At 54.3% G+C, this 115,343-nt stretch carries 101 protein-coding genes, 2 tRNA genes, 1 other RNA gene and 4 pseudogenes (1 of these 108 running past the window's edge); 65 read left to right on the top strand and 43 right to left on the bottom strand.

From position 1 onward, the window contains the following. The 4 genes from ACK4HN_RS06170 to recF all read left to right on the top strand — a co-directional run. The coding region (locus ACK4HN_RS06170; protein WP_409877356.1) for a M20 family metallopeptidase at positions 1-760 on the top strand (760 nt) is incomplete at its 5' end. A gap of 6 nt (positions 761-766) precedes the next feature. Then, entirely contained in the window at positions 767-1,420 is a 654-nt protein-coding gene (locus ACK4HN_RS06175; RefSeq protein WP_409868967.1) for a response regulator transcription factor, read from the top strand. A 47-nt stretch (positions 1,421-1,467) separates the two neighbouring features. Further along, positions 1,468-1,956 carry a DUF427 domain-containing protein gene (locus ACK4HN_RS06180; RefSeq protein ID WP_409877357.1) on the top strand — a complete coding sequence of 163 codons (489 nt, stop codon included), beginning with the start codon at positions 1,468-1,470 and terminating at the stop codon, positions 1,954-1,956. A gap of 10 nt (positions 1,957-1,966) precedes the next feature. After that, a complete protein-coding gene (gene recF / locus ACK4HN_RS06185; protein ID WP_409877359.1) occupies positions 1,967-3,106 on the top strand; it encodes a DNA replication/repair protein RecF in 1,140 nt (379 codons plus the stop codon). Here the strand turns inward: recF and ACK4HN_RS06190 are convergent. Together ACK4HN_RS06190 and ACK4HN_RS06195 are read right to left on the bottom strand one after the other, a co-directional pair. Continuing rightward, a complete protein-coding gene (locus ACK4HN_RS06190) occupies positions 3,045-3,431 on the bottom strand; it encodes a hypothetical protein (RefSeq protein ID WP_409868964.1) in 387 nt (128 codons plus the stop codon). The two genes, recF and ACK4HN_RS06190, sit on opposite strands and share 62 nt — an antisense overlap. Before the next feature lie 7 nt (positions 3,432-3,438). Then, the gene (locus ACK4HN_RS06195; protein WP_409853621.1) at positions 3,439-3,744 is read right to left on the bottom strand and encodes a cell division protein SepF; all 306 of its coding nucleotides are present in this window, start codon (positions 3,742-3,744) and stop codon (positions 3,439-3,441) included. Between the two features lie 194 nt (positions 3,745-3,938). On the opposite strand from ACK4HN_RS06195, the gene ACK4HN_RS06200 reads away from it, so the two are divergent. From ACK4HN_RS06200 to ACK4HN_RS06220, 5 genes are all read left to right on the top strand, one after another. Next, complete coding sequence (locus tag ACK4HN_RS06200) at positions 3,939-4,700, top strand: energy-coupling factor ABC transporter permease (protein WP_409877360.1); 762 nt, start codon at positions 3,939-3,941, stop codon at positions 4,698-4,700. Between the two features lie 7 nt (positions 4,701-4,707). After that, positions 4,708-5,031, top strand: a complete 324-nt coding sequence (locus ACK4HN_RS06205; RefSeq protein ID WP_409868962.1) for an energy-coupling factor ABC transporter substrate-binding protein — start codon at positions 4,708-4,710, stop codon at positions 5,029-5,031. 17 nt (positions 5,032-5,048) lie between these two features. Next, positions 5,049-5,840, top strand: a complete 792-nt coding sequence (cbiQ, locus tag ACK4HN_RS06210; RefSeq protein WP_409868961.1) for a cobalt ECF transporter T component CbiQ — start codon at positions 5,049-5,051, stop codon at positions 5,838-5,840. A 1-nt stretch (position 5,841) separates the two neighbouring features. Continuing rightward, the gene (locus ACK4HN_RS06215; RefSeq protein ID WP_409868960.1) at positions 5,842-6,696 is read left to right on the top strand and encodes an energy-coupling factor ABC transporter ATP-binding protein; all 855 of its coding nucleotides are present in this window, start codon (positions 5,842-5,844) and stop codon (positions 6,694-6,696) included. A 128-nt stretch (positions 6,697-6,824) separates the two neighbouring features. Further along, positions 6,825-7,187, top strand: coding sequence for a response regulator transcription factor (locus ACK4HN_RS06220; RefSeq protein WP_409868959.1), 363 nt, complete (start codon positions 6,825-6,827; stop codon positions 7,185-7,187). 2 nt (positions 7,188-7,189) lie between these two features. Here ACK4HN_RS06220 and ACK4HN_RS06225 read toward each other — a convergent pair whose 3' ends face one another. Together ACK4HN_RS06225 and ACK4HN_RS06230 are read right to left on the bottom strand one after the other, a co-directional pair. Continuing rightward, positions 7,190-8,452, bottom strand: coding sequence for a phospholipid carrier-dependent glycosyltransferase (locus ACK4HN_RS06225; protein WP_409868958.1), 1,263 nt, complete (start codon positions 8,450-8,452; stop codon positions 7,190-7,192). 1 nt (position 8,453) lies between these two features. Continuing rightward, entirely contained in the window at positions 8,454-9,587 is a 1,134-nt protein-coding gene (locus ACK4HN_RS06230; protein ID WP_409877361.1) for an HhoA/HhoB/HtrA family serine endopeptidase, read from the bottom strand. Between the two features lie 156 nt (positions 9,588-9,743). Between ACK4HN_RS06230 and ACK4HN_RS06235 the strand changes: the two genes are divergently transcribed. Next, entirely contained in the window at positions 9,744-10,604 is an 861-nt protein-coding gene (locus ACK4HN_RS06235) for a prephenate/arogenate dehydrogenase (RefSeq protein WP_409868970.1), read from the top strand. Here ACK4HN_RS06235 and ACK4HN_RS06240 read toward each other — a convergent pair. From ACK4HN_RS06240 to ACK4HN_RS06260, 5 genes and pseudogenes are all read right to left on the bottom strand, one after another. After that, on the bottom strand, positions 10,581-11,072 hold the full coding sequence (locus ACK4HN_RS06240; RefSeq protein ID WP_409868956.1) for a phosphate-starvation-inducible PsiE family protein: 492 nt from the start codon (positions 11,070-11,072) through the stop codon (positions 10,581-10,583). The genes ACK4HN_RS06235 and ACK4HN_RS06240 overlap by 24 nt on opposite strands. Before the next feature lie 2 nt (positions 11,073-11,074). After that, entirely contained in the window at positions 11,075-11,830 is a 756-nt protein-coding gene (locus tag ACK4HN_RS06245; protein ID WP_409868955.1) for an MBL fold metallo-hydrolase, read from the bottom strand. Between the two features lie 10 nt (positions 11,831-11,840). Beyond that, positions 11,841-13,349, bottom strand: coding sequence for a protein kinase domain-containing protein (locus ACK4HN_RS06250; protein ID WP_409868954.1), 1,509 nt, complete (start codon positions 13,347-13,349; stop codon positions 11,841-11,843). 99 nt (positions 13,350-13,448) lie between these two features. Further along, positions 13,449-13,521: transfer RNA gene (locus ACK4HN_RS06255), tRNA-Thr, on the bottom strand. A gap of 115 nt (positions 13,522-13,636) precedes the next feature. Then, a pseudogene (locus ACK4HN_RS06260) lies at positions 13,637-13,793 on the bottom strand (RNA-guided endonuclease TnpB family protein); the annotation flags it as partial. 338 nt (positions 13,794-14,131) lie between these two features. On the opposite strand from ACK4HN_RS06260, the gene ACK4HN_RS06265 reads away from it, so the two are divergent. From ACK4HN_RS06265 to ACK4HN_RS06285, 5 genes are all read left to right on the top strand, one after another. Further along, the gene (locus tag ACK4HN_RS06265; protein ID WP_409868953.1) at positions 14,132-15,376 is read left to right on the top strand and encodes a protein kinase domain-containing protein; all 1,245 of its coding nucleotides are present in this window, start codon (positions 14,132-14,134) and stop codon (positions 15,374-15,376) included. Positions 15,377-15,398: 22 nt separating this feature from the next. Continuing rightward, positions 15,399-16,070, top strand: coding sequence for a DUF1614 domain-containing protein (locus ACK4HN_RS06270; RefSeq protein ID WP_409851896.1), 672 nt, complete (start codon positions 15,399-15,401; stop codon positions 16,068-16,070). A 68-nt stretch (positions 16,071-16,138) separates the two neighbouring features. After that, complete coding sequence (gene ndhN, locus ACK4HN_RS06275) at positions 16,139-16,591, top strand: photosynthetic/respiratory NAD(P)H-quinone oxidoreductase subunit N (protein WP_409868952.1); 453 nt, start codon at positions 16,139-16,141, stop codon at positions 16,589-16,591. 129 nt (positions 16,592-16,720) lie between these two features. After that, entirely contained in the window at positions 16,721-16,981 is a 261-nt protein-coding gene (locus tag ACK4HN_RS06280) for a TM2 domain-containing protein (RefSeq protein WP_409877362.1), read from the top strand. 130 nt (positions 16,982-17,111) lie between these two features. After that, positions 17,112-18,905: a DNA polymerase III subunit gamma/tau gene (locus ACK4HN_RS06285; RefSeq protein ID WP_409868950.1), complete on the top strand. Its 1,794-nt coding sequence runs from the start codon at positions 17,112-17,114 to the stop codon at positions 18,903-18,905. A gap of 21 nt (positions 18,906-18,926) precedes the next feature. On the opposite strand, the gene ACK4HN_RS06290 is transcribed toward ACK4HN_RS06285, so the two are convergent. Beyond that, a complete protein-coding gene (locus tag ACK4HN_RS06290) occupies positions 18,927-19,286 on the bottom strand; it encodes a DUF309 domain-containing protein (RefSeq protein WP_409868949.1) in 360 nt (119 codons plus the stop codon). A 71-nt stretch (positions 19,287-19,357) separates the two neighbouring features. Here ACK4HN_RS06290 and psb29 point away from each other — a divergent pair, with 71 nt between their 5' ends. From psb29 to ruvC, 4 genes are read left to right on the top strand one after another with little or no spacing between them, the layout of a single operon-like run. Next, positions 19,358-20,026 (top strand): photosystem II biogenesis protein Psp29, encoded by a 669-nt coding sequence (gene psb29 / locus ACK4HN_RS06295; RefSeq protein ID WP_409868948.1) that lies wholly within the window; start codon positions 19,358-19,360, stop codon positions 20,024-20,026. Beyond that, positions 20,013-20,759 carry an HAD-IA family hydrolase gene (locus ACK4HN_RS06300; RefSeq protein WP_409868947.1) on the top strand — a complete coding sequence of 249 codons (747 nt, stop codon included), beginning with the start codon at positions 20,013-20,015 and terminating at the stop codon, positions 20,757-20,759. The genes psb29 and ACK4HN_RS06300 overlap by 14 nt, the downstream gene beginning before the upstream one ends. After that, the gene (locus ACK4HN_RS06305) at positions 20,756-21,958 is read left to right on the top strand and encodes an NAD(P)/FAD-dependent oxidoreductase (protein WP_409868946.1); all 1,203 of its coding nucleotides are present in this window, start codon (positions 20,756-20,758) and stop codon (positions 21,956-21,958) included. Before ACK4HN_RS06300 ends, ACK4HN_RS06305 begins: the two co-directional genes overlap by 4 nt. A 5-nt stretch (positions 21,959-21,963) precedes the next feature. Further along, a complete protein-coding gene (ruvC, locus tag ACK4HN_RS06310; protein ID WP_409868945.1) occupies positions 21,964-22,443 on the top strand; it encodes a crossover junction endodeoxyribonuclease RuvC in 480 nt (159 codons plus the stop codon). Here ruvC and ACK4HN_RS06315 read toward each other — a convergent pair. Then, positions 22,363-22,662 (bottom strand): hypothetical protein, encoded by a 300-nt coding sequence (locus tag ACK4HN_RS06315; protein ID WP_409877363.1) that lies wholly within the window; start codon positions 22,660-22,662, stop codon positions 22,363-22,365. The two genes, ruvC and ACK4HN_RS06315, sit on opposite strands and share 81 nt — an antisense overlap. 112 nt (positions 22,663-22,774) lie before the next feature. Here ACK4HN_RS06315 and ACK4HN_RS06320 point away from each other — a divergent pair, with 112 nt between their 5' ends. The 4 genes from ACK4HN_RS06320 to ACK4HN_RS06335 are packed head-to-tail and all read left to right on the top strand — an operon-like array spanning position 22,775 to position 26,407. Then, positions 22,775-24,820, top strand: coding sequence for an NAD(P)/FAD-dependent oxidoreductase (locus tag ACK4HN_RS06320; RefSeq protein WP_409868943.1), 2,046 nt, complete (start codon positions 22,775-22,777; stop codon positions 24,818-24,820). A gap of 34 nt (positions 24,821-24,854) precedes the next feature. After that, entirely contained in the window at positions 24,855-25,274 is a 420-nt protein-coding gene (locus tag ACK4HN_RS06325) for a hypothetical protein (protein ID WP_409868942.1), read from the top strand. Positions 25,275-25,300: 26 nt separating this feature from the next. After that, positions 25,301-25,942 (top strand): MarC family protein, encoded by a 642-nt coding sequence (locus ACK4HN_RS06330; protein WP_409868941.1) that lies wholly within the window; start codon positions 25,301-25,303, stop codon positions 25,940-25,942. 45 nt (positions 25,943-25,987) lie between these two features. Then, complete coding sequence (locus ACK4HN_RS06335) at positions 25,988-26,407, top strand: gamma-glutamylcyclotransferase (RefSeq protein ID WP_409851863.1); 420 nt, start codon at positions 25,988-25,990, stop codon at positions 26,405-26,407. A gap of 16 nt (positions 26,408-26,423) precedes the next feature. Here ACK4HN_RS06335 and aspS read toward each other — a convergent pair whose 3' ends face one another. Beyond that, complete coding sequence (gene aspS / locus ACK4HN_RS06340; protein WP_409868940.1) at positions 26,424-28,223, bottom strand: aspartate--tRNA ligase; 1,800 nt, start codon at positions 28,221-28,223, stop codon at positions 26,424-26,426. A 260-nt stretch (positions 28,224-28,483) separates the two neighbouring features. Between aspS and ACK4HN_RS06345 the strand changes: the two genes are divergently transcribed. Genes ACK4HN_RS06345 through ACK4HN_RS06355 form a run of 3 tightly spaced genes read left to right on the top strand, consistent with a single transcriptional unit; the run spans position 28,484 to position 31,794 of the window. Further along, complete coding sequence (locus tag ACK4HN_RS06345; RefSeq protein ID WP_409868939.1) at positions 28,484-28,696, top strand: hypothetical protein; 213 nt, start codon at positions 28,484-28,486, stop codon at positions 28,694-28,696. A 45-nt stretch (positions 28,697-28,741) separates the two neighbouring features. Then, positions 28,742-30,517, top strand: a complete 1,776-nt coding sequence (locus ACK4HN_RS06350; RefSeq protein WP_409868938.1) for a mechanosensitive ion channel family protein — start codon at positions 28,742-28,744, stop codon at positions 30,515-30,517. A gap of 2 nt (positions 30,518-30,519) precedes the next feature. Then, positions 30,520-31,794, top strand: coding sequence for an NAD(P)/FAD-dependent oxidoreductase (locus ACK4HN_RS06355; RefSeq protein WP_409868937.1), 1,275 nt, complete (start codon positions 30,520-30,522; stop codon positions 31,792-31,794). Here ACK4HN_RS06355 and ACK4HN_RS06360 read toward each other — a convergent pair. The 3 genes from ACK4HN_RS06360 to ACK4HN_RS06370 are packed head-to-tail and all read right to left on the bottom strand — an operon-like array spanning position 31,728 to position 33,636. Continuing rightward, positions 31,728-32,489 carry a carbon dioxide-concentrating mechanism protein gene (locus ACK4HN_RS06360; RefSeq protein WP_409868936.1) on the bottom strand — a complete coding sequence of 254 codons (762 nt, stop codon included), beginning with the start codon at positions 32,487-32,489 and terminating at the stop codon, positions 31,728-31,730. The genes ACK4HN_RS06355 and ACK4HN_RS06360 overlap by 67 nt on opposite strands. Before the next feature lie 12 nt (positions 32,490-32,501). Beyond that, the gene (locus ACK4HN_RS06365; protein ID WP_409868935.1) at positions 32,502-33,254 is read right to left on the bottom strand and encodes a pantothenate kinase; all 753 of its coding nucleotides are present in this window, start codon (positions 33,252-33,254) and stop codon (positions 32,502-32,504) included. Next, positions 33,235-33,636 carry an AbrB family transcriptional regulator gene (locus ACK4HN_RS06370; protein WP_409868934.1) on the bottom strand — a complete coding sequence of 134 codons (402 nt, stop codon included), beginning with the start codon at positions 33,634-33,636 and terminating at the stop codon, positions 33,235-33,237. Before ACK4HN_RS06370 ends, ACK4HN_RS06365 begins: the two co-directional genes overlap by 20 nt. Positions 33,637-34,057: 421 nt before the next feature. On the opposite strand from ACK4HN_RS06370, the gene ACK4HN_RS06375 reads away from it, so the two are divergent. The 3 genes from ACK4HN_RS06375 to ACK4HN_RS06385 all read left to right on the top strand — a co-directional run bounded on the left by ACK4HN_RS06375 (position 34,058) and on the right by ACK4HN_RS06385 (position 37,927). Next, positions 34,058-35,194, top strand: coding sequence for an ABC transporter permease (locus tag ACK4HN_RS06375; protein WP_409868933.1), 1,137 nt, complete (start codon positions 34,058-34,060; stop codon positions 35,192-35,194). Positions 35,195-35,240: 46 nt separating this feature from the next. After that, positions 35,241-36,419, top strand: a complete 1,179-nt coding sequence (locus ACK4HN_RS06380; RefSeq protein WP_409877365.1) for a PP2C family protein-serine/threonine phosphatase — start codon at positions 35,241-35,243, stop codon at positions 36,417-36,419. 74 nt (positions 36,420-36,493) lie between these two features. Continuing rightward, positions 36,494-37,927, top strand: coding sequence for a hypothetical protein (locus ACK4HN_RS06385; RefSeq protein WP_409868931.1), 1,434 nt, complete (start codon positions 36,494-36,496; stop codon positions 37,925-37,927). On the opposite strand, the gene ACK4HN_RS06390 is transcribed toward ACK4HN_RS06385, so the two are convergent. From ACK4HN_RS06390 to ACK4HN_RS06400, 3 genes are all read right to left on the bottom strand, one after another. After that, a complete protein-coding gene (locus ACK4HN_RS06390) occupies positions 37,924-39,546 on the bottom strand; it encodes an MBL fold metallo-hydrolase (RefSeq protein ID WP_409868930.1) in 1,623 nt (540 codons plus the stop codon). The genes ACK4HN_RS06385 and ACK4HN_RS06390 overlap by 4 nt on opposite strands. A gap of 32 nt (positions 39,547-39,578) precedes the next feature. Continuing rightward, on the bottom strand, positions 39,579-39,713 hold the full coding sequence (locus ACK4HN_RS06395) for a hypothetical protein (RefSeq protein ID WP_409853955.1): 135 nt from the start codon (positions 39,711-39,713) through the stop codon (positions 39,579-39,581). 64 nt (positions 39,714-39,777) lie between these two features. Next, complete coding sequence (locus ACK4HN_RS06400) at positions 39,778-40,593, bottom strand: FAD-dependent thymidylate synthase (protein ID WP_409868929.1); 816 nt, start codon at positions 40,591-40,593, stop codon at positions 39,778-39,780. A gap of 72 nt (positions 40,594-40,665) precedes the next feature. On the opposite strand from ACK4HN_RS06400, the gene ACK4HN_RS06405 reads away from it, so the two are divergent. The 12 genes and pseudogenes from ACK4HN_RS06405 to ACK4HN_RS06460 all read left to right on the top strand — a co-directional run bounded on the left by ACK4HN_RS06405 (position 40,666) and on the right by ACK4HN_RS06460 (position 55,427). Continuing rightward, positions 40,666-41,187: an efflux RND transporter permease subunit gene (locus ACK4HN_RS06405; RefSeq protein ID WP_409868928.1), complete on the top strand. Its 522-nt coding sequence runs from the start codon at positions 40,666-40,668 to the stop codon at positions 41,185-41,187. Next, positions 41,163-41,479, top strand: a pseudogene (locus ACK4HN_RS06410) (efflux RND transporter permease subunit); the annotation flags it as partial. The gene ACK4HN_RS06405 and the pseudogene ACK4HN_RS06410, both read left to right, overlap by 25 nt. Positions 41,480-41,525: 46 nt before the next feature. Continuing rightward, the gene (locus ACK4HN_RS06415) at positions 41,526-41,951 is read left to right on the top strand and encodes a hypothetical protein (RefSeq protein ID WP_409868927.1); all 426 of its coding nucleotides are present in this window, start codon (positions 41,526-41,528) and stop codon (positions 41,949-41,951) included. Beyond that, entirely contained in the window at positions 41,948-42,802 is an 855-nt protein-coding gene (locus ACK4HN_RS06420; RefSeq protein WP_409868926.1) for a hypothetical protein, read from the top strand. Before ACK4HN_RS06415 ends, ACK4HN_RS06420 begins: the two co-directional genes overlap by 4 nt. 633 nt (positions 42,803-43,435) lie before the next feature. Beyond that, entirely contained in the window at positions 43,436-45,889 is a 2,454-nt protein-coding gene (locus tag ACK4HN_RS06425; protein WP_409868925.1) for an ATP-binding cassette domain-containing protein, read from the top strand. A 101-nt stretch (positions 45,890-45,990) separates the two neighbouring features. Beyond that, positions 45,991-48,177, top strand: a complete 2,187-nt coding sequence (locus ACK4HN_RS06430; RefSeq protein ID WP_409868924.1) for a glycogen debranching N-terminal domain-containing protein — start codon at positions 45,991-45,993, stop codon at positions 48,175-48,177. Positions 48,178-48,255: 78 nt separating this feature from the next. Next, a complete protein-coding gene (locus tag ACK4HN_RS06435) occupies positions 48,256-50,973 on the top strand; it encodes a GNAT family N-acetyltransferase (protein WP_409868923.1) in 2,718 nt (905 codons plus the stop codon). 72 nt (positions 50,974-51,045) lie between these two features. Beyond that, positions 51,046-52,182 (top strand): 5-(carboxyamino)imidazole ribonucleotide synthase, encoded by a 1,137-nt coding sequence (locus ACK4HN_RS06440; protein ID WP_409868922.1) that lies wholly within the window; start codon positions 51,046-51,048, stop codon positions 52,180-52,182. A 69-nt stretch (positions 52,183-52,251) separates the two neighbouring features. After that, complete coding sequence (locus ACK4HN_RS06445; protein WP_409868921.1) at positions 52,252-53,730, top strand: hypothetical protein; 1,479 nt, start codon at positions 52,252-52,254, stop codon at positions 53,728-53,730. A 2-nt stretch (positions 53,731-53,732) separates the two neighbouring features. After that, the gene (locus tag ACK4HN_RS06450; RefSeq protein ID WP_409868969.1) at positions 53,733-54,026 is read left to right on the top strand and encodes a DUF2103 domain-containing protein; all 294 of its coding nucleotides are present in this window, start codon (positions 53,733-53,735) and stop codon (positions 54,024-54,026) included. A gap of 3 nt (positions 54,027-54,029) precedes the next feature. Continuing rightward, positions 54,030-55,031: an ABC transporter permease gene (locus tag ACK4HN_RS06455; protein ID WP_409877366.1), complete on the top strand. Its 1,002-nt coding sequence runs from the start codon at positions 54,030-54,032 to the stop codon at positions 55,029-55,031. Positions 55,032-55,160: 129 nt separating this feature from the next. Continuing rightward, a complete protein-coding gene (locus tag ACK4HN_RS06460; RefSeq protein WP_409877367.1) occupies positions 55,161-55,427 on the top strand; it encodes a hypothetical protein in 267 nt (88 codons plus the stop codon). Positions 55,428-56,059: 632 nt separating this feature from the next. Here the strand turns inward: ACK4HN_RS06460 and glmS are convergent. After that, entirely contained in the window at positions 56,060-57,940 is a 1,881-nt protein-coding gene (gene glmS, locus ACK4HN_RS06465; protein ID WP_409877368.1) for a glutamine--fructose-6-phosphate transaminase (isomerizing), read from the bottom strand. A 45-nt stretch (positions 57,941-57,985) separates the two neighbouring features. Then, a complete protein-coding gene (locus ACK4HN_RS06470) occupies positions 57,986-58,261 on the bottom strand; it encodes a hypothetical protein (RefSeq protein ID WP_409869703.1) in 276 nt (91 codons plus the stop codon). 378 nt (positions 58,262-58,639) lie between these two features. Here ACK4HN_RS06470 and ACK4HN_RS06475 point away from each other — a divergent pair, with 378 nt between their 5' ends. Together ACK4HN_RS06475 and ACK4HN_RS06480 are read left to right on the top strand one after the other, a co-directional pair. After that, the gene (locus tag ACK4HN_RS06475) at positions 58,640-60,133 is read left to right on the top strand and encodes a UDP-N-acetylmuramoyl-L-alanyl-D-glutamate--2,6-diaminopimelate ligase (RefSeq protein ID WP_409869701.1); all 1,494 of its coding nucleotides are present in this window, start codon (positions 58,640-58,642) and stop codon (positions 60,131-60,133) included. Between the two features lie 41 nt (positions 60,134-60,174). Next, entirely contained in the window at positions 60,175-61,647 is a 1,473-nt protein-coding gene (locus ACK4HN_RS06480; RefSeq protein WP_409869699.1) for a helicase C-terminal domain-containing protein, read from the top strand. On the opposite strand, the gene larE is transcribed toward ACK4HN_RS06480, so the two are convergent. Next, entirely contained in the window at positions 61,619-62,431 is an 813-nt protein-coding gene (larE, locus tag ACK4HN_RS06485) for an ATP-dependent sacrificial sulfur transferase LarE (RefSeq protein ID WP_409869697.1), read from the bottom strand. The genes ACK4HN_RS06480 and larE overlap by 29 nt on opposite strands. Positions 62,432-62,962: 531 nt before the next feature. Between larE and psb30 the strand changes: the two genes are divergently transcribed. Then, the gene (gene psb30 / locus ACK4HN_RS06490) at positions 62,963-63,103 is read left to right on the top strand and encodes a photosystem II reaction center protein Ycf12/Psb30 (RefSeq protein ID WP_181495950.1); all 141 of its coding nucleotides are present in this window, start codon (positions 62,963-62,965) and stop codon (positions 63,101-63,103) included. Between the two features lie 13 nt (positions 63,104-63,116). On the opposite strand, the gene recJ is transcribed toward psb30, so the two are convergent. Then, positions 63,117-65,405: a single-stranded-DNA-specific exonuclease RecJ gene (recJ, locus tag ACK4HN_RS06495; protein WP_409869695.1), complete on the bottom strand. Its 2,289-nt coding sequence runs from the start codon at positions 65,403-65,405 to the stop codon at positions 63,117-63,119. Between the two features lie 159 nt (positions 65,406-65,564). Between recJ and ACK4HN_RS06500 the strand changes: the two genes are divergently transcribed. The 3 genes from ACK4HN_RS06500 (at position 65,565) to ACK4HN_RS06510 (ending at position 68,962) form a co-directional block, all read left to right on the top strand. After that, complete coding sequence (locus ACK4HN_RS06500) at positions 65,565-67,154, top strand: iron uptake porin (protein ID WP_409877369.1); 1,590 nt, start codon at positions 65,565-65,567, stop codon at positions 67,152-67,154. A gap of 103 nt (positions 67,155-67,257) precedes the next feature. Continuing rightward, positions 67,258-67,998 (top strand): DUF561 domain-containing protein, encoded by a 741-nt coding sequence (locus ACK4HN_RS06505; RefSeq protein WP_409853854.1) that lies wholly within the window; start codon positions 67,258-67,260, stop codon positions 67,996-67,998. Further along, positions 67,976-68,962 carry an RsmB/NOP family class I SAM-dependent RNA methyltransferase gene (locus ACK4HN_RS06510; RefSeq protein WP_409869691.1) on the top strand — a complete coding sequence of 329 codons (987 nt, stop codon included), beginning with the start codon at positions 67,976-67,978 and terminating at the stop codon, positions 68,960-68,962. Before ACK4HN_RS06505 ends, ACK4HN_RS06510 begins: the two co-directional genes overlap by 23 nt. Here the strand turns inward: ACK4HN_RS06510 and ACK4HN_RS06515 are convergent. Beyond that, on the bottom strand, positions 68,884-70,056 hold the full coding sequence (locus ACK4HN_RS06515; protein ID WP_409869690.1) for a hypothetical protein: 1,173 nt from the start codon (positions 70,054-70,056) through the stop codon (positions 68,884-68,886). The two genes, ACK4HN_RS06510 and ACK4HN_RS06515, sit on opposite strands and share 79 nt — an antisense overlap. On the opposite strand from ACK4HN_RS06515, the pseudogene glgP reads away from it, so the two are divergent. The 5 genes and pseudogenes from glgP to ACK4HN_RS06540 all read left to right on the top strand — a co-directional run. Continuing rightward, positions 70,031-71,118 (top strand): annotated as a pseudogene (glgP, locus tag ACK4HN_RS06520) (alpha-glucan family phosphorylase); the annotation flags it as partial. The gene ACK4HN_RS06515 and the pseudogene glgP overlap by 26 nt on opposite strands. Positions 71,119-71,298: 180 nt before the next feature. After that, the gene (locus ACK4HN_RS06525; RefSeq protein ID WP_409877370.1) at positions 71,299-74,490 is read left to right on the top strand and encodes an efflux RND transporter permease subunit; all 3,192 of its coding nucleotides are present in this window, start codon (positions 71,299-71,301) and stop codon (positions 74,488-74,490) included. A 33-nt stretch (positions 74,491-74,523) separates the two neighbouring features. Continuing rightward, the gene (locus ACK4HN_RS06530) at positions 74,524-74,649 is read left to right on the top strand and encodes a hypothetical protein (protein WP_409869686.1); all 126 of its coding nucleotides are present in this window, start codon (positions 74,524-74,526) and stop codon (positions 74,647-74,649) included. A gap of 482 nt (positions 74,650-75,131) precedes the next feature. Next, a pseudogene (locus ACK4HN_RS06535) lies at positions 75,132-75,776 on the top strand (FHA domain-containing protein). 42 nt (positions 75,777-75,818) lie between these two features. Next, positions 75,819-77,234: a protein kinase domain-containing protein gene (locus ACK4HN_RS06540; RefSeq protein ID WP_409869684.1), complete on the top strand. Its 1,416-nt coding sequence runs from the start codon at positions 75,819-75,821 to the stop codon at positions 77,232-77,234. On the opposite strand, the gene ACK4HN_RS06545 is transcribed toward ACK4HN_RS06540, so the two are convergent. The 4 genes from ACK4HN_RS06545 to ACK4HN_RS06560 form a co-directional block, all read right to left on the bottom strand. Continuing rightward, on the bottom strand, positions 77,235-78,392 hold the full coding sequence (locus ACK4HN_RS06545; RefSeq protein WP_409869682.1) for a DUF4335 domain-containing protein: 1,158 nt from the start codon (positions 78,390-78,392) through the stop codon (positions 77,235-77,237). Next, positions 78,392-78,994, bottom strand: coding sequence for a DUF3038 domain-containing protein (locus ACK4HN_RS06550; protein ID WP_409869680.1), 603 nt, complete (start codon positions 78,992-78,994; stop codon positions 78,392-78,394). The genes ACK4HN_RS06545 and ACK4HN_RS06550 overlap by 1 nt, the downstream gene beginning before the upstream one ends. 22 nt (positions 78,995-79,016) lie before the next feature. Then, positions 79,017-79,220 (bottom strand): DUF751 family protein, encoded by a 204-nt coding sequence (locus ACK4HN_RS06555; RefSeq protein WP_149821311.1) that lies wholly within the window; start codon positions 79,218-79,220, stop codon positions 79,017-79,019. Positions 79,221-79,314: 94 nt separating this feature from the next. Then, on the bottom strand, positions 79,315-79,953 hold the full coding sequence (locus ACK4HN_RS06560) for an HD domain-containing protein (protein ID WP_409877371.1): 639 nt from the start codon (positions 79,951-79,953) through the stop codon (positions 79,315-79,317). Positions 79,954-80,124: 171 nt separating this feature from the next. Here ACK4HN_RS06560 and ACK4HN_RS06565 point away from each other — a divergent pair, with 171 nt between their 5' ends. Both ACK4HN_RS06565 and ACK4HN_RS06570 read left to right on the top strand, forming a co-directional pair. After that, a complete protein-coding gene (locus ACK4HN_RS06565; protein ID WP_409877373.1) occupies positions 80,125-81,471 on the top strand; it encodes an AAA family ATPase in 1,347 nt (448 codons plus the stop codon). Further along, positions 81,468-82,247 (top strand): hypothetical protein, encoded by a 780-nt coding sequence (locus tag ACK4HN_RS06570; protein ID WP_409877374.1) that lies wholly within the window; start codon positions 81,468-81,470, stop codon positions 82,245-82,247. The genes ACK4HN_RS06565 and ACK4HN_RS06570 overlap by 4 nt, the downstream gene beginning before the upstream one ends. 207 nt (positions 82,248-82,454) lie before the next feature. On the opposite strand, the gene ACK4HN_RS06575 is transcribed toward ACK4HN_RS06570, so the two are convergent. The 3 genes from ACK4HN_RS06575 to ACK4HN_RS06585 are packed head-to-tail and all read right to left on the bottom strand — an operon-like array spanning position 82,455 to position 86,239. Beyond that, positions 82,455-83,396 carry a GDP-L-fucose synthase family protein gene (locus ACK4HN_RS06575; protein ID WP_409877376.1) on the bottom strand — a complete coding sequence of 314 codons (942 nt, stop codon included), beginning with the start codon at positions 83,394-83,396 and terminating at the stop codon, positions 82,455-82,457. Between the two features lie 2 nt (positions 83,397-83,398). Further along, positions 83,399-84,478, bottom strand: a complete 1,080-nt coding sequence (gene gmd, locus ACK4HN_RS06580; RefSeq protein ID WP_409877378.1) for a GDP-mannose 4,6-dehydratase — start codon at positions 84,476-84,478, stop codon at positions 83,399-83,401. A 3-nt stretch (positions 84,479-84,481) separates the two neighbouring features. Further along, positions 84,482-86,239: a TolC family protein gene (locus ACK4HN_RS06585; protein ID WP_409870322.1), complete on the bottom strand. Its 1,758-nt coding sequence runs from the start codon at positions 86,237-86,239 to the stop codon at positions 84,482-84,484. 225 nt (positions 86,240-86,464) lie between these two features. On the opposite strand from ACK4HN_RS06585, the gene ACK4HN_RS06590 reads away from it, so the two are divergent. From ACK4HN_RS06590 to ACK4HN_RS06600, 3 genes are all read left to right on the top strand, one after another. Further along, positions 86,465-86,556: transfer RNA gene (locus ACK4HN_RS06590), tRNA-Ser, on the top strand. Between the two features lie 146 nt (positions 86,557-86,702). Next, positions 86,703-86,903, top strand: coding sequence for an NAD(P)H dehydrogenase subunit NdhS (locus ACK4HN_RS06595; RefSeq protein ID WP_409870326.1), 201 nt, complete (start codon positions 86,703-86,705; stop codon positions 86,901-86,903). A 3-nt stretch (positions 86,904-86,906) separates the two neighbouring features. Further along, positions 86,907-87,509 carry an HAS-barrel domain-containing protein gene (locus ACK4HN_RS06600; protein WP_409870320.1) on the top strand — a complete coding sequence of 201 codons (603 nt, stop codon included), beginning with the start codon at positions 86,907-86,909 and terminating at the stop codon, positions 87,507-87,509. An 8-nt stretch (positions 87,510-87,517) separates the two neighbouring features. Here the strand turns inward: ACK4HN_RS06600 and ACK4HN_RS06605 are convergent, their stop codons facing one another. The 10 genes from ACK4HN_RS06605 to gyrB all read right to left on the bottom strand — a co-directional run bounded on the left by ACK4HN_RS06605 (position 87,518) and on the right by gyrB (position 104,139). After that, positions 87,518-88,345, bottom strand: coding sequence for a M48 family metallopeptidase (locus tag ACK4HN_RS06605; RefSeq protein ID WP_409870317.1), 828 nt, complete (start codon positions 88,343-88,345; stop codon positions 87,518-87,520). Between the two features lie 211 nt (positions 88,346-88,556). Next, complete coding sequence (locus tag ACK4HN_RS06610) at positions 88,557-92,534, bottom strand: DNA-directed RNA polymerase subunit beta'' (protein WP_409877379.1); 3,978 nt, start codon at positions 92,532-92,534, stop codon at positions 88,557-88,559. A gap of 19 nt (positions 92,535-92,553) precedes the next feature. Then, positions 92,554-94,422: a DNA-directed RNA polymerase subunit gamma gene (locus tag ACK4HN_RS06615; RefSeq protein WP_409869467.1), complete on the bottom strand. Its 1,869-nt coding sequence runs from the start codon at positions 94,420-94,422 to the stop codon at positions 92,554-92,556. Positions 94,423-94,498: 76 nt separating this feature from the next. Further along, complete coding sequence (gene rpoB / locus ACK4HN_RS06620) at positions 94,499-97,825, bottom strand: DNA-directed RNA polymerase subunit beta (protein WP_409869468.1); 3,327 nt, start codon at positions 97,823-97,825, stop codon at positions 94,499-94,501. Between the two features lie 430 nt (positions 97,826-98,255). Then, a complete protein-coding gene (locus tag ACK4HN_RS06625) occupies positions 98,256-98,951 on the bottom strand; it encodes a DevA family ABC transporter ATP-binding protein (RefSeq protein ID WP_409869469.1) in 696 nt (231 codons plus the stop codon). Between the two features lie 9 nt (positions 98,952-98,960). Next, entirely contained in the window at positions 98,961-100,115 is a 1,155-nt protein-coding gene (gene devC, locus ACK4HN_RS06630; protein ID WP_409869470.1) for an ABC transporter permease DevC, read from the bottom strand. Between the two features lie 9 nt (positions 100,116-100,124). Next, positions 100,125-101,288, bottom strand: coding sequence for an ABC exporter membrane fusion protein (locus ACK4HN_RS06635; protein WP_409877380.1), 1,164 nt, complete (start codon positions 101,286-101,288; stop codon positions 100,125-100,127). Between the two features lie 95 nt (positions 101,289-101,383). After that, positions 101,384-101,983, bottom strand: coding sequence for a pseudouridine synthase (locus ACK4HN_RS06640; protein ID WP_409869472.1), 600 nt, complete (start codon positions 101,981-101,983; stop codon positions 101,384-101,386). A 10-nt stretch (positions 101,984-101,993) separates the two neighbouring features. Then, positions 101,994-102,179: non-coding RNA, 6S RNA (gene ssrS, locus ACK4HN_RS06645), on the bottom strand. Positions 102,180-102,216: 37 nt separating this feature from the next. Continuing rightward, positions 102,217-104,139 carry a DNA topoisomerase (ATP-hydrolyzing) subunit B gene (gene gyrB / locus ACK4HN_RS06650; protein ID WP_409869473.1) on the bottom strand — a complete coding sequence of 641 codons (1,923 nt, stop codon included), beginning with the start codon at positions 104,137-104,139 and terminating at the stop codon, positions 102,217-102,219. A gap of 126 nt (positions 104,140-104,265) precedes the next feature. Here gyrB and miaA point away from each other — a divergent pair, with 126 nt between their 5' ends. Further along, a complete protein-coding gene (gene miaA / locus ACK4HN_RS06655; RefSeq protein ID WP_409877381.1) occupies positions 104,266-105,168 on the top strand; it encodes a tRNA (adenosine(37)-N6)-dimethylallyltransferase MiaA in 903 nt (300 codons plus the stop codon). On the opposite strand, the gene ACK4HN_RS06660 is transcribed toward miaA, so the two are convergent. Together ACK4HN_RS06660 and ACK4HN_RS06665 are read right to left on the bottom strand one after the other, a co-directional pair. Then, positions 105,147-105,890, bottom strand: coding sequence for a type 1 glutamine amidotransferase (locus tag ACK4HN_RS06660; protein WP_409877382.1), 744 nt, complete (start codon positions 105,888-105,890; stop codon positions 105,147-105,149). The genes miaA and ACK4HN_RS06660 overlap by 22 nt on opposite strands. A gap of 6 nt (positions 105,891-105,896) precedes the next feature. Beyond that, positions 105,897-107,492 (bottom strand): DUF6930 domain-containing protein, encoded by a 1,596-nt coding sequence (locus ACK4HN_RS06665; RefSeq protein ID WP_409869476.1) that lies wholly within the window; start codon positions 107,490-107,492, stop codon positions 105,897-105,899. Between the two features lie 51 nt (positions 107,493-107,543). Here ACK4HN_RS06665 and ACK4HN_RS06670 point away from each other — a divergent pair, with 51 nt between their 5' ends. The 5 genes from ACK4HN_RS06670 to ACK4HN_RS06690 are packed head-to-tail and all read left to right on the top strand — an operon-like array spanning position 107,544 to position 112,636. Beyond that, positions 107,544-107,966, top strand: a complete 423-nt coding sequence (locus tag ACK4HN_RS06670) for a resolvase (protein WP_409853092.1) — start codon at positions 107,544-107,546, stop codon at positions 107,964-107,966. A 38-nt stretch (positions 107,967-108,004) separates the two neighbouring features. Further along, positions 108,005-110,035 (top strand): ribonuclease catalytic domain-containing protein, encoded by a 2,031-nt coding sequence (locus tag ACK4HN_RS06675; protein WP_409877383.1) that lies wholly within the window; start codon positions 108,005-108,007, stop codon positions 110,033-110,035. Between the two features lie 3 nt (positions 110,036-110,038). Beyond that, a complete protein-coding gene (locus ACK4HN_RS06680; RefSeq protein WP_409869478.1) occupies positions 110,039-110,428 on the top strand; it encodes a YkgJ family cysteine cluster protein in 390 nt (129 codons plus the stop codon). A gap of 57 nt (positions 110,429-110,485) precedes the next feature. Then, the gene (locus ACK4HN_RS06685) at positions 110,486-110,839 is read left to right on the top strand and encodes a hypothetical protein (RefSeq protein ID WP_409869479.1); all 354 of its coding nucleotides are present in this window, start codon (positions 110,486-110,488) and stop codon (positions 110,837-110,839) included. A gap of 27 nt (positions 110,840-110,866) precedes the next feature. Next, positions 110,867-112,636, top strand: a complete 1,770-nt coding sequence (locus ACK4HN_RS06690; protein WP_409877384.1) for an ABC transporter ATP-binding protein — start codon at positions 110,867-110,869, stop codon at positions 112,634-112,636. A 108-nt stretch (positions 112,637-112,744) separates the two neighbouring features. Here the strand turns inward: ACK4HN_RS06690 and ACK4HN_RS06695 are convergent, their stop codons facing one another. Then, positions 112,745-112,888: a hypothetical protein gene (locus ACK4HN_RS06695; RefSeq protein WP_409869481.1), complete on the bottom strand. Its 144-nt coding sequence runs from the start codon at positions 112,886-112,888 to the stop codon at positions 112,745-112,747. Positions 112,889-113,036: 148 nt separating this feature from the next. Between ACK4HN_RS06695 and ACK4HN_RS06700 the strand changes: the two genes are divergently transcribed. Both ACK4HN_RS06700 and eno read left to right on the top strand, forming a co-directional pair. Next, positions 113,037-113,786: a pseudouridine synthase gene (locus tag ACK4HN_RS06700; protein ID WP_409877385.1), complete on the top strand. Its 750-nt coding sequence runs from the start codon at positions 113,037-113,039 to the stop codon at positions 113,784-113,786. Between the two features lie 532 nt (positions 113,787-114,318). Continuing rightward, positions 114,319-115,343, top strand: the 5' portion of a protein-coding gene (gene eno, locus ACK4HN_RS06705; protein WP_409869483.1) for a phosphopyruvate hydratase. Its footprint extends 256 nt past the window's final position; only the first 1,025 of its 1,281 coding nucleotides appear in the window; the start codon lies at positions 114,319-114,321; its stop codon lies beyond the right edge, outside the window.

Consider the following 115,343-nt stretch of genomic DNA (forward strand, 5'->3'; position numbering starts at 1 on the left):
TAAGCCCATGATTGAGGCGGGGGTGCTAGATACCCCAAAAGTGGATGCCATTATCGGCCTGCATCTTTGGAATTTTCTGCCCGTTGGGACGGTAGGGGTACGGGCAGGGCCTTTAATGGCCGCAGCCGAGTTTTTTGAGTGCCGGGTTCACGGTAAAGGGGGACATGCCGCCTTGCCGCAGTTTACGGTGGACACCGTCTTGGTGGTTGCCCAGATTATTACCGCCTTGCACACCATCGTTTCCCGCAACGTGGATCCGCTCGAAACCGCCGTTATCTCCGTGGGAGCAGTGCATGCCGGCACCGCAAAAAATGTGATTGCCGATCGCGCCACCTTTGCGGGCACGGTGCGCTACTTTAAGCCCGAGCTGGGCGACTGGTTACCGCGGCGGATTGAGCAAGTCATTGCCGGCATTTGCCAGAGCTATGGCGCCACCTACCAGTTTGACTATCAGCGGATGTACCCACCCACCATCAACGATGCCAAGATGGCAGAATTGGTGCGAACAGTTGCCGAATCGGTAGTGGAGGTACCCGCCGGCGTCACCCCCCATTGCCAAACCATGGCAGCGGAAGATATGTCCTTCTTTCTCAATGCTGTTCCGGGCTGTTACTTCTTTTTGGGGTCAGCTAATGGCACACTGGGGTTAGATTTTCCCCACCACCATCCCCGCTTTGACTTTGACGAAACCGTTTTAAGTATTGGGGTTGAATTGTTTGTCCGCTGTGTGGAGAAATACTGTGGTCTTGTGGAGACCTAATTCCCTATGTCCCTCACAGTACTTATTGCCGACGATGATCCCGCCATTCGTGTGGCGGTGAGTCGTTTTCTGGAGGCGGAAGGCTACTGTTGCCTGACAGCGGCAGACGGCGCCCAAGCCCTTGAGATGATCCATCGCTATCAGCCCCACCTGCTCATCACCGACATTGCCATGCCCAAGATGAATGGCTATGAATTGGTCCGCCAAGTGCGCCAGCATCCCTCCTTACGCCTCCTGCCCGTGATTTACCTCACAGCCCGCACAGAACTGGAGGAGCGGATTCGTGCCTATCGCACTGGCGGCGATGTTTATCTCGCCAAGCCCTTTGATTTGAATGAATTGGCAGCGGTGGTGCGCAACCTGCTGGATCGGGCGCAACTGGTACAAATGGAGTGGCAGCAGCGACAGCAGCCCTTCTCGCCGCCAAAAACCCAGCGGATTGCGATTGACCTGACACAGCGGGAAAAGGACGTTTTAGCCTTGCTGGTGGCGGGACTCTCCAATGCCCAGATTGGCGATCGCCTGCACCTGAGTGCCCGCACCATTGAAAAACACGTCAGCAGCCTCTTTCAGAAAACGGGCGTTCACAACCGTGCTGAACTGGTGCGACTGGCCATTGAAGAGGGCTTAGTGGAGCGGCAAACCAGTTCCCAAGCTTGAGCGATCGCTGGTAGTGTCAAAGCAGGAAGTTCAGGCCCTCAGACCCCATGCAACGAATTCCCCCTGCCTCCGGCCAAGAATCGGTTTGGGATTACCCCCGTCCGCCCCGCCTAGAACCCACGGCAAAACACCTGCGCGTGGTCTTTAATGGTGTGGTCATTGCTGAGACCCAGCGGGGACAGCGTGTGCTAGAAACCAGTCACCCGCCGGTGTATTACTTTCCCCCAGAAGATGTGCAATCCCAGTATCTTGTGCCCTCGCCGCGGCGAACTTTCTGCGAATGGAAAGGACAGGGCGCCTACTACCATGTCAGGGTGGGCGATCGCCAAGCCAATCATGCAGCTTGGTACTATCCTCAACCGACCCCTGCCTTTGCCGCCCTTCGCAACTACATTGCCTTCTATGCTGGTTTAATGGATGAATGCACGGTGGATGGCGTAGTGGCGCTGCCGCAACCGGGGGGGTTCTATGGCGGCTGGATTACCCCCGACATTGTGGGGCCGTTTAAGGGGGCGCCGGGCACGTGGGGCTGGTAAGGGCGGGTAGGTGTTTCTCAAATCGCTGTATCTTCGCCACTTTCGCAACTACAGTGAGCAAGCGGTGCGGTTTGTGGCTCCGAAAACGATCCTAGTGGGCGACAATGCCCAAGGCAAGTCCAATTTGCTGGAGGCAGTGGAGTGGCTAGCCACCCTACAGTCCCACCGCACCCCTCGCGATCGCGACCTCATTCAGCAGGGACAAGACAGTGCCCAAATTGCAGCGACCCTTGAGCGCCAAGGGGTTTGCCTTGAGCTGGCAGCAAGTTTACGACCTACCGCCGGCCGGGTTTTGCGGATCAATGGCTGCCCTGTCAGGCGTACTGCTGAATTCCTAGGGCAACTCAATGCCGTAGAGTTTTCCTGCTTAGATTTAGAACTGGTGCGCGGCACCCCGGCCCTGCGCCGCAACTGGTTGGATCGGATGCTGCTGCAGTTAGAACCCCTCTATAGCCAACTCCTGCAAACCTACCAAAAAGCGCTGCGGCAGCGGAATGCCCTCCTGAAACAGGCAACCAGCCAAGGCTGGGATGAAGCCCTCTGGCAGGCTTGGAATCAACAACTGGTGATCAATGGGACGCGCATTATCCGGCGGCGCCAGCGTCTCATAGAACGCTTGACCCCCTTGGCAGCGCATCGGCATCGGGTTTTGAGTGGCGATCGCGAGCACCTAAGCTTGACCTATGAGAGCCATGTCCCCTTGGGGGATGGCACCACAGAAGCCATTGTTGCCGCCTTTAATGAAGCCTTGGCAGCGCGCCGCCCCATTGAACTACTCCAGAAAACCAGTCTTGTCGGTCCCCACCGCGATGATGTTTGTTTCTGCCTCAATGATCAACCTGCCCGCCAATTTGCCTCCCAAGGTCAGCAGCGCACCCTTGTCTTAGCCCTGAAACTTGCCGAACTCGAACTGCTAGAAAGTGTGGCTGGCGATACCCCCTTACTGCTATTGGACGATGTACTGGCTGAACTGGATTTGCAGCGCCAGCGAATTTTATTGGAGGTGATGGGCGATCGCTACCAAACCCTAATTACCACCACCCACCTTGCCCCCTTTGCCACCCCTTGGCGACAGCAGGCTCAAATTCTCAGGGTAATGGCGGGGAGGATTGCAAGCGTTCCTGACACCGCTGCGCAAACCAGCGACTAATCTGGGGAAGCGTCAGCTCAGCAATGGATACCCCCTCATTTTCGGCAATCTGTCGCAGTTGCTTGAGGGCACTGATGAGAATTTGGCTATACCAAGTCATAAATCCCCCTTGATGCGCCTCCTCAGCCTGCAGGCGCGGATCTGCCACCACCAGTTCATAGACTTGGGCTTCGCTTAAAGCTTCAAGGGGAGTGGACTGCACTTTGGCCTGAAGATAGCGCTGAGCATATACCGCCACCCGAATGGCAAAGCGATCCGCCGCGGGCAAGAGCAGTTGGTCAATCTCTTGACACTCACTGACGGTAAGCAGCTCCTCAGGATTCATCAGCGGCCTACATCAATCCAGCCGGTGTGGGGGTTGGCGTCGCTTCTTGGATATTGATAATGCTGGGGGTAAAGAGAAAAACACCATCCCCAAGGCGCGATTGATGACCATTGATAGCATAAGTACTACCAGCGGCAAAATCAGAAATGCGCTGAGCCTCCGTCACATCGAGATGCTCTAGGTTGAGAATGACTGCCTTGTCCGCCCGCAGGGCTTGGACGATGAGAGTAGTATCACTGAGGGACTGCGGCTTGATCACCACCACTTCATAACCACTACTCAAGGAATGACCAAAGGCAGTCAGTTCACCCATGACACCCCCCCTTGGGAACATAGCAACAGTACTTAGCTTAACTCTGTTATACCGAGTTATACCGACTACGCGGAAATTTATGCAAATTGTAGCCTTTTTCCCGCCATTAGGGATGGCAGTTACCCCCTACTGGGCATAGGCAAGTCACCCGTTGCGCACTAGAATAGGCGCACTTAGGTTTAGGTAACGTGTAAATGATCAAAAGTAGCCACGCGAAGCGATATGGCCCTTTGGGGGCGATCGCTCTCTTAACTGCCTATGGCGTAATAGCCAGTCCGCTCCCCGCCTTTGCAATGCACATCAGTGAAGGCTTTTTGCCTTGGGGATGGGCCTTAGGGTGGTGGCTAGCCTTTCTGCCTTTCCTTGGAGGGGGTCTGTGGGCAGTACGAGGGCGCCTAAATGAGCACCCTGAGTCGCGGGTTCTCTTGGCTTTAGTGGGGGCTTTTGCCTTTGTCCTGTCCTCTTTGAAAATCCCTTCCGTGACCGGCAGTTGCTCCCATCCCATGGGAGTTGCCCTAGGCGCTACGCTGTTCGGCCCCTTGGTCATGACAGTGCTGGGAACAGGTGTTTTGCTCTTTCAGGCCCTGCTGATTGCCCATGGCGGCCTGACGACCCTGGGTGCCAATGGTTTTGCCATAGCAGTGGTCGCGCCGTGGGTGGCATGGGGAACGTATCAAGTGCTAAAGAGGCTAACGCAGCGGCAGGGGATAGCTCTCTTTGCAGCGGCAGTGCTCAGCAACCTAGTTGCCTACAGTCTCACGGCATTGCAACTGGCCTTAGCCTTCCCCGATAGCAACGGTGGCGTTGCCCTTTCCTTTAGTAAGTTTGCTGCGCTGTTGGCCATCACCCAAATCCCCTTAGCGATTAGCGAGGGGTTCCTGACAGTGCTGATGGGGAATTGGCTCATGACTTACTGCCCAGAGGAACTTAAAGCACTTCAATGGATTCGAGGATAGAGAAGCGATGACCCAAAGACAAAAAACAAATTGGCTGCTTCTGGGGGGGGCTGCCCTTTTAGTAGCCTGGCCGCTGCTCTTTGTAAAAGGTGACTTTGAAGGGGCTGATGCCCAAGCGGGCGAACTGGTCAAAGAACTTTCCCCAAACTATAAGGCGTGGGTAGAGCCTGTTTTTGAACCGGCCAGCAGTGAAATTGAATCCCTTCTCTTTGCCCTGCAAGCTACCCTTGGGGCAGGGACGATTGGTTTTATTTTCGGGGGGTACCACGAACGGCGCCGCCAACAGCGGCAAACCTCCGTCACTTCTGGCGGCAATGAACTGGAGTCCTAGCTGAAAAAACCATTGGCATGCATCACCATCTAGAGTGGTATGCCTACACCAATCGCCTGCGATCGCTCCCCCCGGCACAAAAGGTGCTCTTCAGTCTTAGCGCGCTGGGGTTTGCACTTTTTGCCCATCCTCTGGTGCAAGGGCTGCTGTGGCTCTGGTTAATCCTTTGGATCCTAGGTTATGCCCGTATCCCTTGGCGGGTCTATGCTCTGCTGTTGGGGACAATCATGGCCTTCTGGTTCCTCAGTCTGCCGGCGTTGGTTGTGCAAATTTTGCCCAACAGGGTTCTCGAACTCTGGGCGTCAGCCCCTTTAGCTCAACTCTCCTTTGGCGGTTGGTCGTTGGCGGTGAACTCAGAAAGTCTGAAGCAGGCTTTTACAACAGGGCTGAGAACGGCCGTTTGCAGCACGGCTTTACTGTTTCTTGTGCTCACCACCCCTTTTCCGTCTCTCCTAGCCCTAGCAGCTCGGTGGAGAGTGCCCAGCTTTGTTTTGGAGATTTTGATGTTGATGTACCGCTATTTGTTTACTCTGCTGGAGACTGCCCTGACGCTGCAATTGGCGCAACGCGCTAGGGGGGGCTATCTGCGGCGATCGCACTGGCTTTTGAGTGTGAGCCTGTTGGCCGCTCAACTCCTGCGGCAGTCGCTGTACCGCTATCAACAAATTCACCTTGCCCTCCTTAGTCGTGGCTTTCAAGGGCAATTTCGCGTCCTACGCCCTCAATCCTACAGCTATTCACAACGCTATGGCCTTGAAATCCTCGTGGGGGGTAGTGCTCTCCTAGTGCTGAACACAATTGTTGCCTGAGATGTCCGTGCCGCTCCTTGAGTTTCATCAGGTGGGGTTTTCCTATCCCCATACCGCCAAGCCTGTGCTGCAGGACTGCTCCTTTACCCTAGCGGCGGGACAGAAAATTGCCCTTTTGGGACTGAATGGGTCAGGCAAATCAACCCTCTTTTATTTGGCAGCAGCCCTCTATCGGCGCGATCGCGGTGAGATTTACTGGCAAGGGCAACGGCTTGTCCATCAACCAGAGCAACTGCGGCAGTGGCGTCAACGCATTGGCTTGGCCTTTCAAGACCCCGAACAGCAACTGGTGGCAGCAACGGTGGCGGAGGACATTTCCTATGGGCTGTGGAATTTAGACTTACCCCCAGCAGAAATCGAAGCGCGCTTGCACCAAACCCTACTGGACTTTGATTTAGTTGATTTGGCCGATCGCCCCCTGCATCATCTCAGCTTGGGGCAAAAACGCCGTGTGGCCCTCGCCGGTGTGATGGCCTTAGCCCCAACGCTGTTACTGCTCGATGAACCAACAACGTATCTGGACTATCAGCAACAGCAGCAATTGCAACAGCTCCTAGCCCAGATTCACCAACGGGGGACCACCATCGTCATCGCCACCCATGATCTGGATTTTGTCTATAGCTGGGCGGACTGGATTATGGTGTTAGTCAATGGTCAGATAGTGGTGAGCGATCGCGCGCAGCGGGTCTTTGCCCAATGGTCCACCTTTGCCTCTCATCTGGGAACCCCCCTCCTTCTGGAGCTTTGGCAACAATTTCCCCCTGCTTGGCGACAAAATCAGCCCTTGCCGCGCACCACCGCCGCAATTGCTCAGATTTGGCAAAAAAACCTTCCAGTGCTACCAAACCCTGATTAAGGGAGGGTTAAGAGAATTGAGGAAACTCCTCAAAGGTGGGTATCCTAGGGATGGGCAGTCTCAAGCAACTGCCCCAGACAAAAATTCGATTATTGAACAACCCAACGCGGCATCAGGAAAAACTTCGTATGGCTACAATCATGATTGTTGATGACAGTCCTACCCTGCGGGCAATGATTGGTGAGCTAATGAAAGAGCAACACTACGACGTGGTGGAGGCGCAGGATGGTATTGAAGCCCAAGAAAAGATCAAGGCTCAATGTCCCGATTTAGTGATTCTGGACATCGTGATGCCGCGCATGAATGGTTATGAATTGTGCCGCTGGATCAAAGGCGAAGCTGCCTCCCAAAATGTGCCTGTGATCATGTGCACCACCAAAAGTGAGGAGTTTGATATTCACTGGGGCAAGAAGCAGGGGGTGGATGCCTATATCACGAAGCCTTTTGATCCTGCTGAACTGGTGGCCACGGTCAAACGCCTCTTGGGATAGCCCTAGATCCAAGAACGTAACCACATGCGCCTGAAAAAGGCCTCAGGAGTCAGCGGCAGACCAAGATAAAGGGGGAGCCAGTAGACAAAGCCAGCAATCACTCCCCCAACTATCGCAAGGCGCAGCCAGCGTGCCCAAGCGACCCAAGTGTGGCTGCTTTCCCAGACCAACGCCAAGGCCATAAAACTGTAGAGGGCTGCTGGCAGATAGTGATAGATGAAAACACAGCGGCTCACCAGTGCCCAGGGCAAGAGATTAGCAGCATAGTTCAAGAGCACAAAGCGGCCTGCGGTGGTATGCCATTGGAGAACTAAAAGCGCCAAAGTGGCCAAGGTACTCAGCCATAGCAATGGTGGGTTAAAAAGGGCATAGACGGCGTAAACCCAGCGGGTAGCTTCCATTGGTAGGGGCGGGCCAATGACCGGCACCGCTTCACTGAGCGTTTGCACTCGCTGAAAAAAGTAGCTCATAGGACGTAGCAGAAGCGGCCAAGACCACCACGGTGAACAGTAGGGATGGGCAGTACTAGCAACACTGCGGTGGAAGTGAAACATTTGCTGATGGAGATCCAGTAGGCGCTGGTGGGGATGAAATTGCAGATGAGGCCACCAGAGGAGCGTATAGACAACAAACGTGACAAGCGGGAGGAGCAGACACATCTGCCACCAGGAGTAGGTCGTCTTCCCCTCAGCCGGCAGCGGCAACCTCTGCTGCAGAACCCAGAAAAGCCCTACCCCTAGTAAGAATCCCAAGCCACTCCACTTCACAGCGACACAAGCCCCAAAGGCCATGCCTGCGGCCATCAGCCAAAGCGATCGCCCCCTTCCTTGGTAGCGCAAGCCCCACAGCCAGAGAATCTGTGCCACCACCCCAAACAGCACAAGGGAGATATTTATCAGGGCATAGCGGGACTCCACCAAAAAGAGGCCATCGAGGGCAACAAAGAGTCCCGACAACAGTGCCACGCGCGATCGCCCCGTCAGGAGATAGGCCAGCACTGCTACCGCCACAGGAATCAGCGATCCCATCAGGGCATTCAACCAACGATAGCCCCAAGGGTGAAAGCCACCCCCCAGCCAAATGCTGAGGGCAATCAAGTATTTTCCCAGAGGCGGATGGGCGTCAAAGAAGGGAACCCCAGCCAGATAGTTGCGACCAAAGCGGGCGAAATAGACCTCATCAAAAACGAGGGTGGGAAAGCGGGTCAGCCCCCAGAAGCGGGTCACCAAGGCAAAGAACCACAGCAGCAGTAGCCCCAAGGGCATCCTAGGCCGCTCCCTGTAGCTCCGCGGTGCGCACAGCAATGCGCTGGCTGCGATCGCCCCGTTGAATGGTTAGATTGAGCACTTGCCCCACGGCGGCGTTATCAACAATGCTCTGCAATTGATCGGCACTGGTAATCGGTTCTCCATCCACGGCTGTAATCACATCTCCCCAGCGCAGACCGGCTTTTGCCGCAGGCGTATTGGGCAACACTTGCAGCACAAGGACGCCATTGACTTCCGGCAAAATCACTGGCGAGTTGGGGTTAGCATTGTTTTCCTTGGCCATGGCCGGCGTGAAGGTGGTCATTTGGATGCCAATGTAGGCGTGTTGAATTTTCTCACCGCGAATCAGGCGGGCTTGCAGGGCTTTGGCCTTGTTGATGGGAATGGCAAACCCAATCCCCATGGCATCGGCACGAATGGCAGTGTTAATGCCAATGACTTCCCCCTCTTCATTGAGCAAAGGTCCCCCAGAGTTGCCGGGGTTGATGGCCGCGTCCGTTTGAATAAAATCAAGGCGCTTATCGGGAATGCCCACTTGCGCACTGGAGCGGTGGAGCGTACTGACAATCCCCAAGGTGACTGTGTTATCAAGGCCAAGGGGATTCCCGACGGCGATCGCCCAATCTCCCACTTTTACTTGACTGGAATCCCCAAGGGGAGCCGTGGGCAGGGGTTCGGTCACCCCTTTGAGTTTGACAATCGCTAGATCAGATACCTCATCCACGCCGCGCACTTCCCCTTCAAACACACGACCATCCTTGAGGCGCACCATCACCGTATCTGCTTCACTCACCACATGGGCATTGGTCATCACGATGCCACTGGGATCGATGATGAAGCCCGACCCCTGACCCCGCAGCCGATCCTCTTGGGGGGGCAACGCCAAGCCGGGGAAAAATTGACGAAAGAAAGGATCACTCAAGAGGGGATCCGGTGTGCGGACAATCGTGCGTTCGGTATCAATGCGAACAACCGCATCGCCAACTCGCTCCACTGCGGCGGCCACAAAACTATGGTGAGGGGTAGAAACTGCGGCCCACACCGGTGTTCCACTACTAAGGCACCAAACAAGGGCAAGGCCAAGGCAGAATTTGAGGGTCTGCTGAAGCAAATGGGCAAGGCGTTTCATCATTGGTGGCCTAAAGCGCAACAGATTTATCTCTGATTGTATCGAAGCGACCCCCTCTGCCTAGGAATCCAAAGCACAAATCTGCATAGGTGGGGAATCTCCCTCAGAACAAGAAGCAGTGTCAGAATCGTAAAGGTATTCAACGCTAGGGGCACTATGCTGCGGATTGGCATCGTCGGGCTGGGACTGATTGGGGGTTCCTTGGGCATTGATTTGCGGGCAAAGGGGCACTATGTGGTTGGGTTAAGTCGGCGCCCAGAAACCTGTGAGCGGGCGATCGCCAAGGGTGCCATTGACTGGGGCAGTACGGAGCCAGAAATTTTGCGTGCCCTTGATTTGGTGTTTCTCTGTCCCCCCATTGGCAGCATCCTCTCTGTGGCCCTAGACATTAGGCCTTATCTCAGTCCAGAAACGGTGCTAACAGATGTCGGATCCGTCAAGGGAGAAATTGTCCCTGCCCTTGAAAAACTCTGGCCTCGCTATGTGGGTGGTCACCCCATGGCCGGTACCGCAGAATTCGGCATTGAAGCGGCGCAAGCCCATCTCTTTGAGAATGCCCCCTATGTTCTCACCCCCACTCTCTACACCGATAGTGATGCCCTTGACTGTGTTGCTGGGGTGGTCAACGATCTCGGCGCCAAGCTACTCTATGCCACCCCGGCGGATCACGATCGCGCCGTTGCTTGGATTTCCCACCTTCCCGTCTTAGTGAGTGCAGCACTGCTCCTTGCGAATGCCCAAGAAGCCAATGAGCCGATTCGGAAGCTTGCACAGCAGTTGGCCAGCTCTGGCTTTCGCGATACCAGCCGTGTTGGGGGCGGTAATCCAGCGTTGGGACGGATGATGGCAGAATATAACCGCGCGGCGGTGCGCCACTGCCTGATCCGCTACCGTGCCACCCTTGATGATCTGATTCGCCAAGTGGAGCAGGAGGACTGGGAGCGGCTGCAAGCCACTTTAGAAGAGGCGCAAGCCTACCGTGAGCAGGTCTATCCCTCAGGGACGCCGCCGGTAGTTTAGACGACGCACAATCCAGTAACTGGCAGACAAGGCCAAGATGGCGATCGCCAGCCCCAAAAGCTTCGCCACGGTTTCCGGTTGACCAATATCCAAAATAATAATTTTGCGGGCAATGGCAATCAAAGATGTGACAATCACCAGCTCAACGATTTGCGACGAGACGTGGGTTTTCAAGTAGGCAGTGATATTTTCGAGGATCTCCAAGGCCACAAGCACATTGAGAAAGAGGCCGAAGATTTTCACCAGTTCAAAACTAAACTGCCCCAAGGGCGGTGAGAATAGCTCTACGGTCAAAATTCGCCCCAAATCAATAATGGCGACGATGACCACCAGTAGCATCCCGATCGCCAGCAACCGGGTCGCGATTCCCTCAATCTGACTGAGTAACTGCAAAAACCGCTGATTGTCCCGAAGTAGAAGAACTGTCTCTTGCCACAAGCGGATCAAAGGCCGCCCCCAAGGTCGCATCCCTAGACCTCAGCCACAAGCAAAAGAGGAGTATAGGCCACAGGTTCTACAAGACGGGTGTCTAAATTGAGCCGCTGAAATTGGGCTTGCAGTTCCCCAAGGGTGCCTTTGACCGAGAGCAGTCGCGGTAGCCATCCTTGAAGGCGCAAACTCCCATTGCCAGCGGTGGTGATCATCACCTTGGGCTGCAGCCATCGCCCCAATTCCAATGCTGTTTTGCCCCCCTTGAGAATCGCCCCCACCACGGGTAAACAGATATCCAACAGCGGCGTAATCACCACATCCACCTTGCCGCACGTGCGCAGCCAAGAATCATGGCAACCGTGGGGTTCATAGTAGAGACTCTGAGCGCCGCAGCGCAGAATGTAACCATTTTCCTGTTGACCAGGGCCAATGCTAGCACCTTTCGTGGCTTGAATTGTCAGATCGCGGTACGTGTGGGTTTGGTGGGGACGAAGGGCAATCACTGTTTCAAAGCCAAGGCTCTGGGCAACTTTGGCAGCACTGGGGGAGGCAATGACCGGTAGGGCGCGATCGCAGGCGCGGAGGGTAGGTTCATGGCAGTGATCCGGTAACCCTTGGGAGAGCAAAATGACATCCACATCAGTCGGCAGAGCACAGGGGCGCGATCGCTCCGCCTGAAAGAGCCAAGGCGTATTGCCAAAGATCAGTGCCCCCACAAACCACGGATCAACCAAAATCCGCGTATGACCCAACTCCCACAACCAAGTATTGCTCTCCAACCACGTTAACTGCATTGCCCCGCTCCTACAGGAACTGCGCCAAGATACTGTAAATCAGCAAAAAGATGTTGCCCATGACCACGCAACCCACCCCCACTAAACCACAAATGAGCAGCGCTGTCACACCCCCTAATCCCGCTTGCAACAGAGGCACAAAAAAGAGCACTGCCCCTGAAATGACCGCAATGATCAACTGTTCCCAGTATTCAATCCAGCGTTTGTATTGCATAAAGACCAAGAGGGCAAACAACGCACCCATCAGGCCAGCACTGACACCAACGGGTAACTGCCAAGCCGTCATCAAGCTAAAAATCATCAACCCCAAGGCCGTCATTTCAAAGCCTGTAAAGCCAGCGCTAATGAGAATTTTCAATGCCGGTAAGGGGGGCGCCGGCTGGCGAGCCGGTTGTGCTTTCGGACGTGGTGTGCTTGTCGGTGGCGTCACCGGACTAGGTGAAGGCGGGGGTGCGAGTTGCGACAGAACTGGTGGCGTTACTGGTTGTGGCGGTGGGGAGGGGGGGACGACTGGTCGCGGTGGTGGAGGGGGTGCTGGGGCAGCCGCCGAAGAAGTATTTAAGGCGGCCAAGACCTCTGCGGCGGATTGGTAGCGATCGCTAGGCGCCGGTTGCAGCATGCGATCCAAGATGGCTTGCAGTTGTGGACTAACTTGGGCATAGGCATGCCAATCCCAACGGTTGTTATAGGCATCAAATAGTTGACTTGGGTCTTTACCTGTCAGCAGCACAATAGAGGTGACAGCCAAGGCATAGAGATCTGAACTGGGATAGACCCGCTCCCCCCGCGCTTGTTCTGGCGGCGCATAGTATTGGGTATAAATGCCCGTAAAGTGTCCTTGCTGTCCACCTGCTTGGGAAATCTGCTTCACCGCACCAAAATCCAGCAGATAGAGCCGCCCTTGGCCGGGAAACTTGGTCTTGCTGGGGTGCTGGCGCATAATATTCGAGAGCTTAATGTCACGGTGGATTGAGCCGTGGTCATGGACGTACTGCAACACGGGTAGGAGTTCCCGCAGTACCTGCCGCACCTGTTCTTCACTAAAGCAGCCCTGTTGAGCCAGTTCATCCTCTAGGGTTTCGCCGTCAATATATTCCTGTACCAAGTAGAAATACTGCTCCACCCCTTGGCCATCTACACTGGGGACTTCTTCAGCAAAAAAGGCCAGTAAGTCTGGAATCTGGGCGTGCTGCCCCAGTTGATCGAGCACTTGTCCCTCCCGCTCAAAGAGTTCCAGTGCTTTTTGCCGACTCTGGGGATCAGACATCATCGGCATAAACTGTTTAATCACGCACTCGCGCCGACCGGGGGTATCCAAATCCCGTGCTAGATAGGCCGCCCCGAAGCCCCCACGCCCTAAAAGCCGCTCTGCAACATATCGTCCCCGTAGAATCAAGGGCATCCCACAGGCCGTACAAAATCGTTCCGCCACACGGCTATAGCGTTTGTTGGGGTTGTCTAAGTCTGGAACATCGTTTTGGGGACGACTACAGTGGGGACGGGTGCAATAGACAAGCATGGCAGGGATGGCGCGATCGTTTCCTTGATTATCATAGTGCTGTCATAGCAGGCAAGGCTGAGCCGACGAGGCAAGACTGTTTAGACGAAACTTGGCAAAAGCTGATGGTCGGACTCGAACCGACGACCTACTGATTACAAGTCAGTTGCTCTACCAACTGAGCTACACCAGCACTATTCTTTAGTTTACTATGCTTTGGCAGCAGTGGAAACCCTGCGCATTGGCAAGTGAAAGTAACATACTCCCGACCCTCACGCTTCGCGTAGAGGGCGGGCTTCTCCAGTCTTTCAACCTTCGCGTTTTATAGTGAGCCGATGCCCCAGGCCCACTGTTTTGATGAGTATCACAGAGTTGATGTCTCGCGACGTTGTTTAGGAACCCTGCTCTCCCCGCATCGGCAAAACTTTTGTTCAGGCCAGACTTTGCCGCCTGACCATTGGGCAAGGATTGTAGCACACACTTATTGAACAGCAAGACTCCCCTCGCTCGGGCACTTCGGGGGCAGCGAACCCCCTCAGCGCCCCTGGTTCTTATCCCGACGCTCCCCTTCGGAAGAGCGCGAGGCTTCCCGCCGATTAGCTAAATCTCGTCCCCTTCATGGCAAACGAGAGCGAGCATCCGCAAAGCGGAAGAAAATAGGCTAAATTCTGATTACAGCCCTGCTCTAAAAGGTGGGATACGTTAAGGGGACGCAGTCCTGATTCTAATACTGTCTTTCGCTATTTTGAACGTGTTCTATCCATGGTAAGAGGGCTTTAGTTTGCTGTGGCAGTCGCACGCCGGTGATTATCCTGCACCTGATAGACCCTTGGAAACGTCAGCCGGTCAAAACATGGCGTTTTCCAGTTAAAACGACTATTCGTATTGGTCGTGCCGCAGACAATGATGTGATACTCAAGGATATTCTCGTGAGTCGCCATCACGCTGAACTGCGTTGCTATCGGGATCCAGAAAATCTCGGGCGTTGGTATCTCAAAAATTTGGGGGCGATCGGCACCTTTGTGGATGGTCGCCTTGTTGATGAGAGCAAACTTGCCAGTGGCAGCCGCATTCAGCTAGGACCCACAGGTCCGATTCTGGAATTCCATGAGCAAACCTTTCGCCGCAGTGCGCCCACCCTTAGCGAGTGTACCCATGCCGGTAATCTGCCGGGGAATCTGTTTTGCATTCACTGTGGTCAACCCTTCAATGTGCAGCGCACTGTACGCAACTATCACATTCTGCGCCTTTTAGGGCATGGTGGGATTGGCACAACCTATTTAGCCTGTGAAGCCCAACCCCCTGAAGGATGGACTGGCAAGGTTCCAGAGGTGCGAGTGCTGAAGGAATTGCGGTCTGAGATGGAGGACAATGAGAAGGCACAGGAACTCTTTGAACGGGAAGCTCGTATCTTACAACTCCTTGACCATGCTGGAATTCCCCGCTTTTATGACTTTTTTGTGGAAGACGGCAAAAGCTATTTGGTTATGGAACTCATTCAGGGCATTGACCTAGAGCGCTGGGTACTGCGCAATGGCACGGTACCGATTCCGCAGGCGGTGCAGTGGATGATTCAAACCTGTGGTGTTTTGGACTATCTGCACAACCAAGACCCGCCAGTGATTCACCGTGACCTCAAGCCGAGTAATCTGCTGGTGCGATCGCGGGATAACCAAATTGTTTTGATTGACTTTGGGGCAGTCAAAGAAGTGGGGCATTCCCCCGCTGTTACCGGCATTGCCGTGGAGGGCTACAGTGCCCCCGAACAGATGAGGGGCAACCCCACCATTCAGTCAGATCTGTTTGCAGTCGGGGCAACATTAGCCTTTTTACTGCTAGGCAGTCATCCAATTCGCTTCTATCGCCACCGTGATGGCTTGCATCGCCTTGAGGTTTCGGATCGCCCAGAGATTCCTGATCCCCTAAAAAGGGTAATACACCGCGCTACTGCTCCCCTTGTTGGCGATCGCTACCCGTCTGCCCTTGCCCTAGCCAAAGCCCTCAAGGAGGCCGCTGCTGAGTTGCCCCAAGAATCCTCGCAAGTTTAATTTAACGTGACTGTCAATTCCTATGATTTATCTGCCCGTTACCGCTCTCCTCTTTGTGCTGCTGCTGCTGTCGCTGCCTTTCCTGTGGCTGGCGATCGCCCTCGATACCGTACAAGTAGCCGTTGCCAAGTTGGGCTTTTCACCCACTGCTGCCTCAGTTTTACTGCTGCTGGTGATTCTCGGCAGTACGATTAATATCCCCCTCTATGAGCGGGTTTCCACAGTAGCCATCGTTCCCGACTTTGAGGAACTCTGGTTGAGCCGGTTTTGGGGCATTCCCCTACGCAAAATTGAGCAGAAGACCATTGTGGCACTGAATGTGGGGGGCGGCCTGATCCCGACGGTGCTAGCCCTCTATCAATTTACCCGCGTCAGTCCCTTGGCAATTCTCTTGGTGACGGCGATTGTGGCCGCTGTCAGTTACTACTCTGCTCAGGTGGTACCGGGAATTGGTATCCAAATGAATGCCTTGGTTGCACCCTTAACAGCAGCCATGACAGCGATTTTAATTTCTGGGGGCGTGGCGGCGGCACCTATTGCCTTTGCCGGCGGTGTGCTGGGAACCTTGATTGGGGCAGATTTACTCCACCTACGGGAAATTGAGCGGATGTCGGCAGGCGTACTGAGTATTGGGGGTGCAGGTGTCTTTGATGGTATTGCCTTATGTGGGTTATTTGCACTGCTATTAACTTAGGCATACCCGCAGCAGGAATGTGCATGGTAAAGTGCTGGATGGAACGCTGAAACCTGTGAGAAAAATCTATGGGTCTGTTGGCTGGCTATCAATTTGTTAAAGATTTAGAGTCCGCTGGGGCATTGGCACTCTTTGTGCCGCCGGAGGGCGGCTTTGAGGGGCGCTATCAACGGCGATTGCGTTCCAAGGGCTATACCACCCTGCATATGAGCGCACCCGGCTTGGGGGATTTAGCCGCCTACCTGACCCAAGAGCACGGGATTCGTCCGGCTCACACAGGCAAGGAGAACATTCGGGTATATTTCCAGCCTCCTCTTGTTACCTATCACTTGGAAAATCTCCCCCCTAACGCCAAAGGCTTAGTGCTGTGGCTGATTGATGGTAAACGCCTTTCAAAGCAGGAATTTGCCTACTTGGCACAGTTGACTCAGACGCTGCCGAAATTCAAAGTGGTGGTGGAAGTGGAGGGCGATCGCTCTGTGCGCTGGGAACCCCTTGCCGATTGGGTTGCTGCTGCTTAAGATTCTGATTGGTTGCGTCAATCAGCAAACTGCCTACTTCCCCCTTGACAACCCTGCTGAAACCCTGAAGGATATGCGCTAAGAGGGCGCGATCGCGCTGTATCAAAAATAACCATTGGGGAAGGGACGATGACCTCAAATTCTGATATTTCAGGGAAGAAATTGGCAGCCGGCATTTGCGGTATCCTCTTGGGTACCCTTGGCATTCACAAATTTGTGCTTGGCTACAACACCGAGGGCTTGATCATGCTGCTGGTCAGCCTTTTGACCTGTGGTCTGGTTGCCCCTGTTATGGGCATTATTGGTCTGATTGAGGACATTATCTACCTCACCAAGAGTGATGAGGAGTTTTACAGAACGTACATTGCTAGCAAAAAAGGCTGGTTCTAGAAGCTAAAGGTTCTCCCCGCAGGGAAAATCAGGGGCAGTCGCTGGCCTGCTAAAATATCGGGCATGTCTCTACTTTTAGCAGTTATAGGTTAAGCACAGGATTTTTTGACATATCTAGTCTAGTTCAGCAGTGCCCTACGAACCCCTGCACCACAAATATCGTCCCCAGCGCTTTGCAGATCTGGTGGGTCAAGGGGCGATCGCGACCACCCTCACGCAAGCTCTGCTCAAGGAGCGCATTGCCCCTGCCTATCTCTTTTGTGGGCCGCGCGGTACGGGCAAGACCTCTAGTGCGCGAATTCTGGCGAAATCCCTCAACTGCCTGCGTAGCCCTAAACCTACTCCGCATCCCTGTGGTCAGTGCGAAGTATGTCGTCAGGTGGCCAATGGCACCAGTTTAGATGTCATTGAAATTGATGCGGCTAGCCACACCGGGGTGGACAACATTCGCGAACTGATTGAGAAGGCGCAATTTGCTCCCGTGCAATGCCGCTATAAGGTTTATGTGATTGACGAATGTCACATGCTCAGCGTGTCGGCCTTTAATGCCCTCCTCAAAACCCTCGAGGAGCCGCCGCCCCATGTGGTCTTTGTCCTTGCCACCACCGATCCGCAGCGCGTCCTGCCAACGATTATTTCCCGCTGTCAGCGCTTTGACTTTCGGCGCATTCCCCTTGAGGAGATGGTTGCCCACCTGCAGCACATTGCCCATAAGGAACAAATTGACATTGACCCCCAAGCCTTAACCCTCGTGGCGCAATTGTCCCAAGGGGGACTGCGGGATGCCGAAAGCCTTTTGGATCAGTTGAGCTTGTATCCAGAACGCATTACCGTCGAACATGTCTGGCAGCTCACAGGAGCCGTCCCTGAGCAGGATTTGCAGCAATTGTTGGGGGCGATCGCCCGTCGCGATGCGGTGGCGGTGCTTGAGCACACCCGCCAATTACTGGAGCGGGGTCGCGATCCGCTGACAATTCTGCAAAATTTTGCCGGTCTCTACCGCGATTTGCTCTTGGCAAAAACCGTCCCTGAACGGCAGGACTTAGTCGCCCTCACAACGGAAACTTGGCAGGCACTCATTGCCCTTGCTGAGACATGGTCCGTTGAAGAGATTCTGCAGGCTCAACAACATCTGCGCACCTGCGAAAGTCAAATCAAACAGAGCAATCAACCCCGTCTCTGGCTGGAAATTAGCCTTCTAGGGCTGATAAGGGAGACGGCACCACAATCCACTGTGGCAAATGTTACACCAATCACCAGTCCGAAACTGACAATTGTCTCCCGCGAGTCGCAAGCGGTTACTGCGCCTAACCCCCTCAAGGCATCGGAAGTTAAACAGGTTCAAACGAAAGACACTAAAGACACGGTTGCTCCAGCTTCTGAACCCAAGCCATCTCCTGAACCGCAAGTAAGTAATACCGAAGCTATTTGGGAGCAGGCGCTACAGGTTTTGCAGCAGATGCAAATGAGTACCTATGCGCTGCTCTCGCAACATGGTCACCTGCGACAAATTAGCGATCGCGAGGTGCACATCGGCATTGTCAATCAAACCCTGTTAAATCTGACGAAAAATAATCAAGCCAAAATTGAAGCCGCCTTTTCCAAAGTTCTAGGCCGTCCCATTAAGGTTTTCTTTGAGATTGCGCCCCCGTCCCACAAAGCTCCCCCTGCACCCCAAACAAAAGAGCCGCCATCCTCTGGCCTCGTTTCCTTTCGGCCACAGGAAGAACCACCACCACCCCCTACAGAATCACCCCCTGTGCCGCCGCCACCACCGCCCACTCCTGCGCCGAATGCTGTGCGGGAATCCGCTGAAAAACTAGCACGCTTCTTTAATGGGGTGGTCATTCGCTTTCCCGATGAAGCAGACACTCCAGACACTTCCATTGCCGACCTGTCTGAAGAGGATGAACTTGAGTTTTAGGGAATCTGGGCAGCTAGGTCTCTAGGCCTGATCTGGGGAGTTGACTGCTGAAAGCTGCAATAGAACGTTTGGCGTTAAGGAAGACTGCAGCTGCGACTGTAACTCTGCCACCGCCGTCAAAAAGGTTGCCAAGTCTAGGCCGCTAAAGTTTGGATCGCATTGTTCAAGGCGCCGCCGCCCTTCCCCCAGTAGCAAAATTGCCCCCCGCTGGTTGCCCCGACTCAGGTGATAGCAGGCCACGGCAATTTGGAGCAAGCCTTGGTAAAACGTGCGCTCAGGTCCACTGGCCTCTAACCAGAGGGCTTCGAGGGTGTCGTGACAGGCATAGAATTCGCTGTTGTTGAATTGAGTAATGGCGAGGGCAAGCTCAGGACGCATCATTGATTGGGAAAGCGCAATGGGCGATAATAGTAAAGAATCATGACATTTTTTAACGAATATCGGCAAAGCTTGTGCAAAATCCTCGAACTGTCTCTGATACCAAACGCGCCTTTTATGCGGTTCACAGGCGACCCATTCACTCCATCTACCGCCGCTTTATCGAAGAGCTGCTGGTTGAAATTCATCTGCTGCGCGTCAATGTAGAGTTTCGCTACTCTCCCCTTTTTGCCCTTGGGGTTGTTACCGCCTTTGACCAGTTTATGGAGGGGTATCAGCCGGCGGGCGATCGCGCCAGTATTTTCCATGCCCTCGGTGTCGCTGAGGAAATGAATCCGCAACAACTTAAGGAGGATGCCGCCAGTTGGCAACAGTACCAAGGCCGTCCCTTGAGTCAAATCCTTGAGGAACTCAACAGTGGTCAACCCAGTGCGCCCCTCAACAGCCTCAACCATGAGGGCAAGTATAGCCGCCTTCATGCGGTGGGACTCTATGCCTTCCTGCAGGAGCTGGCGGGGGATTTGACAACGAATCTCAACGAGACACTCGATCAACTCGCTCCCGTCATTAAGCTGCCAATCGAGAAAGTCAAGCGCGATCTCGAACTCTACCGCAGCAACCTCGACAAGATGAATCAGGCGCGTAGTCTGATGAAAGATCTGGTGGAGCAAGAACGCAAGCGCCGTGCTCAGGAGGCCTCTCCCTCACCCGCTGTGGATGCCAGTTCCGATGCTCCCGCTTGATCCGCCTCAACTCATTACCCTCGATGCGGTCGGCACCCTCTTTGGCCTGCGGGAAGCGGTGGGCACAGTTTACGCCCGCTTTGCTGCCGCAGTGGGAGTTCATGTCGATCCCGCCACACTGGATGTGGCCTTCTTTAAGGCCTTTAAGGCTGCACCCCCCTGCGCTTTTCCAGAAGTTGGCGCGTCACAACGCGCAGAGGCCGAATTCAAGTGGTGGCAAGGGGTTGCGGCAGACACCTTTCACCGTGCGGGGGTGCTGGATCAATTTGCGGATTTTGAGCGGTTTTTTGCGCCCATCTTTGCCTACTATGCCACGGCTGAACCGTGGTTCCTTTATGGGGATGTCTTGCCTGCTTTGAAGGATTGGCAAGGGCAGGGCATTGCCTTGATGGTGGTGTCCAATTTTGATAGCCGTTTGTATGGTGTTTTAGACGCCTTGGGATTAGCGCCGTTTTTCAAGCAGGTGTGGATTTCTAGTGAGGTGGGGGCGGCGAAACCGGATCGGCTGATTTTTGAGCGGGCAGTGGCTTCCTATCCAGCGTCTCAGGTCTGGCACATTGGTGATAGTTGGGAAGAGGATGTCCTTGGTGCCCAAGGGGCAGGACTGCAAGCGATTTGGCTGCGGCGCGATCGCCCCTTGCTGCCGGATCCCCCCCTGCCGCACACCCTCGCCGTGCCTCAAATTTCTGACCTTACAGAGGTGCAAGTTATACTGAGGGGAAGAGCGTCATGACGGAAGCAGCGGTGAGAAGCCAAATTTGCATTCTCGGTGGTGGCTTTGGCGGGCTTTATACGGCTCTGCGCTTGGCGCAGTTTCCTTGGGCTTCGCCGCCAGAGATTACCTTAGTGGATCAGAGCGATCGCTTTGTGTTTACCCCCCTACTCTATGAGCTAATTACGGGGGAACTACAGGCCTGGGAAATTGCACCGCCTTTTGTGGAGTTGCTCAAGGAGACCCCAGTGGTCTTTCACCAAGACACAGTAACTGCGGTGGATTGGCAAACAAAAACGGTTCATCTGAGGGAGGGTAGTCCTCTGACCTATGGGCAACTGGTTCTGGCCTTGGGGGGAGAAACCCCAAAGAATAGCATCCCTGGGGTAGCGGAGTACGCCCTGACCTTCCGAACCCTGAGCGATGCCTACCGCCTTGAAGAGGCGCTGCAACGGTGTGAGCACTGCGATCGCGACCGCATTCGGGTTGTGGTGGTGGGTGCAGGGCCAAGTGGGGTGGAATTGGCCTGTAAACTCGCAGAGCGCCTAGGTAGCCGCGGGCGCATTCGTTTGGTGGATCGCAACAGCGAGATTCTCAAGTCTTCCCCCGCATTTAATCGCAAGGCGGCTCTGCGCGCCCTCGAAGACCGTGGGGTGTGGATTGATCTAGAGACAACCCCTGTGGCGGTAACAGCGGATCACATTTCGCTGCAATACAAAGACCGCGTGGATGAGCTGCCTGTGGATATTGTGCTGTGGACGGTGGGGACAGCGGTTTCACCCGTGATTGCTGCCCTTGACTTGCCCAAAACAGCCACAGGGCGCCTTGAGGTGATGCCCACATTGCAAGTTGTGGATCACCCAGAGATTTTTGCCCTTGGGGATGCGGCGGATGCCGTGGATGAGCAGGGACAAGCAATTCCCCATACGGCCCAAGCGGCGTTTCAACAGGCGGATTATGCCGCCTGGAATCTTTGGGCCAGTCTCAGCGATCGCCCCCTCCTTCCCTGTCGTTATTCCCATCTCGGCGAGATGCTCACCCTCGGCACGGATCGCGCCGCCCTAGCAGGGCTGGGGCTGACTTTGGATGGTCCTCTGGCCTATCTCGCACGGCGGTTAATTTACCTCTATCGCATGCCCACCCTCGATCACCAACTGAAGGTGGGGTTAAACTGGATGGCCAAGCCCTTTTTGGAGTTGTTGGCAGGGGTAGCGAACTAGAACGTGTGCGCATTCTTGGCCTAGACCCCGGCTTAGCTGCCCTTGGCTATGGCTGCATAGAGATACACAACCACACCTGCCAAGTGTGTGATTTTGGCGTGATTACCACGCCTGCGGCTGCTCCCGTGGGCGATCGCCTCCAGAGTCTCTACAGCGATCTACACACCCTCATTCCCGCGCTCCAACCGGATTGGGTGGCTTTGGAGTGCCTCTTTTTCTACAAAATGAGTCACACAATTCTGGTGGCTCAAGCGCGGGGTGTGATTCTTTTAGTGCTCAGTCAACTCCACTGTCCCCTCATGGAATTCACTCCTCCCCAAGTGAAGCAAGCCCTCACCGGCTATGGCAACGCCGCAAAACGCGAGGTGCAACAGGCGGTGCAACGGGAACTCCATCTCAGCCACCTACCCCAGCCCGATGACGCTGCCGATGCCCTCGCGATCGCCCTCACCGCCAGCCGTTACTGCCACAACATCAACCGTTGACCAAGCCAGTTCCACGGCTTCACTGAGCCATTGGCGCGTTTGGCAATCCAGTAGGTCATCTTCTGCCAAAACCCATTCCTGCACCTGCGCTAAACTGTGCCCTTGGGCACGGCAAATGGCAATCACGCCGGCGATCGCTGCCGCCACCACCTCTTCACTAACCGGCTGCTGGCTGAGGGCGGCCATTTCTTCAAGACTCCTTGGAATGGGATAATGCATAGGGCAACAGGGAAATTCTGAGAAATCGTAAACTCTCTTAAACTGTTTAGTACAGTGCAGTTTACGCCAAATTGTGCCCTTGTCAAGCTCCCTAGCAGGCCTTTGAAACAAAATGCAAGAACTCCTATACCTTGAGGTACCCACACCCGATACCCCAGCGGTCATTCGCTGGCTACACCACACTTTTCAGCCGCGCTTAGGCACCCTTGTCCCCAAAAGCAGCGGCGGCTGTTGGCAGGTTCCCAATACCACTACGGAACTGGCCATTTTCCTGTGGAGTCTGCAACGTACCACGTACCTCAAGGTGATGCGCTGGGGAGAGCGGCCTTTTCCCCAAGAGCGTGCCTGTGTGCAACAGCTAGAGCGGGCGCTGCGTGTGGCCTTTCCCCTGCAACCTACGAATCTTCCCCCTTGGCCTGCGGGCCAGAGCATTTTTCAGGCCTTGGCCGATCGCTATCCGCTGACGGTGAAATACTTTCAACGCATGCCCAACGGCAAAGCGGATCTAGAGCGGGTCTATTGGTGGGAGCAGCGCTGGCGCCAAGGGGTTCAACAGCCCACTCCTCCTGTCCCTGTGTTGCACCGCGCAACGATCCCCTGTGATCCCCCCAGCTACGACTTGGTTTATGTGGGGGGAGCCTTGGGGGTGATCCATGCGGCAGTGATGGCGCAGTTGGGCTACCGAGTGCTGGTGATTGAACGGCTGCCCTTTGGCCGCATGAATCGCGAGTGGAATATCTCCCGCATGGAATTTCAGAGCCTGATTGATTTGGGGTTATTCACTGCCGCGGAGTTTGAGAGCCTCATTGCCCGTGAGTACCGCGATGGCTTTAACAAGTTCTTTGATGCCACCACTCCTGCCCATTGCCGGGCACCCGTACTGCACACGCCCACCGTACTCAACATTGCCCTTGACTCGGCAAAACTCTTGCAGTTGTGCGGTGAGAAACTGCGCCAAGCAGGCGGTGAGATTTGGGATTGGACAGAATTTGAGAGGGGCACGATTCATCCCAATGGGGTGGTGGTGCAAGCACAGCAGCGCCAGACCCAAGCCCAGCGCCAGGCGATCGCCCGTGTCCTCGTGGATGCGATGGGCACTGCCTCCCCCATTGCCCGCCAACTCAACGGCGGTCGAGCCTTCGAGAGTGTTTGTCCCACCGTGGGGGCAATTGTCAAGGGAATCCCGCCAGCGGTTTGGGATGGCGACTACGGTGATGTGCTCTTTAGCCATGGCGATATTTCGCGGGGACGGCAACTGATTTGGGAACTGTTTCCAGGGGCAGGGGAAGAGCGTACGATTTATCTGTTTCACTACCACCACATTCAGCCAGCGTTTCCCGGCTCTCTGTTGGAACTCTACGAAGACTTCTTTGCGATTTTGCCGGAGTACCGCCGCTGCAATCTAGAGGAGCTGACCTGGGTAAAACCGACCTTTGGTTACATTCCCGGCCACTTTAGTCATCATTGGAGCGATCGCGCCGTGGCCTTTGATCGCGTCTTGGCGATTGGCGATGCTGCCTCACTCCAGTCTCCCTTGGTGTTTACAGGTTTTGGCTCGCTGGTGCGCAACCTGCCCCGCTTAACGGATTTGCTGGATACGGCCCTGCGTCACGACTTGGTGCAAAAGCAATTTCTCAACCAAATTCGCGCCTATCAGAGCAATACGGCGGTGACTTGGCTCTTTTCGCGAGGCATGATGGTGCCCAGCGATCGCCCCCTTCCCCCCCAGCGCGTCAATGCCATGCTCAATACCTTCTTTGGCATTCTTGGACAGGAGTCCCCTGAACTGGCGGATCGCTTTATTAAAGACCGCACTGGCTGGCTTGCCTTCAATCGCATGGCGCTGCGAGCCGCTTGGCAAAACCCCGGCCTCCTGTGGTGGATCTACGACATGGTAGGACCTTGGCATCTGCTGCGTTGGTTGCGAAGCTACCTGAGTTTTAGTCTAGATGGCCTGTACCATGCTCTCTTTGGCAGTTGGTTGCCCCCCCTAGTGCGCCGTTGTCAAGGGTGGCTGGAACCCCTCGCCCCGCAACTCTGGTTTTGGCTTCTGGTGCAAAGCTATGCCCTGAGTTACTCCGTGGGGCAACCCCGCCTTGAGCGTCCTTTGGCACCTCTAACCATCGCCAGAGTTGATCAAGCAGTTTCCCCTCGCTAACCTTAGGAACAAGGGTGTTGCGGAGAGAACCACGGTGAATGCGGCAGAGCAGGCAGTGACGGTGCAGATGGCCAGTAAATTGGGGGCGATCGTTCACCTGTTTAAGCAGTGCAATCCGGATCTGCGGGCAGACCTCCATCCTTGGGCCAATGACCCCCACACCCGCCACTGGGTGGATCCGCATTCGATTGACATTGGCTTTCACCTCCCTGGTTGGAGTCGCCGCTGGCAGGCGCGCAGTTTACTCCTGCAAATCCGCTTCCATTCGGACGCAGACTCTCGCCAACGCCGTGCCATTGGTCTAGAGATTTTCGGTTTCAGCTACATGAGTGAGCAGTGGCGCTTCAGCACTATTGCGCAGGGCGTGTTTAGTGGCCCCAATCTTCCCGCGCCAGAGCTGCGCCATCAACTGCGGACCATTAGCCATGAGATTATTACTCTCCTAAATACGTGAGTTTCCCAACCTCTCCGTCAATGTCAATGGCGCATCCAACCTTCTCGTTTTTGCTGGGAACCGTTGCTGCCCTGTTTCCGATTGCTGACCCCATTGGCGCCATTCCCATCTTTTACACCTTTACGGCAAAATATCCCGCCAAGTACCGTCATCAACAAGCGAAACAAATTGCCCGTAATGTCTTTGCCGTTTTAGTTGCATTTTTTCTGGGAGGCAAGTTTATCCTTGGCTTCTTTGGGATTTCCCTAGCCGTGGTTCGTATTGCGGGGGGGCTGATCGTAGCTCATACCGCTTGGCAGATGGTGACCTCTCATCAACGTTTAACGCTACAGGAGCACGCGGAAGCAATTGACAAAGAGGATATTACCTTTACGCCAATGGCCGTCCCTTTGATTAGTGGGCCGGGGGCGATCGGCGTAACCATGACCCTGTCAACCCGCTGCCAAAGGTGGGAAGAATACCTCGGTTGCCTGTTGGGAATTGGTCTGTTTAGCGGCATAGTCTACCTTTGTCTGTTTTTGGGCGAGCCGCTGGTGCGAAAATGGGGCCAAACGGGGATCGGGGCGCTAACCCGTATTCTGGGATTTTTCATTCTGGCGATCGCTGTACAGTTAATTGCCGACGGCAGTCTGGAATTCTTGAGCACAAATCAGAATCAAACTCGTTAAACTAGGCCATTAAAGACATCCACCTAGCTCTCGATCATTCCAGTCATGCCCTTGCGCCTTTTTGTCTATGGCACCCTCAAACCCGGCTATCAACCCCACGAGGTCCTCTGTCGGCCTTGGCTGAGTGCCCATCAGCCGGCCTTGGTGAGAGGCCGCCTTTATCATCTGCCGATGGGATATCCCGCTCTCACGGCAGAGGAAGGTTGGGTACAAGGGGAATTATTGATCTTTGAGAACCCCCCTGCCAATGTATTGGCGCGACTCGATGCCTTTGAAGGCTATAACCCCAGTTTGCCTGCCGACCAGAATGCCTACACTCGCCAAGAAGTGCCAGTGTATGACCTAAATCATCACCCCTTGGGGAGGGCATGGGCATACCTGATGAGGATTGAGGACGTGCGGGAGGTCAAGGGAGAATGGCTGCCGGCGGGGCTGTGGGATCGGCCAACGCATCTGCGAGCCTAGACTTAGACTTCTGAGCCTAGATTTCTTTTGCAGTTTTAGCGGCTTTGACGGGCGTCACATGGAGTTCCTTGAGTTGCTGCGGTTCCACACTACTGGGGGCACCGGTGAGTAAACAGCGCGCTTGCTGCGTTTTCGGAAAGGCAATCGTGTCGCGGATAGATTCTTCACCGGCAAGGAGCATGACTAAACGATCTAGACCATAGGCAATGCCGCCATGGGGGGGCGCTCCAAACTCAAAGGCTTCGAGAAGAAACCCAAATTTTTCTTGAACTGCTGCCTCATCCAGACCAATGGTTTCAAAGACTTGACGTTGCAATTCCGGTCGATAGATGCGCAAGCTGCCGCCGCCCACCTCGTAGCCGTTGAAGATGAGATCATAGGCTTGGGCACGGGCGGTTTTGAGATCGGCAAGATCAGCGGGATGGGGCGCTGTAAAGGGGTGGTGCAAGGCCTCAAGGCGCTGCTCTTCGGCGTTCCACTCAAACAGCGGAAAATCCACTACCCACAACAGATGAATGGCCGTCGGATCAATGAGGTTAAATTCACGGGCAATTCTCTGCCGCAGGCGATCGAGGGTTTTATTCACCGTTGCCCTGTCCCCTGCCCCAAAGAGGAGAAGATGCCCCGGCTCGGCACCGGTACGCTTGAGGAGCATCGCTTTTTGCTCTGGGGAAAGATTATCTTTGATGGCACCAATGGTGTCCATCTCGCCGTTGTCACGAACGCGGATATAGGCCAATCCTTTGGCGCCGGCAGTGGTGGCCTCCTGGAAGAGATCGCCCCCGGGTTTAATGCGCACGTTGGAGATGCGATCGCTGCCATTGGGAATGGGCAAAATTTTTACCACACCCCCTTGGGCGATCGCCCCACTAAAGACTTTGAAACCCGAATCTTTCAGAATATCGGAGACATCTACCAGTTCAAGGCCATAGCGGGTATCGGGTTTATCGGTGCCATAGCGATCCATGGCCTCTTGGTAACTCAGGCGGGGAAAGGGCCGCGCTAGATCAATCCCCTTCACGGTCTTGAAAACATGGCAAATCAGTGCTTCGTTGAGATCAATAATTTCATCCTGATCCATGAAGCTCATCTCCATGTCCAGTTGCGTAAATTCGGGTTGGCGATCGGCGCGTAAATCCTCATCGCGAAAACAGCGGGCAATCTGGTAGTAGCGATCGCACCCCGCCACCATCAACAACTGCTTGAACAACTGCGGCGATTGAGGCAGAGCAAACCATTCCCCTGGATTCACCCGACTGGGCACTAAATAATCGCGGGCACCCTCCGGAGTCGAGCGAGTGAGAATGGGCGTTTCCACTTCAATAAAGCCGGCTTCGTCCTCTAAGAAGCGGCGCATGGCTTGGACAACGCGATGGCGTAACTGTAAATTCCGTGCCATCCGTTCCCGCCGTAGATCAAGATAGCGGTAGCGCAGCCGCACCTCTTCCCGCACTTGCTCATTCTCGGTGCTGGAGATGGCAAAGGGGAGTTGTTGGCGCACCGTATTGAGGACATCAATGTGATCGGCGTAGATCTCGATCTCGCCAGTGGCCAATTTCGGATTGACAGACTCCGCCGGACGCTTGCTGACCCGGCCCATGACTTTCACCACATACTCACTGCGCAGGCGATCAGCTTGAGCATAGGAGTCGGGAGTGCGCTGGGGGTCACTGACAATTTGGATAATGCCGGAGCGATCGCGCAGGTCAATAAAGATCACGCCGCCATGATCTCGCCGCCGATCCACCCAACCGTAGAGGGTGACCGTTGTTCCGACATCTGTTAGCCGAACATCGCCACAGTAGTGTGTGCGCATAGACCCCAATGATTTGTGAGTATGTTGGTAAAGCCTTACTATTTTAGCCGCTCACCGCCCTGGCGTTAGCAGGGCATCCCCAAGGAATCACCGGTTTGCAAGAGGGCTGCCCTTTAGAAATCGCAACAGATATTTACAAGACTTCATGTGGATTCCCTAACTTTAGTTGCGGCTTTCACAGAATTTACCCCAATTTTCAAGGGGCAACGTATGGTAGTAGATAGGCAAAATCTAAAGAAAACCTTAAAAGGAGGGCAAGTATGACTCCCTCTCTGCTACGTCAGTTCTGGCACTTCGTTGAGCAAGCACAGGTGGGACGCTTGTTAAGTATGGATGATCACACCCTACAGGGGTGGCTAGTGACGCAGTTTACGGATATCTATCCCCTAGAGTACCAGCAGCGCTATCATCTAGAGCGCTACATTTCCTCGCGCCTTTCTCTGATCCGAGAGGTGGCCAGCGATCGCCTCTAGGAACCCAGCAGGCCACGCAGCCCTCAAAACAAGTTGAGAACAGTTTTGACACGTTGCGGCACAGCCTTACCAAACCAGCCCATGATCCATGTCCATCAACGCCGCTGGCGCAAGAGAGCGATCGCCCTAGGGGTCTTTTTTTTCATCCTGCTCTTCCCTTGGCCAAGTGTAGCGCAGGGGATGCTGCCGGGGATGAGCCAGACTGGCGTTGCTCCCCCACCCCCCGGTGTCACCCGCCTTGGCGAGCTAGAAATTACCGAGGTGCGCTTTGATGGCAGTGACCTTTTTACCATTGCTGCACCCACGGTGCGCGATCGCACTCATCCCGGTGAGGCGATTCCTGTGGAAGTTCGGGCCGAACTCATTCAATCCAACCTGCGGCGGGTGCTCCACAGTGCCCTTGCCAAGCGGCGGCGATCGCCAGAATTGGTAAATATTGGCGTTGCCCGTCTCAATAATGTTTTGGTCATTAGTGCCCGCATTGGCCAAGCGGAACGCACCACTCGCCTTTTGACGGTGACAGAGGCCGACAGCGACTACCATCAACTGCCCCCCGACACCCTTGCCCAGCAGTGGCGGGATATTTTGCAGGCGCAGATGAACCGAGCCGTTCAGGAACGAACCCATACCGCCTTAATCGCCCAAGTTCAGGAAGCGCTTCTCATCTCCTTGAGGGTGGCCGGGGGAAGCTTCCTCCTCTTTCTTGGGCAGCAGGTGCTCCTGCGTCAACACCAGCATCTACAGGGACAACTTGAGAGAGTGGTTACCCAGACCTCGGAACCAGAGTGGCTTTTCCCTTTTTTACCCCATCTGCGCCAGCATTTTTTCCTCAAACAGCGGATCAAGCTGATTCGTCTGGTGCGCTATCTGCTGTTGTGGGGACAAGTGGCTTTGTGGCTGCTCGGCGTAGCGGCAGTTTTGCGTCTCTTTCCCATGACCCGCTGGCTGAGTTCCCAAGTCTATGGTCTGCCGATTCTCTGGATGGTGGTGTGGTTTGGCACGGGGCTACTGAACCAATTTGCTGATTTAGCTCTTGATCGCCTGCGCGTTTTCTGGGAGCAAAATAATCTGCTCAAGTTTGCCGATACGCAGCGCCGAACCCTGCGGGTAAGCACCACGGTGGAGGTGATGCGCAGTTGTAAGACCGCTGTGATCTATCTCACTCGACTCGTGGTCATCCTTGGCTCTTTAGGGGTGCCAGTGTCCTCCATCTTGGCGGTGGGAGGCTTTTTAGCCTTGGCCATTTCCTTGGGGTCGCAAAACTTGATCAAGGACATCATCAATGGTCTGCTCATTGTCTGGGAGGATCAGTACGGCATTGGCGATGTGGTGGAAATTGACCCCTACTCAGGGGTGGTAGAAAACTTGAATTTACGCATTACGCAGTTGCGCAACGCTGAGGGTAAGCTGATTACAATTCCCAACAGTATGATTACCAAGGTGGCCAACTTAACCCGTACGTGGTCGCGGGTGAATCTTGAACTGTGGGTGGATGTGGAGACCAATCCCGATCGCTTACTCTCGCTATTAGAGGACCTTAGTCGTCGCTTTTATGAAGAGCCTGAGTGGCAACTTAAGATGTTGGAGCCACCGCAGATCCTCGGGATTGATGAGATTACCGCCAGCGGCTTGCTCGTGCGCATTTGGATGAAGACACAACCAGGACAACAATGGACGGTAGGGCGGGAGTTTCGGCGGCGGCTGCTCAACCTCATGGCCGCAGAGGGGATTGCTGTGGGGCGGCTACATCAACAGCTTCACTGGGGGGGCGATCGCAACGGTCAAGGTGAAAATGTGAATCCTTCTCCCTTGGAATCGTGATCATGGGTCGGTGTATTTTAGTCATTGGCGGTGGTGCTGCTGGCTTTTTTGGGGCGATCGCCTGTGCGACAACGAACCCCCGCGATCGCATCACGATTTTGGAAGCCGGCGCCACGGTGCTCAGCAAGGTGCGTCTCTCTGGCGGGGGGCGCTGCAATGTCACCCACCACTGTTTTGATCCAGCGCTGCTCGTGCAGCACTATCCCCGTGGGGGCAAGGCGCTGCGGGGTGCCTTTAGCCGCTTTCAACCCCAAGACACGATTGCTTGGTTTGAGGCACGGGGGGTGCAGTTAAAAACCGAGGCCGATGGGCGCGTCTTTCCCGCCAGTGATGACTCAGAAACGATTGTCAACTGTCTGGTGCAGGAGGCAACGGCCTTGGGCATCCACATCCGCACGCGGGCAGGGGTGAAGGAAATTGCGAAGGTTAGCTCTGCGTTTCACGTTACTCTCGCTCAGCAGCCCTCACCCCTTGTGGGCGATCGCGTCCTCTTGGCCACAGGCAGCAGTCCCCAAGGCTATCGCTTGGCGGCGCAATTGGGACACCGCATTATTCCCCCCGTGCCTTCCCTGTTTACGTTTCAAGTGGAGGATCCCCTCTTGCACGAGCGCGCCGGCGTCAGTGTTGACCCCGTGCAGGCTACCCTCAAATTGCCACAACAGCCTGCCTTGACCCAAAGCGGCGCCATTCTTGTGACCCATTGGGGCTTGAGTGGGCCAGTGATCTTGAAGCTCTCGGCGTGGGGAGCGCGGGCCTTAGCAGCGCAGAACTATCGCGGCACCTTGGTGGTAAATTGGCTTCCTCACCTCTCTTTGCCCCAGATTCAAGCAGAGTTGGCCGCCTGTCGTAGCCGTAGCCCCAAGCGGGCGATCGCTAACCATTGTCCCTTTCCCTTACCGCGTCGCCTCTGGCGCTATTGGACAACCAGGTTGGGAATTCCCCCTGAGCAAACGTGGGCGCACCTGAGCAAAAAACAACTGCTGGCACTGGCAGCGGCCTTACACCAAGGTTCATTTGCGATCGCGGGCAAGGGCGCCTTCAAGGAGGAGTTTGTCACCTGTGGCGGGGTAGATCTGAAGGACGTGGATTTTAGAACCATGGCCAGCCGCCGCTGTGAGGGGCTGTTCTTCGCGGGGGAAATTCTCGATATTGACGGGGTGACGGGGGGCTTCAACCTGCAAAGCGCGTGGACAACGGGCTGGATTGCCGGTCAGGGATTGGCTGTGGGTTCGACAGGCACCGTTTCGGCAGGGGCTTCCACCGCCACCCTCTCTTGAGCGGCGGCTTGGAGGGCAAGGGGTTCGCTCTCTTTTTGTTTGAGGTTGAGGGGCAGCCGCAGGGGTTGTAGCTCGGGTTGTAGGGCGGGTGCCAAGGGGAGTGACTGATCCAAATCCTCAAGGGGACGAGGCACCAACATCACAGCATGGAGTTCCCCAATGCGATCCGCTTCGGCCATCCCTGCCTCAAGGGCGATCGCCGTATTGGAGGCGGTACCGCGAATAATGGCCGTACACAGACCGGCGCCAATGGTCTCGTAGGCTGTTAGCATCACATCTGCGGCCTTGAGCATGGCATCCGCCGCCCCCACCATGGCCGGAAAGCCACGGGTTTCCAATAGACCCACGGCGTAGCTACTGAGGCGATGGCCGCGATGTTTAGAGGCAATCTGGGCAAGAAGACTACCAATGGGGAGGATTTTCTCTAGGTTGGGATCGGGGCGGGGAATGACTAAGGTACTCAGTTCTTGACCAAATTGCCGTGCCCGTTCGGCACCCTCTTCTACCGCCAGACGCACATCGGCAATCTGACCGCGCACCACGGCAGTACAGTGGCCACCGCCAATTTTTTCGTAGCCCACAAGGAGGACATCGGAGGATTTGAGCATGTGATCGGCAATGCCCACGATTGCCGGAAAGCTCTGGGCGGAGACTAAACCCAAGGCTAAATCCGTAAAGTCATCCCGTCGCTCCATGGGCGAAATTCGTCAATCCAAATGTACTGAGTTTACTTCTATCTTAGCGGTTGGGTTGCGGAGGGCGCGGATGCCCCAAAAAGCCAAATGATCGTCCTCGCACCAGCGATCAGGGTCTAAGAATGTTCGTAATAGCCCACTGAGAAAGGGGCGATCGCCCCCAGTGACAATCGCCTTGCCTTGGGGAGACTCCTGAAAAAAGGCGCCCAAGTAGCTGTGCAGCACGGCGGCAGTGCCGTAGTAAAGACCGCTTTCAATCGCTGTGGTGGTGGTGGTACCCCACCGCGGGGGCGGTTCGGTGGGGATGGCTAGCCAGGGTAAAGCGGCTGTGTAATCCGCCAATGCCCGCGCCATTAACCCAACGCCGGGGAAAATAACCCCGCCTGCGAATTCGCCGCGCTCGTTGGCAAGGGTCAAGGTTAAGGCGGTGCCCCCATCCACCACACATACCGGTGCCCCATAAACTTGGAGCGCGCCCCAGAGGGCAAGGGCACGGTCAATGCCCAAGGTTGGGTACATCCGAGGAATGGGAATATCCTCAAGGGTGAGGGCGATCGCGCTCGGATAGACTTGGTGCAGTGGTACAGAACCAACACTCGCCCCCCAGCAGGGGAGGTTGGGATAGGCTTGGGCAGGGTTGACGGCTAATTCCTCAAGGGGCAAGTGCCAAGTGCGGCTGAGGTGTTCACCCGTAAAGAGCGCCCAGTGCTGCCGACTATTGCCAATGATCAGGGCGAACCAGTGATTACTTTGTGGAGACACCATCCACTTCTTCTGGATCGATGAGATAGAGATGAATATGTTTATATCCCGGCTTGATTTTAAAAGTATCCCCCGGCTTTAGGTTCATCGCTTTGGTATAGGCAGAACCAATGACAATCTGACCGTTTTGGTGCACTTTCACCCGATAGGAGGGCGATCGCCCTCGTCCTGATTGACTGTTGGCTTCTTTTTCCGATGAGTGTACCTCTAGTCCCTTGGCAGCGAGTACCGCTTCGTAAAATTTCCCCAGGTTGACCCGCACCTCACCGAATTTTGTGACGCGATAGTAGCCACAAAGCTTTGCAGCTTCCCTACAGGATACAGAACCCAGTTCACTTAAGCGCTGCAGGAGTGCTTTACCAGTTAGGGGCTTCGGTTTTTCCATTTGGTTGATATTTCCTCTATCAGAACACTATTCAAGTGAATAAAGCAACTAAATTGTTCTTTAATCAACAGGTGCCCACACTAGAGAGAAAAAGTCTGTCTGCGAGAATAATCTGAGTAGAAATCATTAGATTTAATCAAGCTACCACTTTATTTGAAACACAAAGTACTTTTTTTAGCAATATGTTAGTTTGAAGCAATCAATATAATCATATAGTGATGCCGAATCTATTTAACAAGAAAGGGGATTTAGTGTTATTTTGTTAAGTTTTATTTATCGCTTATTGCTTTTTGAGTCAAATTTATCTACTGCACCGTGCCTCTCCAAAAGTGCGGAATACGTGTAGGCATGCAGTCTGTCAGAGCAGCCCTAGGAGACAAAAAAGCTGTATAGTGGCTGTACCCTAACGGATCAATGACGAATGACCCCTTGGGAAACGTTGCGGCGCAATCCTTTGGTGATGTTTAGTTTGGGGGTGTTGCTGAGCTTGTACTTGCTGGCGATCGCCGCCGATTTTGTCGCTCCCTATAGCCCCTATGCCTTTCAAGTGGATGGTGCCCTGCTGCCCCCTACCCGCATTTATTGGCGCACGCCGCAGGGTCGGTGGATTGGGCCGCATGTCTATCCCACCCGCCTAGGTCCTGTGAACCTAGAAACCGGGGAGCGGCCTCTCATTGTGGACTGGGATGAGCCTTCGCCAATTCGCCTTTTTGTCAAGGGCAATCCCTACCGTTTCTTGGAAATTACCTTGCCGCTGCCGACGCGCTGGAGTCTGACGAATCCCCAAATTGAACCGCGCACTATTTTTGCGGGGTTTCCTAGCGATCGCCATCTCTTTGGCACGGTGGGCAAGGGCTATCTGAATCTCTTGGGAACGGATGACCAAGGACGGGATCAGTTAAGCCGGCTGCTCTTTGGTGCTCGCATCAGCCTCAGTATTGGCCTTGTGGGGGTGGCGATTTCCTTCCCAATTGGCATTCTCGTGGGGGCGATTGCCGGCTACTTTGGCGGCTGGATTGATGCAGTCTTGATGCGGAGTGTTGAGGTGCTAATGACGCTGCCGACGATCTATTTACTGGTGGCCTTAGCGGCGGTATTGCCTGCTGGCCTTAGTAGTGGTGAGCGATTTCTGTTGATCACTATCATTACCTCCTTTGTGAGTTGGGCAGGGCTAGCGCGGGTGATTCGCGGTCAAGTGCTCAGCCTCAAGGAAATGGCCTTTGTGCAAGCGGCGCAGGTGATGGGGGGGCGATCGCTCTACATTATTGTGCGGCACATTATTCCTCAAACAGCGACCTACGTGATTATTGCCGCAACCCTCTCGATTCCCAGCTTTATTGTGGCGGAATCCGTCCTGAGCCTCATTGGTCTAGGGATTCAGCAGCCGGATCCCTCTTGGGGGAATATGCTTTCTCTGGCAACGAATGTCTCAATTTTGGTTTTGCAGCCGTGGCTCGTTTGGGCACCGGCCACGCTGATTGTGCTCACGGTGCTCTGTTTCAACATTGTCGGCGACGGTCTGCGGGATGCCCTTGATCCTAAGCGGGTAGAAAAATAGCCGAGACCCTTGGGATACACTAGGGGGAGATTTTCAGAAATAGGCTATGAGTGGCGATCGCCGGCTCTATCGAATTCTGGTCATTGACGATGATCCCACCACCCGCCTCTTGCTGCGGAAAAGGCTCAAGGAGCTAGGCTATCAGGTCTCCGTGGCAAGTCATGGCCGCGAGGGGATTGCGATCGCCACTGCTGAAAAACCCGCCCTGATCATCTGCGACTGGATGATGCCTGAACTCGACGGCCTAGAGGTGTGTCGTCAAATCAAGCAGGATCAGGAACTCTCCCGCAGTTTTTTTGTGCTGCTCACTGCCAAAGGGGAGGTGGAAGACCGCATTCAGGGCTTGGATGCCGGTGCCGATGAATTCTTATCAAAGCCCATTGATCCCAATGAACTGCGGGCACGGATTCAGGCGGGTCTACGCCTTTATCAACTCAATCAAGATCTGCTCAAGCAAAAACAACTTCTTGAGGCGGAACTTCACGAGGCCGCTGATTATGTGCGATCGCTTTTGCCAGCTCCCCAAGAAGCCCCCTGCAAAATTAACTACTATTTCTTGCCCTCCAGTCAGTTGGGCGGCGATTGCTTTGACTTTTTTTGGGTGGGCGATCGCTATCTTGTCCTATACATTCTCGATATGTCAGGCCATGGCTTGGGGGCAGCCCTGCCTTCGGTCTCTGTCTTGAACCTGCTGCGCAGTACAACGCGAGGAGAGCAAACCAGCGGCACGTTTGATTATCTGCACCCTGCCCAAGTCCTCGAAGCCCTCAACAATGGCTTTCAAATGACGGATCAGCACGAGAAGTATTTCACGATTTGGTACGGCGTGTACGATCGCCAAAGGCGGCAGTTGACCTATGCCAGTGGTGGGCACCCGCCGGCACTGCTCCTCACCCCTGAGGCTGATGGATGGCAAGCTACCCTCCTCAAGACACCGGGCATTCCCATTGGCATGTTTGCTGACATGGCATTTACCCAAGCCACGATTGAAGTTCCCCCTTCGACAGTTCTCTATCTCTTTAGTGACGGCATCTATGAGTTTGAAACAACCGCCAATCGGGTTTGGGGCCTCGAAGCCTTTAGGGAGTTGCTCATGGCTGCCCACACCCAAGACCTCATGCCTGCATTGCCCCAGTTGATTGCCCAAGTGCAGCGCCATGCAGCGCCCGATGCCTTTGGCAGTGACGATGTTTCATTGGTGCAAGTGGCCTTTCCAGCGGCCTAACTTTGCATCTGAGATTGCATAATGGGACCCTTTCTGGGCAATATCCTTAAGCAGTGGCAGAGTGAAAATGAGCTATGGGCGGATGGGAGTTTTTACTGCAAAGGGAGGGCGATCGCGCTTGGTTGCCCCTAGAGCCACCCTCGGCGGAAGTGTTGGAGGGCAGTTACCGCTTGATGGCGCGCTGTCCCGTTGCCGAAACCTCGGTGGAAGTGCAAATTACCCATCTTTACGATGATCAGGGGGTACCCAAGCAGCGCTATCAACGCCGCACCCACCGCAGTAGTTCGACGGGACTGATGGGCATTTTGCCCTTTACGTATTTGCAGCCGGGGCATTGGGAATTTCAATGCCGTGTGGCGCAACAGGGGGTGCTCGACTCAGAGGTGTTTGCGATCGCCCTTGATGTCCTTACCCAAAGCGAAGAGTGGGATTTGCCGGCACCAGAAACCTGTTCTGCGGTTCCAGAGCAGCCAGTGAAAGCTGCCGACCCCCCTAAGCCGCAAGAACCCTCCCCTGCTGAGCTGCCCAGGACGCTCATTGAGCTGCCCCAAAGTGCCTATACGATCTTTGCCGATGAAACGTTGGTTTTAGAGGGTACAGTTGCCGTTCCGGGTACAGTGGTGATTCGTTTGCGCAATCCCGTCAGCCGCGATGTGGTACAGGAGCACGCAGTGCCAGCGATCCCCTGCGAGGGGAAATGGGGGTTTCACTGTACGCTCACGTCCCTAGCCGATTATTCAGTCATGGTGGGGGAAGCCCGCCTCCTGCCCAAGGAACCCCTAGAGCAGAGTGATCTCCGCCAAGTCCAAGCCTTTATGGTCACGGTGTTACCGGCACCGGAGATTCCTGCTGTCGCCGCCCCGCCCCCTGCCCCTGAACCTGTGTCACCAACAAGGGAAACAACCCATGGCCCGCAGTTGCCAGTCTTAGGAGATATTGCCCTCGAACCGGTGCCGGTGAGTGGCTTTTCCCTACCGCCCCAACTGAAGCCCGTAAAAGCTCCTGTTGTTGTGGATTTGCCTAGCTTTTGCCAGCCCCTCTCTGCCGTTACTGTACCGCCGCCTCGGGAGTTGCCCATCGATCGCCAAGAGCGATTTTGGTCGCGATTGCAACGGTTAGCTGAGTTAGCTCCCCCTGTGGACAGATTGTCAGTCGAGCCGACGCCCCTCAGCCCTGAAGCGACATATCTATTAAGTCCACCGCAGTTGATTTTAGCCCCTGAACCACTGGTATCGCCGCTGCACCTCAAGGTGAATTTGCCCGCAACACAACGGGGCTGCTCCGTCAAAGTGTGGATCACCAATGGCGAAACCGGAGAGTTAATTGCTGGCCCCCGCTGGCTGGTGGAGTTTGATTTTTATCGCTATGGGGATTACTGGCAAACCGTGCTCCACATTGACGTGCCCGCCAGCGTGCGTTCCATTGCTCTCATGGCGATCGCTATTGACCCCAAAACAGGCGCGGAAAGTCCGGCGGTGACCCTGCGGCGGCAGCTCCAAGTGGCCTAGCTTTCGGGTTCCGGTTGTGTTTCTGCCCGCTCAAAAGCCGGACAATAGCCCTCCGGTGCCACTTTGAAGTTGTAGAGCGCAGAAGCCTCATTCCAGCAGCGTTGCCCCCGATAAAACTGGCAATTAAAACAGCTCTCCTGATCGGGGGCGATCGGAACCGATGCTCCACCCAGCACTTCCTTGGGGGTCATACCGCGAATCAGCAGTTGCTCTCCCTGCCATGAGGCAAGAACAAAACCGGTATCCGCCAACCGTCGCCAACGCGGATCCGTGGTAATAGACGCGGGTAGGCGAATCATCGCTTCATCGTTCCACTCACTCACCTCCCCCTCATAGGCCAGTTGCACCAATGAACTTGGCGTCGAAAGCGTCAGTTGGCCAATGGGAAATTGAATCGTCGAGCCACTGGTGGGGGTGTGCAGATGGTAGCGGTTGCTCAATTCATTCAGGCTGGCTAAATCCGCAAGGTAGTTGGGATCGCCGTGGATGAGCACCACATGCTGCGGGCGAATATTGTGAATCAGTTGAGTCGTCGCAGGGCCATCGGCATGGAGGGAGAGTAAAAACGTATCCACTTCCACATTGGGTAATCTGGCTAAGTCAGGATCTATGCCCCGAAAGGGCTGACCATAGCGCAGACGCGGATAGAGCACCAGCCAAGGCCGTCTCCCCTGAGCCACGTAGGGACGCAGGTCTTGATCCTCCTCCACAAGAACAATGGTGGGGGCTTCGCCTCGAATTTGCGCCAAACTACTCAAGGGCTGCACTTGGGGTTTGACCCGCTGATCCCAAAAGAGAGACTGGTGTTGAGCAAAATTTTGAATGGCCGTGGGTAAATGGGGCAAAACCGTGAGGTAGGCATCACAGCCGCGAGCGATCGCTGGCGTGACCCAAATTTGAATCGGCTGTCCCGTAAAAAGATGATGACTGCGCAGCAGGATCAGAATTTCTTGAGCGGTACCGAGGGGTGGCAGCGGCAGTAGCACATTGTAGCCTTGATCCACCGCCGTGCGGATGCGTTCTGCCAGTTGGTTTTCCTGTTGACGGCGGTGGGGATGACGCGCCGTGCCTAGGCTTGCCTCAATGATCAGCACATCCGGCTGCAATCCCCGCAGATCCGCAAGGGGTAATCCTTCTGTAAAGCGCGTGTGGGAGAGAAAGAAATCCCCCGTATAGACCACGCTCAGGGGCGGTTGCTCTGTGTTTGGGTCTTGGTAGGTAAGGGCAAAAACAGCGGCTCCCGGTAAATGTCCCGCAGGAAAGAGTTCGGCCGTCAGACCATCCCCAAACTCAACGGGCGATCGCCAAGGCAGGGCGCGGCAAAAAGGGGGTACCGTTTCATCCGGCCAATTGAGGGGCAAAAGCTGCGTTGTCACCTCACTGGCATAGATGGGAATGTGGGGAAAGCGGCGATGGAGTGCCAACAGACTCTGGGCATGATCCGCGTGGGCATGGCTACAGAGCACCAGGTCAAAGGGATGCTGTTCAATTTCATCTAGGGGCAAAACATCAAGGGACGGCACCCCACAGTCCAGCAAAATCCGATAGGTGCCAATTCCTAAGCCAATGCACACCCCCTCATCGGCGTGACCCACCCCATAGTTGAGGCACTCGATCATGAATGACGATCAGTCACCCTCCTTCGTCAGTTTTAGTGAGCAGAGCCGTTACCGTGGTAATTATCGGTGTCGTAGAAACCATTGCGGGTGCCAAAGACCAAACACAGCAAAATAAACAGCGGCGTAAGGGCTAGTAGAATTGGCTTCACGTTAATGGCAGCATCCATGGTTGCGCTCCTCGCTATAGTGAACGGAGTCAAGGGTGGCTTCTGCTACTCAGTGTATCGCGGATCATTGGCAGGGATTTGCTGATTTTCTCTCCTCAAAGTAACGCAGTTGTCGCCAACCGACAAAATTCGCATAGGGCTGGCGATCGCCCATACATTCAGCCACATGTTCTAAGGGAGACAGGTGCTTTGGTTCTGCCCCCGCCAAGCGTTGATACAGGGCTAGATCCGCTTCTGGGTCACTGCGTCTGCCATCCCGTAGATAGTAAGAGACACGGGCACAACGTGCCACAGACATATACTTACATTCCTCCAAACTGTATTGTTCCCGTTCATGGGCGTCAATATAGGGAAGGTGCCAATCCCCCACAGCCACGGGTGTCGGTTCGTGGGTTTCCAGCAGATGCTGAATTAGCTTAGCCAAGGCTTGCATTTCGGGCTGGGCGTCGGGGTGGTTGCGCAGGCGCAAAAAGTTATCCCACTCCGTACTGCTGACCACGGTTTGCATCCACATCCACGGTTCCAGCATACGGTTTACCACCTGCTTGTGAATGCCGAGCTCATGGAGTTGGCGTGCCCCCTCAAGAACCGCAAGGCGAGTTTTCAACCAGATTTCCTTTGCCGCCTCCTTGTGTTCACTCTCTTGACGTGCCTGCATGCCCCGCTGGTTTTGCCCCCAATGGTAGGGAATAACGGGATTCTCTTTTACCTGCGCCATCATCTTTGTGACTGGCACTGCCCGCGAACTGGCGGAATTACGGGAAAAGACGCGATGGGTGAGGAGTTCACTGTGGATAAAACGCGGATATGTCAGTTGCAGTGTCACCAAGCGCACCCCTGCTGGTGAAATTGAATCGGCAATTACACGCCCGTCTTGCATCTTTAGTCTCTTCTGAATCTCTGCCTTTTCTAGGCTAGTGCAAGGGGAACACCGTCCGCGCGATCCGCTACTATGGTGCGCTCTGCCTCTTCTGTTGGCTTATCTGTTGTCAAGGTGATTTTTAGTTGGCAAACAAATATCTATCAAGCCCGGCAATTGATTACCGAGCGCTTGCAGGAGGTGCGCGATCGCCTACTGGCGAATGCCTCACCCCAAATTTCACCGATTACCTCCCCCATCGCCACGATTTTGATGTATGCCCTCGCCCCCAATGTGCCCACTGCATCAGATGCTACCTCCCTCATGGAACTGCGCCAGCTTGTGGATCAAAAAGTGGTGAATCGCCTCTTGGCGGTGGCGGGGGTGTCCCAAGTGATTGCCTATGGTGGCGATGTGCCCCAGTATCAGGTACTAGTTCATCCCGATCGCCTTGCCGCACAGCAGGTTTCCTTGCAGGAGGTAGTGGCGGGGGTGAGTGCTACCAATGAAAATGCAGCGGGTAGGGTCATTGTCACTGCCGATCAGGAGTTGATTGTGCGAGGCATTGGTCGGGCAACATCGGTGGCTGATTTAGTACGTTGGCGGCAGGGGTGATTGCCGTGCTGATGTATTTTGCTGTCAAGTCCATCCCCGCCATGCTGATGATTATGGTCAATTTACCCTTCCTTGGCCTTGGTGGGGGGCGTCTTGGCGATCGCCCTCAGTGGTGGTGTTCTCTCAGTGGCTTCCCTCGTGGGCTTTATTACCCTATTTGGAGTTGCCACCCACTGCCCTGACCCTACTGGTACTGCCTGCGTTTTACAGCCGTTTTGGCCGCTGGTTGCACCCCAAGGCCGTAGTTCATCATCAAGCCTTACCCTTTCATACAGGAGTTCCCCACGTCTAACCCATCCCGTTGGCAAGCGCTGATCGCTGGCCTTAGTCTCCTGAGCTTGAGTGCCTACCTAGGGTGTACCCCTTCGCCCCAAGGTGAAGCAACCCCTAGCCCACCACCTGCCTCCAGCCAACAAACCCACAGCCACGGGGGGCAAGGGGGGCAAATCATTGAGACGGGATGTTACCATCTGGAACTGATAGTGGGTCGTGAGGAGGGAGGCCTGCACATTGACTTCTACATCCAAGAGGGAGAAGACCATATTCCCGTGGGTACCGCCAGCGTTACTGCCAACATTGAAACGCCAACGGGCGATCGGGTTACTCTACCGATGACCTATACCCCTGAGGATGAACACTACACCGCACGGCTAGCCAATCCCGTGGCAGGAGACTATCGCATTGTTCTCCTGAGCACCATCAATGGTGAACCCATTAACAGTCGTTTTCGTTATGAACCCGATGAGGGAGGAATCCAAGAATGACCCCACCACGCTTTATCCAACCCACCCTCTTGGGACTGGCCATGCTCTTCAGTGGGGCGATCGCCACCCTTGGGATTGCCCAGGAATGGCCCATGGCCATGCCCCATGGCCACCATCACCTGCACCACAGTCCTAGCCATGACCACGGTGGGGGGTCGGCCACAACCCATGCGGAACTGGTGAATACGCCCACACCGACTCCTCAACAACCAACCACCTTTACGCTGGCCATTCGCACCCATACGGACGAGGCAGTGACGCAGTTTGAGCGTTTTCACGAGGAGCTAATGCACCTGATCATTGTCAGTGATGATTTTCAAGTGTTTCAGCACCTGCATCCCCGCTATCTGGGTGACGGTCAGTTTCAAGTCACAACCACATTGCCCCAAGGGGGAGGCTACACCCTCATTGCCGATTACAAGCCCACTGATGCTAACGAAACGGTGGCGATGATCCCAATCGCAGCTCAAGGCGCAGCGCCGCCTCCCCCTGCCCCCACTGCCCAAACCACCCAAGTGATTGGCACAACGACAGTTGAACTAAAACTCCCTCAACCCCTCAAAGCTGGTTCAGCCGTGGAAGTGGCATTTCGACTACGGGATGCTGCCACCCAGCAAGCCGTTACGGATCTCCGCCCCTACCTCGGTGAAGCAGGGCATCTAGTGATTTTACGGGAGACGACTCCTCTCAAACCCGTTGATTATGTCCATGCCCATGCTGTGGATCGTCAACCCAAAGAAAAGGTTCGTTTTATGACCCAGTTTCCGACCCCCGGACGTTATAAACTTTGGGGACAGTTCCAGCGGGGCGAGCAAATCGTTACCGCTCCCTTTTGGGTGACGGTGAATTAGGGGATTGCATGGATGAAGGGGTTGCTCCTTGAGGATGAGCCGGATTTAGGAGCCGCCATGCAGCGGGTTTTGCAACGGGAAGGCTATGTGGTGGACTGGGTGCAGGAGGGGGAAAGGGCTTAGGCTTACGTTGAGCAGTTGCAGGTGGACTACAGTGTTGCGATTTTGGACCGGATGGTGCCTCGGCTCTGGGGTTGGAGCTTTGTCAGCGACTGCGTACCCACCACTACACAGTGCCTATTTTGTTGCTGACGGCACGGGATGGTCTCAGCGATCGCGTTCAGGGATTAGATGCGGGGGCAGATGTATGCTCAATCTCTGCGAGGGGATGTCTCAACTGCTACTTCAGACACAAAACCTGAAACAAACGCTCCACCGTGGATTGGGTTGGGGGTAGCTGCTGGGGCGATCGCCTTATTTTGGGCAGGTGTGGGCTGGCAAAGCTACCGAACACGGCGTGCAGCTCATGGGGAACCCTCTCAATGTCCTGCCCCCACGAAGGTCAACCCTTAGGAGTCACAAAAGGACCATTGGAGCTTCTCTGTTCTGGAGAGTTTTGGCGTCACGAGGGCAAGGTGTCTGCCGAACGAGGCAAGATATTTAGTTAGAGATTTAGACACCTTAGAATAAGCAATGCGATCGCCCCCGCTAAAAACAGTTGTTGATCCCCCCACCGTTACCCTTACCCTCGAAAGTCAGGGGAAAACGCTAACATACTCCCTGACACAACCAGAGCATCGCTTGGGGCGCGATCACCAGTGGGCAGATTTAGTGGTGCCCGATGATCCCCTGTGGTCAGTCATTTCCAGCCGCCATGCCGTTTTTCAGCAAGAGGGGGCAACCTACTATCTCTGGGATGGGGATGGTCTTCAACGCCGCAGTACCAATGGCACGTTCTACAACCAACGCCGCATCGGCATTGACGAGGGCTTTGCCCTTGGGGAAACGCTGCGCCTCGAAATTGGCCAAGACCCCAAAAACAAAGTGCAACTGCTAGTGCAAATTCAGTTTCCGGGCACGGCCAGTCCCCCGCCCTTGCCACAGCGGCGCCGCCTTGTCCTGAAAACCCTCAAGGAATGGCCGCTGACGTTAGGGCGCGCAGCGACCAACAGCTATCAGCATTGGCAACTGGAGGCACCGACGGTGTCTTTGCGCCACGCCAGTATTGATCGCACTAGTGCCGGCCTCTACGTCCTACGGGATTTGGGCAGCAGCAACGGCACCTATGTCAACGACAAACTGCTTAAGGCTCCGCATACCCTACGCAACGGCGATCAAATTCGCATTGGCCCTTTTGTGCTGCTCTACCGCCACGAAACCCTAGAGGTTACGGATCAGGGCAGTCACATTCGCATTGATGCATGGGGATTGCAACGATGGGTGGGCGATCGCCCTCTCTTACAGGATGTTTCCTTCGTTGCTGAACCAAAGCAACTGATTGGCATCGTCGGTGGCAGTGGCACAGGGAAATCCACACTCTTGAGGGTGCTGATGGGGTTGGATCCCCTTCAGGAGGGACAGGTGCGGCTCAATGGTCTCAGCCTGCATCACAATCTTGCCACCTACCGTCCCCAGATTGGTTATGTGCCCCAAGAGGATATTGTCCATGCCCGCCTCACGGTGGCCGAAGTCCTCAACTATGCGGCGCACCTGCGCTTACCAGCGGATACCGATGCCCAAGACCGCAAAGCAGCCATTCAGCGAGTTCTGGAACAGGTGCAGCTAACAGGGACTGAACATCAACTGGTGGCCAGTCTCAGTGGTGGTCAGCGCAAGCGAGTGAGTATTGCCGTTGAGCTATTGGCCAACCCCAAGCTCTTTTTCCTTGATGAACCCACCTCGGGTCTCGATCCTGGCTTGGACTTTTTGCTGATGCAGTTGTTGCGCCAACTCGCAGATCAAGAGCGCACGATTATCTTGGTGACCCATGCTACCAGTCATGTGCATTTGTGCGATCGCCTGCTGGTTCTTGGTTTGGGCGGGCGTCTTTGCTATTTTGGTCCCGCCGATCAGGCGCGGCAATTCTTTAGTCCAACGGGCGATCGCCCCCTGAATTCCGTGGCTGAAATCTATGCCCTCTTGACCCCCGAAAATAGTGCCGAATGGAGTCAAAAATTTCGCCAATCCACGGACTATCAACGCTACCTTGCCAACCACCTCAGCATAGGGCGCCACTATGAGAGCACCAGTGTTCTGGGGGGCGAAAACCGTGCCAGTGCCGAACCTCCTCCCCAACAGCCAGCCCCACCTCACCTCTATCAATGGCGGGTATTGTGTCAACGCCAGTGGCAACTCCTGTGGCGCGATCGTCTCAGCCTTGTCTTAAATCTGATCAGCGTTCCCATTGCCCTGCTGCTCACCCGCTTTGCTATTGATCGCTCCCCCTTTGTGCCCCAAGATCCCCCCGCCCTGCTGCAAGCAGCTCAAACCCTGCGCATTCTCTTTGTCTTTACCTGTGCCTGTCTTTGGGTGGGCCTTTCTGGCTGGGCACAGGCCTTGATTACAGAAGTGGCCATCTACCGCCGCGAACGCCTTGCGAATCTCAGTCTCTGGGCCTACCTAGCCTCCAAACTCACCCTTGGAAAGGGCATAGCTTTGCTACAAACGCTGCTTATTACCCTTGTGGCCGTCTTGGCCTTTGGTCTGCCAAAGGGTGCCCTGCTTCCTTGGCCTATAGGATTTGGCCTCACCACCTTCCTGACACTGGTGGCCAGTCTCTGTCTAGGACTTTTGATCTCCGCTGTCGTGAGTAATAGCGATCAAGCGAGCAAGATTCTACCGCCATTGCTCTTGCCGCAAATTATCTTTGCCGGCGTCCTCTTTAAGCTCACAGGAATTGCAACGGTGCTCTCTTGGCTGACGATTGGCCGTTGGACAATGGGTGCCTATGGTGCCTTGATTGACGTGAATGGCATGGTGCCGCCGCCTCTCGATTTCGGTCTCTTTGAACCGCCCCCCCAACCCTTTGAACCAACGCCCGTCTATGCCCCTACTTGGGGAAACCTCTTATTAAATTGGGGAATGTTGATCCTCCACAGCGGGATTTACTTGGGCATGGCCACGTTTCTGCAACGGCGCAAAGGCTAAGATCCCCTATATTTACCTATTGCGATCGCCCCAGCACTGCGGGAAGATCTAGCAAATGAGCCAAAATTGTTCCTTCTAATCGAGAGACTGCCGCCGCACCCATGCAGACCGATGTTGTTTCCCTGTACGGGCGCGATTACATTCCCATTGTCGCCCCGCCCCTGCCTGCCACCAAGATTCAAACCCATCCCAAAACAGTTCCTGTCCTCAAGGACGATGACGTGTTGCTTATCTGTGATGAGTTGGGCAATATCTGCAATGGCGAGCAGCAAACAGCCATTACAGGTCTATTTTGCCAAGATACCCGCTTTCTCAGTCAAGCGGAGCTGCGGGTGGGGGGCGATCGCCCGGTGCTTCTGAGTTTTCACTGCACGGGTAGCCACGCTCTTAAGGTAGTGTGTACCAATCCTAAGCAGCCCAATTTACCTGCGGAAGCCCTCTCTATTGAGCGATCGCTGGTGATTCGTGGTGCCCTGTTTGAGACGCTTCTTGTTACCAACCACCAAGCAGTACCCGCCTCAGTCACTCTCAGCCTCAGCTTTGCCTCTGACTTTCAAGACTTGTTTGAAATCCGCCAGTATGGTAACCCCCGTCTGCAGCGAGGACAGACACTGCAACCGGTCTGTTGTGACCTGCGCCATGCCAAAGGGCGGGCTGACTTTTGTTTTGCCTACCAAGGGCTTGATGGCGCCCTCATGGAGACCCAAGTGCAGTTTTTGGGCACACCACCGACGTACTTAGAGGGCATGACTGCCAAATGGCACCTCAAACTCGAACCCCAAGGCTACCACACCATTCACTACTGTGTGCGCCCCTTTACCAATGGAGCAGCCACCTCGCGCGTACCGGTACCTTCCTCCTTAGCGACGGCGGATCGCTTGGCTCAAGAAGAACGACAACAATGGTGGAGCCAGTGTACGGAGATTGTTACTTCAAATCCTCAGTGGAATCGCATCCTGCGGCGGGGGATGGCGGATCTCTATATGCTGTTGCAGTCCTTTGGTCACGGCAAGGTTTTGACGGCGGGTATTCCCTGGTTTGCCACGCTCTTTGGCCGCGACTCAATTATTGCCGCGATGCAAACGCTGATCTTGAATCCCGCGATCGCCCGCGATACCCTGTGTACCCTTGCCCATTACCAAGGCAAAGAGGTTTGCCCAGAACGGGATGAGCAACCGGGGAAAATTCTCCATGAACTGCGCTTTGGGGAGATGGCACGCAACCGCGAAATTCCCCATACGCCCTACTATGGCACGGTGGATGCTACGCCGCTTTGGCTGATGCTGTATGCCGATTACTACCACTGGACGGGCGATCGCCCCACCGTGGAGCGCCTGTGGCCCCATGCCCTTGCAGCCATGCATTGGATTGATCAGCAAATGGCGGCTACGGGCTATCTCACTTACAATCGCCAAGCAGCAAAGGGCATTGACAACCAAGGCTGGAAAGATTCTGGCAACTGTATTGTTAACCGTCGCGGTCAACTGGCCCACGGTCCCATTGCCCTGTGTGAAGTCCAAGGCTATGTCTATGCCGCCAAAACCCGTCTGAGTGCCCTTGCCCGAGAACTTGGCTATGGCGAGTGGGGCGATCGCTGGCAAAACGAGGCCGCTGCCCTCAAAGATCGCTTCAACCGCGACTTTTGGCTAGAATCGGAAGGCTTCTATGCCCTTGCCCTCGATGGCGACGGTCGGCCAGTGGATAGCCTCACCTCCAATGCGGGTCAGTGCTTAATGACGGGCATCTGTGACCCAGAGAAAGCTCAACGGGTAGGGCAACGGCTGCGGTTGCCGGATCTCTTTAACGGCTGGGGCATTCGTACCCTCAGCAGTACCTCCCCCGCCTACAATCCTATTGGCTATCACTTGGGGTCGGTCTGGCCCCACGATACCAGCCTCATTGCCTTGGGACTACGCGCCATTGGTGATAGTGACTTTGCCCTGACCTTGGTGGAGACGCTCTTTGAGATGGTGTGTCGCCAACCGGATCTGCGCCCGCCAGAACTCTTCTGTGGCTTTGATCGCCACACCTATCCCCAACCAGTGCAATATCCCGTGGCCTGCTCTCCTCAAGCTTGGGCAACCGGCAGCCTCTTCCAGTTCATCCAAATTATGGTTTGGCCACTGGTGGATGCCTCCCAGGGCAAGTTCTTGGTACATCAACCCCTCTTGCCCACGAGTATCGAGGAACTCCACATGCGGAATCTGCGGGTCGGTGACACTCACTTTCACCTGCGGCTCTGGCGCACCGGCGAGAAGGGTTGTGACTGGGAAGTGCACCCCGCGTAACGAATAGTAACTACAAGCGATCGCCCTCGCTAGAGTAGAGGTAGCTCAGTTCCCAACCTCTGTCACGCGAGTAACAGCATGACTCGAACTACAGCCTACGACATTTGGCGCGCCGGTCATCAGCCCCTGCGTCCTCTCTTTGCCCCCAAGAGTGTGGCTGTCATCGGTGCCACCGAAAGAGAAGGCAGTGTGGGGCGTACTCTGCTGTGGAATCTCATTCAAACGCCCTTTGGCGGCACGGTGTTTCCCGTCAACCCGCGGCGCAGTTCTGTCTTGGGCATCAAGGCCTATGCCAGTGTGACGGCTATCCCCGAAGCGGTTGATCTCGCAGTCATTGCCACCCCTGCAGCTACAGTGCCAGCGGTGGTTGCCGAGTGTGCAGCAGCGGGTGTGAAAGGCGCCATTATTGTCTCGGCGGGGTTTCGGGAAGTGGGGGCGGCGGGTCTGGCCCTCGAAGAAGAGATTTTAACCATTGCCCGTCAGGGGCGGATGCGCATTATTGGCCCCAATTGTCTGGGGGTCATGTGTCCACCCACGGGTCTGAATGCCACCTTTGCCTCGACCATGGCGCGATCGGGTCATGTGGGGTTTCTCAGTCAAAGTGGTGCCCTGTGCACTTCGATTTTGGACTGGAGCCTGCAGGAGAATGTGGGCTTTAGTGCCTTTGTCTCCATTGGTACGATGCTGGATGTGGGCTGGGGTGACCTCATCTACTACTTGGGTGATGACCCGCAAACTCGCTGCATTGTTATTTACATGGAATCTTTGGGGGATGCGCGATCGTTCCTCTCAGCCGCACGGGAAGTGGCCTATGTGAAGCCGATTATTGTCATCAAAGCCGGACGCACTGCCGCCGCCGCTCAGGCTGCTGCTTCCCATACCGGGGCATTGATGGGATGCGATGCCGTGGTGGATGCAGCGCTGGAACGCTGTGGGGTGCTGCGGGTGGAAACCATTGAAGATTTATTTGACATGGCAGAGGTCTTGGACAAGCAATCGCGCCCCAAAGGCCCCCATCTGACGATTCTCACCAATGCCGGCGGCCCCGCTGTCTTAGCCACTGATGCTCTAATTCGAGCGGGTGGTCAACTCAGTCCCCTCTCTGGGGATACGCTACAGGCACTGAATCAAGTGCTCCCCCCCGCTTGGAGCCACGGCAACCCCGTGGATATTTTGGGGGATGCCACCGCCGATCGCTACCTCAAGGCACTGCAACACTGTGAAACCGATGCCAACAGTGATGGGCTATTGGTGATTCTCACGCCCCAAGCAATGACAGACCCCTTGGCGATCGCCCAAGATCTCGCCACCTATGCTAAAAACCGCCCCAGTGGTGCCAAACCGATTCTGGCCAGTTGGATGGGGGGCACCAGTGTCAAAGGGGGAGAAGCGATTCTCAATCAGGCGGGCATTCCCACCTATGCCTATGCCGATACCGCTGCCCGCATCTTTAGTTATATGTGGCGCTATAGCGATCACCTGCAGGCGCTCTATGAAACGCCGGCCCTGCCCCTCACCACCACACCCCCGGATCGGGATACTGTGGGGCAACTGTTGGTGCAAGTGCGCAGTGAAGGGCGTACCCTGTTAACAGAGTGGGAAGCCAAGGCGGTTCTTGCTGCCTACGGTCTGCCCGTAGTGGAAACCTGTATTGCCCGCAGTGAAGCAGAGGCGGTGGCGGCGGCCGATCGCCTGGGGTACCCGGTGGTGCTCAAGCTCTATTCGCCAACCATTACCCACAAAACCGATGTCGGTGGTGTTGCCCTCAATCTCCCCAATGCTGCTGCGGTGATCACGGCCTACCACCAGATTCAGAAAAATGTGACGAATGCGGCGGGGGCGGATCATTTTGCCGGTGTTACGGTGCAGCCGATGATCCCTTGGAAGGGGTTTGAGCTGATTTTGGGCAGTTCCACCGATGCTCAGTTTGGCCCAGTGATTCTCTTTGGTACGGGCGGCCAGTTGGTGGAAGTCCTCGAAGACACGGCGATCGCCCTCCCGCCCTTGAACACCACCCTAGCGCGGCGCCTGATTCAGCAAACGAAAATTTCCCGTGCCTTTGCCGGCGTGCGGGGCTGGCCAGCCGTCAACCTTGCCCTATTAGAAGATCTCCTGGTGCGCTTTAGCCTGCTGGTGGTGGAACAGCCGTGGATTAAGGAAATTGACATCAACCCCCTCTTGGTGGCGCCCCCCGCTCGCCTGATGGCCTTGGATGCCCGCATTGTGCTCCACAAAGAAGAAAGTGACTTTGTCAAGCCGGCGATTCGCCCCTATCCTAGCCAATACGTGAGTACGTGGCAGTTGCGCGATGGTACTCCAGTGCTGATTCGCCCCATTCGGCCAGAGGATGAACCCCTGATGCGGCAGTACCATGCTACCCTCTCGGAGCAGAGTGTTTATTTGCGCTATTTCCACTTGATGAAGTTATCGCAGCGGGTTGCCCATGAGCGCCTAGTGCGCATCTGTTTTGTGGACTACGATCGCGAGATAGCCCTAGTGGTGGAGCCTCAGGGCGCCAGTGAACCGCAAATTATTGGTGCAGCTCGCCTCAGCAAGGATCACTTTCGCAATACTGCCGAGTTTTCCCTGCTGATTAGTGATCGCTGGCAGCGGCAAGGCTTGGGTACCGAATTGCTGCAGCGTCTCATCCAAATTGGCCGCGACGAGGGGCTGAGTGCCATTCACGCCTATGTGCTCAAGGACAACGAGGGGATGATTCGTATTTGCCGCAAATTGAACTTTGAATTCGCTGCGGGGGATGATCCCAGTGTTTGGTTTGTGCAACTTGCCCTCTAAGGGGGACCAAGGATAGAACCCTAGGATCATTGATGTAGGACAATAGGTTCCGTTGAGTCGATTACAGGCAGCGTGAACAAAGTAACCAAAATTGGGGTGATTGGTGGCGGTCAGTTGGCTTGGATGTTGGGGCTGGCAGCCAAGGAGATGGGACTGTCGCTGTGGGTACAAACGCCTGCGGCAACGGATCCCGCCGTTGCAGTGGCAGCGGGGGTCTGCTATGGGGCGATCGCCGATGTGGCAACGACAGCGCAACTGGCTGAGCAGGTTGACGTGATTACCTTTGAGAATGAGTTTGTGGATCTTGAGGGGTTGCAGCGCCTTGAGCAGCGGGGGGTTTGTTTTTATCCTCGCCTTGCTTCCCTAGCTCCCCTTTTGGACAAGTACCAGCAGCGGCACTTTTTGCAGACACTGGGGATTCCTGTACCCGCCTTTAACTATTTGGGCGATCGCTCCCCCACCTTGCCCTGTGTGATTAAGGCCTGCCGCCACGGCTATGACGGCCAAGGCACATTTGTCATCTCCAATGAGCAGGCATGGCAGCAGTTTCAGCAGCGCTGGCCAGAAATCCCGCCCCAACGGTTTTTGGTGGAAGCCTTTGTGCCCTATATCAAAGAATTGGCCATCATGGCAGCGCGATCGCCCCAAGGGGAGATTGCCCTTTATCCTGTGGTAGAAACGCAGCAGGTGGATGCCATCTGTCGCTGGGTTATTGCTCCTGCCTCGGTTGATCCCCTAGTAACTGAGCAAATTCAGCAGATTGCCCGCCAAATCCTAACAGCCCTTGACGCCGTGGGTATCTTTGGCATTGAGTTTTTCCTCACAGCCAGCGGGGAAATCCTGGTGAATGAAATTGCCCCCCGCACCCACAATTCTGGTCATTACACCATTGATGCCTGTGTCACCAGTCAATTTCAGCAGCACTTGCGCGCCATTAGTGGTCAACCCTTGGGCAGTCCCGCCATGCACGTCCCCGCAGCCGTGATGGTGAATCTCTTAGGCTTAGCCGAACCGCAGGTGGACTATGGGGCAAAATGTGACGCCTTGGTCGCTCTCCCCGGCGCGAACCTGCACTGGTATGGTAAAAGTCAAACCTACCCAGGTCGCAAGTTGGGTCATGTCACGGTGCTGTTGCAACAACCGGCGGCAGCCTTGCCAATGATCCAGCAAATTGAAGCCATCTGGTATGGTACGCCTGTTGCTGTCTGACTGTTTTTCTCCATGCGTCCTCACTCCTTTCCTCAGCCTCTTGATCGCGCTGCTTTGGGTGTGTGCTTTGTGGCTGTTGTCTTCACACTCCTCCTGCTGTGGGGGGGCGATCGCACCCAAGCCCAAGTGCGGGACTTTACATGGCAAAACCGCGATGTGGGAGCCGACGATCGCGCCTTTATCCTCGCCTTTAATCGGCTGATGGATTGGGCATCGGTGGCGGAGCATCTCAAGATTGAGCCACCCCTTGAGGGCAAGGCCAGTTGGTCGGGGCGGCGTTTTGCCTACACGCTAACGCAGCCGATTCCCTACGGGCAAACCTTCAAGGTGTCCCTCAAGGATGCCATTTCAGTGCCCCAAGGAAAACCGATGAAATCCTTTCAGGGACAGTTTCGCAGTCGCGATCGCGTGCTGGTTTACCTTGGCTCTGGAGTCGAAGAGGGGCGGCTAATTCTATATAACCTGACACTGCAACAGAAACTCTTTCTTACGCCCCCTGAACTACGCGTCTTTGACTTTCAGCCCTATCCTGCTGGCGATCGCATCCTCTTTAGTGCTGGGCAGCGGGGCGAGCAGATGGGCTTTGACCCCCAACTGTACACCGTTACTACTGGGTTATACTTCAATGCCCCTGAGACGCCGCGGCGTCAACCCCGACCAGTGGGCGAAATTTCTCTGATCCTTGACAACAGCGAGTACCAAAACCTGCGCTTTCAGTTGGCCAATGATGGCAGCAAACTTGTTGTTCAGCGCGTCAATCGCCTCCAGCCAGCCGACAGTTCCCTTTGGCTCCTCGACGAAAATTTTCAGCCCCGCCGGCTCAACCAAGCGGCTGCCGGTGAGTTCCGCATTGCCCCCGACAACCAGCATTTAATCATTGCCCAAGGGCAGGGGTTAGCGATTGTGCCCCTAGAACCCGGCAATGGCAAGAGTGACTTTGACTTTTTGCCGCAGTATGGCATGGTGCTGGACTTTAGCCGTGATGGGCGACAAGTGGCAGCGGTGAAGTTTAACCCCAACTTCTCGCGATCGCTCTATGTGGTGGACATCTTTGGCGAGCATCGAGAACTGCTAACCATTAATGGCTCAATCATTGCCGGTCAATTTGACCCCAAGGGAGAATTTCTCTATCTCATTCTCAGCCGTATTGAAGGGGAGGGCAGCAGCCGCGAAGTACCCTATCTGGCGCTGTTAAACCTCAAAACCAAAGAACTCACCAGCCTCAAGGACTTTAGCCCCCAAGAAGCCCTCTACCTCAGCTTGGCTCCCGATGGTCGCATGTTAGTAGTTGACGCTGTAGAGGGTCGAGAACTCCCTGAGGGCGTGGACAATAGCGATTTGTATAGCGAGACTGCCCCCGTCAACCCTAGTCCCAGTGCTCTGGCAGAACTGCCCACTGACCCCCAAGTATCACCCCCGCCGCCGCCTCAACTGTCCCCTCAACAGCATCAAATTTGGCTCTTCCCCCTAGAATTAAATCAAGATAAAATTGCTGTTGGGATGCCAGCGCCCTTGGCACCCGGCTTGCAGGCACGGTGGTTACCTTAACAATGGCGGCAACAACTGGTCGGGTTGTCCTCAACCACTCTACTCACATTGAAGGTCTCATTCCCGTCTTGGAAAAGTTGGCCAAGGTGGCAGGGATTAGTACGCTCACGCCCGGTGTCATTGCTCCCGTCAAAGGTAAATCTCCCCATCTACATCTACGCGTTTCGGTGCCCATCAAAGGCGGGTTTAAACTGATTGCGCGGCGCGGCAAAACCGTGCAGGAAGTCTTTGTTGTCACCCAACTGAGTGAAGCCGAGTTGAAAGCAGCCATTGATGCCGTGCTGGCCTCTAAATAAGCCATGCTCAAATCCATTGGCCAAGGCCTTGGGAATGAAACGAGCCGCCTGATTTTGCGACGCTTGGGGGAAGCTCTAATCACATTGCTACTGGCCTCGGCGTTGAGTTTTGCCATTATGCAGCTGGCGCCGGGGAACTATCTCGACAATCTCAAAGCAGATCCACAAATTTCCTTGGAACGCTTGCAGGAATTGGAGCGGCAATTTGGCCTCGATAAGTCCCCCGTGGAGCAATACTTTCGCTGGCTGTGGCAGATTATTCGCTATGGCAACTTTGGGACGAGTTTTGTCTATCAGCGATCGGTGGCATCCCTATTATGGGAGCGAGTACCGGCTACTCTCCTGCTGTCTTTGAGTTCAATTCTCCTCACATGGGGATTAGCCATCCCCTTGGGAATTTGGGCAGCGGTGACCCAAGATCGGTGGAGCGATCGCCTGCTGCGGGTCATTAGTTACATTGGCCAAGGGTTTCCCAGTTTTATTACTGCCCTCTTGCTACTCTTTCTTGCCCAAAGCACCCCCCTGTTTCCCGTCGGCGGCATGACTAGCCTCTTTTACGATGAGCTGCCTTGGTGGGGCAAAGTTCTGGATATTGGCTGGCACCTGATTTTACCGACCCTTGCCCTTACCCTCACCAGTTTTGCGGGTTTACAACGCCTGATGCGGGGAAATTTACTGGATGTGCTGCGCCAAAACTACATTCAAACGGCACGCGCCAAGGGACTCCCGGAATCACGGGTGATTTATGTCCATGCCCTGCGCAATGCGGTGAACCCCCTAATCACCCTTTTGGGCTTTGAATTTGCCAGCCTCCTCAGCGGTGCCTTTATTGCCGAGTTTTTCTTTAACTGGCCGGGTTTGGGGCGGCTGATTTTACAGGCGGTGACTGCCCAAGATATCTATGTTGTGATGGCCAGCTTGATGATGGGGGCAGTGATGCTGATTGTTGGCAATCTGCTGGCGGATTTACTCCTGAAATGGGCTGATCCGCGTATTCAGCATTGATAAAGATATATAGCTTACATAAAAAATAAAATAAAAAAATTTATGGAAACTAAGTCACTGTAACCTTGACAATCTATAAGGGCGCAGGATATCCTTAAGCTATTACCTTGCATATGAGGTAACTTAAATATGAACAAAACTAATGAATCCTTAGATACTAAAGTAGCAAAAGCTGCTTTAGGTACTGTAGCTGGAATTGCAACTACTGTGGTAGGAGAGTCCATTCCAGTGGCGGTTGTAAGTTCTACAGTGCCTGCTTCTGGAATTGCCGGATGGTTAGGCTTCACAACAACTGCCACAACTGTTGTTACTCTGCCGACTGTAGGGGTGTTGGCACTAGCTGCCCTAGTGGGTTACGGTATCTACAAAGGACTTGAAGCAGCTCAAAACAACTAAAGCGTAGAGTCTTCAAGAAAAGATACCAAAAAGACTTGCTAGTTAGTGAGTCAGGGGGAGGCATAATAGCTTTTATCACATAACCTCCCTAGATCAGTTTTTTGTAACAGGGTGGCTACAACAGTAGGCCACCTTAATTTTAGTTTTTATTTTTTTAAGTAATCGAGGTTGCTAGGTTGGCGATCGCGCAAAACCTGTATCAAATTAGCCACGGACTAGAGACCCTGAACTGAAAATTGTTAAGAGTATAGCTATTCCAATCAAGAATGACACGTTATCCAGCACAATCATTGCAAATCACTTCATTAATCGAACTGTTTGACCCTGTATACATCCGCACTCGCTTCAGCACACTAAAATCGTACTCAATGCCATGCAAATCAGGAGACTATTTCGGTAAAAGTAAAATCTGGTGACCCGCCGCTTTGACTACTGCCTGAAAAGAGTTGAGTCGCTTCACTGATTTTGCCGCCTTGCTTGATATAGGAGACAACCCGTTCTCTTCAGTCCAAGCTATAGCTCATAGTTTTGAGTGATATTCATGACTCTTTGGGTATAGCCTATTCCTCTTGAAAATATCTCACTCCCTTTCGAAATATCTATAGGAGCATCTCCACTGCTAAAATGCAATGCTACTCAACTGTTACTGACTTGGCGAGGTTACGGGGTTGATCCACATCTAAACCACGGCGGGCAGCAATGTGATAGGCCAACAGTTGCAGGGGCATTACCGTCAGGATAGGGGAGAGAAGCTCATCCACCTCGGGGACGGGTAAGAGGTTATCAAAGGTGTGCTGGGCTTCGGCTTCGTCAAGGGGGGTGACCCCAATGAGGCGGGCATCGCGGGCACGGGCTTCTTGGGCATTGGAGAGAACCTTCTCAAAGACACTGCCGGGCATGGCGATCGCTACTACTGGTACTTTGGCATCAAGGAGGGCGATCGGACCATGTTTCATTTCCCCCGCCGGATAGCCCTCGGCATGGATATAGCTAATTTCCTTGAGTTTGAGGGCACCTTCGAGGGCAATGGGAAAGTTAATGCCGCGTCCCAAAAAGATAAAGTCTTGGGTTTCAGCGAAGTCATGGGAGAGAGCTTCAATATAGCGTTCTTGGCTTTCTAAGATTTGCTCCATCTGGGCGGGCAATTGGCGCAAGCCGGTCACCAGTTCCGCTAAACGGGAGCGATCGCAAGACTGGCGCTGCCACGCCAATTCTAGGGTAAGCAGGTAAAAGGCCACCAACTGGGCAACAAAGGTTTTTGTGGCGGCCACACCAATTTCAATGCCCGCACGGGTATCAATAATGTGGGGCACCAGATGTCCCAGACTACTTTCTGGACGATTGGTAATTCCCAGCAAACGGGGTTGGAGAGCGCCTTCGAGTCCTTGGCGGCGTTTTAGTTCCATCTCTAGAGCCGCAAGGGTGTCGGCGGTTTCCCCCGACTGGGTGACACCAATGGTCAGGGTATTGGGTAGCAGGGGCGGTGGTGCGTAGCGAAACTCTGAGGCATATTGCACACTGGTGGGAATTTGCGCCACCTGCTCAAGCAGATATTTGCCTACAAGGCCAGCGTGCCAACTGGTGCCACAGGCCACAATTTGAATGTGCTGGAGATTCTCAAGGAGGCTGGGATCTAGGGGCAACTGCACCGGGCTAAAGGGACTGTCCCCATCCCAATCGGCGCGTAAATAGTCCTCGAGGCAGGTGCGCACGACCCCCGGCTGCTCATAGATTTCCTTGAGCATGTAGTGCTTGAAGCCCTGCTTCTCGACCATGACGGGGTTCCAGTTGAGAGTGCGGGGGGTTTTGCGCAGGCGGTGTCCCTCAAAGTCATAGACTTCCACCCCTGTGGGGGTTAGCCGAGCCAGTTCCCCATTTTCAAGGGGTAACACAGCACGGGTATGGGGAATAATCGCTGGGGTATCCGAGGCGCAAAAGAATTCCCCTTGGCCAAAGCCAATGACAAGGGGAGCCTGTTGGCGGGCCACAATTAATTCATCGGGGTAGTCGGCGCAAATAACGGCAATGGCAAACGCCCCTTCCAATTGGTGAACTGCTTGACGCACCGCTTCTAGGAGGCCATCGGCAGTGGGGATCTCAGGTAACGCTTCGGCAATCAGATGGGGAATGACTTCGGTATCGGTCTCGGAGCGGAAAATGTGCCCCCGCGCCTGAAGTTGCTCCCGTAGTTCACGGTAGTTTTCAATGATGCCATTTTGCACCACGGCTAGGCGATCGCGACTGTCGCGATGGGGGTGGGCATTGTGCTCCTCTGGTTTACCATGGGTCGCCCAACGGGTGTGGCCAATACCGACATGGGCAACAATGTCAAGCTGTTCGACTTTTTCGGCTAAATTGCGGAGTTTGCCCTTGGCGCGCACACAAAGGAGTTCGCCCTCACTGAGGGTGGCAATGCCAGCGGAATCATAGCCCCGATATTCCAGCTTTTGCAGCCCCTGCAGCAGGATTTGGGTTGCTTGCTGTGGGCCAATATAGCCGACAATGCCACACATGGAAGAGACCTCGTAATGCTTAATCCTGAAAACCGCAGGAATGCCCTAAGGACGGCGGGCAAACTGTGGGAGTTCCACCTGTGCCCGTTTGAGGGAAAGCCGTGAACAGGAGGCAAAGCGCTCTTTAGTAAATTCAGCTTGCCACGGTTGAATGCCAATGGGTTGAATTGAACGGGGAGGGAAAACTCTTGGCATGGAAATCTCGTCTAAGGACTTTGATTCGGTTCTTGAGGGAACCTGAACTCGGTGAACTGTCCTGTGCCACGACTCCTCAATTTGGCGGCGAGAATTGGCGATCGCTTGCCATTCGTGATCATCCATAGTCCACTCTACTTTCTGCCACTCGCTCATCACCCAACACCCACACCTTAATAAAAGATTAATTAGTCAGATTTTTATGAACTAGATTATCGGATTTTTAACAAAAGGCAAGCTTTGGGCAAAAATTGTTACAGGATGCTAGTCAAACAGCCTGCAACTCCCGTCACCTGCTGTGTTGAGCAAGTACGCCAATCCGCTAGCGTCCATGCGCTTTCAGTACAACTCAAGACACTTCACAAACCGGTACGTGCCTAGGTTTGAAATCCTTTCGTAGAATTCCTCATCCATGCAGTGGGGTCGCTTATTTCCGTATCTTTCACAGGTGAGTGCCGTAGTGCCACAATACCCTAAACGGCCTATCACTGGAGATGCACAGCCATGAAGCTACGGGAACTCCTGACCGCGGCAGCGATTACGCCCAGCCTTGAGCATCCTGCCCTCGATCAAGAGGTGAAGTCCCTGAGTACAAATTCTTGGGAGTGTCAGCGTGGCTCGTTGTTTATTGGTATGCCCGGCACGCGGGTGGACGGGGGCAATTTTTGGCCGAGTGCCCTAGCGGCAGGGGCGATCGCCGCAGTGGTCTCTCCTCAAGCCAAACCCCGTGAAGGGGATGCCTGCGTAATTGTAGTCCCCGATATTGAACGTGCCTGTGGTCGGCTCGCTGCCGCATTTTATGGTTACCCCAGTCAACAGCTCAGTCTCTTGGGAGTTACGGGGACTAATGGCAAAACAACCACCACCCACTTGGTGGAACATCTTCTCAACAGTGTGGGCTATCCAACAGCACTCTTGGGAACGCTCTACAGCCGCTGGCCGGGACACTGTGAGATGGCCAGTCACACCACGCCCTTCGCGGTGGCTCTTCAGGAACAATTGGCGGCAGCAGTTGCAGCGGGCTGTCGGTTTGGGGTAATGGAAGTGAGTTCCCATGCTTTAGCGCAGGATCGGGTGTGGGGCTGTCAGTTTGAAGTGGCGGCCTTTACCAATTTGACCCAAGATCATCTAGACTATCACCGCGATCTGGCGGACTATTTTGCCGCTAAGGCTAAGCTCTTTACTGCTGACTATCTCAAGGGTCGAGCCATTCTCAATGGCGATGATCCCTTTGGCCAGCGCTTGGCGCAACAGCTGCCCCGCGATCGCTACTGGACCTATGGGCTGAGGGAAGAGGCCGATTTTCGAGCGGAGAACCTTAACTATCGTGTCAATGGCGTGACGGGCACGGTTCATACTCCTATCGGTAGTGGCACCCTAGACTCACCCTTGGTGGGACGGTTTAATGTGGCCAATGTGCTAGCAGCGATCGCCATGGGGGCAGCGGTGGGACTGCCCTTAGAATCGATGCTCAAGGCCATTCGTGACTTTGCGGGGGTACCGGGGCGGATGGAGCAGGTGCGCATTAGCCCAGACCAAGAGATTACCGTTCTTGTGGATTATGCCCATACCCCCGATAGCCTTGAGAACTTGTTAAAAGCTGCCCGTCCCTTTATTCCCGGTAAGCTGATCTGTGTCTTTGGCTGTGGGGGCGATCGCGATCGCACCAAACGTCCCCAAATGGGTGCCATTGCCGCCCGCCTTGCGGATCAAGTGGTGGTGACATCTGATAACCCGCGCACTGAGGATCCCCGCCGCATTCTGGATGACATTTTGGCTGGTATCCCACCGCAAACGCCGATGATTGTCGAGGCGGATCGCCGCCAAGCCATTTTCCAGGCAATTCTGAACGCAGCCCCTGGCGATGGCGTGATTATTGCTGGTAAAGGTCATGAGGATTACCAAATTCTCGGCACTGAAAAAGTTCACTTCGACGATCGCGAAGAAGCCCGCACTGCCCTCGAACAGCGACGCAAACAACAACTGAATCAAGGCTAACGTGCCACAATAGGGGATTGTTGTTCCACAGCGAGCAGGTTGTGATTGAGGCAGAGGTTCACCGCCAATTACGGGCATTTTTACGCAGCAGTGGCGATCGCCGCTGGCCTCACCATCTCACCTTGGCGCGGTTGGTTGCCCGTGCCCTGCGCCTGCGGCGGGGGTGCCTACTTCAGGTTAGCCAGCGGGCGGCGTTGCAACATCGCTATGGTCTGAGTTACCTGCTGCCGCTGCTGTTGTATCCTGAGCCGGCCCTGCTCGTCGTCCCCCAAGAGCGACTGACGCGACTGCTGCACCAAGAAATTCCTGAGCTGCTCACCTTTCTTGCGGCAACGAAACCGATTCAGCAGAGCCACTGCCCGCAGCCAGCCTTTGAGGGGTTGCTTGTAATGAGCCTTGAGGACTGGTGTCGCCACGCCAACGCCCATCCCAATGTCGTCACAATCATTGATGGCATTGAAGCCTTGCCGCAAATTGCCCAGCAGCAGATGACCTGTACAATTACCACCAGCGATTGGGAGCATTTGAAACTAGCGATTCCCAGTGCTGTTGATGCCATTCGTCAAGTCTATGCCCAGTTGGCGCAGCACCTCTTTCAGCGACCGCAGAATCCCTATGGCGACTATCTGCTTACCTCCACAGAACGGCAACCGCTCCTTGAACTGCTCCATCAATGGCCCCAAGCCTTGCCTCCCCAATGGTTGCAATTGCGGGATTACCTCAACCGCAGTGACACGGTGATTTGGGGACGGCGCCACCCCACCGTGGGCTACTTCAGCCTCCAAGGACATCCCCTCAGTTTCCGCTCCTATTTTGAGCATCTTTGGTCCCAAGCACCCTTTGTCTTCATCGGTAGTGGACCAGAGACAGACCCCCCTCTAGCCTATGTGCAGCAGGAACTGGGTATTCCGCCCCAAACAACGATCAAATTTGCTGGCGATCGCCACAGTGAAGCGATTACCCTTGCGATCGCCGAAGACTTACCCTTGCCCAACACCCCAGAATTTGCCCCAGCGGTTTTGCGACGCCTCTATGATCTCATTGGCACGATTGGCCATCGGCGGGCAGTAATCCTCGTTAGTGATGTGCCCCTGCGGGAACAGTTAGCCACCCAATTGGCTGCTCTTTACGGTTCACGGGTGCAGGTGGAGACGACGACCCTTGATACGAACACAATTCTAGTGACGGGGGAAGCCTTTTGGCTGCGGCATGGGGTGCAGTTGCCCTGTCCGGCTCTCTTTGTTTTGACGACGTTGCCCTTGCCCTCGCCGGCAAAAGCGGTGGTGAGTGCCCGCATTGAATGGCACAAGCAACAAAAACAGGATTGGTTTCGCCAGTATCTCTTGCCAGAGTGCTTGACCCTGCTGGATTGTGCCCTTGCTCCGGTGCGTCAGGATGACACGCTGGTGGCTATTTTGGATCGGCGGCTCACGGAGCGCAGCTATGGCCGGGAAATTCTCCAGAGTCTCAGTCCCTACAACCGTGTTAGCGATCGCGCCCGATCACCGCGTTGAGTTTGCCACTGCGAAAGCCCTCTAGATCTAACGTGACATAGGTAAAGCCAAGGGACTGAAAGTGGCTCACCAGCTTCTCGAGATCCGTCATCGTCACAAACTCGGCAATTTGCGCTTGGGGCACCTCAATGCGAGCCGTATCGCCATGGCTGCGGACGCGACACAGTTCCCAGCCCTGCTGGCGGAGGTAGTATTCAGCATTGCCCACCCGTTGCAGCTTGGCAAGGGTAATTTCTTCACCGTAGGGAAAGCGCGAACTGAGGCAGGGTTGGGCGGGTTTATTCCACCACGGCAGACCAAGGGATTTGGCAATTTCCCGCACCTCTAGTTTGGTAATCCCCACCTCGGCTAGGGGCGATCGCACCCCCCGTTCTTTGGCCGCAGCAATGCCGGGGCGATAGTCTTGAAGATCATCGGCATTCACGCCATCGAGAATATAGTCATAGCCCCACGCCTGAGCCAGTTCCCGCAGGCGATCGTGGAGTTCACTTTTGCAAAAGTAGCAGCGATTCACGGGGTTGGTGGCGTAGTTGGGGTTGTCCAGTTCATGGGTTTCAATCAGTTCATGGCGAATGCCAATGGCCGCCGCCTGAATACGGGCATCCTCTAAGTCCGCTGGAAATAGCGACGGAGAAACCGCTGTGACCGCCACCGCGCGATCGCCCAAGACATCGTGAGCCACTTTGGCCACAAGGGTACTATCAATGCCGCCAGAGTAGGCAATCAAGGCTTGATCGAGTTCACCAATGAGATCGCGCAAGGCCGCCAGTTTATCCACGCCCATCACCGACCAATCTTCTGAACTTCTGCAGTTTAGGAGTTATTTCAAACATAGCTCCTAATGACTAACATAGCGGCGTGAGCAGGCACGATTTAACCAATTAAGCAATAGGCGGTGCTGAAACCGCTCATCCCCAACAAGTGAAGTCGGCGAGGCTGTTCTCGAACTAACACTTCCTGAGACACCATTGGAAACGATTGCCGTTCCGTCTTAGGCGGCGCCTCAAATTTGGAACAACTTCCACAGCATCCAAGACTTCGCAAAGAAAATTAACGTTTTCTACCAGCTTCAAATCTAACCGATTCGGCAAATTCCTGCTAAGCTCATTTTTTGCTAAAATCGCTTGAAGTTGCTCTGGAAGGGGGTTTGAGTATTTTTTGGAAGGTCCGTAGAAAATAATTTGGCTGCCCTTGTCAGACATCCCTCGTTGGGAGGGATTGCAATCCGCTCAGGGAGAGGTTATGTTAGAAACACTCTTGCTGGCTTTCAAAGAAGCTGATCAAATGGAAAAAATGGAAAAGCTCGGGAGAACCTATGGGAATTTTCAACGGCATTATTGATTTTCTGAGCAATATCAACTTTGAAGTCATCGCCCAACTGACGATGATTGCCATGATTGGCATCGCGGGGCCGATGATTATTTTCCTGTTGGCGGTGCGTCGCGGCAATTTGTAATTCATTCCAAGAACTAGGAAGTCCCCCACGTTTGGGCAAGCCGTGCCAAATCCTTGGCTTGCAGTTGATACCAGCGCTGCAAGCGCGTCAATTCTTCGTACACGCTCAGGGTGGGGGCAAAATTGTCACAGCTATAGCCCAAGTGGCGCAGAATTGCGACCAATGTGCAGGGGGCAATCCAGTAGCTTTGACTCAGGGCTAAAAGGTTCACCTTACTCTCTGCTTTGAGGTCATTTTGAATAGAGAGAATCAGGGTCGGCAGGGGGGCGATTGCGGGGCGTTGGTCCCCCACATAGACAATTTCTGGCTGGGCAATGGCCAATAGCCAACGCAAATGGGTGGACGAAGGTGGCAGTGACCAGAGAATGAGGGTGCGACAGCGATCGCTGGGGCGATCGTAGTGAATAGCTGCTGTGGTTAAGTTCGGGGGCACGTCAGGACGGCCATAGCCATAGAGCAAAACATTGTCGCGCAAGTGCGGCAGGAGCGTCGTTAAGGGGGGTAGGGGCTGCCAACGGGGCAGCGGGTGAGTCGGCAGATCAGGGACGTGCCATGTCAGTGAAGGTTTAACGCCCTTGAGTTCGAGTTCGAGAAAGGTTTCGCCATTCCACGTATGAGCGGTGAGGTGATAGGCAATATCCACGGTGGTAGGCAACGGGAAAAACTCGCCCCAACGCCAAGCCTTAGCGGTCATCTGCTGCCCATTCTGCTCTAGGGTCAGTTTCAAATGTTCCCCCTGCTGACCCATGGGAGCTTGCTCGAGAATCTTGACCCCGCGACTACAGAAAATCGGCTGGGGATTCTCACTGCCAAAGGGTTGCAGTTGCTCGACTTGTTCATAAAAGTCCCACGTCAGTTGCTCAAAGGAGACTTCGGCATCAATTCTGACAAGGGGACGCAGATCCTCTAGTTTGAGACAGGTTTGGGCAAAGGCGCGCAGGCGATCGCGCCATGCAGCGAAGTGCTCTGCCCGTAAGCTGAACCCGCCTGCCGCTTGATGCCCACCGTATTTCAACAGGAGATCTCGAGTGGCTTCGAGGGCTTGAAACACATGAAACTCTGGAATCCCGCGCGCAGAACCGCGAATAGTCGTCTCATCCTCATAGGTGCCAATAAACACTGGTACCCCATAGCGCTCTACAAGGCGCGAGGCGACAATGCCAATCACCCCATAGTGCCAGTTGGGCTGGACAATCACTAACACCCACTCCTGTTGGGGATCAAAGCCGATGTCTTCAAGATGGGCGATCGCCTCTCTCTCAATCTCAGCACAGAGTTCCTGACGACGACGGTTCGTTTCCTCGCAGAGGGTGGCCAGTTCCAAAGCACGCTGCGGATCTTCTGTGGTCAGAAGGTCAATCACCACTTGGGGATCACCCATACGGCCAATGGCATTGATGCGCGGTCCGAGCCGAAACCCCACCGCTGTGGGCTTGAGGGCGGTATTCTGGGCTGGCAAACAACCCGCCATCTGCATCAGCGCTTGCACCCCCACCAAGGGAGACGTGGGAATCGTTTGCAACCCCTGCTTGACCCAGCGGCGATTCACCCCCGTTAAGGGCGCCAAATCCGCAATCGTGCCAAGGGTACACAGTTCCCGCAGTGGCCGCACTAGTTCTCGCCAGTTGCCCAGTCGCTGGGCTAAAGACAGCGCAAGGGTATAGGCCATCCCCACCCCTGCAAGGCTATGGTAAGGGGAGTCTGAGGGCACCAGTTTGGGATTGAGAATGGCATGGGCAGGGGGCAGTTGCGGCGGTACATCATGATGGTCAGTCACAATCACCCTCAGTCCCAGTTCCCTTGCTTTCAAAATTGGGTCAAAGGCCGCAATGCCATTGTCCACCGTGAGAATGAGTTTGACCCCCCGCTCATAGCACTCGTGCACAATCCGCTCATTGATGCCGTAGCCTTCCTGCATCCGCGAGGGAATTTCATAGTCAATGTCGGCTCCCACATGCCGCAAAGCACGCAAGAGAAGAGCAGTGCTGGTCATGCCATCGGCATCGTAATCACCACAAATGGTCATTTTGTCGCCGTGGGCGATCGCCTGTTGCAGCAATTCCACCGCCAGATCAAGGTCGGCAAAGACGGTATTGGGCGGTGGCAGTTCCATTGTTTCAGGCTTGAGAAAGGCTTCTACGGCTTTGGCCGTCCTCAGACCCCGCCGCAGATAAATTTTCGCCAAAGCTGCGTCACACCCCAGCGCCCGTTGCAAGGACTCACATTCCTCTGGGGTGATCTCCGCTAAAAGCCAACGTTGCTGGGGAAGCACACCCATGATGCGGTAGAGGGAGATAGGCACAGGAATACCCCTCATGCTAACTTGAGCAAGACTGAAGTTGACAGTCCCAGAAAGTAGAATGATAATTGTTATCAATTTCTCTGAGGCTGGCTTCCCTTCTTCCTTGGGTTGAGAAGCGTTTTCCGGTCAGTTTTTCGGTGTGAAGTGAGAGGATTGGTCATGCAAAACTCCCTAACAAAAGTCATGGTGGGTGCCCTTGGTGTTCACTTTGCCCTCCTGGTTCCAGCAGCTGTTGCTGAAACTCAGATGCCCGTTAGCGACACGATTGGACAGGTGACCTCTGTCTCGCAGCTTTCCGATGTCCGCCCCACCGATTGGGCCTATCAAGCCCTTGCCTCCTTGGTGGAGAAATACGGCTGTATTGCCGGCTATCCCGATGGCACCTTCCGAGGGAATCGTGCCCTGACACGCTTTGAAATGGCAGCAGCGTTGAACGCTTGCCTCGATGTGGTGAGCGATCGCTTTGCCACCAAGGAAGATTTAGCCACCTTGCAACGACTCTCTGAGGAATTTGCCGCTGAACTGGCGACCCTACGCGGACGGGTGGACAACCTCGAAGCCCGTACTGCTAATCTTGAGGCAACGCAATTTTCAACAACCACAAAGCTCTCTGCAGATGCGGTGATGGCCTTTCAAGTGGGTGGCAATACTCGCCAAGTCGTTGACCCTGTCTCTACGACGACATTCACAGGGGGGAGCTACAATCCCACGGTGATCAGCAAGGTGGAAATTAACCTCAATACCAGTTTTCGCGGTACCGACTTACTGACCACGACCCTTGAAGTGGGCAATAATGGCTTGGATACGTTTGGGGCAACGGGAATTGGTACTCAAGGCTTAATTGCGGGTGGCGCCGTAGATTATGGTGGGGTGGGATTACCTGTAGGATTATCTCGTCTGTTTTACAGTTTCAAGCCCACGGAGGATTTAACGATTGGTGTAGGGCCGCAATTCTATCCCAGTGATATTGTCGATGCCAATAGCTACGCCAACGATTCTTTCACGGATTTTAGTTCCAATTTCTTTATCAACAACCCGCTGATTGTGCCCTACGCTGTCAATGATCCCGGAGGCGCGGGGGTCAGTATTGAGTGGAATCCGCGGGGAGGGTTCTTCACGCTGCGCGGTGTTTATGTAGCTGCTCAAGCAAGCGCACCAAGTGGTGTCCCTACAGGAGGGGGGCTTTTTGGCGATCCCTATCAGGGAACTGTGGAACTGGAGTTTGCTCGCGCCTTTGGTGCCAATGAACGGAATAACTTTGCCGTTCGCTTGCAATACACGAATTCATCTTCACTAAACATCTCCCAGAACGTCGGTGGTGTGAATGTGGAACTCACCCTCGGTAAGTTTGGCCTCTTTGGTCGCTATGCCTACTCCGATATGAAACTCTATGGTGATGGAGCAACTATTGATGGCTTAGGGCCTTTTGCTGTGTCTCCGGGGGTCTTTCCCCGCGGTGGCCGAGTGAATACCACGGCGCAAACTTGGATGGCGGGTTTGGCTTATCGGGATTTGCTCACGGAAGGATCGCTATTGGCGGCGGCGGTGGGTCAGCCCTTTATTAACTCGTTGGCCTCAGCAGCGGGGATCAATGATTCCACCCAAACCAACTATGAACTCTTTTTCCGCTATCCCCTCAGCGACAACATCTCGATTACGCCCGTGTTTATGGCAATTACTAATGCCAACAATAGCTCCACCAATAGCCCCATTTTGCAAGGGCTGATCCGTACCACCTTTAGCTTCTAAAGCTACTCTACGGCGGTTTTGACAGTTTTAGTAGCCTCCCTTCGCGCTTTGGAAAAAGGGCGGTAGGATAAAAAAATGCACAACTACGGAAAGTTTCAAGTCTATGCTGCATCCGCGTTTGGCTGCTGCCTTTGAGCAGCGTTCTGTTCTTAAGATTATTAGTGGCCTCAACAATTTTGATCGCGATCGCGTGCGGGCGGTGGTCACTGCTGCCGATCAAGGGGGCGCTACCTTGGTGGATATTGCCGCTGATCCTCAACTGGTGCGCCTTGCCAAGAAACTCACCTCCCTGCCAGTGTGTGTCTCAGCGGTAGAACCCCTGAAACTGCTGCGGGCAGTAAATGCCGGTGCCGATCTCGTTGAAATTGGTAACTACGACAGCTTCTATGCCCAAGGGCGGGTGTTTAGTGCCGAGGAGGTGCTGAGCCTGACTCAGCAAACCCGCGAGTTACTGCCTGAGATAATGCTGTCGGTTACTGTTCCCCACACGCTGCCCTTAGATCAACAGGTTGGCCTTGCGGAAGCTCTGGTGGCCGCCGGTGCCGATGTGATTCAAACCGAAGGGGGGACGAGTAGCCAACCCCGTCACGGGGGTACCTTGGGTCTCATTGAAAAAGCAGCGCCCACATTGGCGGCTGCCTATGAAATTTCCCGTGCCGTGGCGGTGCCAGTGCTCTGTGCCTCCGGTCTTTCGACGGTGACGATTCCGCTGGCGATCGCCGCTGGGGCTGCGGGTGTGGGCGTCGGCTCTGCTGTCAACCAACTCAATAGTGAAGTGGCCATGGTGGCCAGTGTGCGTGCCCTCGCCGAAGCGGTTAAAGGTGCCATTGCCGTCCACCGCTAAATCTGGGGTGAAGCTCTCCCGATTGGCTGTGGCCTGTGCCAACCGTCTCCTTGAGAGTCATAGCGATCGGGAGCGTTTTTTAGAGGCTCTCACGACTCCCCCGCCCTACCCTGCGACGGTGCTTTGGTGTCAGGAACCCGCCTCGCCACTGCCCTTTGAACCATTGCCGCCGCTTCCTTGGCAGCCTCCTTGGGTAAGCCGCTTTGCTGCGGGTAGTCGTACCGGTCAACACCCCCTCCATGAGGCGGGTGCCTACTATTGCTTGGATAGCTCCTCGGTGTTTGCCGCCGTTCCGCTGCTGACGCTGCCCCCAGAGCCGTCCTTAGTAATTGATGTGTGTGCGGCACCCGGCGGCAAGAGCCTCTTTGCGTGGCGATCGCTCCAACCCCGTTACCTTGTGTGCAATGAAACCATTGGCAAACGGGTGGGGATGCTCATTGGCAATCTCAAACGCTGTCGCGTTTATCCCGTGGGCGTCACCGCTTGGGATAGTGAAGTGCTGGCTGCTGAGTTCCAAGGCACTGCTGATGTGGTAATTGTGGATGCTCCTTGCTCTGGCCAATCCCTGCTGGCCAAGGGACAAAAAGCCGAAGGGTGCTTCCATCCCCTGACCATTCGCCACAACCAAGGGCGACAAAAACGTATTCTAGCGGCGGCAACCGCCCTTGTGCGGCCGGGAGGATGGCTGCTCTATAGCACCTGCACCTTTAGTCGCGAGGAAAATGAGGACGTGGCTACTTGGCTAATGGCAAAATTTCCGCAGTGGGTGCCTCAAGCTGTGCCAGTGCTAGCGGCCTATCAGTCGCATCTGGCGACGTTTCCCTGCTATCGGCTCTGGCCGCACCAAGGGGAAGGGGCGGGTGCTTTTACAATTCTCTGGCAGCATCAAGGCAAGGGCGAAGCTAGCCCCCTGCCAGATTTGGGCGATCGCTGGCGCTGGCAGTCCACTTCCCAACCGGCATAGGTTATCGCAGTGAGGGCGTCCTGTTCTAGCCACTGGCCAAAAATGCGACTAGTGGCGATCGCCTCCTGTCCCATCAAGGTGGCTCCCAGAAGCTGTCCTTGGCGATTGACCAGCAGTTGTCCCAAACTCTGCCCCTCAGGAGTAAAGTGTTGAATCTCCCACAGTTGCATCGGTTCCCGCAGATAACGCTGGGCTTGCCGCGCATTCCAACCGACGCGAGCGATGGGGATAGGTAGGGCAATCCACCACGGTTGATGGTAGTAATCAAGATGCATGGGTTTGCGCTGCAAAACCTGGCGGGCAATTGTGAAGGCCTCAAAGTGCGTTAGGGAGGGCAAATGGTATCCCCGCTGCCAACCGCCACAGGCATAGACTTGGGGATGACTGGTGCGCCCTTGGCGATCGAGCCGCAACCATCCTTGGCTATCCCGCTGCAGGGGGTGTAGGTTCAAAGGAGTGGGTTCGGGCGCTTTGCGCCTTCCCATTAAAGGAACCCTCAGACCTAGACCACTCAGGGCAGCATGCAGGCGATCGTTGAACCACGCATCTTCTGTTGTCACAAGCGGCAGCCCTTGCCCCTCCGCCTCAGGAGCCTTGCCAGACCAGTGCTGCCAACAAGCCAGCTCAATCCTGCTGAGGGTGTCCATGTCGTGGGTGTCCATCGCCACAGGCGCATCAAGGAGTAAATAGCCTCGTGCATAGAGGCGATCGCCCCCCACCTGAAAATGACAGCGGGGCTGCCAGACAAATTCCCCCGTCCCGGTAATCACATCGACCCCCACGAGTTCCAAAACCCGCGGAGCATAGCGTCGCTGCCCATGGCTGAGGTGGGTCTGAAAGTGCTGCCACTGCTGAGTATCCAACCTTTGGGGGGGAAACTGCGACAGCCACCAGCGTTGCCACTGCCATTGCCACTGCCCATCAGCGGCTGGGATCACCAAACCAATCCGCCCCAAGGGGGCACACCGATAAGCAATGTCCAATGCCAAGGGACTGGCCGCCACAATCAGCAAATCATACTCAAAGCGCATAGAAACTAAGATAGAAACGACGACACTGGCAGCCCCTATGAAGCCCATCCGCACGTTTAACATTCGTCCTCACTTGCTGCAACGTTTAGAACCGCTGCGGGAACTGGCCTACAACCTCTACTGGACGTGGAACACGGAGGCGATCGCCCTGTTTCGCCGCCTCGACCCAGAACTGTGGGAGCAAACAAACCACAACCCCATCGCCCTCTTGGGACGCATTCGCCAAGATCCTCTCTTGGATGCGGCTGCCGACAACGGCTTTTTGGCACAGATGGAGCAGAGCCAATTTCAAGAATATGCCCAGCCTGTGCAGACGTGGTACCAGCGCGCACCGATGCGCCTCTTGGTGAGTGTATTGCCTATTTTTCCCTTGAATTTGGCCTCACGGAGTGCCTGCCCATCTATTCCAGCGGCTTGGGGGTCTTGGCCGGGGATCATCTCAAATCTGCCAGTGACTTGGGACTGCCCTTGGTGGGGGTGGGGCTGCTCTATCAAAAAGGCTATTTTTCGCAGTACCTCAGTGCCGATGGCTGGCAGCAGGAGCGCTATCCCAGCAATGATTTTTATACCTTGTCCCTGAAGCTGATCACGACTCCCCAAGGTGAAGAACTCCGCATTTGCGTAGATTACCCCAATCGGGACGTGCAAGCACGGATCTGGCAAGCGCAAGTGGGTCGGGTTCCCCTCTATCTGTTGGATACGAATTTGCCGGAAAACAGTGCCTACGATCAGCAGATCACCGATTACCTCTACGGCGGCGATATGGATATGCGCATCCATCAGGAGATGTTGCTGGGCATTGGGGGAGTACGCCTGCTCCGCAGTTTGGGGTTGTGGCCAACGGTCTATCACATGAATGAGGGGCACTCGGCCTTTTTGTCCCTGGAGCGGATTCGTCAACTGATTGGCGAAGACCATCTCACCTATGATGAGGCTTTGCAGGTGGTGCAGGCTAGCCAACTCTTTACCACCCATACGCCAGTGCCTGCAGGAATTGATCTGTTTCCTGCCGATAAGGTGACCTACTATGTCGGCCACTATGCGGAGGCGTTTAACCTTTCGCAGCAGGAGTTTCTCTCCTTGGGCCGCGTGAATCTAGGAGCTTTTCAAGAACCCTTTGGTTTGGGAGGCACGCTTTTTCGACCCGGAGAACAGGTGCTCAGTGACTCAATTCCTCGCGCCGATCAAGCCTTGTATCAGGCGAAACATGGGGGGCGCGATCGCTGGGTCTGGGCATGAAAGCTGAGAAACGATTTGTTACAGTAGCGGTGTCTAAAGGATGACTTTTACGGTAATTGACTTGCCATGAACTCCCCACGCTTTAGTTTTAGCGGCTTGGCGGTGACCCGCCACATTGGTACCTTGGTGCTGACCCTCACGGTCATTGTGTTGGCGGTTTTTATCCTTTTGCGGCTGCAAGTGGATCTGCTGCCGGGGATTACCTACCCCCGCATTGGGGTACGGCTGGATATTCCGGGGGTGGTGCCTAGTGTGGCTGTCGAGGAGGTGACCAAGCCCCTTGAGGAAGCCCTGAGTCGCACGGAGGGAGTGGTGCAGGTCTATTCCCAAACCCGTGAAGGTCAAGTCAGTATTGATTTATTTTTTGAACCTGGTGGCGATGTTGATCAGGCCTTAAATGAGGCCACTGCTGCTTTTAACCGTGCCCGCAGCACCTTGCCCGATATGATTGAGTCGCCGCGTCTCTTTAAGTTTGACCCGTCGCAATTGCCCGTCTATGAGTTTGCCCTGACCTCAGAAACCCTGAGTGGCCGCGAGTTACGGGTCTTTGCTGATGAAGATTTAGATCGCGAACTCAGTATTGTCCCCGGTGTGGCAGGGGTGGATGTCTCTGGGGGGACGACCGAAGAAGTACGAATTCTGGTGGATTTGCACCGATTGCAGGCCACAGGGGTGGGCTTGAACCAAGTTTTAACGGCCCTCAGCGATCGCAACCAAGATGTCTCTGGGGGTCGCATCCGTGGCCAAACGGCAGAACCCTTAACCCGTACGGTGGGGCGGTTTTGTAATGCCAGGGAAATTGAGGAGGTGGTGCTGACGGGCACCAATGGTCAGCGGGTCTATCTGCGGGATGTGGCACAAGTCGTAGATGGCAGTGCCGAGCAGCGAGTCTTTGTGACGCTCAATGGCCAACCCGCTGTCAAAGTGAGCATTCTCAAGCAGCCGGAAGCCAATACGGTGGAAGTGGCTGATGGGATCAAGCGCCGTTTAGCCGAGCTACAGGCCGCCAATCTCGTGCCCCGCGATGCGCAGATCATTCCTGTCCTTGATGAGTCGGTTTATATCCGCAACTCCCTGAACAATGTGATCACTGCCGGACTGACGGGAACCCTGTTGGCAGCGATCGCGGTGCTGCTATTTCTCGGCTCGGTGCGGCAAACCCTGATTATTTTGCTGGCCATTCCCCTGTCAACAATGGCAGCGATGTTGCTGATGGGGCTATTTAACTTCTCCCTCAATGTGTTTAGCTTGGGTGGACTGGCTCTAGGGGTTGGTATTGTCGTAGATAACGCCATTGTTATGTTAGAAACCCTAGCGGACATTGACCCGCACCACATGAGCCAAGAACAGTACCTTGAGGAGGTGAAACGGCGCAGCCAAGGGATTGAATCGGCGCTTTTGGCCTCTACCCTGACTAACCTTGTGGCTATTTTGCCCTTTTTGTTGTTGGGGGGCTTGATTGCTCGGCTCTTTAATGAGTTGATTCTAACAATTAGTTTTGCTGTTGCCGCATCGCTGCTGGTGGCACTGACGGTCGTGCCGGCGTTGGCTTCACGCTTATTGGGAGTACGGGTGCAAAATCGCCTACGGCAGTTGGCTTTTATGCGTGTCTTTAACGAAAGGTTTCTCTGGCTCACTGGGCGCTATGAATGGGCTTTAGGGCAGGTGCTACGGGCACGTTGGCTGGTGGTGGGGCTGGCGATCGCCCTCCTTGGCGGCAGCAGTTGGCTTTTGGCTCAGCAAATTCCCCAAGAATTGCTACCGCGCATTAATACTGGTCAAGTTAACCTAACGGCCATTTTTCCACCGGCAACCCCGCTACCCACCAGTCGCCGTGTCATGGAGGCTGTAGATCAAGTGCTGATGGCACAACCGGGCACGGAGGCGGTCTTTACCACCACTGGCGGTGCTCTCTTTGGCACGAATACCATTGCTAACCCCCTACGCGCCAGTAGCAACATCATTCTGCAGCGGGGGGTTAATGTGGATCGCTATATTACAGAAGCAACAAAAGCCCTTGATCGACTCAACCTTGTGGGAGTGCGACTGCGCCTGAGTCCCGGCCAAGTACGGGGAATTATTCTCACCAACTCCCCTGTGCGCGGCGCCGATATTGATGTCATATTGCGGGGCAGTGATGAGCAGACCCTCAACCGCTTTGGTCGCCAAGTGCTGCAAGTCCTTGATGAAAAGGCCACCTTGGTGCGCTTTCGTCCCGATGCGGATCCCCGCCAGCCAGAGATTCAAATTCTGCCAGATTGGGAGCGCGTGAGTGAACTGGGGCTGAATCCCCTCAACCTTGGCCAGACGATTCAAACCGCCCTGGAGGGGTTTGTGCCCACCCGCCTGCAACGGGGCGATCGCCTAGTGGATATTCGTGTCCAACTGGACAGTGAAAGCATTCAAACGCCCACTGACCTAACAACGATTCCCCTTTTTACCGCCAATAACCGTCCTCTCCGCCTTGGGGATGTCGCTCGCATCGAACCCAGTCAATCCCCTGGCGAAATCCGCCGCATTAACCAGCAGCAGGTCTTTATGCTAGCGGGCAATCTTGTTGAAGGTGCCAGTCTCAGTGCTGCCCTAGCCCAAGTGAATGACATTCTCAACGATCTGGAGTTTCCACCCGGAGTGTCCCTGATGCCGAGTACAGCGGCTCAAGCCAATCAGCAATTGCAGCAAGCTCTAGTGGTCTTGGGCAGTTTGGCAGCCTTTCTTGTGTTTGTGGTCATGGCGGTACAGTACAATTCGCTGCTTGACCCCCTCGTGATCATGTTTACCATTCCTTTGGCCTTGGCGGGCGGCATTTGGGGCTTGTACCTGACACAGACAGCGATTGGCGCCACAGTGATTGTCGGTGCCATTTTGCTCGTGGGGATTGTCGTCAACAATGCCATCATCATGGTGGAACTTGCCAACGAGATTTACCGACAGGAGGGCTGTAGTCGTAGCCAAGCCATTCGCAAAGCTGCCCCTGCCCGTCTGCGCCCGATTATGATGACCACGATTACAACGGTGGTGGGCATGTTTCCCTTGGCATTGGGGTTAGGGGAAGGCTCAGAATTTTTGCAGCCCCTTGGCATCGTTGTGTTTTCTGGTTTGGCAGTGGCAACACTGCTCACCCTCTTTCTCATTCCCTGTTTCTATGTGATTCTCCATGGCTTTGAGCGTGCTACCCCCCGCAGTGTTCCTGACCCATTGCCTGTGCCAACTCTACCCCCCGCGAGTCCCTCCCCAGAGGAACGTCAAGAACGCTAAGCTATAGGCCAAGAACTGTTTAGATGGGTAGTGATGTTGTTACCCAATGTCCTGGCGATGACTGCTGCTGACCCGATTGTTGTTGGCCAAGATACCCCAATTGAGCGTGTCTTGCCGCAATCAACCGCTCCTCAGCGACTTTTCCGCATTTCCACGTAACGGCAGAAATCCACTATCGGCACTCCGCCCTGAACGGGTGGAATGTATCGCAACTGCGTTGTTGTACGCCGATGATTTGCAGTAGGCGAAGTCTTTTTCCAAAATCAATCCATGACAATGTCGCCCTGATACTGTCGCCGTTGGTGCTGCGGTGCATGGCTATCAAGGGGATCTCGATGCCCTTGTGCAATCTTCTTTGGAGTAAGTGGATCTGTGGCAGACTTTGCAGCATCATTTAGGCGAGCGTGCACTACACCTCTCCTTGTCTCAAAGGCCAAGGCATCCCTTGACATATGATTATTTTTAACGATTCCTCCTGAGCAGCAGTTTGGCAATGAACCCATATAGAATTGGGGTGTAAAAGCTAACCTAAGTGTCAGAGACAGCTGATTTCTTTAGGTTTACCCTAGGAAGTAGAGATAAACCATGGGCACCTTGCTCCTAGGTTGGTTGGATTGGTCGTGGAATAGGGCATGATTTCTATGGTTGTCTGTTCCCAGTGTTTCCATCCCAATCCCGTTGGTGCTGTTTAATGTGAAGCCTGCTTTTTGCCCATGCCCAGTATGACGCCTTGTCCAAATTGTGGTGCGCCAGTTCAACCAGACGCTAATTTTTGTGGCCAATGTGGTTTCAATCTGCGTCGCATTGCCGTCAGCGCACCCCCACTGCCGGAGGCAATGCAATACACAGCAAATGCTGCCCCAAGGGGGGAAGTCACTGCCCATCAAGGACACCTGAGGAAACTTCCCCCGCCACCTCCGCCACCCCCTCATGTCTTCTCAATTGCGGCCCGCACCATTGAAGCCAAGCTGATTCATGTGCAAACGCGCACAGAACTGCAAATTCCGAGGGGGCGTCCCGTCATTCATATTGGCAAGCCGAATGATCGCATTCCTCCCGATATTGATGTGGCGGGCTTTCCTAACTCAGAAATTGTCTCCCGCATCCACGCCGATCTGCGAATTGAGGGGGATGCCCACTATATTGAAGATGTGGGAAGTGCCAATGGCACTTACATTAATAACATGCCCCTTTATCCTGGCAATCGTCATCGCCTGCAATCGGGCGATCGCATTGCATTGGGCAAAGGAGATTTAGTTACCTTTATCTATGAACGCATCTCCTAGTTCTTTAGAGTATATTCAAGTACGAAGAGGCGGTTAGACAACGTGATTACCTTGACATTACTCCATCCCGTTCAAGCCACCCCAGTTCAAAGCTGGACTTTTGAGAATGAAAATGTCATCCGTATTGGCCGAGCAGTTGATAATCACGTCGTGCTCTATAGCGCGGTGGTGTCGCGTCACCATGTGGAACTCCGTCGTAATGGCTTGCAATGGGAAGTGGTCAATCTTGGCACCAACGGCACCTATTTGGATGGTAGACGCATTCAGCAGGCAACCTTGACGGATGGCGGCATCCTTCGCTTGGCTCGCTCTGGACCCAATATTCAAATTCGCCTCGGGTCTGATCAGGCTCCTGCTCCTCCCAATGCCCGCATGGAAACGGTTCCCGAAGGTCGCTTGGCAGATGCTGAGAAGGGCACCTATGCTGGGGAAGAGGAACTCCGCGGTACCGTTGCTGAACCCACTCCCCGTCCTGAGAAGCGCACCCCCACCTCCAGGAGTAGCAGTGTCACCGCCCAAGAAGAGCAAGAGGCTGAGTTTGCGGTGACAGGCCAACTCCCAGTTCATTTACTCAGCGAGTGGCGCGCTCCCCCCGATTGCCCGCACAGCCGTGCCCAAAAAAATGATATTTTTTGCATTGACTGCGGTGTGCCGCTGCGCGTCTGGAAAACCCTCGGTAACTACCAAATCATTCGTGCCCTTGGTCAAAGCAACATCTATTTGGGCTGGCGCAGTGGCTTAACGGCAGTGATTAAGGGACATAGCCTTGCGGCGTCCCGCGACGAAATCCGGGCCTTTCAGCGCCAAGCGCGGCAATTGTGTAAAATTGAGCATCCGGTTTTACCCCAGTTTTGGGAAGCCTTTCAGTGCGGCAGCAACTCCTACTTGGTCTCAGAAATGGTCTATGGCCAATCCCTAAAACAGCGGATTCAGGAACAAGGGCCAATGAACGTGATTGAGGTCAGTCGTTGGCTGATTCCTGTGTGTGAATTGCTTGAAGTGCTGCACCAGCAAGACCCCCCTGTGTTGCATTTGCATATTCGTCCCTCCAATCTCATTCATCCTTATGTCAAGCGGGAAACAACGGAACTCGTGCTAGTAGGCTGGTGCAAAGCGTCCGTCTTAACCTCCGACTCAGGGACATTTATTGGGACAGTGGGCTATTCGGCGCCAGAACAGCAGGAGGGAAAACCCGAACCTGCTTCGGATCTCTTTGCCTTGGGAGCAACAATGGTGTATTTGCTCACGGGCTATGAACCGGAGACCTATTTCCGTTGGGGCGCCCGTGAATATCGTCTCTATGCGGAGGATATTCCCCACTTGGATCCGCTCATGGTGGATTTAATTAACTGCTTGACCCACCCCGATCCTCGGGAACGCTATCCCAATGCCGCAAAAGTCAAGCAACGCTTGCAGGAAATTGCCACCATTACCCCCGCAGTTTCTTCGAGTGCCTGATTAATTTTCAGCAAATACTTGCACGCTGCCAGAGGGCATCAAGACTAACCGCAGTAAAATTGGGCGATCGCCCCCAAAGGGACTTGCTAGAGGACTTTCCCGCAGCGGAATCGGCGTGCGATCAATAAAGCGAACTGCTGCACCATTGAGGGGTAGCGCTTGGACAAGGGTGCCATCAGGGTTGAGAACGATGCGGTATTCCAAACTCGTGTCTAGGCTGGCCGGCGGACGCCAACGGTCTTGAAAATAGGTTTTCACCTCCCGTAGGGTGGTTGCAGAAACGGAGGGGGATTCAATAGGTGGCACAATCATCGGCGTAGGTTCAATAACCGCAGGGGCACGGTCAGGGGGAGCTTGTACCACAATCTTATTTTGATTCTTATTTTGATTATTTTGATTAGGCGGTTGAGGAGATGGCAGCTGTTGAGCAATGGTGGGGGGGGATGGCGCAGGCAAGCTAGCTAGGGGCGGCATATCTGGCGGCGAGGGGAGCGGCACAAGGGTAGCAGTTTTAGGGGGAGCTGGCGGTGGGCTAGGTAAGGGAGCGAGTTGGGGGGGTTCCGCAGGTTCTGGCAAAGGGGATGGCATCCCTAGGGGAGGCAGGTTGGGTTCCTCACGGGTCGCCTCAGGGGAGGTAACAACCATCGAAGCGGGTGGGCCTAGCCAGCGTTGGGTCACAAGGGTGAAGGCAGCCACCACGCCCACGGCCACCACTGCACTTTTGGCCCAGATTGGGATTTGAGCAAGGGTTGATTGGGCGCGCTCCACCAGTTCTGGCAACGGCTCCATGACGGCAGACCAGTCATCAAGAACGGTCACTAAATCGTATAGTTCTATCAGTTGCAGAAGAATGACCCGCCCATCAGGTAGATGAAGTTCATGTTCAAGAGGCGATCGCGATCGCAAGAGCCAGCCTGCTGTTGAGACTTCCGTGGGATGTTGGTGGTGACTCAGAAAGTTTTCAATATACTGGTTGACCAGCGTTTTCAGTTGATAGAGCTGGCGAGCGTTGCCCTCAAAACTCTGTTTTTCCCCTATAGCCAGTGTAAAGTGGAGCGATCGCACCAGTGCACGGCGTAGCCTCTGACTAAAGGGCAAAAATTCAGCGGCAACATCTAGTTGACAGGTGGGTTGAGAATAGCTGAGGGTAGTACTCATTACACGTCCGCATGGGGAAACAGGGTGGGCAATTCAGGGGTTGGTGCAGGTACTGGCTCAGGTTCGACCAACGATAGGGAAGGAGGGGGCGGTGCTGTGCGTTCTAGCAGGGTGATCCAAAGGCGACGTGCCCCTTGGGGCGTACTGTAAAAGAGCAAATCCACGAGTAAATCTAAGGCCAGTTGTGCCAATTCACTACCATCCCTGCTGCTGTCGGCCATCCGCTCTTGATACAAACTGGTGAAGCGGTCAATATAATCCCCGAGAACCGGATCTAAGTGGGGGGCGCGACCTTGACTCGTCTGCTGTTGCCAGCGTTCAATAGCAGTGCGGATGGTTTGCTGGTGTTGCCGTGCTAAGCGGGTGCAGATCAAAGCCAAGGCGCGGGCTTCATCCACATCCAATTTACGTCGCCCATGGCGCCCCTGCCGCAGGGGACTCGATTGCCGCAATCGCCATAATCTCACGCGATCGCGCAAATAGGTCGCAAACCCCATGGCATCTGCCAATGCGAGTACCTCTGCCGAACCCACCTGCGCCAAGGCTTCGAGACTCAGCAAAATCAGGTCAATTTGTGCCTTGATAGGTAGGGAAGCGGCCATTGTGCCACCTGCATTGATGAGTTTATGCAGCGGTCAACCCCAACATGGCGCGTAACGTCAGTGCCACAAATGTGAGGAGTCCCACCATGAGGCCAATAAGGGCGATCGCGCTCAGCGGACGCTTCAAAAGCGGCACCAATGGCTCCACAACATTCCACACTACGCCCAATAGAACCGTAACAAAATACCGTTGGTAGCGCAGGACATTTTCCCAAAAGCCATCCATTGATTGATGCTCCTAAGTTGGTGACGCCAGTGGGCTTGAAGTTGCTTTCATGATACTACTCCAGCGAAGCCTCTAAGGGAGTAACGCCCTTGACCTATGCCACAGGCACATAACTAGACGGCAGCACAAAACCTTCCTCCTGCTCGACAGCATGGCTAAGTTCTTGGTATGTGTGTTGCAACTGCTCTAACAGGCCTAAAGGAATAAGATGAGCACTCTCAAAGGCCGCAATCAACTCGCGGTAGTACCAGAGAACCCCCTCCCGACCCGCCCGAAAACGCAGCCAAACATCACCACCAACGTTGCCATAATCTCTGAGAATGCACAGTAGGTTGTGCAATTTATCACTGGCGGAGACCAGTTGAGCATCGCGATCAGCGGTGGTGCCCTGTTGGATGTGTTTGATATAGGCCAGTTTGCGAGTTGCCCAAGGCAGTTTTGCATCGCCTTCTAGGGTATTGGCCACTGAATCAGAACAGGCACGGACGATTGCAGCAACGCGATCGCCATAACGCTCACGAATCGCCTCTAGGGTCGGCAATCCCCCTTGATCTTCAACAGCATCGTGGAGGAGGCCCGCGATCGCCACATCCTCATCAGCACCATACTCAAGGGCAATCATGGACACAGCAACTAAGTGGGAAATATAGGGCACATCTGACCCCTTACGAGTTTGTTCACGATGCAGAAGAGCCGCATATTCCAACGCATCGAGATAACGGAGAGAGGGCATCAGTTTTACCTCAAGCATCTATTGCTATTGTGGAGCGGTTCTTCACGCAGGGAAAATAACTTTCTGCTCATCTTGTCTTAAAGATTTGTTAACATATTGAATTGCTCATTGTTATCAAGGATAATTTTGCTGGATGTGTTTCTAAGCGGGCTCCCTGCCTAGCGGCTTCCCATGAGCAATGAAGCAAACATTGAACAGAAGATTATCCTGCCGTTGCTCAAGCAGTGGGGCTACAGTGACGCTGAGTACCAAGCCAAGCCACGGATTGGCAATGGGTATCCCGACTTCGTTGTCAGGTTGCCCAGAACCGATGTTTCCCCCTTTAACTATCTCATCATTGAAGTCAAAAGTCCGCAACAAAAAAAACTCAGCGGCAGTCAACAACTCAAGCAATACATGGAAATTGGCCGCACTGTCTTTGGTCTCTTGACCAATGGTCGAGAATACCAACTGTTTTACCAGAACCCGCTGAAGGAGCCACGGCGGCAAATCAACTGTTGTTCAGGAGAACTTGACAAAAAAGCGTTGCAAAAATTGGGTAAACTTCTCCAGCGCTCCACTGCTACAGCATTGATGAATGCCCTTACTCACCAGCAATTGAAAGTTTACCATCATTTTGAAAAAGAGTTGACTAAGAAATTTTCATTCTTTATCTCATCAATCCCAGCTAAGGAGGCATCCATGATCATTACGGTTTTTAACCACAAGGGAGGGGTTGGTAAAACCACGCTGACCCTTAACCTTGGTGCTGCTTTTGCTGAAATGGGTAAGCGAGTTCTTCTGATTGATATCGACCCACAAGCAAATTTAACCATCGGTGTAGGGATTGACCCCCTCAGGGATGTCGAAGAACAAGGGAGGAAAGACATTAGCGATCTGTTGCTAGAGCCACGGGTCAGCCTAGAGGAAGTGATCTATAGAAAATCTTGGGATGATTTACAGCTAGATGTGGTTCCCTCTCATATTCGCCTTGCTGACAAAGAACCTGCTCTGATTAATACTATTGATATTGATCGGGTGTTGCAACGAAAGCTCTCTAATCACAGTTATGATGTCATTCTCATTGATCCACCACCAGCCTTCGGCAAAGTAAATACAATTGCACTCATGGCTTCTCACGGTGTGCTTATCCCCACTCAACTTGCCCCTTACCCCATTCGAGCAATAGAGTACGTGCTTGCTCGACTAGAAGCCATGAGAAATGCCATGGAAAATCCACCTCGCCCACTGGGTATTGCTGTTAGTATGTACAACCGTTCCAAATCCGCAGCAAACCAGCAGATGAGAAGCAAACTAGAGAGCATCCTTTCAAAGTACAACCATGCCATAGAGATTTTACCTGAGAGTACATGGATTCCGGAGAAAGTTACCATGCTGCACAGTATAAACTTCGGTCAACCCATCTTCAGCGAAAAACTTTACCACGAACTTAGACGAGACAGAAACTCGATTGATGATTTAACTCAATCCTTTCAAAACTTAGCTCGTTACCTCTCTAGTAAAGCTCTCCCAAAATGATGAGTGATCTAGAAAAAATCTCAAAACATCTGACTCCCCGCCCAGCATTTCAGGGTCAAATTCATGTTGACTCTTTGAGAGTGCCAAGCAGTTACCCTCCGGACTTACTGTCCTCCTCACCGCAGCTTATTCGTGAGGACTTGCAACGGCATCGAACAAACCTTATACCGCTAATTATTCGGCCAGTAGAGGAGGGAGAATATGAAGTTATTTTTGGCAAAGAGATAGTTGAATTTGCCCGCGAGCTTGGTATTAATCACTTATTCGCATCGAGAATCGAGCTGCAAGATGAAGATGTTTTACCCTTTCAAAAAAGACTCAAGTCTATTTTCGGAATGAATCAAAAAGCTAGCAGTTCTTATTCACAAATTTTGCTGCAAAGTACCTTTATGGATCAGATTGCTCAATTAGTGAGGATGCTTATAGAAGAGAATAAGATGACATTCAAGAATCAGTTTGACAAGCTCGAAAACAAATTGGATGAACAAAATAACTCTCTGCAAAAAATCAGTCAGGAATTGGATGAACTCAAAAAACGCTTAAGTCTTCGTGAATTACAGCAGCCTATCTCTAGGCAAACAATGACTGAGGAGCGTGTGTTCATCAACCGCTATAGAAACCCTCAGAATCTTACTAAACGTGTTCCCAACTTAAAAAATAAAGAAGCTGAAATAATCATCCAGCAAATTCAGGAAGGTAGAAGATTTAAATCTGTGGATGAACTGAAAGCAATTGCTCCCTCAGGCCGCTGGGATGAATTAAATATTCAATTTTAGAGATGGTGGATATACTAGAATGCTTGGAGAAGGAACTATTAAACTAGTTATGATACTGGTAACTAGAACTTAGTCGGCGGTGTTCTATCGTCCATTGGAGCTTTGATCGGCGGCTAGAGCTTTTTTTAACTTAGAATATTAAGTTTCGTTGCAGGATTCAACACTTCTGGTCTTGGGCAATCTCCTGAATAATCTGAAGCCAGTGTCTCATAGTGATGCTGCATGCTGACGATACCAAGCAATTGTACGTTCCAGACCTTCTTTGAGGGAAATTTGGGCACGAAACCCAAAAGCTTCTTTTGCCTTAGTGGTGTCCAAGCAACGCCGGGGTTGACCATTGGGCTTATCGATTTGCCATTCAATCTGCCCTTGAAAGTCCATTAGATCGCAGATGAGGTCAACTAAATTCTTAATGGTGATTTCTTCCCCCGTACCGAGGTTAATGGGATCGGGATGATCGTAGGCTTGGGTGGCCATGACAATACCGCGAGCCGCATCCTCCACATAGAGAAACTCACGGCTAGGGGTGCCATCCCCCCAGACAGGAATCACATTCTCCCCCTGTTGTTGAGCAATGTCAACTTTGCGAATTAAAGCAGGAATCACATGGGAACTTAGGGGGTCAAAGTTATCCCCTGGCCCATAAAGATTCACAGGCAAAAGATAGATGCCATTGAACCCGTACTGTTGCCGATAGGCCTGCAATTGTACGAGGAGGGCTTTTTTAGCAATGCCGTAGGGGGCGTTGGTTTCTTCGGGGTAACCGTTCCAAAGATCGCTTTCTTTGAAGGGAACGGGGGTGAATTTGGGATAAGCACAGATGGTTCCCACACAAACAAATTTTTCAACCCCGGCGCGGTAGGCACACTCAATGAGTTGTGCCCCCATCATCAGATTGTCATAGAAGAGTTCAGCCGGCTTAGCTTGATTAAGACCAATTCCCCCCACATGGGCGGCAAGGTGAATGACAATATCTTGGTTTTGAACAACGGCTTGGCAAGCAGACAGTTGGCGTAGGTCGTAGTTCCGCGATCGCACCACCGTAATCTGCTCAGGTACTGCCCCCGCCTTTTGCAATTGTGCTACCACTTGGCGTCCCAAAAATCCCGCCCCACCGGTGACCAGAATCCTTTTTTGACTGAGATCCATGGTTAGTCTGCCTTACTGATAAACTGCCGCTGGGTAAGGAGATCCAAGACGGTTTCAGAGGTGGGTTTTGGCTCTGCTCCCTGAATTCCCACTGCTCGCAGATCGGCTTCCACCATTAAGGCCACGAGTTCAGGAAAAGTGACTGTGGGTTGCCAGCCCAGAACCGTCTTGGCCTTGGTGGGGTCTCCGAGGAGTAAATCCACCTCAGTGGGGCGCAGATAGCGGGGGTCAAATTCCACATAGTCCTGCCAATTAAGACCGACATAGCCAAAGGCCAATTCTAGAAATTCTCGCACCGAGTGGGTTTCGCCGGTGGCTATCACGTAGTCGTCGGGTTGCTCCTGTTGCAGCATCAGCCACATGGCACGTACATAGTCTTTGGCGTAGCCCCAATCCCGCTTGGCATCCAAATTGCCCAAATAGAGCTTGTTTTGCTGGCCAGCCACAATACGGGCAACGGCACGGGTAATTTTGCGGGTGACAAAGGTTTCCCCCCGCCGAGGACTTTCGTGGTTAAAGAGGATGCCATTACAGGCAAATAGACTGTAAGCCTCGCGATAATTCACCGTTTGCCAGTGGGCATAGACCTTGGCGCAGGCATAGGGACTGCGGGGATAAAAGGGCGTTGTTTCCCGCTGCGGCACTTCCTGCACGAGGCCAAACATCTCTGAAGACCCTGCCTGATAAAATTTCACCCGCTTGCCGCTGCGCTCTTGGTATTCGCGAATCGCTTCTAGTAGTCGCAGCGTCCCCATGGCAACAGTCTCCACCGTGTACTGCGGCGCATCAAAGCTGACTCGCACATGGGATTGCGCCCCTAGGTTGTAGATTTCATCGGGCTGGCTAAGTTCAATAATTCGCCGCAGGGTACCGCCATCGGTCAGATCCCCATAGTGCAGGCGCAGCGCGGCATCCTCTTGGTGGGGGTCAACGTAAATGTGGTCAATGCGATCAGTGTTAAACGTGGAGGTGCGGCGGATAATACCGTGAACTTCGTAGCCCTTTTCAAGGAGTAGCTCACATAAGTAAGAACCATCTTGGCCGGTAATGCCGGTGATTAGTGCCCGCCTGCGATCGCCCATCTCCTATTTCCTGACTCCTAAACGTCCTTGGTCTGGATAGCCTACAGCCCGCTTTAACGCTGCTAAGGAGCGATTGTAGTTCAAAATGGCTGCAAGGAGATTCCCTTGGGCTTGGGTTAAATTGGTTGCAGCACGGCTGACCTCCTGTTGCGTTCCCACTGCGGCCTGAAACCGTAACCGTGCAAGACGCAATCCTTCAATGGCTTGGGTAACTGCTGTGCGGGCGGTGGCCATGTTTTTCTCATTGGCTCTGAGATTGGTGTAGGCGGTTTCCACCTCTAGGCGAATGGTGTTTTTCTGATTGGCATATTGTTCCTCAGCGGTTGCTGCAAGGGCTTCTTGGCGAGCGGCACTAGCACGGGCATTGCCGCCATCAAAGAGGGCTAATTGCATTTGTAGCCCCACCCCATAGCCAAAGCGAGGTGCGAGATCATCGGTGACTTTGTCCAGCAGGTTGCCACTGGCAAAGAGGCTGAGTTGGGGACGGGTAGCCGCCAAGGCCACCTGACGATTTTTCAGGGCGATCGTGCGCTGTAGCAGCCGCTGCTCTAGCTCAACGCGGTTTTGGTAAGCAAGGAGAATACTCTCCTCAAGGGAAAGGGGCCATTCCTCAGCGGGTTCGACGCGCCCAGCGATCGCCACATCCACCGTCTGATTCACATTCAATCGCTGCGCCAACTGTCGGCGAGTGGTCATTTCCAAATTGCGGGCTTGGCTCAAGTTTTGCTGAGCATTGGCAAGGTTCACCTCTGCGTTCAACACATCCAATAGCGTCCCAATCCCTGCTTGCTCAAAGGCCTGAGCATCTCGCAGGGCCACTTGGGCATTGGCCACCGCTGCTTCGGCAATTTGCACCTGTACCTTGGCCTGTTGCGCCAAATAGTAATCATTGGTAACGTCGAGGATCAATTGTTGGCGCTGACGCTCCACCTCCAATTCACTGAAGCGCACTTGGTTGCGAGCCGCTTCGATAGCTGCCGATCGCCCACCTCCGGCAAACAGCGTATAGTTCATCACCAAGGCGACATTAGCAGTGGCACCACTCGTTGCCCCAAAAAGATTCGTGAAAAAGTTCCTGAAGTTGAGTTGATTCACTGGTGCAAGGGTAATGGGACTGAAGTTGGAGGGCGTCGCAGCCTGACTGGCACTATTTTGCAGTTGTTGCAGTTGCTGTTGCAGCTCTAGGTTTTGCTGATCCGTAAACGCTGTGAGTTGCGGGCCTTGGAATCGCTGTTGCAGCTGTTGCACCTGTGTATTCAAAAGATTAGTGGCGGCCAGTTGCTGCGCCAGAAGCTGTTGCTGCGCCTGTTGCTCTTGCTGCTGCTGTAGAGAGAGCTGTGGCTGAATGTTGAGGGGCAAGTAGGCTAGCGGCCCACCGGGAGTAGTATTCTGACCGAGGCTCGCTTGCAGGGCAAGGGCAGGATAAAGCTGGGCTTGCACCTGTCGCAGTTGTGCCCGTGCCCGTTGGAGTTGAAGTTCACTAATTTGCAAGGCAATGTTATTGCGAATGGCCACCTCAATGGCTTGCTCTAGGGTGAGGGGTTGATTGAGATCAATGTTGACCGTCTCAGGAAGCGCTAAGCTATCGGGGCTGGGGTTGAGAGGCGTCAGGGCATCCGAGGCTGGTCTTTGGGAAGACGCCTGTGCCACTGGCGTAGTTGTGGGTATCGCTTGAACGAAGCTAGGCAGCGTTACTGGGGCGATCGCGAGGAGTCCCGACACCAGCGTTTTTTTGGGATTGAGGGCAAGATTATGCAACATGAGAACTTAGACGTGCAACCTGTTCAACTTAGTCGCAGTAGGACTTCCCCTAAGTACTGGTGAAGGTTGCCAGCATGCAGTCATGTGCTTCACTCCCACAACACGCCCATTCTGCCAAACTTTAGCATGGATTCTCGACTGCGATCGCGACCTAGAACAGCAGCCGCAGACCACGAGGATTGAAAAGGGAGAGAAAAGTGATCTAGAATAGGGAACCCTCAAAGAGGAGAGGTGGCTGAGTGGTCGAAAGCGGCAGATTGCTAATCTGTTGATAGGCAGGTAACTCCTATCCGAGGGTTCGAATCCCTCCCTCTCCGTCAAAGAAACGTTAAAGAAAATATCATCAAATCAATAGCTGAGACCTCTCCTCGACTACCCCTCAGCAAAGTCCGAACGCGTTAAGGGTAGGGGATAATAAGGGCACATACCCCTTAAGGATAAAACGATGGCCAGCGACTTAGCAATGACGATTCTGCCCGGTATGACCGTGAAGGTCACCAATCCCAACGATACCTACTACCAATTTCAGGGGACTGTGCAGCGGGTCACGGATGGCAAGGTAGCAGTGCTCTTTGAAGGGGGAAACTGGGATAAATTGGTTACGTTTCAAATGAGCGAGCTAGAGCCAGTCGTGACCACGCCCAAAGGCAAAGCGAAAAAGTAGGCCATGGTGCGGCGATCGCCTCCCCCCCAGCCCCTTGCCGAAATTATCCAGACAGCAACGGATCACTGCATTGCCCAGTGCCACGAACCCGCCACCCTCGACTTTCCGATGGTTCCAGCCCTAGGCAGTTGGGTGCGTATTCCCGAAGGCAATCGCGTCATTTATGGCGTTGTGGCCTATGTGGTGACGGCTCCCATTGACACCATTCACCGTGCCACCGCCTTGGGGCTATCTCTAGAGCAACTACGGCAAGAGCAGCCCCATATTTTTGCCATGTTGAAAACGGAGATCACGATCGCCATCACTGGCTTTCAGGAACAGGCACGCTTTTATCACCATTTGCCCCCCCGCCCACCCCAAATGCACCAGCAGGTCTATAGCTGTCCTGCGGAGGACGTGATTGCCTTCAGTGGTACATTCACGTTTTTGCGAACACTGTTGACCCTGCGCTATGGGCCAGGGGATGCCTTGGTGGCAGCAACGCTGCGTTTCTTGTATCAACTTCGCCAGCGCGATCGCCAGTGGCTGGTGCAGGCCGCCCAATACCTGAACCGACTCCTCAAGGAGGACTACGATCGCCTGCGCGGCATTATTGAGCAGTTATAATCAGGGCTTTAACCCGCAGCGTGCAGCTGCTGGACAAGGCGAGCGTACTGCTGTGTTTCCGCCCAATTGAGAATTTCCCGTGCCCGCAGAACAGGTAAAGGGTGGGTGAGTTGACTGGCCTGCAATTCCTTGAAAAGGTTGTACCAACCCCGATCAGCAGCGTCATACGCCCGTGCTTGGGCAATAAAGGCATCCAGATTCAGGCGATCGCTCCACTGGGGAGAACCACCACAGAGTTTCATGAGCACCGAAGCGACAACACGCGGGTCTTGGGTCACCAACAAGGCCGCGCGATCGCAGGTGAGTTCGGCACAGCGCAGCCAATGCATCAATTGCATTTGCAATCCCTGCGCCAAGAGCAAGCCCCACGGGGAAAGTTGACTAGCGGCAAAAAGCAGCAGGTTGGCGATGGTTAGATACACCCCATGCTCACACTTCAGATGCCCTAGCTCATGGGCCAACACCGCCTGCACTTCCTTGGGTGTCAGCAATTCTACCAGCGCGGAGTGCAGTACCACAAAGGGCTGCTTGCCCTGCATAGCAAAAGTATAGGCATTGGGAACGGGATGTTGTTTAAGATAAAGCTGCGGCGGCTCTAGGCCTAAGATACGGCAAGCCTCCAGATGAAGGGTATAAATTTCTGGCAGTTGCTGTTCACTGAGGCGCAGACTACTGCCAATGTTCTCAAGGTAAAAGGCCTGCTCCGCCACCGAACCGAGGAGCGATCGCACGAGAATATCCATCCCCGGCAGTTGTTGAAGTGCTTGGGTAGCCTCGCGATCGCGGGGATGACGGAATTGATCAGCTCTGAGGCTGGAATACGCTGAAACAGGCATGAAATCGTGATTTTTACTCTGACCCCTCCACTGCCAATTTTAGAGTATCGTACAAGTTTCTCGCATCGCTGCAAAAGCTTGCTGCCGTATTCCGCATGATCTTGGACCAGAGACCAAAAAGCTACAGTAAGTGCACCAACCATCTGAATTGGGTGCCGACTCCTACCGTAGCCTCCTTATAGTGAGGGGATTGATAGTGAGGGGATTTTACTCAGAGGTCGTCCTCCTCCTCATCCCCATAGTCATCATCCTCGTCTGTGAGGTCATCCTCCTCATCGTCAGCATCACTACTGGCGAATTCAAAATCACGAGTCCGTCCAGTGATTTTTTCAATCACGTGGGGCGCGGTTTCATCGTCAATGAGAACATCCTCACCAAGGTCAGCAGTGACATTGACCGTCATCGTTGGTGGTTCGGGTTCAGGGCTGATAACGTGGGTTTGACCCAAGCGATCTTCTCCCTCTTCCCACTCTTCGTCACCATTGCTACTTTCCTCGTAGCTGTTGAAGCCGGTGCCCGCTGGGATGAGACGGCCAATAATGACGTTTTCCTTGAGTCCCCGCAGCCAATCGGACTTGCCTTCAATGGCCGCTTCCGTCAGTACCCGTGTCGTCTCTTGGAAACTGGCGGCTGAAATAAAGCTATCGGTATTCAGCGAGGCCTTGGTAATCCCCAGGAGGACAGGGGTGTATTGAGCAGGAGCGCCCCCTGTGAGCGCCATAGGCTCGTTGGCTTGCTCCGCTTGACGCAAATTCATGAGTTCACCCGACAGCAAAATGGTGTCGCCGGCATCCTCAATGCGTACTTTTGAGGTCATCTGGCGGACAATGATCTCAATGTGCTTGTCGGAAATCTCAATCCCTTGGCTCAGGTACACCGACTGTACCTCGTTGACCAAAAACGACTGCACCTTTTCAAAGCTAATTTGGGCGGCTTTGAGTAACCCTTGGGGCTTGTAGTACTCAAAGTAAATCGAAAGGATGTCGTGGGGATCGACAGGGCCATCGGTGAGGGGGTCAGCGAGATTGACCTTTTGACCATCCACTACCAAGGGGTTTTGACCTGGCAGGACAGGGTATTCCTGAATTGTGCCGTCCTCTTCAATGACTTTGATATCTACGCTGTCATCACTGTTGTAGGTGACTTGACAGGTGCCGGGGCGCACAGCCAGCACACATTTTTCCTTGGGATGGCGCGCTTCAAGGAGTTCTTCAATCCGAGGTAACCCTTGGATGATGTCACCCGTTTTCGCCCGCTCAAACACCAACAGGGCGAGGTTATCCCCCCGCTGCACAAGGTCACCGTCCTCAATTTGCAGCACTGCCCCCGGTGAGACAAGGTAGGGACGGGCTAGGCGCAGGAGCACGTGGTCATCGGCTACCGCCATTACCGCTGCTGTTTCTGGGGCACTTACTCCCTTGGCAAGTTCATCGCCGGGACGCACGAGATCGCCCACTTTGACCGTGGGTTTAGCCCCGTTGGTCTCGATCCGCAGGCGATCGCTCTCGGTCACCACCAGAATGCGGCGAACCGATTCGCCACTGTGCAAAATCCCCTGCACTTCCCCCGCCTGCTTGGCTTTGATGTCTGTGCGAGCAATCACGGCACCGGGGCCAATGTGATCGCCATCTTTGACCAAGAGGGAAGTAAACGTACTGCCTTGGGTTTGATCTGCAGCAATGTCACGGCGAATCACCAAGGATTCCAAAATCACCAGTTGCAGCCGCTGGGCTTCTGGATCCACCTCATCCGTCACAATTTCAATGTCAGCGGCCAGTTGCGGGGCTTCGCTGCCAATTTCAAGGACAAGCTGCGTCCGCAGCAGATCAACGCCATCAACGGATTTAACTCGCTCATCGTGTTTGTAGGGCAACCGCTGGACGGCCCGCAGGCGAATGGATTGCCCTGAGCTATCACTGGAGTCTTGGCTGGGGACCGATGGCTCATCAGGAACGCTAAATTCTTGGACGGGACGCAGCAGAATCGCTGGTCCTTCGGGGGTGTCCTCAAGATAATCCACTTGCGAGAGGGTTTCGACCACAAGGCCGGGGAGAACCTCTTCGCCGGGACGTGCCAACATGCCGTGCTTCAGCCGTGCCGCTTCCGGATCATCCACAAGGTGGAGTTCGCCGGGCTTGATAATAATTTCCCGCAGGATGTCGTTTTTCTGGATGACTTCAACGACACCACTGTTTTGGCAGAAGATGTCCTTGACAACCTCAGTCCCCGCTTCGACGTATTGGTTGTCCTCTACCATCAGTAGGGAAATATCCTTATTCACCTCATGGGTTTCTTCGGGGATCCACAAGAGCGTCCCCCCCTTGAGGACTTCATAGCCCTGCTTGGCTTTGCCTTTTTTGGCCACTTCGATGTCGGCATATTTGAGGATACCGCCCGTCGTGGTGTGGTAGCGATCGTCAATGAGTTCGGCCACCACTTGACCATTGGCCACTTTTGTACCGGGAGCGGCTTTGAGGGAAAACCGCTGACCAGTGGCGGTTTCAATAATGTAATGCTCGCGGCCCTGCTGCGTTTCTTTGAGCACCTTCGCTTTATCGAGCATCACCGAGGCAGTAATGATTTCCACCTCGCGCCCCCCTTTGCTGTCCCGTTGCTCAGGGAGACGCACAATACCCCCATGCTCCGTTTTCACTGTGGTTTCGGCAAGGACAGCCCCGGCTTCAATGCGATCGCCATTTTTCACAACCGGCTCCGCACCGGGGGGCAGGTTATAGACTTCCCCCGACAGTACCCAAATCAACCCACCTTTGGGGGCAATGCGCGTTGTGGTGCCTTGGCGATCGCGCTTCTCCTCTGCCTCAAGGTTGACGAACTTCACTTGACCCGCCAAATCGGAGGCCACATCCTTGGTCACCTTTTCCACTGCCTTGCGGACACTGCGACTGGCTTGAGCGACTTCCGCCAACAGTTGACCCGCGTCAACGGTTTCACCATCCGCCACTAGCACAATTGACCCTTGGGAGAGGTCAAATTCTTGGCTTTGCTGATCACTTTTGATCACCAGCTTGCCAGCGGTTTCGACAATAAAGGCATCATCACCGTGACGCGTGCGGTAGGGACGTACCCGTAATTTCTTGCCGTACTCCACCGTGCCGGCAAAGGGAGCGCGTTCTTGGCGAGCCACTTCCCCTGTAAACACCCCGCCCGTGTGGAAGGTGCGCATTGTCAACTGCGTACCGGGTTCACCAATGGATTGAGCAGCAATAATCCCTACGGCTTCCCCCATATCCACCAATTTGGCGTGGGCAAGGCTCCAGCCATAGCAGAGACGACACACCGAGCCAGTGGCCTCGCAGGTGAGGGGCGATCGCACCACTACTTCTTCGATACCCGCATCAACAATTTTCTTGGCCAGATCAGCAGAGATGGCTTGATTTTTGGCCACCAGCACTTCGCCAGTTTCTGGATGGCAGACATCATTGAGCACCACCCGCCCTAAAAGCCGGTCCTCTAGGGCCAGTACCTTATCCCCCACCGTCATACTGCGCAGCGTAATGCCCCGCTCCGTTTCACAATCCTCTTCGCGGATAATCACATCTTGGGAGACATCCACCAAGCGACGGGTCAGGTAACCGGAGTCCGCCGTCCGCAGTGCCGTATCCACCAGTCCCTTGCGGGCACCGTAGGAGGAGATGATGTACTCTGTTACCGTCAGTCCTTCGCGGAAGTTGGTTTTAATCGGCAGGTCAATGATTTCCCCTTGGGGATTGGCCATCAACCCCCGCATTCCCACCAACTGGCGCACCTGGGAGAGATTCCCCCTTGCCCCAGAAAAGGCCATCATATAGACGGAGTTGAGGACATCGGTGTTTTGGAAGTGGCGCACCACCTCGTTTTTCAGTTCTTCGTTGGTGGTGTTCCAAGTGTCAATCACCTTCTGGAAGCGTTCCACCTCCGTAATTTCCCCCCGCGAGTAGCGCTCCTGAGCGGTTTTAATTTCCTTTTCGGCGGCTTCGAGGAGTTCCTGCTTTTTCGGGGGCACCAGCAGGTCATCCACACTGATGGAGACGCCGGCGCGGGTGGCATAGCGAAAGCCAAGGTCTTTGACTTTGTCTGCCATTTCCGCTGTGCGGGCGGTGCCAAAGTTGCTAAACGACCAAGCAATGAGGTTCCGCAAGCCTTTTTTGTCAATGATGCGGTTAAAGAAAACAGGCTTTTTCTCAGTCATGGTGTTGGGGTCTCCCAAATTAACTGGCTAGGGCTTCTTGAATCGTTTGGTTGTAGATAATGCGACCGGGGGTGGTGCGGATGTATTGGGAAATGAGTTGACCGTTGGCATCCTCCTTAATCCGCCGCAGGGGATACTCCAGCAAACGGGAGCCATCTTCATAGGTCGTAATCCGAGGTTCACTGGTGTCACCATCGTCCACCTCACCGTCGTAGCGCACCCAGACAAAGGCATGGAGGGGTAAGTGTCCCTGTTCGTAGGCCATGATCACGTCTTGGAAGTTGGCATAGTAGCGATCGCTATAATCCGGTAGCTTCGGATTTTCTGCCGTCAAGTAGTAGCAACCCAAAACCATATCTTGGCTAGGGGTAATAATTGGCTTACCCGTGGCCGGCGACAGGATATTATTGGAGGCTAGCATCAGCATCCGCGCCTCCGCCTGTGCTTCAATCGAGAGGGGCACGTGCACGGCCATTTGGTCACCGTCAAAGTCCGCGTTGAAGGCGGGACACACCAAGGGGTGCAGTTGAATGGCCCGCCCTTCCACCAGAATTGGCTCAAAGGCCTGAATCCCCAAACGGTGGAGCGTTGGTGCGCGGTTGAGCAGCACCGGGTGACCCTCAATGACCTCCTCCAGCACATCCCAAATTTGGGGGTCATTGCGCTGGATCATCCGCTTCGCTGCCTTAATATTGTTGACAATTTGTTGGCGAATCAAGCGGTGAATCACAAAGGGCTGGAAGAGTTCAATGGCCATTTCCCGCGGCAGGCCGCACTGGTGCATTTTCAGTTTTGGCCCGACCACAATCACTGAACGTCCCGAGTAGTCCACCCGTTTTCCAAGTAGGTTTTGGCGGAAGCGACCCTGTTTGCCCTCAATAATGTCGGAAAGGGACTTCAGGGGACGATTATTGGCACCCACCACCGTGCGACCGCGTCGGCCATTATCAATGAGGGCATCCACCGCCTCTTGGAGCATGCGTTTTTCGTTGCGGATGATAATTTCTGGGGCAAGAATCTCCTGCAGGCGGGCAAGGCGGTTATTACGGTTAATGACGCGGCGGTACAGGTCATTGAGGTCAGAGGTGGCAAAGCGCCCCCCATCTAACTGCACCATTGGCCGCAGATCCGGTGGAATCACGGGAATCACTGTCAAGACCATCCATTCCGGCTTGGAACCAGTGGCAATAAAGTTATCAATGACCCGCAGCCGCTTGATGAGCTTGGCGCGTTTTTGCCCCTTGGCGTTGAGGATTTCCTGCCGCAGTTGGTCGGCCTCTGCTTGCAGATCTAAATCCCGCAGCAGGCGTTGAATGGCTTCCGCCCCAATGCCCACCTCAATGCCTTCTAGCTCTGAGTCTTCGCTGTAGATTTCCTCTTCGATGTCCTGCCACTGATCTTCGCTGAGAAGCTGCTTGTAACTGAGTTCAGGGTGATTCCCCGGATTGAGTACCACATAGGAGTTGAAATAGACAATTTGCTCCACATCCCGCAGGGGCATATCTAGTAGGATCGCCATGTAGCTGGGAATCCCCTTCAGATACCAGACATGGGTCACCGGGGCAGCCAACTTAATGTAGCCCATGCGATGGCGGCGCACCCGCGATTCGGTGACTTCAACGCCACAGCGTTCGCAGACAATGCCGCGATGGCGCACCCGTTTGTACTTACCGCAGTGGCACTCCCAATCCTTGGCGGGGCCAAAAATCCGCTCGCAGAAGAGGCCATCCATCTCCGGCTTAAGTGTGCGGTAGTTGATGGTTTCTGGCTTGGTCACCTCGCCCACCACTTGACCGTTGGGAAGGGTGCGCTGTCCCCATTGGATGATGCGCTCCGGTGAGGCGAGAGACACTTTTACATAATCAAAGCGTTGCTCGATTCTGGGCATAAACTCACAAATCCTTTGGCAGTGAATGGATCAAGGGGGCGATCGCCCCCAAACAAGCGGACTCAGTTCCGAGTGTTTAGAATGTGGTTGCCCCTTCTTTGTCATCCGTGTCGTCTAGGGCACTGTAGTCAATGGTGGGTCGTGCCGGCGCACGGCGAGGGCTGGCATCCACCATCAAGTCCACCTCGGGGTCAGGTTTCGTTTCGCCATCATCATCAAAGCTGGGAATACTGGCCTTGCGCACGGAAATATCCAAGCACAGGGATTGCAGCTCCCGCATCAGCACCTTGAAGGACTCTGGCGTGCCCGGTCGGGGAATGGATTGCCCCTTCACAATGGCATTGAGGGCTTCATTGCGTCCTTGCATGTCATCGGACTTGACCGTCAGCAACTCTTGGAGAGTATAGGCGGCACCATAGGCCTCCAGTGCCCACACCTCCATCTCGCCAAAGCGCTGACCACCTTGTTGGGCTTTACCACCGAGGGGCTGTTGGGTCACCAAGGAGTAAGGACCCGTAGAGCGGGCGTGGATCTTATCGTCCACCAAGTGTACCAGCTTCAGCATATAGGCCATCCCCACCGTCACGGGGCGGTCAAAGGGTTCACCGGTGCGGCCATCATAGACGACCATTTTGCCCGGATTCTCAGGATTAAAGACCCAATCTTTCCCCGTGACTTCCTTGGCCTCTTGCAGCTTGGCATGGACGGTTTCGCGGGATTTTTCCTTGCCGTGCATTTCATCAAAAGGCGTAATTTTGAAGCGACGACCCAAGCATTCTCCCGCCCAGCCCAGCAAACACTCATAGACTTGTCCCACATTCATCCGGGAGGGCACCCCCAAAGGATTGAGCACAATATCCACGGGGCGACCATCGGGCAGGAAGGGCATATCTTCCACAGGGAGAATGCGGGAAATAATCCCCTTGTTGCCGTGGCGGCCAGCCATTTTATCCCCTACTTGGATTTTGCGCTTCTGCGCCACATAGACGCGCACTACCATATTGGCGCCGGGAGGTAGCTCATCCCCCTGCTCACGGGTAAAGACGCGTACATCCACCACGCGACCTTTTTCACCGTTGGGCACCCGCAGGGAGTTATCCCGCACATCCCGCGCTTTTTCGCCAAAGATGGCCCGCAGCAGTTTTTCTTCGGGGGGCTGATCCGATTCCCCTTTGGGGGTGACTTTCCCGACAAGAATATCGCCCGCCTCGACAAAGGCACCGATGCGGATAATGCCGTTTTCATCCAGTTGCCGCAGGGCATCTTCCGAGACGTTGGGCACTTCGCGGGTAATTTCCTCAGGCCCTAGTTTGGTCTGCCGCGCTTCGATTTCGTACTTCTCGATGTGGATGGAGGTATAGACATCCTCTTGCACTAGCCGTTCACTAATCAGGATGGCGTCTTCGTAGTTATAGCCTTCCCACGGCATGTAGGCCACAAGGATGTTTTGGCCAAGGGCGAGTTCCCCCCCCTCGGTGGCAGAGCCATCGGCAATCACTTGCCCCGCTTGGACGCGATCGCCGACAAAGACAATGGGGCGTTGATTCAAGCAGGTATCTTGGTTGGAACGCTGGTATTTTTGCAGGGTGTAGGTAATCTCAGGGCCATGATCGGTTTTGACGCGAATTTGATTGGCATCCACATAGGTGACGACGCCATTGGTTTGACTGAGAATCACCATCCCAGAGTCCCGTGCTGCTTGCGCTTCTAGGCCGGTGCCCACTAAGGGACGTTGTGGGCGCAACAATGGTACTGCTTGCCGCTGCATGTTTGATCCCATGAGGGCACGGTTGGCGTCGTCGTGTTCTAGGAAGGGAATTAGCGATGTAGCCACAGAGATAATCTGCACCGGCGAAACCGCCACGTAGTCCACCTGATCGGGGGTGGTGGTGGTGAAATCTTGGCGATAGCGCACAGGTACGACATCCCCCAAGATGTAGCCGTTTTCATCGGTGGGTACATCTCCGGGCGCCACCCGCTTGTCATCCTCTTCGTCGGCGGTCATGTAAATGGGGGGCTGATCCTTGAGGACGCGGCCATCTTTCACTGGATAGAAAGGCGTCTCAATAAAGCCATATTCATTGACGCGGGCATGGGTCGCCAAAGAACCAATCAACCCAGCGTTGGGGCCTTCAGGGGTTTCAATGGGGCAAATGCGACCATAGTGGCTAGGGTGAATATCCCGCACCGCAAAACCCGCCCGTTCACGGGTGAGACCACCGGGGCCAAGGGCACTCAAGCGCCGTTTGTGAGTCAGTTCCGCGAGGGGGTTAGTTTGATCCATAAATTGGGAAAGCTGGCTAGAGCCAAAGAATTCCTTAATGGCCGCCACCAAGGGCTTGGGATTGACTAGCGAAGTGGGGGTCAAAGAATCCGTATCGGACACCGTCATCCGCTCGCGGATAATGCGCTCTAGCCGATTGAGGCCAACGCGCACTTGGTTTTGCAGCAATTCACCCACCGAGCGAACGCGGCGGTTGCCCAAGTGGTCAATGTCATCCACCGTTCCCAGATCAAACTCTAGGTTAATCAGATAATCAATGGCCGCCAGAATATCCTCTGGGGTGAGGATGCGCACAGTATCAGGAATATTCAATTGCAGCTTGCGGTTGAGCTTGTAGCGCCCCACGCGGCCAAGGTCATAACGTTTGGGATCAAAAAAGCGCGACTCCAGAAGCTGTTGTCCCCCTGAAACCGTGGGTGGCTCCCCTGGCCGCAGTTTTTTGTACAGTTCAATGAGAGCCTCTTCCTCGGAGAATTTGCCCTCTTTTTCAACTGTTTTCTGGTAGTACTCCGGGTGGCGCAGCCGCTCGAGAATCTCGCTATCGGTTAACCCCAAGGCCTTAAGGAAAACATGTGCTGAAAGCTTACGGGTTTTGTCAATGCGTACCCACAGCAGATCGTTTTTATCGGTTTCAAATTTCAGCCAAGCGCCGCGGTTGGGAATCAGGCTGGCATTGTAGGTACGGCGACCATTTTTGTCGGTTTCTGATTTGTAGTAAACGCCAGGACTGCGGACAATCTGGTTGACGATGACGCGCTCGGCACCATTGATAATAAATGTGCCGCGATCAGTCATCAGGGGCAGATCGCCGATGAACACGTCTTGATCAATGATATTGCCGTTTTCTTTGTTAATGAGGCGAGTCGGGACATACATCTGCATCGAATAGGTCGCATCCCGCCGCTTGGCCTCATCAACGCTATACTTCGGCTCCTTGAGTCTGTAATCTTTGGCCAAAAAGTGCAACTCAATCTTGCCGGTATAATCAGTGATGGGGGAAAAACTCTCTAGCTCTTCAATGAGGCCTTCCTCAAGAAACCATCGGAAGCTGGCCCGCTGAATCTCCACAAGGTCTGGCAAGGTAAAAGCGGGTGGCGTGTAAATCTGATTACTAGCCATGTATATCCTCTAGAGGGTATCGCTAAAACGCGGATCTTGCATCTTAAGCAAGGAGGCATGGCTTTGTCAAGCACGCCAAAAGCTCCGCTTACGACAAACACTGCCGCCGGAGATCTCTGGCACGATGAAGCTGTTGGAAACGGGAAGAGTTGACAAGTGCCACTGCTGCGCTTGCAAGCCGCTACCTATGACCATAGCACAGAACTGTTGTTTGGGCGATCGCGCCCTAAATCCTGTTTGCTGTGTTTCCAGCAGGGGGTAAATACCCATCTCTGAGAGCAGGCCCGCGTAGCCATAATTTGATGGGGGGACATTGGGCAGACGGGTGCTCAAAGACCGGGTGATTCAGGCAATCGCCCCTTTGCCAAAATTGGCACTTTCCCCTGCAGCGCCACAGGCATCATCGGCGAGTTTCTGCCCCTACCCTCAGTTAGGCAGAAATGGCAACAGTAGTTTCCGACAGACGCCCATCTTCCATGTGAATAATGCGATCGGCAATATCGAGAATGCGGTTATCGTGGGTCACAATTAAAATCGTACAGCCCTGCTCACGGGCAAGGGTACGCATAATTTCCACCACATCGCGACCGGATTTTTTATCAAGGGCAGCAGTGGGTTCATCAGCAAGGACAATTTTAGGGTGTCCCACGAGAGCGCGGGCGATCGCCACCCGCTGCTTTTGCCCCCCCGACAGTTCATGGGGATAGTAGTCAAGGCGCTCTCCAAGGCCAACGGCACAGAGCATTGCTTCTACCCGTTCTCGAACCTCCTTTTGACTCAGATGGGGCTGCAAGTCCAAAGCCATCTGGACATTTTGGCGAGCCGTTAACGAATGGAGCAGATTGTGTGCTTGAAAGATATAGCCTATTTGACGGCGAATTTGAATCTGCTGCTCTTTAGTGGCGTTGCGTAGCTCCTGGCCGAGAACCCGCAGACTGCCCTCCTGCGCCGATCGCAAGGCACCAATCAGGGTTAACAGCGTGGTTTTTCCAGACCCCGAAGGCCCGGTCATGATCACAATTTCACCTGCCTCGATGCGAGTGCAGAGATCAAAGAGAATCTGCTTGCGTAGTTGCCCTTGACCAAAGTAGTGATTGAGGCCTTGAATGTGAATCACTGGCTCCATAGGACTATCCTAGAAAATATCGGCAGGATCAGCCGCTTGGATCCGTCGCATGGCGATCGCCCCCGAAAGCGTACACATCAGCACCGTGAGGGTAAAGACCAAACTGGCTCGCTCCACCGTCATCCAAACCGGCAGCGAGGTGGCATTGGCAATGAGGAGATACAGTAGAAACGAAACAATGAACCCGGGAATATACCCCATACAGGAAAGAATCAGGGACTCCTGCATCACCAGACCGTAGAAAAACACATCCCGATAGCCCATCGCTTTAAGGGTGGCGTACTCCGCTAGGTGATCTGTGACATCGGTGTAGAGAATTTGATAGACAATCACAGAACCAACGATAAACCCCATCAGAGCACCGAGGGAGAAAATAAAGCCAATGGAGGTGCTTTTTTCCCAGTAGCTGCGCTCAAACTCGGCAAACTCCTCACGGGTCATTACTAGGACATCATTGCCTAGGGCCGCATTCATCCGCCGAGCCAAGGCCTTGGTATTCACCCCCGGCTGCACCCGCACTAAACCCACATCAATCAGTCCGGGATTACGTTCGGGGAAAAGGCGCAAGAAGTTCAAATCGCTGGTGAGCAAATTACCATCGGCACCAAAGTTGGCGCCCATGCGAAATAGACCGGCCACAGTAATCTTGCGGCCAGAGACTTCGGTGGTGATCTCTTCTCCTTGGCGGTATAGCTCGGGAATCGGGCCAAACTCAGCGCGGGATTGGGCATCAAAAAGGACATGATCCGCTAGTTTAATCGCCTCCTGCCAGTGGGGAGTATCGGATACGGCAATGGACACTGCCATCGGATCTACGCCAATCACCATGAGTTGGCGGGTTCTCTTGTTAATGGGATTGCGCCACAGACCAAAATTGAGGTAGAGAGGAGAAACAGATGCCACCCCTTCAAAGCCGGCCGCTTGGTAGAGTCGCCGCCGCGGGAAGCTGCGCATGGCAATCAGTGCCGTGGATTGGGGACTAATGAGGACAATATCGGTGTTTAAGCTCTCATGAAAGCGCACTGCTGCCTTAAAGAGGGCATCGCGAAAGCCAAACTGCATCAGCATCAGCACGACAGCAAAGGCAATGCCCGCGATCGCCACTAGGAGGCGAATCCGCTCCCGAATCAGTTGCAGCCAAGCCAAGGGAATCGCAAAAATCATCACTGCACCTCAACGCGGATCAATGGCAACCTCCACCTGCATATTGGTCAAGCCCGCCACTGGCTCACTGTTATCTAAGCGAATTTTGACTTCCACCACCCGCGCATCGGTTTTGGCGGCTGGATCTGTATCGGTCACGTCATTCTTGGCCACCACCAGCCCCACTTGAGCAACACGGCCCGTCAGCGGCGCACTGAGGGCACTACTGCGAATTTCAGCGGGCTGACCCACCCGAACGCGCAGCACATCGGTCTCATAGACCTCAGCAACGGCATACATTTGGTCGGTATTGCCGAGTTCAAGAATTCCCCGTTCATTGATGGTCTCCCCTGCTTTAGTGTGAATCCGCAGCACACGACCATTGCGGGGGGCGCGAATAATGGTGCGCTCAAGGCGGGCTTCTGCCAGTCGCAAATTCTGCTCTGCTGAAAGCAATTGTACTTGGGTTTGCACTCGTCCCAGATTTGCTTGGGCGGCGTCCAGTTGTGCATTTGCTGTAGCCAGTTCTGTGCGGCGCTCTTCCTGTAAGCGAACAAGGTTGGCTTGGGCGTTGCGCAATTCTTCCTGTAAACTACGGACGCGGACACTGCGATCGTCGACATCCTGTTGGGATACTGCTCCATCAGCAAAGAGTTGGGCAAAGCGCTGATACTCCCGATTAGCAGTCTCTAGTTCTGCTTGGATGCGCTGAATTGTGGCCTGTTGAGCTTGAATAGCCGCAATGGCGGGTTCATTGGCGCGATCGCGCCGGCGCTCTGCTTCACTAATTTGAGCAAGGGCTAGGCGAGTTTCGGCGTCATAGCGCAGGCGGGCTTCCTGTAATTGACTGGCAGCCAAGTCGCGCTCGGCTTTGCGCTCCGGGTAGGTGTCCAGATAGGCGAGGGGCTGACCAGCAACCACGCGATCGCCCTCACGCACCAGCAACTGACCCAATCGCTCCGTCATTGAAGGGGCACTAACCGCCACCACTTCCCCTTCGGGTTCGAGTCGGCCAAGGGCAGTAATGCGATCGCTCACTGGATTGGCTAAAGCAGCTTGAATCGCTCGCTCCTCATTGGCGCGTTGTTGTTGCTGCCAGTGGTTGAGACTCAATACAAAGCTTCCCACACCGATGGCGATCGCCCCCCCAATTAGCCATGGACGACCAATTTTGCTGAAAAACGGCTGTCCCATGGGACGACCTCATGAATGAATGTGGCGTAATCAAAAGTCACAGGAATTCCTTGCTCTTAATATTAATATAGAGTTCCTAAAGTTGTTAAGGAATGCTAAGCACGTTGATCGAATCGCCGACCGCAGGATTGCCAGAGGGCTTGCCGTTCTGCGGGCAAAATCTCTCGCCATTCACCGGGAGTTAGGTCACCCAATTGCAAGTTGGCGATCGCCACCCGTACCAAGCGCAATGTGGGAAAGCCTACCGCAGCCGTCATGCGCCGCACTTGGCGATTCCGACCTTCCCGCAGGGTCAAGCTCAACCATTTGGTGGGGATATGACGGCGGTAACGAATTGGGGGATTCCGCGGTGGTAAGGACGGCTCTGGATTGAGAATCTCAGCAATTGCCGGCCGCGTGCGGTAGCCTTGAATGACTACCCCCTCTGTCAGCTGTTGCAGGGCTGCTGGCGTGGGTTCCCCTTCCACCTGTACCCAGTAGGTACGTGGATGGCCATAGCGAGGATCCGTCAAGCAATGCTGCAACCAGCCATCATTGGTGAGAAGAACCAGCCCCTCACTGTCGTAGTCTAGACGCCCGGCAGGATAGACATCGGGGATAGGGACGTAATCTTTAAGGGTGGATCGTCCCTCTTGATCTTGAAACTGACACAGCACCCGGTAGGGCTTGTACAGCAGAATGTAGCGATGTTTCATGGTTAGGAAAAGTCTAGCCGCGACGCCGTTTTACCTCAGTTTATGACCTAGTAAAACTAGGGGGGAATGCTAACCGCAGACTTAGAAGTTTCTGGCTCAAAGGCCAGTTTACTGCCGCCCACGGTGTTGATTCCCAAATGTTTTGCAATTGTAGATCACAAAACAATGTCGGCAGTCACCAACGTCGCAGCCAAACTAAAGTTACTATAGCACATCCACTCTGGGGGCTGGCTTTAGATATCGAGGTTTTCTAAGGCTAGTTTGGGACCGTAGGTCTCGATAAATTCGCGGCGCGGCGCCACGCGATCGCCCATCAGAATCGTGAAAATGCGATCGGCCTCAGCAGCATCTTCAATTTCCACCCGTTTGAGAATGCGGGTTTCTGGGTTCATCGTCGTTTCCCACAGCTGCTCCGGCATCATTTCCCCCAACCCCTTAAAGCGTTGGATCGTGTAGTTGGCATTTTCTGGGAAGGTGGCAATCTGCTGCTGCAGCTCGCGATCGCTATAACAATAAAAGTGCTGTCGCCCGCGTTCAACTTTATACAGGGGTGGGCAGGCAATATAGACAAAGCCTTGGTTAATTAATTCCTGCTGATAGCGATAGAAAAAGGTCAGCAGCAACGTGCGAATGTGGGAACCATCCACGTCCGCGTCTGTCATGAGAATGACCTTGTGATAGCGCAGCTTGGCAGGGTCAAACTCCTCCCCCTTCACGCCTAAACCAAGGGCAGTAATTAAGGACTGCACCTCGTTATTCTTGTAGATTTTGGCATCATCGGTTTTTTCAATGTTGAGAATCTTGCCCCGCAGCGGCAAAATCGCCTGGAAGCGGCGATCGCGCCCTTGTTTGGCACTCCCCCCCGCAGAATCGCCTTCGACAATGAAAATTTCCGAGACCGCCGGATCCCGTGAACTGCAATCCGCCAATTTTCCGGGCAGCGTTGAAGACTCCAACACCGACTTGCGCCGTACCATTTCCCGTGCCCTGCGGGCTGCCTCGGCGGCATTAAAGGCTTGGATGGCTTTTTCGAGAATGGCATCGAGCACTTGAGGATGGAAGTCCAAGTACTCGGTCAGGGCTTCGCCCACAATGGCATCCACAATGCCACGCACCTCTGTGTTGCCCAGTTTTGTCTTTGTTTGCCCTTCAAATTCGGGGTTGGGCACCTTGACGGAAATGACGGCTGTCAGGCCTTCACGAATGTTTTCCCCCGCAAGGTTGGCATCGTTTTCCTTCAGTTTGTTGCGCTTGCGGCCAAGGGCATTCAGCGTCCGTGTCAGCACCGCCTTTAGCCCCTCCATGTGGGTTCCGCCATCAATGGTGCGGATATTATTGGCAAAGCCGAGGAGGTTTTCACTGTAGGCATCGGCACACCACTGCAGGGCAGCTTCCACCTGCACATCGTTTTTTTCCCCTTGAATGTAGATGATCTCGGGGTGAAGGGGTTCCTTTTCCTGCACCATGTAGCGGACGTATTCACGGATGCCACCCGCGTAGCAGTAGGTTTCACTCAGGGGGGGGGTAACGCGCAAGTCCTTAAACTCAATGCGGATGCCAGCATTGAGATAGGCCAGTTCCCGCAGCCGGATCATCAGCACCTTGGCGTCAAATTCAATCGTTTCGGTGAAAATCTGGCGATCGGGAAAGAAGGTCACTGAGGTACCCCGCCGGTTTTCCGGGTCGGGTGTTTTTTCCAGCGGTGTGACAGGCACCCCCCGTTCATAGCGCTGATGATGGATAAAACCGTTGCGCCACACCGTCACTTCTAACCATTCTGAGAGGGCGTTGACCACAGAGACACCAACGCCGTGCAACCCCCCTGAGACTTTGTAGCCGCCATCGCCAAATTTGCCCCCTGCATGGAGCACCGTCATCACCGTTTCAACCCCAGAAACCCCCGTATCGGGGTGAATATCCGTGGGAATACCGCGCCCATTGTCAGTGACAGTGACGGAGCCGTCGCCATTGATCTGGACTAAAATGGTGGAGCAGTATCCCGCTAAAGCTTCATCAACGGAGTTGTCCACGACTTCATAAACCAAGTGGTGAAGCCCCTTAGGACCAGTGCTGCCGATGTACATCCCCGGTCGTGTCCGCACGGGTTCAAGGCCTTTGAGCACCCGCAACTGGGCAGAGGAATACTCGGCGGTCATGGCAACTCCCTAACTGCAATAAAATCGAGGCAAATGCGTTTTCGCTTGCCTAAATGTCAAATCTGACCTAAATTTTAGCACATAAGGGTTACAGGCGATTCTAGGAAATTTTCAGGCTGTATTTGAGTGGGGGATGCAGGGCTAATTGTTATTGGGGGAGCAACGGCTACCGGCAAAACGGCGCTGGCGATCGCCCTTGCCCAGCAGTTGAATAGCGTGATTTTGAGTGCCGACTCTCGCCAAGTCTATCGCGGCTTTGATATTGGCACCGCCAAGCCTACCCCAGTCCAGCAACAGCAGGTGCCTCACCACCTCATTGATATCTGCGACCCCCACGATACCCTGACGCTTGCCGTTTACCAAGCCAAAGCCCAAGCCCTAATTGCCCACTACCACGCTCAGGGAATCACCCCCCTCTTGGTGGGGGGAACAGGATTGTACATCCGCAGCATTACCCAGGGGCTGACGATGCCCCAAGTCCCACCGCAACCAGAGCTACGAGCACAGTTGATGGCCTTGGGTCAGCAGGAATGCTATCAATGGCTGCAGCAGGTGGATCCTCTGGCGGCGCAACGCATCCATGCCCACGATCAAGTGCGTACCCTGCGCGCCCTAGAGGTCTATTACGTAACAGGGGTACCCCTCAGCCAGCAGCAGCGGCGCGAACCGCCTCCCTACCCGATTTGGTACTTTGCCCTAGCGGGGGGCGATCGCCAACAGCAGCGGGCACGGATTGAAGAGCGCACCCACCAGATGTTGGCCATGGGATGGCTCGATGAAATTCAGCAACTGCAAGCGCAATACGGGGATGAACTGCCCCTTTTAGACACGCTGGGCTATCGGGAAATGCGCCAATATCTGCGCGGAGAAGTCACACTCGCGGAGGCCATTGCCCTCACCGTGCAGCACACCCAACAATTTGCCAAACGCCAGCGGACGTGGTTTCGGGCAGAAGCGGGGATTCATTGGCTGCAAGCCACCACCCTAGAGGAGCAACTGGCCGAGATTCAAGCACAACTAGGAATATAGCCCAGCACCACCTCAACAAAGCGGCGGATCAACTGATTGGCATAGGGGGTGGGACGAGCGGTTTGCTTGAGTTTTTCCAGCTTGGCAGTGCCCAACTGATAGCGATCGCAATAACGGCTAATGCGGGCAATCAGGTCGCGATCGTCCACCTCAGGATGAAACTGAAAGCCATAGAAAGGCTTGCTCTTCAAGCGAAAGGCATGGTAGGGACACAACTCACTGTAGGCCAGTAAGGTTGCTCCTGCTGGCAGGGTCAAGGCGCGCTCCTGATGTCCGGAAATAGCCAAAAAGGGATTGGGGAAGCCGGCAAACAAGGGATCCGCAACGCCCGCTGGGGTGAGATACAAAGGGTAGGTGCCCATTTCCATGGTCTCGCGATCCACAATCACTTGACCGCCTAGGGCCTGCACTGCCAATTGAAAACCAAAGCAGGAGGCCAACACCGGTATCTCCTGCTCAATACAGGCCAAAATTAAGTCCATTGCGGGCGGTACAAAGCGATAAATTTCTGGCTTGAGTACGGTGGCATCACTGGAACCGCCAATAAAAAGGGCATCAAAGCCTTGAATACAGTCGGGGCTAAAGTCAGCACACTCAAAGCCATTGAGCACTGTAAATTGCTCGGCGGCCAAGCCGCTCAGGCGGATAAATTCCGCCAATTCCTCCTGTTGGGTAGTGCGATCGCCCCGCGCCTGAAGCAGTAGGATCCGTAGAGACTGCACAGTTTTCTAGCGTTTAGAAATCTCAATGGGCTGGGGGGTCGGTGGACGTTGGGTATCCACAAAACTATGCACAAGGGACGTTTCAAAGAGTCCCACAATTTGCTTAAGCGTCGGTTGCATCCGCGTTTTGCCCGTCATACCATAGGCCACAGCCAGACCACAGGCGCCCTCAAGTTCATTGACTTCTTTGATCCAGTTGAGGAGCAGCGGACCACTTTCGGGGTCAAAGGTATCCAAAAGCCATAGATGATTGGCGTTGGTTTGGGCAAGGAGCATGACGATTTGCTCAGGGCCTGAGAGGGGAAAGACCGTCAGATGGTGAATGCCGCCCTCCTCAGCAATTTTGGCGGCGAGCGCCTCCGCTGCGGCTTTTTTGGTTTGAATTGTCAACACGGGATAGCCCTCAAACGCCTCGGGAATCTCCCCCCGTTGATGGTAAGAGACGGCTGCTTGTAATTCCTGTAGCTCTTTAGGCGGAAACAACTTAAAGAGGATATAGGTATCCCTAGGAATTGCTTCTGTATCAATGGGAATCTGGTGCTGTGATTCGCCCTCCTCAAGGTCACCATTGATTTCTGCCATCATCTCTGGCACGGTTGCCACTTGCACCTGATAATGAAGGGCAGAATGGCGGGGTGAAGGAATCTTGAACCTCAGGTCGAGTTCAGGGCACTCCTCGTGGTCAAACTGTTTCTTGGTCTTTTTCCAGAACTTGATCAGAGCCTCGATCGCCACATAGACCATTTCCGCTTCTTCAGGGGCATAGAAGGGGCGCATTCCCTCCAAAGGATGGATGACACCCGGTTCAATGCTGTAAAGCTGCCCCTTGAGGACAAAAGACGGATTGCGGCCTAAATCTTCTTCATCAACCTGAGCAAAATTCAAGAAGAGACAATCGTTGCGCAGAACCGTTTCTTCTAGGTGTTCATCATCGTCTTCATCAATGTAAGGATACTCTTGATCAATCTGCTGCCAAAAGTTGCGCAGCGCCTCTTCGCCGCGGTAGAGCATGAGACCAAAGGCACCATCCTCGCTCTGAGGGTTCACCAGTACCGCAAAGAGGGTGGGGGAGTCCCAAGCGTCGCAGTGGAGTTTAAGGGGGGTAAGACTGTCTAGGCGCCGCCAGATGTCTAGTTGGCCGAATTCCCTAATTTTCTGTTTGTACACGGAAATATATTCAGGGGGGAGCACCTCGATATCTTCGTCATCGCTGGTTACTTCCGCCGCAATGAATTCAAAAAATTCATCCAGCAGGGGAATGTGGGCTTGATACTCCACCTGAATATCGAGGGGAGCAACCACCCCGCGCAGAAAAAATTGCAACTCGCGGTCATCAACAATAATGGTGTAGGGACGGCAGGGCTGAGCTTGGGGATGGCGCGGATATTCGATCGCCTGCACCAACAGCCGCGTCAGGTGTTCTGGGGTGGGTGGAAACTGACCGACCTCCATGCTGCGTACCCCCTGATCCTTGGGATCGAGCCAAGCAGCACAAAAGACCTCGTCGTTCTTGCTGTCGAGACTGCGGCCGCCACCGACCCAAATAGCGGCAACTTGCGGTACATTCAACAGACGACGGATGGTCGCAGCGGGTAGGCTCACAGAGCGATCGCTCCCAATCTGATAGTTTCTCTACTCTACCAAACGACGCAAATGGGTCGCACTAAGTATTTATTGGGGTTTGATCCAGGGCGGGACAAGTGTGGTTTAGCCCTTGCCCTTGGTCAAGAAGTGGTGCGTTATGAAGTGGTGACCAGCAATCGCGCGATCGCCCGTGTCAAAGAATGGCATCAAGCCTACCCATTTGAACAGGTGATTATGGGCAATCAAACCACCTCCCGCCAGTGGCAGCAGCAACTGCAAGCGGCTTTGGCTGTAGAAATTATTCCCGTGGATGAACGCAATAGCACCCTAGACGCCCGCGATCGCTATTGGCAACTCTTTCCGCCCCAAGGTTGGCAGCGGCTAATTCCCAAGGGGTTGCGGGTGCCCCCCCGCCCCATTGATGACATTGTCGCCATTGTCCTGTTGGAACGCTACTGTGGCTATCCCCTGCTGCTCACTGAGAGGCAATAAACTTTATAATTGTCGGGTTATGGTACAGCACGGCAGCCGTGGAGAAAGGCACCCTCATTGAGTTTCGGGTCAATAACCAGCGTCGCTTGGCGGTGATCGATCGCCCCGAAGGTAAAAAGCATTGGATTGCCATTGATCAGCATTTGCAAGCCCACACGATTCATCCGCGCCAACTGACCTTTACGGTGCCCGAGGAGCGGTTTCGTCCCCAAGAGATTCCCACATTTTGGCAGCAGGTGCAGCTGCTCTTGGATGCCGACAGTTTAGAAGTGGCTTGGGAAATTATCCGCGAGGAAAACCGCGCCATTACACCAGCGGATCTGGCGGAGCTGCTTTTTTCGGAGCGATCGGCGGTGGCCTGCTATGCCGCCTACTATCTGCTGAGCGAGGATCGGTTCTATTTCAAGCTCAAGGGGGAAACCTACGAAGCTCGCCCGGCCAGCCAAGTGGCCGAACTCAAGCACCAAAGCGAGCGGGAAGCCCAACGCTTGGCAGAGGAAGCCACCTTTCGTGAACATTTGACCCAAGCTCTGAAGGGGGAAACTGTGGCGTGGTCCGCCAGCGATCGCAAGCGCCTTGAGCAGTTAGAACGCTATGCTATAGCCATTGAACCCAGTGCCCAACACCAAGCCGCCATTGACCTCCTCAGTGAATTGAAGCGTCCCACCCAGCCCTTGGGCGCTTTCCAACTGTTGGTGGATCTCGGTCTCTGGTCAGAGCACGAAAATCTGTTCCTGCGCCGTAGTCAAATTGACGTTGAATTCTCTGCCAAGGTACTTGCTGTGGCCCACGAACGCCTCACCTCACCCCCCACTGACATTGACGCTCCCCTGCGCCGCGATCTCACCCATCTTAAGGTCTATACCATTGACGACGAAAGTACCCAAGAAATTGACGATGGCCTCAGCCTCGAAATTGTCGGCGATCGCCAGAAACTGTGGATTCACATTGCCGATCCCACCCGCTGGGTGATGGTGGATGATGTCTTGGATCAGGAGGCTCGGCGCCGCGCCACAACGGTCTATTTACCGACGGGGATGATTCCCATGTTTCCCACAGAGTTGGCCACAGGGCCGATGAGCTTAGTGGCAGGGCAAACCTGTTGTGCCCTGAGTTTTGGCATTCTCTTAGCCGACAATGGTGAGGTGCTGGAGTACGAAATTTGCCCCAGTTGGATTCGCCCCACCTATCGCCTTAGCTATGACGATGTGGATATGATTTTGGAGCAGGGAGTAACGGGGGAAGCGGATCTGCTGGCGATCGCCCAATGGGGACAGCGACGCAGTGAGTGGCGACAGCAACGGGGAGCCATTCGCATTAATATCCCTGAACCTAACATTAAAGTGGCTGGCGAAGAGGTGGAAATCTCGCCTCTCCATGACTCCCCCGCCCGCCAACTGGTGGCTGAAATGATGATTCTTGCTGGTGAAGTGGCTGCCCATTTTGGCACCCGTGAGGGCATCCCTCTGCCCTTTCGCAGTCAATCACCGCCGGAACTGCCCCCAGAGGAGGAATTGTTGCAACTGCCCGCTGGAATCGTGCGCGACTGTGCCATTCGTCGCTGTATGCCCCGCAGTGAAATGAGTACCCAGCCCAACCCCCATGCCAGCCTTGGCCTTGATGCCTACTGCCAAGTCACCTCCCCCATTCGTCGCTACACGGATCTGCTGGCACACCGTCAGATTAAAGCCCACCTGCGGGGGGAAACCCCACCTCTGACACCCGAGCAACTGAATGAAATTTTATTGGGGCTGGTGTCTTCAGTTCAGGAGTCCTCCCTTGTGGAGCGGCAGACCAACCGCTATTGGTGCTTGGAGTACCTGCGGCGGCATCGCGAAGAGGTGTGGCGGGGCATTTTACTGCGTTGGCTGCGTCCTGAGGAGGGGCTAGGACTGCTTCTCTTGGAGGATTTAGGGGTGGAGCTGGCGATGCGCTTTCAACGGCAGGCCAAATTAGGAGAGTGTGTACAAGTGCGGGTGAGTCGGGTGGATCCCCGCAGTGATCAAATTTGGCTGGAGGAAGTGCCTGCTGAGATACCAATGCCCGCAGAAACCATTGCATTATCCTGAAGCATGAAAAAGTGGCAGTGTATGCAGGGGTGTGGTGCCTGCTGTTACCTTGAGTTAAGTGATCGCTCCGAGGTGCCCACCATTCTCAATGCCGAGGAATTTGCCCTCTACCAATCCCTCATTGGTGCCGATGGCTGGTGTATTCACTTTGAACCCTTCAGCCGCCGTTGTCGCATCTATGAAAACCGCCCCCGCTTTTGCCGCGTCACCCCAGAGGTCTTTGAGGATTTGTATGGCGTTACTCCTGAGGAACTGGATGAGTTTGCGATTCAGTGCTGCTGTGAGCACATTCGCGATCGCTACGGTGAACGGAGCTTTGAACTGCTGCGCTATGAATATCTGGTGGGGCACAGCGTAGATCCCCCTCCAGAGGATTCCCCACCCTTGGATTGATAAGATGCCCTCTATAATGACAGCAGGAATGGCAACAGGTGTGTTCAGACAGAGCCGATGAGTGAGCAGCGAATGCGGGTGAACTTGGCAGAAGGCTCGGTAAGTTTTTGCTTTCCCTCGGCAGCCGCAGAGGCGCTACGGCAAGAGATTCAAGCCTTAATGGAACGGATGCGGGCGATCGCCAACGCTAAAAACACTGGTACCCCCCTGCCCCCCCAAGCCGCCATGGAATATCAGCATGTGGGCGAAGTCTTTCTCGAAGTGTTTTGTAACCCCAATATCTGGCCGAACCCCTACGCCGCTAAAGTTCTCCTGACGGTGCGCGATGAACGCATTCGCTTAACCACCGAGGCAGAGCTAAATCGTTTAGTGGAAGACCTCAACCAGTTTCTCGAAGGCGCTACCCCCTAGGGGGGCAATATCTGTTAGGTTGAGGATATGGTGAGTCTTCCTAAAGCTGGCCGCTCTGGCCGTTTGCGTCGCCTATTGGCCTACCTGCATCCCCATCAAGCTAAAATCTGGGGGGGCATTGCAGCACTTTTCATTGTCAACCTCCTGGGCACCTATTTGCCCCTGCTAATTGGTACTGCTGTTGATGAATTGCAGGCTAAGTTCGACTTGCAACGGGTGGTGTTTTATGCTCTGCTGCTGATTGGTCTTGCCTCCTTGATGTGGCTGATTCGCATGGCCTCGCGCCTATGGATCTTTGGTGCTGGGCGATTGGTGGAATTTGACCTCAAGCAACGGCTCTTTGAGCACCTGTTGCGGTTAGAACCCAGTTACTTTGCGGAGAATACCCCTGGCGATCTCATTAGCCGTGCCACTAGCGATGTGGATAATATTCGGCGGCTGGTGGGCTTTGCCCTTTTGAGTGCAGCGAACACCGTGTTTGCCTACGGGATGACGCTGCCTGTGATGCTGGCAATTCATCCGGGGTTGAGCTTGGGGGCGATCGCCGTCTATCCAGCGGTTCTGTTTATTGTCCAAACCTTTAGCGATCGCCTGCGGGCAGAGCAACTGGACGTGCAACAAAGCCTCTCGGAACTCAGCGATCTCATTCAGGAGGACATGAGTGGCATTGCCCTGATTAAAATCTATGGCCAAGAAGCCAATGAGCAACGCCAATTTGACCAGTTAAATCAAGACTTACTCCGCAATAACTTGGTACTGGCCAAAACCCGCAACATTCTTTTTCCCCTCTTGGGGGGGATGGTCAGCTTGAGTTTGCTGATTTTGCTCTGGTTTGGCAGCCGCATGATTGCTGCTAATACGATTCAGGTGGGGGATTTTATTGCCCTGTTGCTGTACATTGAGCGGTTGATTTTCCCGACGGCATTATTGGGATTTACGATTACCACCTACCAACGGGGTGAAGTGAGCATTGACCGCATTGAAGCGATTTTGAGTGTCGAACCGCGCATTGCCGATGCCCCCGATGCCCTTGCCCTCCCCCGCGATCGCGTTCAGGGACACCTGCGTTGTCAAGACTTGACCTTTACTTACCCCAATCGCAGCACCCCTGCTCTCAATCGCCTGAGTTTTGAGATTCAAGCGGGGGAAATGGTGGCGATCGTTGGCCCTATTGGCTGTGGCAAATCCACATTAGCCAATGCTCTGCCTCGGCTATTGGAGATTGCCCCCAATCAAATTTTCCTTGACGGTATTGACATTACGCGGCTGCGCCTTGCGGATTTGCGGGGGGCGATCGCTTACGTGCCCCAAGACAGCTTTCTCTTTAGCACCACCATCAAAAACAACATTCGCTACGGCGAACCCGATGCCACGGAGCTAAAGGTGATTGCTGCTGCCAGCCAAGCCCAAATTCACAACGAGATTCTCAACTTTCCCAAGCAGTACGACACCCTTGTGGGCGAGCGGGGGATCACCCTCTCCGGCGGACAGCGACAACGAACGGCCTTAGCCCGTGCCCTACTGGTGGATGCACCAATTCTCGTCCTCGACGATGCCCTAGCCAGTGTGGATAACCAAACGGCAAGCCAAATTCTACAAGCGCTGCGGCAGCAACAGCACACGCGCACAGTGCTTTTTATTTCCCATCAACTGTCGGCGGCAGCAACCTGCGATCGCATTCTGGTTATGGACGAAGGGCGCATTGTTCAAGAGGGTACCCACAGTGAATTAGTAGCCGCCGAGGGGCTATATCAATCCCTTTGGGAACAGTATCAATTGGAAAGCTCCCTCGGCTAGCGGAGTCGCCTCCTAGATCATCCCTCAAATCAAACTCAAATCAAAGGGGTAACTCTTACGGCTACCCCCAGTTGCTATTGTCGATATGACAGTAAGGGCTAGCGGGAACTACTGCCCTGGGGTTTGCGGACTAGGAGATTCGGTGGGTGTTTGGTTATCGGTCGTACCACCGCCACCGCCGCAGGCAGCCAGTGTTGTCGAAAAACCAACTAAAATTAAGCCCAAGGCGGCAAGCTTATAAAGAGATTTCATAGAACTCCTCACGGCAGATAATTAGGTAAGGGTCAAACAGTTCTTTTCTATCAAGTTTGCTGCGGAATTGGCAACTACTAGGCAGCCACCTGCCATAGAGATTCTCCTAAAAAGTGCCGCCAAACCCTAGAAAGCAACTATACCCCCTATGACCACTGAGCGATTACAAAAAGTCCTTGCCCATTGGGGAGTGGCCTCGCGGCGCCATGCGGAAAATCTTATCCGCAGTGGTCAGGTCTTCGTGAATGGTCAGCGGGCGCAATTGGGGGACAAAGTGGATCCAGTGCGCGATCGCATTGAATACAGAGGACAGCTCCTAAATCCCCCCCGCCCTCCCCAACGGCTCTATTTGCTCCTCCATAAACCCAAGGGGGTTCTCTGCACCTGTCACGATCCCCAAGGTCGCCCTACGGTTCTCGATCTATTGCCGCCGAGGTATCAGCGGGTGGCGGGATTGCATCCGGTAGGGCGTTTAGACGCCGACTCGAGTGGGGCGCTGCTGCTTACAAATGATGGAGTTTTCACCTACTATCTCAGTCACCCCCGCCATCACATCCCGAAAACCTACCGCGTCTGGGTGCAGGGACAGCCGCCAGCAAGGGTGCTCCAGCAGTGGCGAGAGGGGGTTCTCTTGGAGGGGAGGATGACGTTACCCGCAGTAGTTAAGCTCCTGCGCAGTGAGCGCGATCGCTCCCTTTTGGAAATCATCCTGCAGGAAGGCCGCAACCGCCAGATTCGCCGTGTGGCTGATCAGCTTGGATATCCGGTTCTTGCCCTACAACGGATCGCGATCGGCCCTGTTCACCTCGGCAATCTCCGTCCCAAAGCAGTTCGTCTCCTCAGCCGCCGTGAATTAGCCGCCCTTTCTTATCCAGCCAACCGTGAAGGCTCCGCCTGAGTACCCGTGACTTTCGGCGGAATATGTTGCACCGGATGATCGGGGCGAGTGGCTTTCCATTTAGCGAGAAATTCCTGTGTGTCTTTGACGGGGGGTAAGGGCAAGGGACTACCATTCCTGCCAGTAAACTGCCAACAATGTAGAGCAGCCGTGCCCCGTATTCAGCATCAAAGCCCAAGCGAGGAATACGAATCCGAAAGCGACTCCTAATCCAATGCACAACCTGATAGGGAACCGTTTCTGTGGTGATAGGGCAGGCGGGTATCTCAGGTTGCGGGGAACGACTTCGGGCAATAGTGGTCATGATGGATTCCTACGAATGGTCGGGCAGAGGAAGCTAACTAAAAGTCTCTGTAATCGTTCTTCCTCAATTGTGGATATAGATGTACACCAAAGTTGAATCAAATTAAAGCAGCCTCAGACAAGAAAGGCAATGCGATACAGGACACTTTATAGCTTAGGTCATCCTTAAGCCATTTCAGTTTTATCGGGCATCTATCGTACAATCTAGCTGCATATTGAGGATAAACAGATGATGGATACAGCGATCGCAGCGATTCGTGCCCGCGAAATTCTCGACTCGCGGGGGCGTCCCACGGTAGAAGCAGAAGTTGAACTAGAGTGCGGCGTTGTCGGGCTGGCTCAAGTCCCCAGTGGTGCCTCAACGGGGAGTTTTGAAGCCCATGAACTGCGAGACGGCGATCCCAAACGCTATGGTGGCAAAGGTGTCCTCACCGCCGTTGAAAATATTGAAACCACGATTCTCAGTGCCCTTGTAGATCTCAACGCCCTTGATCAAACGGCCATTGACCAGCGCCTCCTAGAACTGGATGGCAGTGAGAACAAATCCAACCTCGGTGCCAATGCCATTTTGGCGGTTTCCCTTGCCACGGCTAAAGCCGCAGCCGAATACCTCGGTCAACCCCTCTACCGCTACTTGGGAGGGCCTCTGGCCAATGTACTGCCTGTACCCATGATGAATGTCATTAATGGCGGTGCCCATGCGGCCAACAACATTGACTTTCAAGAATTCATGATCATGCCCATTGGTGCCCCTAGTTTTCGGGAGGGACTGCGCTGGGGAGCAGAAGTATTTGCGGCTTTGCGTAAGGTGCTTGCCGATAAGGGTTTGCTGACAGGAGTGGGGGATGAAGGGGGCTTTGCGCCTAACCTTGATTCCAACCAAGCGGCCTTGGATATTTTGCTTCAGGCCATTGAGACAGCAGGTTACACCCCCGGCACAGATGTTGCCCTCGCCCTCGATGTCGCCGCCAATGAATTTTATGAAGACGGCAAATATGTGTTTGATCATGCCAGCCGCAGCGGCCCTGAGTTAATCCGCTACTACGAGGAACTGGTGAGCAATTATCCCATTGTTTCGATTGAGGATGGATTGCAGGAGGAGGACTGGGACAACTGGGCACTCTTGACCGAAACCCTTGGCGGGCGCATTCAACTGGTGGGGGATGACCTGTTTGTTACCAATCCCAAGCGCTTGCAACGGGGGATTGATAATGGCGTGGCCAATGCTATCTTGATTAAGCTCAATCAGATTGG

This window comes from Thermosynechococcus sp., from assembly GCF_046299655.1.
Taxonomy (GTDB): Bacteria; Cyanobacteriota; Cyanobacteriia; order Thermosynechococcales; family Thermosynechococcaceae; genus Thermosynechococcus.

Coding starts and splice junctions, on each gene's coding strand:
- ACK4HN_RS06335 (WP_409851863.1), top strand. CDS start 25,988: ATGCCCTTGCGCCTTTTTGTCTATGGCACCCTCAAACCCGGCTATCAA.
- ACK4HN_RS06575 (WP_409877376.1), bottom strand. CDS start 83,396: ATGGATCTCAGTCAAAAAAGGATTCTGGTCACCGGTGGGGCGGGATTT.
- ACK4HN_RS06215 (WP_409868960.1), top strand. CDS start 5,842: ATGTCCGTGCCGCTCCTTGAGTTTCATCAGGTGGGGTTTTCCTATCCC.
- ACK4HN_RS06345 (WP_409868939.1), top strand. CDS start 28,484: ATGACTCCCTCTCTGCTACGTCAGTTCTGGCACTTCGTTGAGCAAGCA.
- devC (WP_409869470.1), bottom strand. CDS start 100,115: ATGATTTTTGCGATTCCCTTGGCTTGGCTGCAACTGATTCGGGAGCGG.
- ACK4HN_RS06245 (WP_409868955.1), bottom strand. CDS start 11,830: ATGCAGTTAACGTGGTTGGAGAGCAATACTTGGTTGTGGGAGTTGGGT.
- ACK4HN_RS06405 (WP_409868928.1), top strand. CDS start 40,666: ATGGTGCGCTCTGCCTCTTCTGTTGGCTTATCTGTTGTCAAGGTGATT.
- ACK4HN_RS06640 (WP_409869472.1), bottom strand. CDS start 101,983: ATGAAACATCGCTACATTCTGCTGTACAAGCCCTACCGGGTGCTGTGT.
- ACK4HN_RS06400 (WP_409868929.1), bottom strand. CDS start 40,593: ATGCAAGACGGGCGTGTAATTGCCGATTCAATTTCACCAGCAGGGGTG.
- ACK4HN_RS06585 (WP_409870322.1), bottom strand. CDS start 86,239: ATGTTGCATAATCTTGCCCTCAATCCCAAAAAAACGCTGGTGTCGGGA.
- ACK4HN_RS06500 (WP_409877369.1), top strand. CDS start 65,565: ATGCAAAACTCCCTAACAAAAGTCATGGTGGGTGCCCTTGGTGTTCAC.
- ACK4HN_RS06555 (WP_149821311.1), bottom strand. CDS start 79,220: ATGGATGGCTTTTGGGAAAATGTCCTGCGCTACCAACGGTATTTTGTT.
- ACK4HN_RS06320 (WP_409868943.1), top strand. CDS start 22,775: ATGCAAGAACTCCTATACCTTGAGGTACCCACACCCGATACCCCAGCG.
- ACK4HN_RS06290 (WP_409868949.1), bottom strand. CDS start 19,286: ATGATGCGTCCTGAGCTTGCCCTCGCCATTACTCAATTCAACAACAGC.
- ACK4HN_RS06300 (WP_409868947.1), top strand. CDS start 20,013: ATGCTCCCGCTTGATCCGCCTCAACTCATTACCCTCGATGCGGTCGGC.
- ACK4HN_RS06685 (WP_409869479.1), top strand. CDS start 110,486: ATGAGTGAGCAGCGAATGCGGGTGAACTTGGCAGAAGGCTCGGTAAGT.
- ACK4HN_RS06470 (WP_409869703.1), bottom strand. CDS start 58,261: ATGGATGATCACGAATGGCAAGCGATCGCCAATTCTCGCCGCCAAATT.
- ACK4HN_RS06200 (WP_409877360.1), top strand. CDS start 3,939: ATGATCAAAAGTAGCCACGCGAAGCGATATGGCCCTTTGGGGGCGATC.
- ACK4HN_RS06175 (WP_409868967.1), top strand. CDS start 767: ATGTCCCTCACAGTACTTATTGCCGACGATGATCCCGCCATTCGTGTG.
- ACK4HN_RS06525 (WP_409877370.1), top strand. CDS start 71,299: ATGAACTCCCCACGCTTTAGTTTTAGCGGCTTGGCGGTGACCCGCCAC.
- ACK4HN_RS06435 (WP_409868923.1), top strand. CDS start 48,256: ATGACTCGAACTACAGCCTACGACATTTGGCGCGCCGGTCATCAGCCC.
- ACK4HN_RS06390 (WP_409868930.1), bottom strand. CDS start 39,546: ATGATCGAGTGCCTCAACTATGGGGTGGGTCACGCCGATGAGGGGGTG.
- larE (WP_409869697.1), bottom strand. CDS start 62,431: ATGGGCGTGGATAAACTGGCGGCCTTGCGCGATCTCATTGGTGAACTC.
- ACK4HN_RS06530 (WP_409869686.1), top strand. CDS start 74,524: ATGTTGTTACCCAATGTCCTGGCGATGACTGCTGCTGACCCGATTGTT.
- ACK4HN_RS06680 (WP_409869478.1), top strand. CDS start 110,039: ATGAAAAAGTGGCAGTGTATGCAGGGGTGTGGTGCCTGCTGTTACCTT.
- ACK4HN_RS06305 (WP_409868946.1), top strand. CDS start 20,756: ATGACGGAAGCAGCGGTGAGAAGCCAAATTTGCATTCTCGGTGGTGGC.
- ACK4HN_RS06225 (WP_409868958.1), bottom strand. CDS start 8,452: ATGCCCTTGGGGCTACTGCTGCTGTGGTTCTTTGCCTTGGTGACCCGC.
- ACK4HN_RS06670 (WP_409853092.1), top strand. CDS start 107,544: ATGGGTCGCACTAAGTATTTATTGGGGTTTGATCCAGGGCGGGACAAG.
- ACK4HN_RS06600 (WP_409870320.1), top strand. CDS start 86,907: ATGGTGCGGCGATCGCCTCCCCCCCAGCCCCTTGCCGAAATTATCCAG.
- ACK4HN_RS06550 (WP_409869680.1), bottom strand. CDS start 78,994: ATGGCCGCTTCCCTACCTATCAAGGCACAAATTGACCTGATTTTGCTG.
- ACK4HN_RS06610 (WP_409877379.1), bottom strand. CDS start 92,534: ATGACTGAGAAAAAGCCTGTTTTCTTTAACCGCATCATTGACAAAAAA.
- ACK4HN_RS06280 (WP_409877362.1), top strand. CDS start 16,721: ATGACCTCAAATTCTGATATTTCAGGGAAGAAATTGGCAGCCGGCATT.
- ACK4HN_RS06450 (WP_409868969.1), top strand. CDS start 53,733: ATGGCGGCAACAACTGGTCGGGTTGTCCTCAACCACTCTACTCACATT.
- ACK4HN_RS06365 (WP_409868935.1), bottom strand. CDS start 33,254: ATGGTGTCTCCACAAAGTAATCACTGGTTCGCCCTGATCATTGGCAAT.
- ACK4HN_RS06430 (WP_409868924.1), top strand. CDS start 45,991: ATGCAGACCGATGTTGTTTCCCTGTACGGGCGCGATTACATTCCCATT.
- ACK4HN_RS06460 (WP_409877367.1), top strand. CDS start 55,161: ATGAACAAAACTAATGAATCCTTAGATACTAAAGTAGCAAAAGCTGCT.
- psb30 (WP_181495950.1), top strand. CDS start 62,963: ATGGGAATTTTCAACGGCATTATTGATTTTCTGAGCAATATCAACTTT.
- ACK4HN_RS06250 (WP_409868954.1), bottom strand. CDS start 13,349: ATGCTTGTCTATTGCACCCGTCCCCACTGTAGTCGTCCCCAAAACGAT.
- glmS (WP_409877368.1), bottom strand. CDS start 57,940: ATGTGTGGCATTGTCGGCTATATTGGCCCACAGCAAGCAACCCAAATC.
- ACK4HN_RS06565 (WP_409877373.1), top strand. CDS start 80,125: ATGAGCAATGAAGCAAACATTGAACAGAAGATTATCCTGCCGTTGCTC.
- ACK4HN_RS06425 (WP_409868925.1), top strand. CDS start 43,436: ATGCGATCGCCCCCGCTAAAAACAGTTGTTGATCCCCCCACCGTTACC.
- ACK4HN_RS06330 (WP_409868941.1), top strand. CDS start 25,301: ATGGCGCATCCAACCTTCTCGTTTTTGCTGGGAACCGTTGCTGCCCTG.
- gmd (WP_409877378.1), bottom strand. CDS start 84,478: ATGGGCGATCGCAGGCGGGCACTAATCACCGGCATTACCGGCCAAGAT.
- rpoB (WP_409869468.1), bottom strand. CDS start 97,825: ATGGCTAGTAATCAGATTTACACGCCACCCGCTTTTACCTTGCCAGAC.
- ACK4HN_RS06625 (WP_409869469.1), bottom strand. CDS start 98,951: ATGGAGCCAGTGATTCACATTCAAGGCCTCAATCACTACTTTGGTCAA.
- ACK4HN_RS06545 (WP_409869682.1), bottom strand. CDS start 78,392: ATGAGTACTACCCTCAGCTATTCTCAACCCACCTGTCAACTAGATGTT.
- ACK4HN_RS06570 (WP_409877374.1), top strand. CDS start 81,468: ATGATGAGTGATCTAGAAAAAATCTCAAAACATCTGACTCCCCGCCCA.
- ACK4HN_RS06420 (WP_409868926.1), top strand. CDS start 41,948: ATGACCCCACCACGCTTTATCCAACCCACCCTCTTGGGACTGGCCATG.
- ACK4HN_RS06370 (WP_409868934.1), bottom strand. CDS start 33,636: ATGGAAAAACCGAAGCCCCTAACTGGTAAAGCACTCCTGCAGCGCTTA.
- ACK4HN_RS06375 (WP_409868933.1), top strand. CDS start 34,058: ATGACCCCTTGGGAAACGTTGCGGCGCAATCCTTTGGTGATGTTTAGT.
- ACK4HN_RS06475 (WP_409869701.1), top strand. CDS start 58,640: ATGAAGCTACGGGAACTCCTGACCGCGGCAGCGATTACGCCCAGCCTT.
- aspS (WP_409868940.1), bottom strand. CDS start 28,223: ATGCGCACACACTACTGTGGCGATGTTCGGCTAACAGATGTCGGAACA.
- ACK4HN_RS06605 (WP_409870317.1), bottom strand. CDS start 88,345: ATGCCTGTTTCAGCGTATTCCAGCCTCAGAGCTGATCAATTCCGTCAT.
- ACK4HN_RS06205 (WP_409868962.1), top strand. CDS start 4,708: ATGACCCAAAGACAAAAAACAAATTGGCTGCTTCTGGGGGGGGCTGCC.
- ACK4HN_RS06695 (WP_409869481.1), bottom strand. CDS start 112,888: ATGAAATCTCTTTATAAGCTTGCCGCCTTGGGCTTAATTTTAGTTGGT.
- ndhN (WP_409868952.1), top strand. CDS start 16,139: ATGGGTCTGTTGGCTGGCTATCAATTTGTTAAAGATTTAGAGTCCGCT.
- ACK4HN_RS06690 (WP_409877384.1), top strand. CDS start 110,867: ATGGTGAGTCTTCCTAAAGCTGGCCGCTCTGGCCGTTTGCGTCGCCTA.
- ACK4HN_RS06355 (WP_409868937.1), top strand. CDS start 30,520: ATGGGTCGGTGTATTTTAGTCATTGGCGGTGGTGCTGCTGGCTTTTTT.
- ACK4HN_RS06615 (WP_409869467.1), bottom strand. CDS start 94,422: ATGCCCAGAATCGAGCAACGCTTTGATTATGTAAAAGTGTCTCTCGCC.
- ACK4HN_RS06360 (WP_409868936.1), bottom strand. CDS start 32,489: ATGGAGCGACGGGATGACTTTACGGATTTAGCCTTGGGTTTAGTCTCC.
- ACK4HN_RS06700 (WP_409877385.1), top strand. CDS start 113,037: ATGACCACTGAGCGATTACAAAAAGTCCTTGCCCATTGGGGAGTGGCC.
- ACK4HN_RS06270 (WP_409851896.1), top strand. CDS start 15,399: ATGATTTATCTGCCCGTTACCGCTCTCCTCTTTGTGCTGCTGCTGCTG.
- ACK4HN_RS06635 (WP_409877380.1), bottom strand. CDS start 101,288: ATGGGACAGCCGTTTTTCAGCAAAATTGGTCGTCCATGGCTAATTGGG.
- gyrB (WP_409869473.1), bottom strand. CDS start 104,139: ATGACCGCCGAGTATTCCTCTGCCCAGTTGCGGGTGCTCAAAGGCCTT.
- ACK4HN_RS06395 (WP_409853955.1), bottom strand. CDS start 39,713: ATGGATGCTGCCATTAACGTGAAGCCAATTCTACTAGCCCTTACGCCG.
- ACK4HN_RS06180 (WP_409877357.1), top strand. CDS start 1,468: ATGCAACGAATTCCCCCTGCCTCCGGCCAAGAATCGGTTTGGGATTAC.
- ACK4HN_RS06505 (WP_409853854.1), top strand. CDS start 67,258: ATGCTGCATCCGCGTTTGGCTGCTGCCTTTGAGCAGCGTTCTGTTCTT.
- ACK4HN_RS06385 (WP_409868931.1), top strand. CDS start 36,494: ATGGGCGGATGGGAGTTTTTACTGCAAAGGGAGGGCGATCGCGCTTGG.
- ACK4HN_RS06220 (WP_409868959.1), top strand. CDS start 6,825: ATGGCTACAATCATGATTGTTGATGACAGTCCTACCCTGCGGGCAATG.
- ACK4HN_RS06190 (WP_409868964.1), bottom strand. CDS start 3,431: ATGAATCCTGAGGAGCTGCTTACCGTCAGTGAGTGTCAAGAGATTGAC.
- ACK4HN_RS06315 (WP_409877363.1), bottom strand. CDS start 22,662: ATGCATTATCCCATTCCAAGGAGTCTTGAAGAAATGGCCGCCCTCAGC.
- ACK4HN_RS06195 (WP_409853621.1), bottom strand. CDS start 3,744: ATGGGTGAACTGACTGCCTTTGGTCATTCCTTGAGTAGTGGTTATGAA.
- ACK4HN_RS06595 (WP_409870326.1), top strand. CDS start 86,703: ATGACGATTCTGCCCGGTATGACCGTGAAGGTCACCAATCCCAACGAT.
- ACK4HN_RS06380 (WP_409877365.1), top strand. CDS start 35,241: ATGAGTGGCGATCGCCGGCTCTATCGAATTCTGGTCATTGACGATGAT.
- ACK4HN_RS06240 (WP_409868956.1), bottom strand. CDS start 11,072: ATGCGACCTTGGGGGCGGCCTTTGATCCGCTTGTGGCAAGAGACAGTT.
- ACK4HN_RS06515 (WP_409869690.1), bottom strand. CDS start 70,056: ATGTTAAACGTGCGGATGGGCTTCATAGGGGCTGCCAGTGTCGTCGTT.
- cbiQ (WP_409868961.1), top strand. CDS start 5,049: ATGCATCACCATCTAGAGTGGTATGCCTACACCAATCGCCTGCGATCG.
- ACK4HN_RS06230 (WP_409877361.1), bottom strand. CDS start 9,587: ATGATGAAACGCCTTGCCCATTTGCTTCAGCAGACCCTCAAATTCTGC.
- ACK4HN_RS06560 (WP_409877371.1), bottom strand. CDS start 79,953: ATGCCCTCTCTCCGTTATCTCGATGCGTTGGAATATGCGGCTCTTCTG.
- ACK4HN_RS06455 (WP_409877366.1), top strand. CDS start 54,030: ATGCTCAAATCCATTGGCCAAGGCCTTGGGAATGAAACGAGCCGCCTG.